Annotated in this window: 100 protein-coding genes, 1 tRNA gene and 1 pseudogene (1 of these 102 cut by a window edge); 71 read left to right on the forward strand and 31 right to left on the reverse strand. The window is 37.9% G+C overall.

The genetic code is table 11. From position 1 onward, the window contains the following. From I9192_RS03285 to I9192_RS03330, 10 genes are all read left to right on the forward strand, one after another. On the forward strand, positions 1–404 hold the 3' portion of the coding sequence (locus I9192_RS03285) for a LysE family translocator (protein ID WP_005031101.1). It extends 190 nt beyond the left edge of the window; only the last 404 of its 594 coding nucleotides appear in the window; its start codon lies beyond the left edge, outside the window; its stop codon occupies positions 402–404. A gap of 134 nt (positions 405–538) precedes the next feature. Then, on the forward strand, positions 539–1,108 hold the full coding sequence (gene dcd / locus I9192_RS03290; protein WP_005031100.1) for a dCTP deaminase: 570 nt from the start codon (positions 539–541) through the stop codon (positions 1,106–1,108). A 350-nt stretch (positions 1,109–1,458) separates the two neighbouring features. Next, a complete protein-coding gene (locus tag I9192_RS03295) occupies positions 1,459–2,805 on the forward strand; it encodes a hypothetical protein (RefSeq protein WP_005031098.1) in 1,347 nt (448 codons plus the stop codon). A 577-nt stretch (positions 2,806–3,382) separates the two neighbouring features. Next, positions 3,383–4,846 (forward strand): hypothetical protein, encoded by a 1,464-nt coding sequence (locus I9192_RS03300; protein ID WP_004827595.1) that lies wholly within the window; start codon positions 3,383–3,385, stop codon positions 4,844–4,846. A 570-nt stretch (positions 4,847–5,416) separates the two neighbouring features. Further along, complete coding sequence (locus tag I9192_RS03305) at positions 5,417–6,871, forward strand: hypothetical protein (RefSeq protein ID WP_004827597.1); 1,455 nt, start codon at positions 5,417–5,419, stop codon at positions 6,869–6,871. Positions 6,872–7,801: 930 nt separating this feature from the next. Continuing rightward, positions 7,802–9,199: a hypothetical protein gene (locus I9192_RS03310; RefSeq protein ID WP_005031096.1), complete on the forward strand. Its 1,398-nt coding sequence runs from the start codon at positions 7,802–7,804 to the stop codon at positions 9,197–9,199. 252 nt (positions 9,200–9,451) lie between these two features. Beyond that, positions 9,452–11,008, forward strand: a complete 1,557-nt coding sequence (locus I9192_RS03315) for a hypothetical protein (RefSeq protein WP_005031095.1) — start codon at positions 9,452–9,454, stop codon at positions 11,006–11,008. Positions 11,009–11,024: 16 nt separating this feature from the next. Beyond that, complete coding sequence (locus tag I9192_RS03320) at positions 11,025–11,777, forward strand: DUF6160 family protein (protein WP_005031094.1); 753 nt, start codon at positions 11,025–11,027, stop codon at positions 11,775–11,777. 25 nt (positions 11,778–11,802) lie between these two features. Further along, on the forward strand, positions 11,803–14,265 hold the full coding sequence (locus tag I9192_RS03325; RefSeq protein WP_005031092.1) for a DUF6160 family protein: 2,463 nt from the start codon (positions 11,803–11,805) through the stop codon (positions 14,263–14,265). A 95-nt stretch (positions 14,266–14,360) separates the two neighbouring features. Beyond that, positions 14,361–15,320, forward strand: a complete 960-nt coding sequence (locus I9192_RS03330; RefSeq protein WP_005031091.1) for a DUF6160 family protein — start codon at positions 14,361–14,363, stop codon at positions 15,318–15,320. Between the two features lie 427 nt (positions 15,321–15,747). Here I9192_RS03330 and I9192_RS03335 read toward each other — a convergent pair whose 3' ends face one another. Further along, positions 15,748–17,478, reverse strand: coding sequence for a proline--tRNA ligase (locus I9192_RS03335; protein ID WP_005031090.1), 1,731 nt, complete (start codon positions 17,476–17,478; stop codon positions 15,748–15,750). 248 nt (positions 17,479–17,726) lie between these two features. After that, positions 17,727–18,368 carry a hypothetical protein gene (locus tag I9192_RS03340; protein WP_042066450.1) on the reverse strand — a complete coding sequence of 214 codons (642 nt, stop codon included), beginning with the start codon at positions 18,366–18,368 and terminating at the stop codon, positions 17,727–17,729. Positions 18,369–18,652: 284 nt separating this feature from the next. Between I9192_RS03340 and pilG the strand changes: the two genes are divergently transcribed. From pilG to I9192_RS03450, 22 genes are all read left to right on the forward strand, one after another. After that, positions 18,653–19,036, forward strand: coding sequence for a twitching motility response regulator PilG (pilG, locus tag I9192_RS03345; protein ID WP_004827613.1), 384 nt, complete (start codon positions 18,653–18,655; stop codon positions 19,034–19,036). Between the two features lie 20 nt (positions 19,037–19,056). Continuing rightward, positions 19,057–19,425 carry a response regulator gene (locus I9192_RS03350; protein ID WP_004827615.1) on the forward strand — a complete coding sequence of 123 codons (369 nt, stop codon included), beginning with the start codon at positions 19,057–19,059 and terminating at the stop codon, positions 19,423–19,425. A gap of 3 nt (positions 19,426–19,428) precedes the next feature. Next, a complete protein-coding gene (locus I9192_RS03355; protein ID WP_004827616.1) occupies positions 19,429–19,965 on the forward strand; it encodes a chemotaxis protein CheW in 537 nt (178 codons plus the stop codon). A gap of 42 nt (positions 19,966–20,007) precedes the next feature. Further along, positions 20,008–22,077: a methyl-accepting chemotaxis protein gene (locus I9192_RS03360; RefSeq protein WP_004827618.1), complete on the forward strand. Its 2,070-nt coding sequence runs from the start codon at positions 20,008–20,010 to the stop codon at positions 22,075–22,077. Positions 22,078–22,221: 144 nt separating this feature from the next. After that, positions 22,222–26,715, forward strand: a complete 4,494-nt coding sequence (locus I9192_RS03365; RefSeq protein ID WP_005031086.1) for an Hpt domain-containing protein — start codon at positions 22,222–22,224, stop codon at positions 26,713–26,715. An 8-nt stretch (positions 26,716–26,723) separates the two neighbouring features. After that, positions 26,724–27,191, forward strand: a complete 468-nt coding sequence (locus I9192_RS03370) for a hypothetical protein (protein WP_004827624.1) — start codon at positions 26,724–26,726, stop codon at positions 27,189–27,191. A 954-nt stretch (positions 27,192–28,145) separates the two neighbouring features. Further along, positions 28,146–30,209, forward strand: a complete 2,064-nt coding sequence (locus I9192_RS03375) for a bifunctional diguanylate cyclase/phosphodiesterase (protein WP_010591326.1) — start codon at positions 28,146–28,148, stop codon at positions 30,207–30,209. Between the two features lie 397 nt (positions 30,210–30,606). After that, positions 30,607–31,143, forward strand: a complete 537-nt coding sequence (gene fimA / locus I9192_RS03380; protein WP_005031083.1) for a type 1 fimbrial major subunit FimA — start codon at positions 30,607–30,609, stop codon at positions 31,141–31,143. A 53-nt stretch (positions 31,144–31,196) separates the two neighbouring features. Next, positions 31,197–31,694 carry a hypothetical protein gene (locus I9192_RS03385; protein ID WP_005031082.1) on the forward strand — a complete coding sequence of 166 codons (498 nt, stop codon included), beginning with the start codon at positions 31,197–31,199 and terminating at the stop codon, positions 31,692–31,694. A gap of 19 nt (positions 31,695–31,713) precedes the next feature. After that, positions 31,714–32,415, forward strand: coding sequence for a fimbria/pilus periplasmic chaperone (locus I9192_RS03390; RefSeq protein WP_005031081.1), 702 nt, complete (start codon positions 31,714–31,716; stop codon positions 32,413–32,415). Between the two features lie 28 nt (positions 32,416–32,443). After that, positions 32,444–35,056 (forward strand): outer membrane usher protein, encoded by a 2,613-nt coding sequence (locus I9192_RS03395; RefSeq protein ID WP_005031079.1) that lies wholly within the window; start codon positions 32,444–32,446, stop codon positions 35,054–35,056. A 13-nt stretch (positions 35,057–35,069) separates the two neighbouring features. After that, the gene (locus I9192_RS03400; protein ID WP_005031078.1) at positions 35,070–36,095 is read left to right on the forward strand and encodes a fimbrial protein; all 1,026 of its coding nucleotides are present in this window, start codon (positions 35,070–35,072) and stop codon (positions 36,093–36,095) included. Positions 36,096–36,104: 9 nt separating this feature from the next. After that, positions 36,105–36,680, forward strand: a complete 576-nt coding sequence (locus I9192_RS03405) for a fimbrial protein (RefSeq protein ID WP_005031077.1) — start codon at positions 36,105–36,107, stop codon at positions 36,678–36,680. A gap of 557 nt (positions 36,681–37,237) precedes the next feature. Continuing rightward, positions 37,238–37,852: a MarC family protein gene (locus I9192_RS03410; RefSeq protein ID WP_005031076.1), complete on the forward strand. Its 615-nt coding sequence runs from the start codon at positions 37,238–37,240 to the stop codon at positions 37,850–37,852. Positions 37,853–38,170: 318 nt separating this feature from the next. Beyond that, complete coding sequence (locus I9192_RS03415) at positions 38,171–39,760, forward strand: peptide chain release factor 3 (protein WP_004827642.1); 1,590 nt, start codon at positions 38,171–38,173, stop codon at positions 39,758–39,760. A gap of 122 nt (positions 39,761–39,882) precedes the next feature. After that, positions 39,883–40,668, forward strand: coding sequence for a hypothetical protein (locus I9192_RS03420; protein ID WP_010591060.1), 786 nt, complete (start codon positions 39,883–39,885; stop codon positions 40,666–40,668). A gap of 229 nt (positions 40,669–40,897) precedes the next feature. Beyond that, entirely contained in the window at positions 40,898–41,866 is a 969-nt protein-coding gene (locus I9192_RS03425; protein ID WP_005031063.1) for an RsiV family protein, read from the forward strand. Further along, a complete protein-coding gene (locus I9192_RS03430) occupies positions 41,866–42,690 on the forward strand; it encodes a TatD family hydrolase (protein WP_004827648.1) in 825 nt (274 codons plus the stop codon). Before I9192_RS03425 ends, I9192_RS03430 begins: the two co-directional genes overlap by 1 nt. 214 nt (positions 42,691–42,904) lie before the next feature. After that, a complete protein-coding gene (gene acnA / locus I9192_RS03435) occupies positions 42,905–45,661 on the forward strand; it encodes an aconitate hydratase AcnA (protein WP_005031061.1) in 2,757 nt (918 codons plus the stop codon). 133 nt (positions 45,662–45,794) lie between these two features. Continuing rightward, positions 45,795–46,565, forward strand: a complete 771-nt coding sequence (locus tag I9192_RS03440; RefSeq protein ID WP_005031060.1) for a tRNA threonylcarbamoyladenosine dehydratase — start codon at positions 45,795–45,797, stop codon at positions 46,563–46,565. A gap of 558 nt (positions 46,566–47,123) precedes the next feature. Continuing rightward, on the forward strand, positions 47,124–48,233 hold the full coding sequence (locus I9192_RS03445; RefSeq protein ID WP_005031059.1) for a DUF695 domain-containing protein: 1,110 nt from the start codon (positions 47,124–47,126) through the stop codon (positions 48,231–48,233). A gap of 76 nt (positions 48,234–48,309) precedes the next feature. Further along, entirely contained in the window at positions 48,310–48,819 is a 510-nt protein-coding gene (locus I9192_RS03450) for a hypothetical protein (protein ID WP_005031058.1), read from the forward strand. 171 nt (positions 48,820–48,990) lie between these two features. On the opposite strand, the gene I9192_RS03455 is transcribed toward I9192_RS03450, so the two are convergent. Next, on the reverse strand, positions 48,991–49,128 hold the full coding sequence (locus I9192_RS03455) for a hypothetical protein (RefSeq protein ID WP_004827656.1): 138 nt from the start codon (positions 49,126–49,128) through the stop codon (positions 48,991–48,993). A 101-nt stretch (positions 49,129–49,229) separates the two neighbouring features. Between I9192_RS03455 and I9192_RS03460 the strand changes: the two genes are divergently transcribed. After that, the gene (locus I9192_RS03460; RefSeq protein ID WP_005031057.1) at positions 49,230–50,120 is read left to right on the forward strand and encodes a LysR family transcriptional regulator; all 891 of its coding nucleotides are present in this window, start codon (positions 49,230–49,232) and stop codon (positions 50,118–50,120) included. A 74-nt stretch (positions 50,121–50,194) separates the two neighbouring features. Here the strand turns inward: I9192_RS03460 and dusA are convergent, their stop codons facing one another. Further along, a complete protein-coding gene (dusA, locus tag I9192_RS03465; protein WP_180644373.1) occupies positions 50,195–51,199 on the reverse strand; it encodes a tRNA dihydrouridine(20/20a) synthase DusA in 1,005 nt (334 codons plus the stop codon). 238 nt (positions 51,200–51,437) lie between these two features. Further along, on the reverse strand, positions 51,438–52,319 hold the full coding sequence (locus tag I9192_RS03470) for a LysR substrate-binding domain-containing protein (RefSeq protein WP_085947562.1): 882 nt from the start codon (positions 52,317–52,319) through the stop codon (positions 51,438–51,440). A 180-nt stretch (positions 52,320–52,499) separates the two neighbouring features. Between I9192_RS03470 and I9192_RS03475 the strand changes: the two genes are divergently transcribed. From I9192_RS03475 to I9192_RS03495, 5 genes are all read left to right on the forward strand, one after another. Further along, positions 52,500–53,249: an SDR family NAD(P)-dependent oxidoreductase gene (locus I9192_RS03475; RefSeq protein ID WP_005031016.1), complete on the forward strand. Its 750-nt coding sequence runs from the start codon at positions 52,500–52,502 to the stop codon at positions 53,247–53,249. A gap of 83 nt (positions 53,250–53,332) precedes the next feature. Next, positions 53,333–54,631: an MFS transporter gene (locus tag I9192_RS03480; protein ID WP_200150408.1), complete on the forward strand. Its 1,299-nt coding sequence runs from the start codon at positions 53,333–53,335 to the stop codon at positions 54,629–54,631. Positions 54,632–54,646: 15 nt separating this feature from the next. After that, the gene (locus tag I9192_RS03485; RefSeq protein WP_005031012.1) at positions 54,647–55,492 is read left to right on the forward strand and encodes a transketolase; all 846 of its coding nucleotides are present in this window, start codon (positions 54,647–54,649) and stop codon (positions 55,490–55,492) included. Between the two features lie 13 nt (positions 55,493–55,505). Further along, positions 55,506–56,510, forward strand: coding sequence for a transketolase family protein (locus I9192_RS03490; protein ID WP_005031010.1), 1,005 nt, complete (start codon positions 55,506–55,508; stop codon positions 56,508–56,510). Between the two features lie 158 nt (positions 56,511–56,668). After that, positions 56,669–57,931, forward strand: a complete 1,263-nt coding sequence (locus I9192_RS03495) for a carbohydrate porin (protein ID WP_005031009.1) — start codon at positions 56,669–56,671, stop codon at positions 57,929–57,931. A 182-nt stretch (positions 57,932–58,113) separates the two neighbouring features. Here the strand turns inward: I9192_RS03495 and I9192_RS03500 are convergent, their stop codons facing one another. Next, complete coding sequence (locus I9192_RS03500; RefSeq protein WP_005031008.1) at positions 58,114–58,836, reverse strand: FadR/GntR family transcriptional regulator; 723 nt, start codon at positions 58,834–58,836, stop codon at positions 58,114–58,116. A gap of 128 nt (positions 58,837–58,964) precedes the next feature. On the opposite strand from I9192_RS03500, the gene I9192_RS03505 reads away from it, so the two are divergent. From I9192_RS03505 to I9192_RS03545, 9 genes are all read left to right on the forward strand, one after another. Beyond that, a complete protein-coding gene (locus tag I9192_RS03505) occupies positions 58,965–59,717 on the forward strand; it encodes an SDR family oxidoreductase (protein ID WP_005031007.1) in 753 nt (250 codons plus the stop codon). Positions 59,718–59,743: 26 nt separating this feature from the next. Then, entirely contained in the window at positions 59,744–60,586 is an 843-nt protein-coding gene (locus tag I9192_RS03510) for a fumarylacetoacetate hydrolase family protein (protein ID WP_005031006.1), read from the forward strand. 113 nt (positions 60,587–60,699) lie between these two features. After that, positions 60,700–61,977 (forward strand): L-fuconate dehydratase, encoded by a 1,278-nt coding sequence (locus I9192_RS03515; protein ID WP_005031005.1) that lies wholly within the window; start codon positions 60,700–60,702, stop codon positions 61,975–61,977. Between the two features lie 235 nt (positions 61,978–62,212). Beyond that, positions 62,213–63,037: an amidohydrolase family protein gene (locus tag I9192_RS03520; protein ID WP_005031003.1), complete on the forward strand. Its 825-nt coding sequence runs from the start codon at positions 62,213–62,215 to the stop codon at positions 63,035–63,037. 35 nt (positions 63,038–63,072) lie between these two features. Further along, complete coding sequence (locus tag I9192_RS03525; RefSeq protein WP_005031000.1) at positions 63,073–63,855, forward strand: SDR family oxidoreductase; 783 nt, start codon at positions 63,073–63,075, stop codon at positions 63,853–63,855. Between the two features lie 29 nt (positions 63,856–63,884). Further along, positions 63,885–64,220 (forward strand): L-rhamnose mutarotase, encoded by a 336-nt coding sequence (locus I9192_RS03530; protein ID WP_005030998.1) that lies wholly within the window; start codon positions 63,885–63,887, stop codon positions 64,218–64,220. A 25-nt stretch (positions 64,221–64,245) separates the two neighbouring features. Continuing rightward, positions 64,246–65,475 (forward strand): L-fucose:H+ symporter permease, encoded by a 1,230-nt coding sequence (gene fucP, locus I9192_RS03535; protein ID WP_005030996.1) that lies wholly within the window; start codon positions 64,246–64,248, stop codon positions 65,473–65,475. Positions 65,476–65,565: 90 nt separating this feature from the next. Continuing rightward, entirely contained in the window at positions 65,566–66,882 is a 1,317-nt protein-coding gene (locus I9192_RS03540) for a carbohydrate porin (protein WP_005030995.1), read from the forward strand. 280 nt (positions 66,883–67,162) lie between these two features. After that, on the forward strand, positions 67,163–68,167 hold the full coding sequence (locus tag I9192_RS03545; RefSeq protein WP_005030994.1) for a GntR family transcriptional regulator: 1,005 nt from the start codon (positions 67,163–67,165) through the stop codon (positions 68,165–68,167). A 27-nt stretch (positions 68,168–68,194) separates the two neighbouring features. Here the strand turns inward: I9192_RS03545 and I9192_RS03550 are convergent, their stop codons facing one another. The 10 genes from I9192_RS03550 to I9192_RS03595 all read right to left on the reverse strand — a co-directional run bounded on the left by I9192_RS03550 (position 68,195) and on the right by I9192_RS03595 (position 79,594). Then, positions 68,195–69,385, reverse strand: a complete 1,191-nt coding sequence (locus I9192_RS03550) for an ABC transporter substrate-binding protein (protein WP_005030992.1) — start codon at positions 69,383–69,385, stop codon at positions 68,195–68,197. A gap of 229 nt (positions 69,386–69,614) precedes the next feature. Next, positions 69,615–70,844 carry a carbohydrate porin gene (locus I9192_RS03555; RefSeq protein ID WP_005030991.1) on the reverse strand — a complete coding sequence of 410 codons (1,230 nt, stop codon included), beginning with the start codon at positions 70,842–70,844 and terminating at the stop codon, positions 69,615–69,617. 262 nt (positions 70,845–71,106) lie between these two features. After that, positions 71,107–72,075, reverse strand: a complete 969-nt coding sequence (locus I9192_RS03560; protein WP_005030989.1) for a CobW family GTP-binding protein — start codon at positions 72,073–72,075, stop codon at positions 71,107–71,109. 2 nt (positions 72,076–72,077) lie between these two features. Then, positions 72,078–72,374 (reverse strand): hypothetical protein, encoded by a 297-nt coding sequence (locus I9192_RS03565; protein ID WP_005030988.1) that lies wholly within the window; start codon positions 72,372–72,374, stop codon positions 72,078–72,080. Positions 72,375–72,393: 19 nt separating this feature from the next. Beyond that, positions 72,394–73,143 carry an SDR family NAD(P)-dependent oxidoreductase gene (locus I9192_RS03570; protein WP_005030985.1) on the reverse strand — a complete coding sequence of 250 codons (750 nt, stop codon included), beginning with the start codon at positions 73,141–73,143 and terminating at the stop codon, positions 72,394–72,396. Between the two features lie 87 nt (positions 73,144–73,230). After that, entirely contained in the window at positions 73,231–74,001 is a 771-nt protein-coding gene (locus I9192_RS03575; RefSeq protein WP_005030983.1) for an SDR family NAD(P)-dependent oxidoreductase, read from the reverse strand. A 10-nt stretch (positions 74,002–74,011) separates the two neighbouring features. Beyond that, positions 74,012–75,391, reverse strand: coding sequence for an MFS transporter (locus I9192_RS03580; protein ID WP_228129512.1), 1,380 nt, complete (start codon positions 75,389–75,391; stop codon positions 74,012–74,014). 22 nt (positions 75,392–75,413) lie between these two features. Next, positions 75,414–76,298, reverse strand: coding sequence for a polysaccharide deacetylase family protein (locus I9192_RS03585; RefSeq protein ID WP_004827699.1), 885 nt, complete (start codon positions 76,296–76,298; stop codon positions 75,414–75,416). 55 nt (positions 76,299–76,353) lie between these two features. Next, positions 76,354–77,700, reverse strand: a complete 1,347-nt coding sequence (locus I9192_RS03590; RefSeq protein WP_005030981.1) for an amidase family protein — start codon at positions 77,698–77,700, stop codon at positions 76,354–76,356. 853 nt (positions 77,701–78,553) lie between these two features. Further along, entirely contained in the window at positions 78,554–79,594 is a 1,041-nt protein-coding gene (locus I9192_RS03595; protein ID WP_227567124.1) for a LacI family DNA-binding transcriptional regulator, read from the reverse strand. Positions 79,595–79,758: 164 nt separating this feature from the next. Between I9192_RS03595 and I9192_RS03600 the strand changes: the two genes are divergently transcribed. From I9192_RS03600 to I9192_RS22230, 6 genes and pseudogenes are all read left to right on the forward strand, one after another. After that, entirely contained in the window at positions 79,759–80,649 is an 891-nt protein-coding gene (locus I9192_RS03600) for a nitrilase family protein (RefSeq protein ID WP_100884532.1), read from the forward strand. A gap of 17 nt (positions 80,650–80,666) precedes the next feature. Then, positions 80,667–81,830 carry a hypothetical protein gene (locus tag I9192_RS03605; RefSeq protein WP_004827707.1) on the forward strand — a complete coding sequence of 388 codons (1,164 nt, stop codon included), beginning with the start codon at positions 80,667–80,669 and terminating at the stop codon, positions 81,828–81,830. Positions 81,831–81,857: 27 nt separating this feature from the next. After that, positions 81,858–83,222 (forward strand): amidase, encoded by a 1,365-nt coding sequence (locus I9192_RS03610; protein WP_151712720.1) that lies wholly within the window; start codon positions 81,858–81,860, stop codon positions 83,220–83,222. Positions 83,223–83,292: 70 nt separating this feature from the next. Next, positions 83,293–84,462, forward strand: coding sequence for a hypothetical protein (locus I9192_RS03615; RefSeq protein WP_200150098.1), 1,170 nt, complete (start codon positions 83,293–83,295; stop codon positions 84,460–84,462). Between the two features lie 276 nt (positions 84,463–84,738). Next, the gene (locus tag I9192_RS03620; protein WP_151800946.1) at positions 84,739–85,383 is read left to right on the forward strand and encodes a HEPN domain-containing protein; all 645 of its coding nucleotides are present in this window, start codon (positions 84,739–84,741) and stop codon (positions 85,381–85,383) included. 179 nt (positions 85,384–85,562) lie between these two features. Further along, positions 85,563–85,712, forward strand: a pseudogene (locus I9192_RS22230) (IS3 family transposase); the annotation flags it as partial. 22 nt (positions 85,713–85,734) lie between these two features. On the opposite strand, the gene I9192_RS03625 reads toward I9192_RS22230, so the two are convergent. The 4 genes from I9192_RS03625 to I9192_RS03640 form a co-directional block, all read right to left on the reverse strand. Continuing rightward, positions 85,735–86,154 (reverse strand): hypothetical protein, encoded by a 420-nt coding sequence (locus I9192_RS03625; protein WP_042089546.1) that lies wholly within the window; start codon positions 86,152–86,154, stop codon positions 85,735–85,737. Between the two features lie 68 nt (positions 86,155–86,222). Next, on the reverse strand, positions 86,223–86,642 hold the full coding sequence (locus I9192_RS03630) for a lysozyme inhibitor LprI family protein (RefSeq protein WP_121775394.1): 420 nt from the start codon (positions 86,640–86,642) through the stop codon (positions 86,223–86,225). A 494-nt stretch (positions 86,643–87,136) separates the two neighbouring features. Continuing rightward, the gene (locus I9192_RS03635) at positions 87,137–88,327 is read right to left on the reverse strand and encodes an MFS transporter (RefSeq protein WP_058967299.1); all 1,191 of its coding nucleotides are present in this window, start codon (positions 88,325–88,327) and stop codon (positions 87,137–87,139) included. 22 nt (positions 88,328–88,349) lie between these two features. After that, complete coding sequence (locus I9192_RS03640; protein WP_004827725.1) at positions 88,350–88,781, reverse strand: RidA family protein; 432 nt, start codon at positions 88,779–88,781, stop codon at positions 88,350–88,352. Between the two features lie 72 nt (positions 88,782–88,853). Between I9192_RS03640 and soxR the strand changes: the two genes are divergently transcribed. After that, entirely contained in the window at positions 88,854–89,444 is a 591-nt protein-coding gene (gene soxR, locus I9192_RS03645) for a redox-sensitive transcriptional activator SoxR (RefSeq protein WP_151800947.1), read from the forward strand. Between the two features lie 63 nt (positions 89,445–89,507). Here soxR and I9192_RS03650 read toward each other — a convergent pair whose 3' ends face one another. Together I9192_RS03650 and I9192_RS03655 are read right to left on the reverse strand one after the other, a co-directional pair. Next, positions 89,508–90,383: a S66 peptidase family protein gene (locus I9192_RS03650; RefSeq protein ID WP_005030977.1), complete on the reverse strand. Its 876-nt coding sequence runs from the start codon at positions 90,381–90,383 to the stop codon at positions 89,508–89,510. Between the two features lie 24 nt (positions 90,384–90,407). Further along, positions 90,408–91,334 carry a DMT family transporter gene (locus I9192_RS03655; protein ID WP_010590755.1) on the reverse strand — a complete coding sequence of 309 codons (927 nt, stop codon included), beginning with the start codon at positions 91,332–91,334 and terminating at the stop codon, positions 90,408–90,410. A gap of 928 nt (positions 91,335–92,262) precedes the next feature. On the opposite strand from I9192_RS03655, the gene I9192_RS03660 reads away from it, so the two are divergent. From I9192_RS03660 to I9192_RS03675, 4 genes are all read left to right on the forward strand, one after another. Then, positions 92,263–93,390 carry a Re/Si-specific NAD(P)(+) transhydrogenase subunit alpha gene (locus tag I9192_RS03660; RefSeq protein ID WP_004827733.1) on the forward strand — a complete coding sequence of 376 codons (1,128 nt, stop codon included), beginning with the start codon at positions 92,263–92,265 and terminating at the stop codon, positions 93,388–93,390. Between the two features lie 11 nt (positions 93,391–93,401). Continuing rightward, positions 93,402–93,722 carry a proton-translocating transhydrogenase family protein gene (locus tag I9192_RS03665; protein ID WP_005030974.1) on the forward strand — a complete coding sequence of 107 codons (321 nt, stop codon included), beginning with the start codon at positions 93,402–93,404 and terminating at the stop codon, positions 93,720–93,722. A 3-nt stretch (positions 93,723–93,725) separates the two neighbouring features. Beyond that, positions 93,726–95,180, forward strand: a complete 1,455-nt coding sequence (locus I9192_RS03670) for an NAD(P)(+) transhydrogenase (Re/Si-specific) subunit beta (protein ID WP_004827737.1) — start codon at positions 93,726–93,728, stop codon at positions 95,178–95,180. A gap of 125 nt (positions 95,181–95,305) precedes the next feature. Further along, positions 95,306–96,013 carry an XAC2610-related protein gene (locus I9192_RS03675; protein WP_005030973.1) on the forward strand — a complete coding sequence of 236 codons (708 nt, stop codon included), beginning with the start codon at positions 95,306–95,308 and terminating at the stop codon, positions 96,011–96,013. Positions 96,014–96,308: 295 nt separating this feature from the next. On the opposite strand, the gene secF is transcribed toward I9192_RS03675, so the two are convergent. From secF to queA, 9 genes are all read right to left on the reverse strand, one after another. Beyond that, on the reverse strand, positions 96,309–97,280 hold the full coding sequence (secF, locus tag I9192_RS03680) for a protein translocase subunit SecF (RefSeq protein ID WP_085944225.1): 972 nt from the start codon (positions 97,278–97,280) through the stop codon (positions 96,309–96,311). Positions 97,281–97,287: 7 nt separating this feature from the next. Next, positions 97,288–99,189 (reverse strand): protein translocase subunit SecD, encoded by a 1,902-nt coding sequence (gene secD, locus I9192_RS03685; protein ID WP_004827743.1) that lies wholly within the window; start codon positions 99,187–99,189, stop codon positions 97,288–97,290. A 53-nt stretch (positions 99,190–99,242) separates the two neighbouring features. Continuing rightward, entirely contained in the window at positions 99,243–99,572 is a 330-nt protein-coding gene (gene yajC / locus I9192_RS03690) for a preprotein translocase subunit YajC (protein ID WP_004827744.1), read from the reverse strand. 134 nt (positions 99,573–99,706) lie between these two features. Then, positions 99,707–100,837, reverse strand: coding sequence for a tRNA guanosine(34) transglycosylase Tgt (gene tgt, locus I9192_RS03695; RefSeq protein WP_004827745.1), 1,131 nt, complete (start codon positions 100,835–100,837; stop codon positions 99,707–99,709). A 227-nt stretch (positions 100,838–101,064) separates the two neighbouring features. After that, positions 101,065–101,481: a hypothetical protein gene (locus I9192_RS03700; RefSeq protein ID WP_004827746.1), complete on the reverse strand. Its 417-nt coding sequence runs from the start codon at positions 101,479–101,481 to the stop codon at positions 101,065–101,067. A gap of 290 nt (positions 101,482–101,771) precedes the next feature. Then, the gene (locus I9192_RS03705) at positions 101,772–102,341 is read right to left on the reverse strand and encodes a LemA family protein (protein ID WP_005030971.1); all 570 of its coding nucleotides are present in this window, start codon (positions 102,339–102,341) and stop codon (positions 101,772–101,774) included. A gap of 19 nt (positions 102,342–102,360) precedes the next feature. After that, on the reverse strand, positions 102,361–103,386 hold the full coding sequence (locus I9192_RS03710) for a membrane protein (RefSeq protein WP_005030970.1): 1,026 nt from the start codon (positions 103,384–103,386) through the stop codon (positions 102,361–102,363). A 101-nt stretch (positions 103,387–103,487) separates the two neighbouring features. After that, entirely contained in the window at positions 103,488–104,504 is a 1,017-nt protein-coding gene (locus tag I9192_RS03715) for a hypothetical protein (protein ID WP_005030968.1), read from the reverse strand. Between the two features lie 118 nt (positions 104,505–104,622). Next, a complete protein-coding gene (gene queA, locus I9192_RS03720) occupies positions 104,623–105,678 on the reverse strand; it encodes a tRNA preQ1(34) S-adenosylmethionine ribosyltransferase-isomerase QueA (RefSeq protein ID WP_034715030.1) in 1,056 nt (351 codons plus the stop codon). Positions 105,679–105,862: 184 nt separating this feature from the next. Between queA and I9192_RS03725 the strand changes: the two genes are divergently transcribed. The 13 genes from I9192_RS03725 to I9192_RS03785 all read left to right on the forward strand — a co-directional run bounded on the left by I9192_RS03725 (position 105,863) and on the right by I9192_RS03785 (position 114,877). Beyond that, positions 105,863–105,949 (forward strand) — tRNA-Leu (locus I9192_RS03725). Between the two features lie 189 nt (positions 105,950–106,138). After that, positions 106,139–107,509 carry a tyrosine-type recombinase/integrase gene (locus tag I9192_RS03730; RefSeq protein WP_200150099.1) on the forward strand — a complete coding sequence of 457 codons (1,371 nt, stop codon included), beginning with the start codon at positions 106,139–106,141 and terminating at the stop codon, positions 107,507–107,509. Between the two features lie 602 nt (positions 107,510–108,111). Next, positions 108,112–108,369 (forward strand): type II toxin-antitoxin system Phd/YefM family antitoxin, encoded by a 258-nt coding sequence (locus tag I9192_RS03735; protein ID WP_200150100.1) that lies wholly within the window; start codon positions 108,112–108,114, stop codon positions 108,367–108,369. Next, positions 108,369–108,635 (forward strand): Txe/YoeB family addiction module toxin, encoded by a 267-nt coding sequence (locus tag I9192_RS03740; RefSeq protein WP_200150101.1) that lies wholly within the window; start codon positions 108,369–108,371, stop codon positions 108,633–108,635. The genes I9192_RS03735 and I9192_RS03740 overlap by 1 nt, the downstream gene beginning before the upstream one ends. A gap of 14 nt (positions 108,636–108,649) precedes the next feature. Continuing rightward, entirely contained in the window at positions 108,650–109,369 is a 720-nt protein-coding gene (locus I9192_RS03745; protein WP_200150102.1) for a hypothetical protein, read from the forward strand. 124 nt (positions 109,370–109,493) lie between these two features. Further along, the gene (locus tag I9192_RS03750) at positions 109,494–109,730 is read left to right on the forward strand and encodes a transcriptional regulator (protein ID WP_200150103.1); all 237 of its coding nucleotides are present in this window, start codon (positions 109,494–109,496) and stop codon (positions 109,728–109,730) included. A 15-nt stretch (positions 109,731–109,745) separates the two neighbouring features. Beyond that, positions 109,746–110,060, forward strand: coding sequence for a helix-turn-helix transcriptional regulator (locus I9192_RS03755; protein WP_200150104.1), 315 nt, complete (start codon positions 109,746–109,748; stop codon positions 110,058–110,060). Positions 110,061–110,062: 2 nt separating this feature from the next. Continuing rightward, a complete protein-coding gene (locus tag I9192_RS03760) occupies positions 110,063–110,707 on the forward strand; it encodes a hypothetical protein (protein WP_200150105.1) in 645 nt (214 codons plus the stop codon). Beyond that, positions 110,707–111,015, forward strand: coding sequence for a hypothetical protein (locus I9192_RS03765; protein ID WP_200150106.1), 309 nt, complete (start codon positions 110,707–110,709; stop codon positions 111,013–111,015). Before I9192_RS03760 ends, I9192_RS03765 begins: the two co-directional genes overlap by 1 nt. A gap of 2 nt (positions 111,016–111,017) precedes the next feature. Further along, positions 111,018–111,287: a hypothetical protein gene (locus tag I9192_RS03770; RefSeq protein WP_200150107.1), complete on the forward strand. Its 270-nt coding sequence runs from the start codon at positions 111,018–111,020 to the stop codon at positions 111,285–111,287. Next, positions 111,288–111,635, forward strand: coding sequence for a CHC2 zinc finger domain-containing protein (locus tag I9192_RS03775; protein ID WP_200150108.1), 348 nt, complete (start codon positions 111,288–111,290; stop codon positions 111,633–111,635). It begins immediately after the preceding gene. Continuing rightward, positions 111,632–114,169, forward strand: coding sequence for a DUF927 domain-containing protein (locus I9192_RS03780; RefSeq protein ID WP_200150109.1), 2,538 nt, complete (start codon positions 111,632–111,634; stop codon positions 114,167–114,169). The genes I9192_RS03775 and I9192_RS03780 overlap by 4 nt, the downstream gene beginning before the upstream one ends. A gap of 60 nt (positions 114,170–114,229) precedes the next feature. Next, a complete protein-coding gene (locus I9192_RS03785; protein ID WP_200150110.1) occupies positions 114,230–114,877 on the forward strand; it encodes a hypothetical protein in 648 nt (215 codons plus the stop codon). Positions 114,878–115,343 lie beyond the last annotated feature (466 nt).

Consider the following 115,343-nt stretch of genomic DNA (forward strand, 5'->3'; position numbering starts at 1 on the left):
AGTTCCCAAGTGTACCCGTTATTCTGAAATTATTCAGTGCTGGTTATATCTTATTTCTAGCTTTAAAGTTATGGCGTACAGCGAATCAAGACGAAGACTTTAGTCAAGCAACAATTCGTGCGCGGGAGCTATTTGTAGCAACGCTGTTAAATCCTAAAGCCTTACTTTTTGCTTCAGCAATTTTTCCAACCTATGTCTGGCAAAACACTTCAGCTTATACCTCTCATATGCTGGTATTTTTATTGTTGATTATCCCGATTGCATTCTTTTGGACATTTATTGGTTCAGTGATCTGTAGTAATAAAGTCACTTGGTTAAATCAACGCAATATGCAAAGAACAGCTTCTTTGGTTTTAGTCAGCTTCACCGTACCACTCAGTTATTCTGCTCTTTTAAGTTTATAAGGTCGTTCCTCGTGAAAGGCTGTGGATTTTGCTTACAGACTGAAGCAAAGCTATTTCGCAAGAAACATTCCTTTCAAAAGCAATTTCAGTTAAAGTACAGCGCAGTAAACAGCACAGTTTTGGGATAGAAATAAATGGCCATTAAGTCTGATCGTTGGATTCGCGAAATGAGCGAAAAACACGGTATGATTGAACCGTATGCAGAAAACCAAGTTCGTTATGATGAACACGGTGAGAAGCTAATTTCTTATGGCGTTTCAAGCTATGGTTATGATGTCCGCTGTGCGCGTGAATTCAAAGTCTTTACAAATGTACATTCTGCAATTGTAGACCCTAAAAATTTCGATGATCGTAGTTTTATCGATATTGAATCTGATGTTTGTATTATTCCACCAAACTCTTTTGCTTTAGCACGTACAGTCGAATATTTCCGAATTCCTCGCAATGTTTTAACTGTTTGTTTAGGAAAATCAACTTACGCTCGCTGTGGGATTATTGTCAACGTCACACCACTTGAACCTGAGTGGGAAGGTCATGTGACATTAGAATTTTCCAATACAACCAATTTACCAGCTCGTATTTATGCAGGTGAAGGTGTTGCTCAGATGTTATTCTTCGAATCGGATGAAGTTTGTGAAACATCTTATAAAGACCGTGGTGGTAAATACCAAGGTCAAACAGGGGTCACTTTACCTAAGACCTAAAAGAGAATCAGTTTAAAAAGCAAGTGAAATACTTGCTTTTTTTATGTTTAAAATGATCAATATAATAAATGTAATGTGATATATAATTTTATTTAAATCTTCGATTTTTAATAATTAAAATATAAAGTTAAGAATAATTTAAATGTCTATTAAATTATTTTAAAGTAATGATTTTTATCGGAATATACAAATATTTTCTCGGTATAAACTTTGATCTGTGCTACAAATGAAATCATTAAATATATGCTAAATATAATGTGATTTATATTGTGTTATTCATATCGGATTTGAATGATTATTTAGCGTAGTAATAACAAATAAGGTCAAGCTTTGCTCAGGATGGAAGCGCTATGTCCCAGTTTAAATTTCTAAATGTTGTATTATTTGCATTCAGTGGCTTAACCATGAGTTCAAGTAATGCAGCAACTCTACAGCCACTTTCAGATCAACAATTGTCAGAAACGACCGGTCAGGCGTTGATGAGTCTGAGTTATTTAGCACCTACAGATACAACAAATTTAGAGGCTCGTCGTGCTGGAGGTGATAGTAGTGTTGGCTTTTATAAATTAGGTCTTGAAGCAACAGTTGAATTAAATGCGAACATAAAAAAGCTTCAATTAGGATGTGGAGGCAGCAACGGAAGTGGTTCTTGTGACTTGGATTTAGATAATGTCTCTTTTGGTTGTATTGTAGGGGCATCAGGCTATTGTATTACAACTGCAACAACAAATCCTAAGCAACCCGCTGGTCTTGATAGTAATAACTCGATCAGTAATCAGGTAAATATGAAGGATTTTGTTTTAACAAATCCATATTTTCAATTTGCAATTAAAAATCCCAACAGTGCCTCAACACGAGAAGTGGTTGGCATTCGTATTGGCGCTGAAAAGGCTGAAGGACCGTTATCGATTGGTAGTCTAAACACATTTAGTGGTTATTTTACTGGAAAAGCAAATCTCACAATGCAAGGTGAAACGAATGTTTCACCTGTAAGATCAAATACATGGAATACAAATGCAATATCGACACCGAGTGCCTTTTTAGGATTGGATGATGCAACAATATTAAATATAGGTTTGGCTTCAGTAAAATATAGTGAAATTACTGCAAACTATTCAACTGTGAGTCGAAATGGTCTAGCGGTTTCTGTTATTGGAAATCGTGTAACTCAGGCGAAAATACAAGGTTTAGATTTAAGTGCAGTGGTCGATGATATCATGAATGGTACTTCAACAACTTCTGCACTCGAATTAAATACGAGCAACTCCTGTGTAAGGATTATTGGTATTTGCTCTGGATCTTTTGGTGCTAATATTGGTAATGCACTTTTACCGGTATTAAGAGGAGGGATCTCTGACTACATTAAACAACAGTTGGCGACAGGTTTAGGTACCACAGTTTCTGGCTTAAGTACTTATCAAATGCCTTATAACTTAAGTAATGTGCATCAAATAGATGTGAATTCTAATACTTTTGGTATAGCCTTATCTGGACAGAATTTACAATATCCAGATTATGCCGCGGCTGTGAGTAAAGGTTGGAGTATGTATCTTCAGGATGCTTTTACACTCAATATTTCAGATAAAGTAAGTAGTCTCGTCAGTAATATTGCGTCTAGTTCAAATGCGAGAGATGGGAATATTACATTATTGGAACAGCCATATCGTAATTGTTATGGAAATATGACATTCTGTTAACAGCAGGCTCCTCTAAATTTGTTTAGGGGAGTGTATTCTTCTAATTTTTAGAAAGTTTAAAAAATTAAATGTCTACTGATGCCTTTAGGATCATTTAGATAATAAAATTTGAATTGACTAAATTTATAGCGTTTTTTATTGTCATTTTTAAGAGAGTTTTGTTCAGTATAATGGCTACAGTGTTTAGACAAAATAATAAATATTTTTTATTATAGTAAATCACTAAGATATGAATTTAGAGTTTGTTTTTGATACTGTTTAGTGATATTTTTATGAAAATAATAAATAAAATAAATGCTGTTTTTATTAGATTTAATTGTTAATAACTTAAAAAAGTTCTTTGTTTTACGATAAGAATTTATATCTTAAATAATCAATGTCTACAGGCTTTCAAAAAAATTACATTTTTTTAATTCTTAAGATTTACTAAATAAAATTATGATAGCTTAAATTAATTAGCAGAGCTCTGAGTTAAATCAATTTTAATGAGATCGAAATATTGATTTTAATTAAAAAAGATACTGAATTATTAAAAAGTTAGAGCTGAATAATTTTGGACATCATCTAAGGACAGAAAATGTTCACGTTTAAGCCTTTGTACTTTACTCTTTTTTCTTTCAGTGTTTTTAGTACATCTATTTTATATGCCGAATCTTTGTCTTTATACCGTTTGACTGATGAGCAGTTGGGTGAGACAACGGGGCAGGCATTGATGAGTTTGTCTTATATAGCACCAAACGACTCAACCAATCTGATGAATAAATATAGTAGTGGTTCCAATATTGGGTTTTACAAGCTTGGGCTTGAAGTTGATATGGATTTAAATGCAAATATCAGAAATTTGCAACTCGGTTGTGGTGGAATAAATGGCGCAGGACAATGCGATATAGATATAAAGAATCTTTCACTCAGCGGATTACCAGCAAATTATAATCCATCAAGTGGTAACCCTCCAGATTTTGGGGCAGCTGGTCGAGCTTCTACAAGTGCTCAATTGACTAATCCATTTATGGAGTTTGCTGTAAAAAACTCAAATTCAGCATCGACTCGTGAAATAGTTGGTTTACGTTTTAGTGCGGAAAAAATTACAGGACTTCTGACTGCAGGTTTAATCAATGGAATTACTCCAACTTCCACAGATGGGATTCAGTCACTGAGTGGTTTTATGCGTATTGCAGCAACTTCAGGTGAAGCTTCGACAAAAGCAACTGTGTTCGGGAATCAGGCAAATCATCAGATTCAAGGTTTGCTCAGTGCATTGGGAAGTAACAGAACATTTACTTCGCAACCCAATAGCCCAGATACTCAGGGCATTACTCTCCCTTCATTGAAAGCAGCATTTTCAATACCTGAGTTTCAGGTTAATGGAAGTCGATTGGATAATGCAAGTGTTAAGGGAATTTCAACAAAAATTGATTCAATCGCATTGGATAGTGGTCCACTGAATCAACTCAAAGTTAATTTCCCTTCGATATGTGTTTTTATATTTTGTGCTTCACAGTCTAAAATTAAATTGGCAAATGGATCGGCTGTACAAAATTTAAATATGGATATTACTTTTAATCAAGCATTAAGCATGTTTCATAATATACCGCTCACAGGTTCTGGTGGATATCTAAGTTTACAACAGCAAGCCATACTTTGGCCTGGAAATTATGTAGATTCAAATGATATGACTGGTAAAACAATTGCAGAGATGCTTAACAGTGATGTTGCAAAAAAAGGATGGTGGATGTCTTTCGCAGAACCAGTGCAATTAGGTTATTTAAAAGCAACTCAAGAAGTAGATATTACAAATGTGTTACCGCAGGTAGCTGGTTTAATGACTACAGAATTATTAAAAGAAGAAAATAGGGTAAAGGTTCCTGCAGGTGCTGCTATTGGTGCAATTGTTGGTCTAACATTGACAACGCCTAAACCAATCGTGGTTGACTTGAATAATGCAACGCTTGCTAATCCAGTAAAACTGACCTTAGCCAATCTGCAGTTAGCAAATCAAAATTTGACGCCGAATTGCTATGGCTCATTAAAATTTTGTTAAATTAATTTTAGCAACAATAGCTTAACTGTTGTGTTATGACTTTAAGGTGATGATTTGTGTTTTTTATTTTTTATAAGTTATTGATTTTAATATTATTTAATTTATGGTGGGCGTAAAATAACTAAAATTAACGACTTATATTTTGTGCAGTAAAACTGTTCAGAATTACACCGTATCCAGGGTGTTTGGAAGTGCTTTACCAGTTTTAACTCTTTTAAAGTTAAGTAAATATATAGAATAAATTTAAAATGAGTGTAATTTGAAAGGATTACTGTTAAGTTTAAGTATTTTGTGTTTATTATTGATTTTTAATTTAATTTTCTCATGGTTGATGGGATTATGCGCTTTTTAAAATCAATTAAATTTAAATTATTTCCCTATTTTTAAATTACATTTTTGTTATTTTGTTAAGATTAATTAAATAATTGTTATAATAACGCTAATAAACAATATAGCTCTGCATATACATTTCTAAGCTAAAAGTTTAATTTTATTAATTTTTAAGATTAGGTTTTGCTTTAAATAAAAAAAGGGCTCAAGAAGTTTTGAACATAGTTTAAGGATGAAGAAATGTTCACGTTTAAGCCTTTGTACATCACGTTTTTTTCTTTAAGTGTTTTTAGCATGCCTGCTGTATATGCAGAGTCTACGACGCTGCAGCATATGTCTGATGCACAATTGGCTGAAACAACAGGACAAGCACTCATGAGTTTATCTTATATAGGACCTACTGATGTCACTAATCTTGAATCAAAAAGGTTGGGCGGAGATAAAAATATTGGATTTTATAAATTAGGTTTAGAGGCTGAACTAGAGCTTAATGCAAACATTAAAAAACTCCAATTGGGTTGTGGTGGCGTAAATGGTGCAGGTGGATGCGATATTGATATTGATAACCTAAGTTTGAGTGGTATAGCCGATACTCGGATAGGTAGAACTTCTTCAAGTGCTAAATTAACTAACCCGTTTATTGAGTTTGCTATAAAAAATCCACAATCTGCATCACAAAGAGAAATTGTTGGTTTACGTTTAAGTGCTGAAAGGGCTGTTGGGTTATTAACAGCTGGGCTGGAAAATTCTAATCAAGCAAATGGAATAAATAGTTTAAGTGGTTATATGAAAGTTCAGTCGGGAATAGGTGATTCAGTGGCTGAACAAAGTAAAGTCAAAGGATATGCAAATACAGCAGCACAATACATGGATTTATCCAAATATCAAATAAAAGGAAATCTTGTAGCGTTAGGATTAGCTAATGCTAGTTTTATTACAAATGGGGGAGGATTTAGTATACCAGAAATGAATAAATTACCTTTTGAAACTCAACAATTAATAGTTGTGGGGAATCGTAAAACATCGGCAGAACTTTCAGCAGAAGTGAGTATCCCAACAATTAATTTAGGAACTGGTGCAAATTTTCCACCAGCAGGTAGGGTAGAAAGTAATATCTTTGGTACAACAACAGCTGTTTATACCGCTGGTTCACCAGTAAATGCTGCTGTAACAGGTTGTCAAAATTTAACATTCCTTCCGACCTGTATAATCGCATGGAATGGGCGTCAATTTTCAAATATTCGTATGTCTGGAACTGTGAGCGGTGCTAAGGCTAAAGTTAACTTTTCTGAAAGCTTAGGTTTTATACATAATCTAAAAATTGATTCGCCTGTTTCATTGAGTTTGCAACAAATAAAAATACTATGGCCAGGTTCTGAAAGTGCAAACTTGGCTGAGCGCGGTTGGTGGTTAGCATTGCAAGATCCAGTTTCAATTGGTGTGGTAGAGCCTACAGATAGATTATCCATTGAGCCACTTCTAGGGCAATTTGCGCAAAAGGCAGGGAGCTACTTACAATCAAACCCTGCAACGACCTCTGATCTATTAGGTGTTTTAATTGGTAATGGAATCAGTGCGAATCTAGGAAATGTAAATTTGTCTGGAGTTTCTCCTTTACAGATGAATCTTTCAAATTTAAGGCTAAAGGGGCAAGATTTTGTACCAAATTGCTATGGTTCACTAAAATTTTGCTAAGCTTCTGTGGATACGCATTTATAAAGATAATTGAATAGATCCATAGGTCTCTATCATGTTGTTTAACTTTCTTTTATGAATTGAGCTTAGATAACTAAACAGGTCAAAATATATTTTGATCTTTAAATTTTTGTCATTGATTTTTATCATTTTATAGGTGGTATATCAAATATAAAAGTATGTTGTGATTTTAAAAACTAAGAATTTTATTTGATATTTTTGATCTAATATTCCTGTATTTATCCATAATAAGAAAAACTATTTTTGATTATTAAATTTCTAATTTTGGCTTTATCAAATCTTCCAATGTTTAATAGCTTATGTTGATATGAATAAAATACAGAGTAGGTAGGTGCATGCCTTGGTTAAATATTCTTATAAGTATTAAGTTTTTATTTGAATTTTTGAAAATCAATAAAAAGTGAAAATTGAATCATAGTGAAATTGAAAAAGTTCTTTCTTACCCTTCATGTTGCTAGAGTGAAGTGAATTTTAAGACTAAATGATAATTTAATTGAGAACTTTATAAAAATATTATTGTAAAGATAATATAAAAAATCATGTATTTTGCTGAAAAATTGAGTAAGTCATAATTCTTTAGAGTGTTTAATGTATAGATTAAATCATTTTATTTAAGGTTTTAACTTTAAACTTTTGTTTTATATTGATAAGAAATAATTTTTTCTTGGTTTTAATTGTTGTTTACATGTGGGAAGCTTATTTTAAAAGCATTAGCATTTTGTCGGAAATATAGCTTAATTTTAAATAATTGTGATAATTTACACAAAATGTGATTTTCAATTGAAAACTAAAAAACTTTTTAATGTGCTAAGGGATTTAAATTTATAAAGTTTTTCTTAAATAAAACTTGGCTAATTAAAAAATAGAGTGTGACAATTCTGAGCATAATCTAAGGATAAGGAGATGTTCATGTTTAAAATAAAAATCTTATGTTTGACATTTCTGTCTCTTGGTATGGCGACCACTCATGCTGACTTTACTCATTTGCAAAGTATGTCAGATGAACAGCTCTCTGAAACTACTGGACAAGCATTGATGAGCTTGACTTATATTGCACCCACTGATGCAACTAATCTTGAAGCGAAGCGTAAAGATGGTGCTGGAAATATAATAGGGGCAAAAAATATTGGTTTTTATAAATTAGGTTTAGAGGCTGAGTTAGAATTAAATGCCAATATAAAGAAACTGCAATTGGGGTGTGGTGGGGCTAATGGTGCGGGTAACTGTGATATTGATATTGATAATTTAAGCCTAAGTGGTTTAGGGAATTCTGCAAGCTCAAATACAGGTAGTACAGCTGATCGAGCTGCACGTGTAGGATCAAGTGCTGTCTTAACAAATCCCTTTATGCAGTTCGCAGTTAAAAACCCTAATAGTGCTTCGACGCGTGAAGTTGTGGGGATTAATTTAAGCTCAGAAAAAGCCATCGGATTATTGACATTTGGTCAAGAAAATAGCAGTGCCAGAAATGGTATTAATTCTTTAAGTGGTTATATGAAAGTTGCCGCAACTACAGGAACTGCTTTAGTAAACGGTTTTGGCACAAGTTTGGTATCAGGTGAGGCTGCTAGAAGGCAATTAATACAATCCGATGGTTATAATGCAATTAATGGACAAGCTTGTTGTGCTGCTTTTATATTTCCTGTCGGTTTTACCACAACTGCATATAATTTAAATTTACGTGATAAAGCGACTGGGAGTAATATTCTAAAAGGCGATTTGTCTTTATTAGAGCAAGAGATTACTGGAAAACGTATTAACAGCGCAACTTTGAAGGCTAGTGCTTTGGTACGGGATATTGATTTAAGTGGCAATATTATTGCAAGAGCGCTTGGTTTTATTAATTTGGACAAAGAAACTAGTGGTACAATTAAAAACTTGAATGTAGATGTGACTATTAATGAAGATTTAGGGTATTTTCATAAAGCAAGCTTAAACGGAACTCCTGCATCATTATCATTACAGGGACAAGATATACAATGGCCAGGAAATAAATCTACGGCTTCAAAAGGTTGGTGGTTGGAGTTTTCTAATCCAATTGATATTGGAAAAATTGATCCAACTGATCAGGTAGATATTCCTAAAGCTACTTTAAATGAAGTGATGAATCAAGTAAGTGATTATTTGCAAGATAAACCAGTACAATGTGGGGGGCTAGCACTAGAAAATTGTCTTTTTGGTAGTACGATTCCTTTAAAAGAAGTCGATTTAAAAGATGCAACTAGACCTAATATGACATTAAATAATTTACAATTAGCAAAACAGGATTTCACCCCAAACTGTTACGGTTCTTTAAAATTCTGTTAGTTAAATTATTTAGCTGATTAAAAGCAACAGTATGGAAGTTTACTGTTGCTTTTTTATTTTAAACGTTTATCGGAAAGTCATATATTTTACATAAAAGTCTTTGGCATAATAAAAAATATTGCATAAGATAAAGTGTGATATAGATAACAAAACTGTATAGACAAGGAAAGACTATTTTATACAGTGTCGTAGGGATTACAGAAATAAAATAAAATATGGTGCGGAGCATCGTATAACACAGGAAGGTCATAGATGACTACACTCAATTATACGGCAAAATTTCATAAAACTGTTTTGGCAGCTTTTATTGGCTTAGTCATCGCCCAATCTAGCTTCGCTTTGGAAGCAATGTCTGATGAAAAATTAAGTGATACGACAGGTGAAGGCATCGCTTTATTACCTACAAATGCTTATATGGTGTTTCAGGGAGCTGGAGCAAACCAGTCACAAGATACAATTCTGACTAATCGTAGTCTGGATACTGGTTATATCTATTATGTGCCAGTAGGTCCATTGTCATCTCTTGTGCAAGATACAAATAAAGATGGTACTGTGAACTCAAGTGATCACTCTGTTGGTAAAGCTGATTTATATTTATATGGCTTAGCATTGTCTAGAAATGCAACCAATAATGCCAACCTTCGCTTAGATTCAGGACAAACCAATGGTGTGGCAAATGCAGCGATTCGAAGTTGGGGAACGGCAACAAACCCATGGATATTTAACGTAAAAACAGATTCAAATATTCCTGATTTTGGTACCAGTAGTGGCTCTGTAACCTATTTGAATTTTGAAGCGCCGTTGTATGAAAATATATATACATTTGCTTCGGATAACAAAACCGTAACGACGAAGCCTTTTGTAAATGATGCAGGTGGAGAAGACGCATATAATCTTAAACTTGCTTTATGGGCAGATGCTTTTGTACGTGATCAAAGTAAACCAGATCAGGATGCGAACCAATTTAACTTAGGTGAAGGGTTTAGTAGCACAACAACAGGTCGGGCAAATCGTATTCGATTACAAGGTGTATTTAACGGTTTTGGACTGAATGGAAGTAAAATTCAATTATTCCAGACACTCGGTGGTGCAACCAATACTGGGGGAATGAGTGCCTTCTATAACAATACCTTAGGGTTGGCTGGAGTTATACGCTTAAATAGCGGGGATGGTTCTAAATTGTTAGGAACATCTGCAGCAAATTCTTGGACAATGCCTGCGAATTTGATGAACCGAGTTTTGAGATTAAGCACGCAAGAGTGTGGCGTTGGAAATTTGAATGGTTGTACCACAGGTACAGCCCAAGATATTTTATCGACTCCAGCGATCAATGGTGGACTGGCTCCAACTTTCTCAGATAAGGAAGGTATTTATATTTATAACCTGAATACGAATTTAGTATTAGGTTCATTATATCAGCCTTTAATTCTTGGTTCTGATGGTACAAACTTTAGTTTAGAGCTGGCACGAATACCAAATAAAGAATCAATTTATAAACAAATATATACAGACTATACAGGTGCTGATTCGTCTTATAAAGGCTCTACATGTAATGTTTATAATTGTGGTTCAAGCTCAATTTCAGGTTATCAAGGAAGTTCAGCGACACATAGCAGTATCAGTATTGGGACGGTCTATAGTCCAGATGCTGGAAAAACTTTGCTTGCTGACAAAAGTGCGGGTGCTGTCGGAATTTCATTTAACCAATTGAGTAATGCATCAACTTCAAATGCCCAAAATAATTTAGGTTCCGCAGTCATTGATGGTATGCTGATTCAACATATGAAAATAACAACCAAAGGCTTATAAAATAAGGAGAAATATGATGAAGAAAAGTGTACTTCTTATTTTAACCAGTATGTTGAGTGTTTATGCTGTGGCAATGGAACCTTTATCTGACTCGGACTTGCAACACGTTGAAGGTCAGGCTGGGGCAGACTTATCACTCAAGCTAGTACTGAATCAGATCAATGCCAACGATTCATATTATCAAACAAATAATGCCTATAAGTTTGATAATGGTGTTGGTGGAATTTGTGCAAATTTAGAGTTTTGTCGTTTAGCACTTTCAGTCAATAACCGTTATGTAGATTCAGGTGGTGCTGCAAGTAGTGTCAGTGGAAATAAACTTTGGGTGGTATTTAAGGGTATTCAAGGAACGATTAATATCCAGAAGTTAGGTTTAGATGGTGCGGATTTGGTCTATAAGAATATTGCAAACCAACAAATGATAAAACCTGCGTTTCAATTATCTTTTGATGCAGATAAACCCATTCAAATTCGTAATTTTGGATTTAATTCACTTTCCATAGAAAAGGATGCATTTACCAGTATAACCAATCCAGATGGAACAGTTACTGAAAACTCATTGGGTGCAACCGCAGCTCAATATGGTTATCTAAAACTGAATAAATATGCTGCTAAAGCCCAAACAACAGGTCCAAATGGTTCTACTGCGAACAATTATGATACAGGGCGTGAAACTGGGTTTATGGGTATGCAGATGAATGGCAATCTTGCACTTCAGGGAAAGTTAATGATGTTTAGCTGTGATTCAAGTATGAACAAGCGTTGCTAAGTGAAATAAGTCTGAGGGTTTAGGGATGAAAATAAAACAAGAACAGCGAAAAGGATTTATTTTAAATACATTGGCATTCAGCTTATTGGCAATGCATGTACCTGCTTATGCACTTCAAGCTTTGGATGATGGTGATCTGCGAAATGTGAATGGTCAAGATGGTGTGAATATAGAAGCCACATTAAAAGAAGCCAACATTCAAACACTATATTGGACAGATCAGGCTGGGCGAGCTGAAACAGATGCGACAAGTCAAGCCCTTACAGCAACCGCAGATACGGTTAAGATTCAGCAAAGTAATACTTCTACAGACCCATTAAAAGCCAATGTAAAACTCAATATGGGCACAGTGAGTGGTAAAACAGGCGTGAATCTAGATGTATCACTTTCACCTATGTTATTAACAGTAGACTCTTTCCGAGTGTGTGATAGTGATCCAAGTGGAGCACGCTGTAGTGCAAAGATTGGTACATTAGCTGTTCAAACAGCATCGAATACCAGTATTGGATTAAAAACAACCAATGGATTGCTTGGTAAAAATGACCAAGGTACGCTGGCTTTAGGTTTGCAAAATGCCAATATCTATTTGGGTCAAACCAGTGCAATAAATCAATTAAATCAGCTAATTTTAAAGAATTTTAATTTTAATTTTAATGCAAATGGTTTTATGTTTATTGATGCTGCTGAAGGCTTTAAATTACAAACCAATTCGGGATCAAACATTGCTGGAAGTACTCAAACACCAGATGCAACTTATGGTTATGCCGATTTAGGTCGCGTTGTTGATCCTGCTTCGACTAAGTCGGGATTTATGAATACAGGTTCATATGGAAATGGTACAACAACATCCAATGCAGGTCTAAATCTTGAGATTATGTTGAATAATAAGGGAGCCAACCCTTCAGCAACATCTGTTTATGCAGTGGATCAGTATAATACTCCCTCAGGTGCAAAAGGTTTAATTCGTGTTGGTGCCAGTGGGCGGATGGTTAACAGTTCACTTCAGTTCCGTGGTGTACAAAATGCAAGCAGCTTAATAGGCTCTGCTGTGAATTCATCAGGTATAGATACTGGAAAAGATATTGTTGGCGGTTCTGGTATTGCATTTCGTATGAAAACTGATTTCACTAAAGATGGTGATAGCATGCTTTCAGGTGGTGCTGATGCGACAACTTTAGAAATAGGTGGTGCTGGACTAAATAGCTATGGATTTGAATTTGGAAATCTAACTGGTTTACAAAAAGGAAGTCGTGCATCTTTTGACACTGGAAGTGTATTTTTAAATCTTATGGATTCTAAACAAGTCACTTTGCCCGTTAACTCTACATTCCAATCTTCAAGTTTTGGTAACGGTCAGTCATTAACCAGCTTGAATGACTATAAGCAAGATGTTTATACAACATTAACTGCTGGGAATCGTCCTTATAGCGTGATGACCTCAATTCGAAATGCGGCATTTCAATCTTTTTCTAGAAGAGGGCGATTTACTACAAGTGCTGGTGTAGCGGCAAATAATTTATTTACCGACAATGGGCTGAATAACCAATGGGGATTGGCACTACCATTTTATAATCTAAATGCAAACTTAGCGATGTATGGCACTACTGTGGATGCAGATAAAGTTTATTCTTATTCAGTTGATGGTACACAAAATAAAATAGCAGGTTCTGGTCAAACCGCTCGGCTTGGTTTTTCATTAGGGTTAACAACGGAAGGTGTAGATAAAAATGGCGCGAATAAGATCGGTAACAATACTACTTCAATATTGGTCATTGATGGTGGACTGAGAAATGGTCAACCTACAGACTATTATATGGGGCTTAGAAATATCGATATGCTACTCAAGGGAAATGGTAGCGTTGGTGTAGAAAATGGAAGTTTAAACCTAAGCTTAAAAAATATGCTGGTGGTGATGGCAGCAGAAGTTGCTGGTGGATATTTGCCTGGAACTACATATAAATCCTGTGCACTAGGCTTAGCTACAACCTCGGTTGCATGTGGTAATAAAAGTGTTTCAGATACCAATAATTTTGCGAAAAGCGATGATGTGCTCTTCGGTTTGAAACTTCGCTTTGGTGGAGATATGGATTTATCTTTGATTCCGAATAGTGAGATCAAAGATGATGGTACTGGGAACCGTCTGAATGTAGTGGGTGATTTGAAGTTAGCCAATACCAATAACACTATTCAGATCAGTGATCCTGTCAACGGTTCTTCATTGGGCTTAGATAATTTGACAGGAGATATTCGTTTTAATAATGCGATTGTGATCAGTAAGAATTCAAATACGGGAACAGGGCAGGTTGGATTTAATACCAGTCTGCAATTTAATCCAACACAGTCTGTAAATGGTGTATTTAGAGCAAGAGATTTAAACTTTTATCCTCCAGCAGCTTCAGGTGCCTTGGTTTCAGGCGCACGTCTAGGTGAAATCGCCTTAACAGGTGGTCGATTAAGTAGTGAGCTGAATATTATTCCTCGAAATTGATCGGTTATTGGTCGGGTTATTCTTCCATCACCAAAAATTTCAAACTAAACTGTGATGTGGTCGGCAATATATAAAGTTTCCTAAGGATTAGGATAATGAAGAAAAACAACAAGCTAGGGTGTATATCATTATTGGTATTGAGTCCAGTTGCAATGGCAATGCAGCCACTGGATGATCAAGGTCTTTCTCAAACAACGGGTCAGGCAGGGATTGATGTTGGTATAAATATTAGCAAAGTCCAAGTGAATCAACTGTCTATTATTGATCGTGATGGCTTAGGTACAACTGTGAATGATGCAAATAAAGCATCGCTTGTTGTTGCAGGTAAAAGTGCTGGTACACTTGCAGATCAGAGCATGAATGTAAGCTTCTTAGGTGCTTCTAATTCGTCAACGATGAATGTTGTGATGGATACTGATGGAAGTGCGATCAGTGGTTCAACAGGTAAGCCTTTTGCCAATATTGGTCTTAGTTTTGGAAGTAATATTACAGGGATAAAGGTTTCACCTTTTGCGCTTTACTTGGCAGGTGCAAATTCATCTTCGGGTCCAGCAAGCTATCAATCTATTTTCACAGGTACTTCAGAAAAGAGCGATGTCATTAAAATATTAAAAATGGACAGTGGCATTGACATTAATTTTGCAGCATCAAAACCAACGATGAATTTACAGCTCGGCAATGCGCCTCAAGGTCGTATGATTGCTTTTGGTGGAGCAATTCAGTCGATTTGTGGTACAGGAACTGGTTGTGCCATTGCACTTTTATCGGATGATAGTGATGTAGGTGCAAATTTTAATTTTCAACTGACAGGCACAGACAAAACCAATGGTTTTTCGTTAAATGGTTTCTATGCGGGTGTGGAGTCAAGTGGCTTTGTATTTGGCAATACGGGTGAGTCGAGTAAATTTGATCTTGGAATCAATCAGATGATCATGGGAACGAGCGGTGCAAGTGCAGCGACTGTTTTTAATGGCCTTCAGAATGGTTCGATGGGGAACTTTGGTGCGATTGGGACATCTGTTACAGATTTAAAAGTGAAAATTAATGGCTTATAGCGATGAGTTAAAACATGATTAAATAAAAAACCCGCACAAATTAATCTGCGGGTTTTTTCATGGTGTGGCAAAACTATAGCCAACCTGTCGAAAAATTCATACAGTAGAATATCATTTCTCTTGATCAATAAAATGAATGCGATAAATATATTGTTTAATGATCTAAAGCTTGCAAGGCCACGCTTTATCTCTAAAGTTTAAATTGTTTTGCGTAGGCATTAACTCACTTTTCAGAGATGAAAAGTGACAAAAATCTTCTGTTGAGCGAGGGGTACATCCTATACCCCCGCTCAACATAGCGACATCCATGTCGCTTCACGATAGCAAGACCATCGATGATTCAAGAGGACAAAATAAATGAATCATCTGAAAATCATAAATCTCATTTGACATCAATGATTAACATCAAAATCACTTGTATGAATAATCAGACGGTTTGGCTATATTTCGCTAATTTAGCCAACAGGTCTGCTTTGCTTAAATCAACAGATTCTGCATCTCTACGACCTTTATATTCGAAAGTACCAGCATCCAAACCTTTCTCACCAATTACGATACGATGAGGGATACCAGTCAGCTCTAAATCAGAGAATTTAACACCAGGGCGTTCATTGCGATCATCAAGCAATACATCATAACCTGCTGTTTGCAATTCATTGTACAGTGCTTCAGCAGCTTCAAGTGTACGTGGTGATTTTTGAGCATTCATTGGAACAATAGCAACTTCAAAAGGTGCGATCGCCGTAGGCCAAATGATCCCTTTGTCATCAAAGTTTTGCTCTATTGCAGAGGCAACTACACGTGTTACGCCAATACCATAACATCCCATAGTCACCACTAATGGTTTGCCATCATCACCGAGAACTTTACAGCCCAAAGCTTCAGAATATTTTTTGCCTAATTGGAAAATATGACCAACTTCAATACCACGTTTGATCATGATGGTGCCATGACCATCTGGAGAAGGATCACCTTCTACAACATTGCGTAAGTCAAACACTTCAGTAAACTGAGCATCACGTTCCCAGTTTACACCAATAGCATGTTTATCAACTTCGTTTGCACCAGCAACAAAGTCAGAAAGCACTGAAGCGGCACGATCAGCAATGACTACTATGCCTTTTTCCACCAATCCTTGAGGACCGCAGAATCCAGCTGTCAAATCTAATGCTTTTAATTGTTCGTCAGTCGCAAAAGTCAATGGTGCAGCAATCAGAGGGTGCTTTTCAGCTTTGATTTCATTGAGCTCATGATCGCCACGTAAGAACAATGCAACTACTGGAACATGACCTTTTTCATCTGCAACGCCTTGTACCAATAAAGCTTTAACAGAATGGGCTGGATCTGTATTTAAAAAGGCAGAAACATCTGCAATGGTTTTTTGATTCGGCGTATCGACAATCGTAAATTGTTGTTTTGGTGCAGCACGTTCACCGACCAAGATTGCTTCAGCCATTTCAACATTGGCTGCGAAATCTGATTCGGTAGAGAATGCGATATCATCCTCACCACTTGATGCAAGTACATGGAACTCATGTGAGCCAGAACCACCAATCGAGCCAGTATCCGCTTGAACAGGACGGAAATTTAAGCCCAAGCGTGTAAAGATTCGGCAGTATGTGTCATACATGACATCATATGTTTCTTGTAGTGACGCTTGGTCGACATGAAAAGAATATGCATCTTTCATAATAAATTCACGTGAACGCATCACACCAAAACGAGGGCGAATTTCATCACGGAATTTGGTTTGAATTTGGTAGAAATTCATCGGAAGTTGCTTATAACTTTTTAGCTCATTGCGCGCTAAATCAGTAATCACTTCTTCATGAGTTGGACCGAGCACAAAATCGTTGGTATGACGATCTTTAAACCGTAAAAGTTCAGGACCATATTGCACATATCGACCTGATTCTTCCCAAAGTGAAGCAGGTTGTGTTACGGGCATGAGCGTTTCCAATGAGCCTGCGCGATTCATTTCCTCGCGTACAATTGCTTCAACTTTATTGAGTACACGTACACCCATCGGCAGCCAAGTGTATAAACCTGAAGCCAACTTACGAATCATCCCCGCACGTAACATCAACTGATGTGAAATGACCTCAGCATCGTTTGGGGTTTCTCTCAACGTAGCAAACAAAAAGCGACTCGCGCGCATGGAAACTGTCCTAAAATTTTTAGATTTAAAGGGAAGATTATACGATAAAATAATACGATAAAAAATTAGCTGAAGATTTTTAATGTCCGATTGGGCTGAAATACAAAGACCAGATGATATGCGATGTGTTATTCATGGTTATTGTATGAGGTTCAAACTTAAAAAGTTGAGTGAAAATATAAATAGCTTTGGTCTTTGTTGAGATTTTTTCAATAGAGAACATGAATTTTTTTTGATTTAAAAGTTGATTATTCAAGTTTTTTGAGCCGATTAATAACATCGTCATACTTGCTTTGTGTACTGCGATAATTATTTTGTAAATTTTCAATGTAGCCTTTTGTTTTATCTATATTTTCTGCATTGTATTTGATTCGATCTTTAAGCGTAGACGGTACGGTATTACCTTTTCTATAATATTCCATTTCCTGTCTTTTTAATATGATTCGATCACTTTGTAATTGCTTAAGATTTTGATTTTGTAATGCTATTTGCTGTTTTAAGTTGTTGAGAAGCTCATTGCGTTTATTGATGGCAACGGATGAGTTTCCATAAGCACGTTTAAGACGGGCATCTTGTTCTAATTTACGCACTTCAGAGGCACGTAAGGTCGACTGTTGCAGATCCTTTTCAACGTTGTAGGCTTGATTGCGTCTAATCACCTGCATATTGCGATCAAGTGCTTCATAGCCATTTTTGATGTGTGCAGGCGTGACAGAGGTACTAATATTTGCGACCCCATTTTTATCATAATATCGATACCAAGCCGCTCTAGGTTGCGATACATCTGCATATGCCAATGCACTACAGGTGATCAAACTCATTGCCAAGGTCAAACAGCGTATTTTTTTTGTTTTTGAGTCTGTATTTTGGTAATAGATTATTCTATCCATTCGAAGTCTGCCATCCCCAAAAAATAAAGTCAGTTATATGATTTTAAAAACGATCTTTGATCATTTTATGTGGTTACAAAATTTTAATAAACAATTAAGTTCTAAAAAAATACAGAATATTTTTTTTTATGTGAGCTTTACTGTGTTTTTCTATTTGAAGTGAGATTTATGACAAGAAATGTTCATTGATAAAGTGAGTTAATATATGTTAAAAAACCATGATTAATTGTAAAAATAAATCTGTACAGCACAATTCATTCCAAGCTTACGGAAAGGGGCATTAAATGGACGATAAATTTCAAAATCTTAAAGTCATGGTGATCGATGATTCTAAAACCATTCGTCGTACTGCTGAAACATTATTACAAAGAGAAGGTTGTGAAGTAGTTACTGCGGTAGATGGTTTTGAAGCCTTGTCTAAGATTGCTGAAGCTAATCCAGATATCGTTTTTGTTGATATTATGATGCCTCGTTTGGATGGTTATCAAACCTGTGCATTGATTAAAAATTCTCAAAATTATCAAAATATTCCAGTCATTATGCTATCAAGCAAAGATGGCTTATTTGATCAAGCAAAGGGTCGCGTTGTCGGTTCTGATGAATATTTAACCAAACCATTTAGTAAAGATGAATTATTGAATGCAATTCGCAACCATGTGAGTGCATAACGGTTAATTTGGGGGAAAGAATGACAAAAATTTTAATCGTTGATGATTCACCAACTGAAATGTTTAGATTTAAAGAAATCTTGGCTAAACATGGATTTGAGGTGATTGAAGCAACCAACGGTGCAGATGGAATAACCATCGCACAAGCCGAGTTACCAGATCTTGTATTGATGGATGTGGTTATGCCTGGGGTCAATGGCTTCCAAGCAACTCGTCAAATTGCTCGTGGTGCAACAACGAAGCATATTCCAATTGTGATTGTAAGTACCAAAGATCAAGAAACTGACCGTGTGTGGGGCAAACGTCAGGGTGCTTGTGACTATCTAACAAAACCAATTGATGAAAATCAGCTGATCAGCACAATCAAGCAGCATCTGCAAGCAGGATAATGTATGGCAGCAAATGGATTTATCGAATTACTTCGATTGTCTAAGCGAGGAAATAAAAATTACGCTGACAATGAAAGTGAAGTAAACCGATGGTCAGGCATTGCATTTGAAATGATGGGGCAATATTTTGTTGCTCCATTGGGGGAAGTTTCGGAAGTTATTTATCCGCCAAAATATACACCAGTTCCCAATGTTCAGGGCTGGGTAAAAGGTTTAGCGAATATTCGCGGACGGTTATTGTCGGTTTCCGATTTGGCTTTTTATTTAACGGGGCAAAGAAGCCAATTTCTACCTACTCAAAAAGTCTTATGTATTAGTCATAATGACCATTATGTTGGTCTGGTCGTAGATCAGGTTTTGGGGATTCAACATTTTAATAAAAAAAGCTTTTTTTCTAAAAATAATCAACTGGAAGAAAAGCTTCAAACTTATTGTCAAGGATATTTCCAACAGCACAACCAAGCTTGGAACATATTCTTATTCAGTCGTTTGTTGAATGATCCTCAATACATGAACGCATCAGAAAAATTTATAAACTAGCTTTGACGCCTAATTAGAGTTAAGCGAATCGGGAGAAGCTGAATGGGCTTTAAACTAAAAAAGAAAAATACAGGGGATACTGCTCAAAAAAGTAGTCCGGGCGTATTAACAAAAACCAAATCGAAAATTGATGAGTTTGCAAAGTTATTTGGGGAAAGTGACAAATCAAAACCATTTATTCAAATGGCGATTGTCAGCATCATCGTTGCGATTATTTTACTTTTGGTTTTATTCTATACAGTTCCTCGAAATAACGACTTAACTCGTAGTTTGGGTGAATTAAAACTTTTATCTCAAACATTATCGCGTCAAGCAACAGAAGCAACAGCTTCAGGTTCAAAAGAATCGATCAATGCTTTAGTGGCATCACAAAAGAAATTTAAAGAAAACTTGGATATTGTGAAAGATATTCATGCATCTTCAAAAGCAGTTGAAGGGGTTGAAAAAACCTGGAATCAGGTTTCTGCTGATATTGACATGATTGCGACCCATCAAAAAATCATTAACCAGTTATATGACACCAATATCGCCGTTGCAGATGTGATTCCTGGCATGCAGGCTGAATATAACTTAATGGTTGACCAAATGGCACGTGATAACATGCCAAGTACACAGGTTGTAATCGCGAAAAACCAAGTATTCCTTGCAGAACGTATTTTACGTTCAATTGGTTCAGTACTCGGTGGTTCAGATAATACGCGTGCTTCTGCAGAAGACTTTAATGCCGATACTGAAACTTTCGGAACATACTTAAATGCGCAATTAAATGGTAATGCAGATTTGGGTGTAACTCGTATTGACAAGCCTGAGTTGCGTGAATCTTTAGAAAGTATCAAATCAGATTATAATGAAATTGTGCAATTGGCATCGACTTCAGTATTGAAGAACTCTGATCAAATTTTTAAAGTTCGCCAAGCTTCATCAAATATCTTTGCAGAATCTGATAATTTATTAAAAGGCTTAGATCGACTTTCAGTAAATACAGGTGTAGGTACAATTTTACCAGCCTTAATCTTATTGTTTGCTTTAGGCGCATTCTTATTTGCTGTATTTAAATTGATTGGTTTACGTAGTGAGTCAGATAAAGTACGTGTAATGCGTTTACAAGACGAATATGACCGTAACCAAAATGCGATTTTACGTTTATTGGATGAAATTGCCGATTTGGCAGATGGTGACTTGAGTTCGTATGCAACGGTATCTGAAGACTTTACAGGTGCAATTGCCGATTCGATTAACTTTGCGATTGATCAGTTACGTGATCTTGTATCGCGAATCAATGAGACTTCTCAAGAAGTTGCACAATATACCCAGAATACTCAACAAATTACCAACCAGTTGGCTGAGGCATCTGAGCATCAGGCGCAAGAGATTGCGGGTGCATCGACAGCGATTAATGAAATTGCACAATCAATTGACCACGTATCTGCCAATGCTGCCGAATCAGCAGAGGTAGCACAACGTTCAGTACAAATCGCGTCAAATGGTGCAGATGTTGTAAACCGTTCAATTGAGGGGATGGATACGATTCGTGAGCAGATTCAAGAAACATCAAAGCGTATCAAACGTTTGGGTGAATCTTCTCAAGAGATTGGTAACATTGTCTCGCTGATTAACGATATTGCTGACCAAACCAACATCTTGGCATTAAACGCTGCAATTCAGGCATCTATGGCAGGTGAAGCAGGTCGTGGTTTCGCCGTGGTAGCGGATGAGGTACAACGTCTTGCAGAACGTTCAGCATCAGCGACCAAGCAGATTGAAACATTGGTAAAAACCATTCAGACCGATACCAACGAAGCCGTAATTTCAATGGAACAAACCACTTCTGAGGTTGTGCGTGGTGCGAACCTTGCAAAAGATGCGGGTGTTGCCTTGGGTGAAATTCAAACAGTATCAAGTAACTTGGCAGGTTTGATTGAAAGTATTTCTGAATCAGCGAAATTGCAGTCTGCATCAGCAGGTCATATTGCCAATACGATGAATGTTGTACAAGAAATTACTTCGCAAACTACGGGTGCAACGTTTGATACAGCACGTTCGGTATCTGAATTGGCAAGTATGGCGGATTCATTACGTCAATCAGTTTCTGACTTTAAATTACCAGACTAAAACGATTGAGACTTGATATGCGCAATTTCTACACTAAAACGGTAGTGATTGCGCACAGTGAAAAGCCTTCTAAAGCCATTCAGCTTGACTGTATTTTGAAAGGTTTTAGTCCCAAAATCGGGAACTAACATAGAAGCCTGAGCTATGAAAGAAATATTAAAACATTTAGTTGAACACGTCACTTTACCTGAAGATGCTTATCTTGATCAGGATGATGAGATTTTAGAAATTTTTGTAGAAGAACTTGAAGAAATTTTTGAACAGTTGCAAGCTTCTCTTGATCAATGGCTAAATGATGAGTCCAAAGATAAGGAATTGGTGAATGTACGTCGCTATTTCCATACCCTTAAAGGCTCTGGACGTATGGTGGGGGCAAAGCGTTCAGGTGAGTTGGCTTGGACTGTTGAAGATACATTAAATCGTGTAATTGCAAAAAACTTGGAATTAAGTACTGAAATTCAACAATATGTCAGTGCTGTATTTAATGTGTATAAGTTCAAATTGTATGCTGAGTTTTTAAATAAACAACCACATCATTTAGATTTGGCACCATTGGTGTATTTGGGGCAACAATTACAGCAAAAACAGAGTTTAGAACCTGCATTGGCGGATCTACTGTCACTTGCGCATACCCTCAATCATGAGAATGTGCTGACGGGTTTAGAAATTGCTGATAGCGAGCCACTTGTAGAGCATATAGAAACAGTAGCAGCTATGGCAAACCACGAAAATGCCGAAGAGCATGCAGTGGCAGACCCGATTCAAATTGATGAATCTGCAGCGGAAACAACGCCGACTTCGGATGAAAGTTTAATCTCTGAAACCCTGACGATTTTTGTTGAAGAGTCGGAAGAACATCTGGCAACGATCAAAGACTTTTTGCATTTAGAGCAACATACACCGGAACAATATAATCGCTTGATTCGGGCATTACATACTTTGCGCGGAAGTTCTTCTATGGCGCATATTCAGGATGTATTTGAAGCAAGTGGTAAAGTTGAGCATTTGTTTAAAGTGTTGGTCCAAGAAGATACGGAGTCTTCTAAAAATGAAAACGCCCTATTGACTTATTATGCTGAATTCGTCAGTGATTATTTGCATGTACTCAAGCAAACCGGTGATCAAGATACGCAATTAGCCCAGATTTATCAAAAATTTAATGATGCTTGGGAGCGTTATGATTTCCAACATCAATATCAACAAGATCATCAGTCACAAGCAGGTTTAGTGACTCAATTGGTCGATTTGGAAATTGATCTATTGTTGGATGCTGAATTTGAGTTTGATAAACGCGCTCAAGTTGAATATCCAGAATATTTCCAACAACTGATTCAACAGGCTCAGATCCTCGTCGATCATACCGACAATCGTGCGTCACAAGGTATTCATGATTTCAGTCTTGCACTCAAAGACGGATATACACAGATTATTGCCAAGCCTGATTTGTTGAATACAGATTATGCTTTCGAAATATTCTCTAAAGCACATCAAGAATTCATTCATTTATTTGATACCTTGGCATCTGGTCAGCGTGTCAGCTTGAGTGGTGCAACTCAGGCGATTTTGGATGAGCTTCATGATTATGTACATCAAGAAATTGATGTAGATCAGATTCAAATTGCTGAACCAAGCATTGAGCCAGCAGTTCAACATGCGGTAGTAGCTGTATCTGATATTAACGCTGTTGAGACAGGCAATCATTATGTCTTAACTCAAATTAATCTTGATAAGCAAAATATAGATTCTGCGCAAAGTCAGCGTGAGTTTGATGCTGACGTTCTTGACATTTTTATTGAGGAGGCCGATGAGCTGTTGGTAGGTATGGATCATGACCTAAATACATGGTCAAGTCATCCAGATGATACCACTGCACTCAATAATTTAATGCGCTATTTGCACACTTTAAAAGGTGGCGCAAATATGGTTCAGGCGACGCATATTGGTTTAATTGCTCATGAACTCGAAACAATTTATGAGCGCGTGATTAAAGGTCAGCTCAAAGCTGGACCACAAGTTATTCAATCTATTCGTTTGATTCAAGATGATGTCGCAGATCGTATTCAGTTGATTCGTGAAAAATCTATTGATTATCCTGCAACACACATTCTTGAGGTTTTACAGCATATTGATCAACAGCAATTCTTGCATGATACGAATGTTGAGATAGCTGAAAAAGCCCAAGATGAGATTGTTTTAGTTGACGAGTCTGTTACTCCAGAATTTGATGTTATTTCTGCAGATCAGCAGCAAGCAACGCTTGAACAAGCTGAGCCATTCGTTGAACAGATTCAAGTAGATGACTTGGATGACGCCGAACGTGTTGCTCAAGAAACCTTCATTGAGGAAGCTCGTGAGCTGATTGATGATGGGTTAAATATCTTGAATCAATGGTTTGATCAACGAAGTAACCGTAGTTTACTACTTCAATTGCAACGTATTGCACACAGCTTAAAAGGCGGTGCAAAAATGGTGAAATTGGAAGGTGTTGCGGATATTGCTTATGAGCTTGAAAATGCATTTGAACAATTTGGTCAGCACAACTTTAATTCCAATGTCTATGACGGTTTATTGGAAAGTGCTTTTCACTGGTTAGATGCAGCAATTTTCAAACAGAGTTACGATAATTTTGATGGTTTGAAGTTAAATTTAAACCGTATGCAATATGTCGATGTTTCTGCTCAGCTTCCAGAAAAATTATCTCGAACCAATTTGATTTTTGAACAGACCAATAATGAGTTTGTTCAAGGAGATGGAACTGAACCACCATCTATGTTGGGTGAATGGGATCTTTCTGAAAAAACTGAAACCAATAATGAGATGATTCGTATCTCTGCGGATTTGGTTGAGAAGATGATCGATCTTTCTGGTGAAAATGCCATTAACCGCTCGCGTATTGAAATGGATTTGGGTCAATTGGGAAATACATTGACCGATATGGAGCTTGCGATTCAACGTTTGGCAGATCAGCTTCGTCGAATGGAAGGCGAGTTGGAAAGTCAAATTATTGCTAAACATGGGGATTTAAGTGCGCGCTATGCGGACTTTGACCCATTGGAAATGGACCAATATTCATCCTTGAATCAATTGTCTAAATCGCTTGCTGAATCTGCATCTGACTTGGTGGACTTTAAAACCACCTTAGCGGAGAAAATTCGTGATACTGAAGGCTTATTATTGCAACAGTCACGTATTCAAGCTGAAATTCAAGAAAGCTTGATGCGTACCCGACTTGTTCCTTTCTCTCGTTTATTACCACGATTACAGCGTTTGGTACGCCAAACCGCCTCGGCGGTCAATAAGCCTACCGAACTGTTGGTGAATAATACGGAAGGTGAATTAGATCGTAATATTTTAGAGAAATTAGTATCTCCATTAGAGCATATGTTGCGTAATGCCATCGACCACGGGATCGAAGATACAGAGCAGCGACAAAAAGCTGGCAAGCCATTGACTGGTCGAATCGACTTGAATATTAGTCGCCAAGGTACCGATGTTTTGGTGTCCTTTAAAGATGATGGTAAAGGAATCAATCCTGCAATTATCCGCGATAAAGCTATTGAAAAAGGTTTGATTAAATCAGATCAGCATTTAGAGCCAGAAGAAATTTTACAATTTATTTTCCATCCTGGTTTTAGTACAGCACAGCAAGTCACCCAGATTTCTGGACGCGGTGTTGGACTGGATGTGGTTCAAAGTGAAATTAAATCGCTAGGGGGACAGGTCAGTGTAAGTTCTGAACTGGGTCATGGCTCTACTTTTACCATCCGTGTGCCAACAACAGTTGCTGTGAGTGATGCATTGATGGTGAAAGTCGGTGATCAACAGTTTGCTGTGCCATTATCGCAAATTGATCGTATTGTGCGAATTTCCCCAGCCGCTCTGGAAGAGTATTTCGAAACTCAAAATGACTATTTCGATATAGATTACCAAAGTTATAAATTGCGTTATCTCGGTGAATTTACAGCCAATCAGGTGACGCCACGTTTACATGGCTTTGCACATTCATTACCTGTGTTATTGATTAAAGGGAGCTTAGGTCAATCTGTCGCGATTCTGGTTGATCAGTTAATTGGTTCGCGTTCTCAAATTGTGGTAAAACCGATTGGGAAGCAATTTGCGGCAATTAATGCGATTGCAGGTGCAACGATCCTCGGTGATGGTCAAGTTTGTTTGATTCTTGATGGGCAAAATATTGCGCGACAAGTTCAGAGTTCAAGTCGTGGTGGTGCAGAATATTTACAACAAGATAAACAACGTCATCGCGATCAACGTCGTCTGATTATGATTGTGGATGACTCGGTGACAGTGCGTAAAGTAACGTCACGTTTATTGGAACGTCAAGGTTTTGATGTGATTACGGCTAAAGACGGTGTTGATGCGATTGAGCAACTTGAAAATGTCAAACCAGATCTGATGTTGCTCGATATTGAAATGCCACGAATGGATGGATTTGAGGTGACCAATTTGGTTCGCCATCATGAAATTCATCGTGACTTGCCAATTATTATGATTACCTCACGAACAGGTGAAAAACATCGCGAACGTGCATTCAGCTTGGGTGTGACAAACTATATGGGTAAACCATTCCAAGAGGCTGATTTATTAGCCAATATTGATGCTTTGTTGACGGTTAAATAGGAGCGCTCATGGCAGGAAATATCGAAAAATCTGCGCTTGATAAAATCAGTACGCAGGAACTGCAACATCTGATTACGGTGTCTACAGGGTTTATTGATGCTTATATTATTAATTGTTATGGCAAAGACCCGATGTTGTTGCCACAGAATGTGGTGCTGTCTGCGCAGAACAGTCCAATTCACGTGCCTGTAGTGGAATGGCATGAAAAGAAATTACCCACCTTTAGTGTCAGTGATCCCAGAAAGGCTTTGGGAGTCGCCTTGATTATTGAAGGTGAAGAGGCGGATGATCGTTTTGCTTTAATGTGCAATGAAATGCCGAACTCTATTCGTTTACGTATTTCTGAGGTGGTGGATGTTGAAGACGCTGTTGAAGACAAAACCATTTTTCAATATGTCAAAATAGGTAATGTTCGTTACCATGTTCCAGACTTAGATCAAATTCAGCTAGAGGTTGGGTTAAGAAAAGCTGAGTGACTTACTGAAATGTTGCATGCTAAAAGTTAACGCTATTTCATTTAAAACCGAGCGATATGTGTTGCTCGGTTTTCTCTTTTTATACATTTATTTTTCAACAGATTTGACTATATTAACCTGAGTTCGATGTAATTAAATCTTCAACTCATTGAAAAGTAATAAATCTCTATGGGGTTTTGCTGCTTTTTTATCCAATTTTGGGATGAGGAGCGGAGCTCCGTAAGCGCAACCAACAATAGCGTTTCATTTCTCTTGATCAATAAAATGAAAGCGAACAATAGATTGTTTGATGATCTAAAGCTTGCACTGCCACGCTTTACTTCTAAATTTTAAATTGTTTTGCGTAGGCGATGCCTCACTTTTCAGAGATGAAAAGTGACAAAAATCTTTCGTTGAGCGAGGGGTACATCCTCATACCCCCGCTCAACATGGCGACATCCATGTCGCCTCACGATAGCAAGACCATCTATGATTCAAAAGTACAAAATAAATGAATCATCCAAATCACTTGTATGAATAATCAGGCGGTTTGGCTATATCATCTTTCATCAAGGATTTTTATAGAACTCAGGTTATATTAGCGCAAGTCAAATTTAAATCTGGACAATAACAAGTCAATATATACAGGTTTTACGATCCATTGACCTGATTTGTGAATTTTAAGAGGTTTTTTCATCGTTACTCTAATTTTTTCGTTTAAAAAAGGGATGCTAATCACACTAAACTGTGTTAATTCTTTGATCTTTCTTTAATTCGACAAAATAAGCTCTAACTTAATCAACTATTTCAAAATTAGCTTGATAATTTTAAGAAAAATAACTTGACCTTCAATAGGATAGTGATATTTTAAGAAATATTAGAGTTCTTAAAAAGTGAACCTTTTTGCCATTATACGTCGTAAAACATTGGGGTTTCTTATAACAATAATAGGTTGACTACTGGAAGAAAAAATTTATGAGTTATATGAGTTATGATAGTAGCCTCGTAATAGGTTCTGCGTGCATTGCAGTGATTATCTGTTACATTGCTATTTCATTAGAACAACTCATTTTTACACCTCATGCGGCGCGTATTCAAAAAGTAATTATCTGTTTAAGTGGTATGGCACTTGGATTTGCCATTTGGGCGATGCATTTTGTCGGAATGTTGGCTTGCCATTTACCAGAAAATCACACTTTTGATCTAACACTCACTGTAATCTCTTATATTATTGCAACATTGGCTTCAATATTTGCAGTTTGGTTAACAACACAGGACACATTACCTCTTCCGCGTTTAATTTTAGGCGCTTTACTGATGGGATTGGGGATTGCCGGCATGCATTATGTCGGCATGATGGGGTTGGAAATTCCAAACCAGCAAATTTATTATCATCCAATTTTAGTCATACTCTCTGTGACGATTGCAATCAGTGGTTCGGGATTATCGTTTTGGCTGGCATTTAAGTATAAAAATACCTTTAGTCATAAGTTGTTGTATAAAGCCGCCGTATCCATCATGATTGCACTGAGCATTGTAGGGATGCACTATACAGGTATGGCGGCGGCAACGTTTTCGTCAACGCATGTCAATCATTTTGAAAATCAGTTGAACGAAGGGCAAGGTGTTTTGTTGTTCACTATTATTTTTGTGGCAAGTTTGATTCTTGTTTCTGCCTTTTGTGTGGCAATTTTAGAACGAAGATTAGAAGAACGCAGTTTACAATTAATACAAGCCAATAAAGAGCTTGAAGGATTGGCACTTCAAGATAATCTCACGAAGTTACCTAATCGTCTTTTTTTAGTTGAATATACGGATGCATTATTTCTAGATTATAAGGAAACAGCAACAAAAATAGCCTTTGTTTATATTGATCTTGATCGTTTTAAGTCTGTGAATGATGCCTTTGGTCATCATATTGGTGATGAACTGCTGGTGAAGTTCGCTCAACGTTTATATCCATTATTGACTGAAGGACAAAAGCTGATTCGTATTGGTGGTGATGAATTTATCCTGATTCTTGAAGATTCAAGCCGTATTCAAGCCGAGCATATTGCTGAATTATTCTTACAAAAAATCCAGGATAGTTTTCAAATTTCGGGTAAAGAAATCAATATTTCAGCAAGCATAGGCATCGTCTTTTTTCCAGATCACGGGCAAAATTTACAAGATTTATTGATTAATGCAGATTCCGCAATGATGCAATCCAAAGAACAGGGGCGAAATACCTATAGTGTGTATAGCTGCTCTTTGGACCAGCAGCATCACAATCGAAGTCAATCTAAATTGATTAATGATTTATACAAAGCAGTTGAAGAACAACAATTTATCCTATTTTATCAACCAAAGTTTACTGCTGATTATCGTATTTGTGGTGTTGAAGCACTGATTCGTTGGAAACATCCAAGTTTGGGATTATTAGCACCCAGTATGTTTATTGGCGGCGCTGAACAGACAGGCTTGATTATTCGTATGGGCTATTGGGCTTTAGAACAAGCCTGTATGCAGATTCAACAGTGGGAACAAAAGAATTATGCCTTTTGTCCTGTTGCCGTTAATTTATCCGCGGTGCAATTTGAACATAAGCATCTGATTGGAAATTTAGAAAAGTTAATTCAGAAATATCATGTCAAGCATGGAAATTTAATTATCGAAATTACTGAATCAACAGCGATGCATCATATCGATGATAGTATTCAAACTTTTGAAAAACTTAGAAATTTAGGAATTAAACTGGCGATTGATGACTTTGGAACAGGGCATTCCAGTTTTTTATATTTAAAAGATTTACCTGTAGATGAATTAAAAATAGATCGTGAATTTATTCGAAATCTGTGTGAAGGTTCAAAAGAACAAATTATTTTAGAAAGTATTATTCATCTGGCAATCCGTTTAGGCTTGGTCGTCACCGCAGAAGGTGTCGAAACTGAACAACAAGCGCAAATTCTTAAACGTCTAGGTTGTCAACAATTACAAGGCTATCTTTTAGGAATGCCATTGCCTGTCGATCGTTTAGAAGCCAATTATCACTCTCCATAAATAGCCAACAGTGGTTGTTTCTGCGTTATTCACATCACCATTTTATTTCGCAAAAAATCAAATTAAATATTTAAATTGATAAAGTTAAGTATTTTTGATCAAAAAATAACAAATGTAATGTGTTGAAAAAAATAACTTTTTATATATCTATGCAAAAAACTCAGCAATCATCTTGAGTAAAAATCATTTTTCTTAATAGTAACTCAACGTCTACAATCTGCTTAGTTTATGTGATGACTGTCTCATAATTTTATTAAAACAAGATATATCTCAATTTGTTTAGATAAAATAAATGAAATTTTAATCAAAGCTAGATGATTGAAGTTAAAAGAATATGTATCAGTAATCACAATAAACCTTAAACATAATTTGTTTTCTCTTTTGAAAGGGTTATTTCATGAAAAAATTAGGTCTTCTTGCTGCTGCTTGTGTTATGTCATCTGCATCTTTTGCAGCACCAGTAAACGGTGGAACAGTTCATTTTGTGGGTGAATTAGTAAATGCTGCATGTGCAGTAAGTACAGATACAGCGGATCAAACTGTAGATTTGGGTCAACACCGTACTGCGCGTTTAGCTGTAGCTGGTGACAAATCAGGTCCAGTTCCATTCAACATTCAATTGGTTGACTGTGATGCTTCACTTGTAACTAACGGTGTTTCTTTTGCATTCAATGGTCAAACTGTAAGCACAAACAATAAATTATTGGCTGTAAACGGTGGTGGCGGTAACGCACCTGCTGCAACAAATGTTGGTATCGAAATCACAGATTATGCATCTAAAATTTTGGCTGTAGATGGTTCTGATTTCTCTACAGAAAAAGCAATTATTGATGGTACAAACACTTTCCCATTTACAGCACGTTATGTAGCGACTGGTGCATCTACACCAGGTAAAGCAAATGCTGATGCAACTTTTGTTGTGAACTATAACTAAGGATTCATTCAAATCTTGATTTGAATAAATCACACTGAATGGGCTGATTTCATATGAACAAATATTTAACTGTACTGGTTGGGATGTTTTTATTTCAAAGTGCTTTTGCAGACAGTTATGTATTTGGTGGAAGAGCCCATTTTAGTGGTTCCTTAGTGAATCCAAGCTGTTTATTTGCCCAGAAAAGCAACTTCAAGTTTGGTGAAAATCGTGAAACTGAGTCTCATTTAGAATTGAATGTTTCAAATTGCTCTTCAACGGTTTATTACAACCTCGCCATTGCTTTGAAAGATGCCAACAATAGTCATCTTATCTCTGACTCATTGGCGTTGCCTGAACAAACATTTTATTTGATGCCTGGCATGAATTTGCATCATTCAAATGTATATCAACGATCAACATTGTCTCAGGTCGCTCACGAAGTCACAAATATGACTCAAGAGCCTGAACTAACAAATATTGATGAAACAGTTGTATTGCCTTTATCGAAGCTCAATGGTCAGTCGACTGAAAATAGTAAAAATATTTTGATTTCTGTTTTTTATCCATAAGTTGTTTTGGAATATTGATATGAATTTAAGCATGTTTAAAAACGGTGTATTGGGTGTGGCTTTATCATGCCTAGCTTCCTTTTCATATGCTGAAGGTAAGGCGATTGGTGGGGTATCTTTAGGTGCAACACGTGTGATTTATCCGATGGAAGCCAAGCAAGTTTCTCTATCTGTGATCAACCACAGTAAAAAAGATCGCTATCTGATTAACTCATGGGTTGAAAATAAAAAAGAAGAAAAAGTTAAAAACTTTTTGGTGACGCCACCTTTATTTGTGGCAGAGCCAGCAACAGAAAATACTTTGAGAATTGTGAACTTAGTAAAAGATCTGCCACAAGATCGTGAGTCAGTTTTTTGGTTAAATGTAAAATCAATTCCATCTGTAGACAAAGAAGTTCTTGCGGAAAAGAACATTTTACAGCTTGCTGTACTGTCACGAATCAAGCTGTTTGTTCGTCCAGAAAAATTAAAGATTGCGCCTGAAGACGCAATAACAAAAGTCAAATTTGTAAAAACTGCGGAAGGTGTAGAGGTGGATAACCAATCTCCTTATCACATCTCATTTGTCAATTTGGTGCTGAATGAGACCAAGTTAGATAGCGTGATGGCTGCACCATTTGAAAAAACAAAAATTTCAAAAACCTCAGGGAACAAGCTGAGTTATCAAACTGTGAATGACTATGGTGGTGTGACACCAAAAGTAGAAATAAACCTAAATTAATAATATGTGTTGTATAGGTACTTGAGTGATGATGCCGAATAAACCGATGTATGCAAAAATGAAAGTATTGCCAATGTGTATTGCATCGGCGATGGCGGTCAGTGCTGCATGCGTAGAAAACGCGCATGCAGAGCAAGTATTTAATACTGCCTTTTTAACTGATGGTTTGTCGAATGCGCAAATTGCAGACTTGACCAAATTACAAAGTTCACCACAACAATTACCAGGCGTTTATCGGGTTGAGATTTATGCCAATGATGAATATGTGGTTACTCGTGATATTCAGTTTGTGGAAAAACAAAATACTGCAGATGCAACAGGGTTAATGCCTTGTTTAGACCTTAAACTATTAGAAAGTTTTGGGGTAAATATGGCGGCTTATCCTGAGCTATTGGCATCGTCAAATCCACAATGTTTAGACATCAGTCAATTGATCAATGGTGCAAATAGTCGCTTTCAGTTTAGTAAGCAAAAACTCTATATTGATTTACCACAAATCTCGTTAAAAAATCAGGTGCGCGGATATATTCCACCAGAACAATGGGATGAAGGCATTAATGCGATGTTTTTAAATTACCGGATGTCAGGATATAACAACTCTGGTTCAGTTACTGCAGGAAATGGTCTATATATCAGTGTAGACAGTGGCATGAATTTAGGTTCATGGCAATTACGTCATTCTGGCAGTTTTAATTACAGTTCTAATAATAACTTGAGTACGCATGAGTGGACCAATCTCAATACTTATGTGCAAAAAACACTGATTCCAATCAAAAGCCAACTTAGAATTGGTGATGGTGCGAGCGAAGGCAGTATTTTTGATAGCTTCAGTTATCGTGGTGCCGAGTTATCTACTGCCGATGCCATGTATCCTGATAGCCAACAGGGTTATGCACCGAATGTGCGTGGGGTTGCTAAAACCAATGCCAAAGTTGTGATTCGACAAAATAATAATATTGTTTACCAAATCAATGTCGCTCCTGGTCCTTTCTTAATTCAGGACTTGAACCCTGCTTTTGGTAGTGGTGACTTACAGGTATCCATTGAAGAAAGTGATGGTTCAATCCAAAGTTACCTTGTGCCGTATTCAAGTTTACCGATTTTACAACGCGAAGGGCGTACACGTTATAGTGTTTTAGCGGGTGAATTCCGCAATGGTTCTCGTAACAACAGAGAAAATGAAAATGTTGTGCAAGCGACTGTTGTACATGGATTACCAAAAGGGCTTTCGATTTATGGCGGGACTCAACTGTCCTCGAATTATCAAAGCACTTTACTCGGCTTTGGCAGTAACATGGGGCAGTTTGGCGCTTTTTCTTTCGATTTAACGCATGCAAACAGTGAGTTGGTCGATGGTTCCAAGCACCGTGGTCAATCGATGCGTTTCCTCTACTCTAAATCTTTACTGCGCTCAGGAACAAGTTTTCAGCTTTTGGGTTATCGCTATTCAACGCGTGGCTTCTATACACTCAATGATGTCTTTTACGGGCAAATGAGTGAAAACTATAGTGAGGCTGAAACTCAGGACGGCAATTTGGCAAATGTAGGTATCATTGCCAATGGCTATGATCTGAACCATGCTAAAAAAGGTCGTTTGCAAGCCAACATTTCGCACTCAATGGGGCGTTATGGTTCACTTTACTTTGCAGCAAACCAGCAAAGTTATTGGGGAACTGCCAAAAAAGATGAATGGATACAGGCTGGCTACAATGGTGCATGGAATGGCATAAGCTATTCGCTCGGTGTCAGCCGCAACATGTTTTCACAACTGGACAAAGTAAATACACTTTATACCGCTAATGCATCTTTTCCGCTCGGTCGTCTGCGTTCTAAAGCGAATTTCCGTGATAACCCTTGGGCGAATACCTATGCAACAGTATCGACCACACAAAATTCAGATGGCAATAATTCTTATCAGACTGGAATTAGCGGCACTTTATTGAAAGACCGCAATTTGAGTTATAGCATTCGCCAAGGTTATGTCACTGAACAAGGTTCAGCAGGCGCCATTAATGTGGGCTATAACGGAACTTATGGCAATGTAGGTGCAGGTTATAGCTATGATGGAAACAATAATCGCTTTAGCTATAGTGCAAGTGGTGGCATGTTGCTGCATAAAGATGGATTGACCTTTGGTCAGATTCTTGGTGATACCAGTATTTTAGTCAAAGCTCCTGGTGCTAAAGGGGTCAAAGTTGAAAACTATAATGGGGTTAAAACCGATTGGCGTGGTTATGCAATCTTGCCGTATGCCTCTGAATATCGTTTAAATCGTGTGGCATTGGATTCAAACAGTTTTGATTCAAATTTAGAAATCAACAGCAATGTCAATAATGTTGTGCCAATTCGTGGTGCGATTAGCCGCGCAACATTTGATACCAGTATTGGTGTACGTGCTTTGATCGATCTCAAATATCAAGGGCAACCGATCCCTTATGCCAGTAATGTGACGGTCACTGCGAGTAAAACTGTAGGTATGGCGGCAGAGTCAGGGCAAGTTTATATGACTGGCTTACCGCTTAAAGGTGTGCTTGAAGTAACTTGGGGCGACGCAAACGAACAAAAATGTGTTGCAGATTATGATATTAGCACTGCTGACTTAAGCCTTGCAGTACAACAGTTTGATGTTGAATGTAAGTAACCGGAGAATATTGATGAAAAACCAATTACTTGCTTCAACTCTATTAATTCTGACTGCGATGGATGTTTCAGCAGGCTGGTGGCGTGAAGAACACAACAAAAATTTATATGCGGACTTTGGTACCTATACGTTTACCGATCCTGCCGATAATACGGCAGGAAAGACCTTTGATTCAGTCCTGACAGTCAGTGTAAATGGTGATCCTTGGACGACCCATTGTGATAACGGTACGACGCTCACTGGCGCTTCTATTCCTATTTATATGACTGCCTACTACACAGGACCTCGAGTCATCATTGGCGGAAAAAGCTATATGCAAGTGAATGACTACTTACAAGCCTCTGTTCGATATACCTATAATGGAACCAATATTAACGTACCCGCTCAAAATGGGCGCTTTGGTTTTCCATCTGAACGCTGTGGAACTTCTACACACACTGGAAATACACAATATACAGTGACCATGAGGATTTCTAAACCTTTTGTTGGATTTACGGATATTGACATTCCATTGGCTGACTTCTATGTCGGTGATAATGCTGCTCCGTATGGTTCTGCACTCATTAATGGTGCAAAACAAACCTTACATCTAAGAGGACGAGTGATTGTTCCTCAAAACTGTATTATTAATGATGATGTTGAATCAATTGTTGATTTTGGAAATATCCCAACTTATAACTTTAAAAGTGCGGGTATAGGCAACAAAATTAACGGTATTCCGAAAGCCAATATGCCGTTGTCAATAAAATGTAATAGTTTTATTAGCGATAATGCACCACTAACGCTACGGGTCCAAACAGACAAAGTTGGTGGACCTGCCAATGACATCATTGTGTCCAATAATCCTGATATTGGTTTTAAAATGTCAGACCAAAATGACAATGTACTGATTCCTAATAATATCAACAGTAAAATTCATTTCAACAATACCAATCCTGCCAATATCGTGGTGAAAGCATGGCCTGTTAGTGTCACTGGAAACCAGCCTACACCAGGTCCTTTTCAGGCGCGTGGCTATTTCAGAATAGATTTTGACTAGGGGTTGATGATGAATATATTAAAGCAAAATCTTTATCGTACGGCTTGTTTGCTTATGGTGAGTATGGGTCTGTACAGTTATGCACACGCTGATTTGGGAACCTATAACTTTACTTTAAAAGGCAATGCGACAAATTCAACCTGTGGTGTTGAGGAGAGTCAGGCGCATAAAATAGTCGATATGGGATTAAATTCTACACGTCAATTAAAAACACCCGGAGATAAAGGTCCACGTGTCGCGATTCCATTTAATTTGGTTCAATGCCCTGCGGGAGCAGAAGTCAGGTTTACGTTTATGGGTGAACAGAACCCTGTGAATAATCAACTTTTGGCTTTAAGTAATCCTAATGCAACATCAACTGCACAGCACGTTGCGATCGAGTTAACAGATTCTAATCGTAATCGCGTTCCAATTACTAAAACAAATAGATTTCCAAATGATGTTTCTAGTAAAAGTCGTCCTTTTTTAGTGGATGCGAATGGCAATGCCTCAGTAGTATTTTATGCCAATTATATTGCAACGGATGCGCCTGCAACGCCAGGTTTTGCCAATGCCTATGCTGAATTTTGGATAGACTATCAATAAAAAAAGCACAGTAAAATATTTGATTCTTCAATGTTTTTTAGGGGGCAATAAACAGTATAGCCATCAAATGTTTTACTTACTCAGATAACTGATTTGGATCAACATGCTCATTCAAAATAAGTTGATCTTTTGCTATAAACATTTACACCTAGATTGACGATCTTGCTGATCGTCTATGAGAGAAAGTTTTGATCGATAACTAAATTCTAAAAGTTATTAGATTAGATGTTATTGTAATTTTGATGAGTTTAAGATTTAGCATAACTACGCTTAAAAAATAAATAAAATCATAATGTTGAAACTTTTTAAAGGTAAGGCATCTCAGCGCTACTTGGTTCGTTTTGAATTGTCCGTTTTGATCATGCTAAACGAAAACCAATCTGATGACTGAAACCAGTACCTGCATAGTTACAATTTTTTATCATTTTATGTTTTATAAGTGAATGAATCCTAGATAAGTTTACAATTTTAAATAATGAGTCCGACAAAATTTATGAAGATCGGGCATTACACTTTATTTAGTCATAAATTGATAAACTTTTTTGTGGAAAGTTCTTATGTTTTCAAACTATATCCATTCTTTTGCTTTATTTTTTTCCTTGCTCAATCCTTTTTTAATGAGCATCTATATGATTGGAATGATTCGACATACTGAAACGAAGGTGTTTAATAAAAGTTTAGCCCAAGGGGCATTGATTGCTTATGTGGTTTTTTTACTGTTCGCATGGGGTGGCGAAGCAATCTTTAGTTCTTATTTAAATGTTCGTTTTGAATCCTTTCAGATTTTTGGTGGACTGATTTTCTTGGTGATCGGTTATCGTTTTGTTTTCCAAGGTGCGGATACGATTGGAGAGATGAGAGGAACGCCAGCACATTTGGCAAGTACGATGGCGATGCCTTTCATGATTGGTCCAGGTACAATTAGTGCGGCTGTGGTCACTGGTGTCAGTATGTCTTTAGTCGAATCAGCACTCTTGATTGCATTCACTTTATTTATCAGCTGTGGCATTTTAATGATTATGAAATTTGGTCATGATCATCTGCGCTATAGTCATGCCAAATATATTGATCGTTATTTTGATATTGTTGGGCGTTTATCCGCACTTTTAATAGGCACTATCGCAATTGATATGATTGCCAATGGAATCATTGGATTGATGAATAAATATTAGTTAAAAAATCTTCTATTCAATCTATTTTAAACACGGATCAGATTCTCTTGATGAAAAGAGGCTAAAGCAGTTTTAACCGCTGATTGGTTTTTGAGTATGCTGTGCAAGGTTGACTGTTTTTCAAATATCCTCCACATTCTTATTTTAATCTTGATACGACTTTTTAACGGCTATGTACCGATAAATTAAGCCTGATTAACAAGCGTTAAAATAGCAATGAAATCTGATACAATATTGCCAATTTTTGATTTCTCATTTTTCAGTTCAGGTACATATTTCTCAATGTGTACGTAACTGTGCACCTATTGTAGATTTTTTATGTTTAAAGAACAGTTGGCTACAGAAGTAGCAGCGCGTAGGACTTTCGCGATTATTTCCCACCCCGATGCTGGTAAAACCACAATGACAGAAAAACTGTTGTTATGGGGTAAAGCAATTCAGGTTGCTGGAATGGTAAAAAGCCGTAAATCAGACCGTGCTGCGACATCGGACTGGATGGAAATGGAAAAAGAACGTGGGATTTCGATTACCACGTCTGTGATGCAGTTTCCTTATAAAAAGCATGTCATTAACTTGCTGGATACCCCAGGGCATGAAGACTTCTCGGAAGATACATACCGTACTTTAACTGCGGTTGACTCTGCATTGATGGTGATTGATGGTGCAAAAGGTGTCGAAGAACGTACCATTAAATTAATGGAAGTGTGTCGTATGCGCGACACACCGATTATTTCATTCGTCAACAAAATGGACCGTGAAATTCGTGAACCTTTAGAACTACTTGATGAAATTGAAAATGTTCTCAAAATCCGTTGTGTGCCAATCACTTGGCCTTTGGGTATGGGGCGTGATTTTGCGGGTGTCTACAATATTCTCGAAGATAAGCTTTATCTTTATAAAGCTGGCTTTGGTTCAACCATTACAGATATTGAAATTCGTGATGGCTATGACTATCCAGATATTCGTGACAAAGTGGGTGACTTGGCATTTGCATCTTTTGAAGAATCTCTAGAGTTGGTCAAAATGGCGAATGATCCGCTTGATCCAGCAGAGTTTTTGGCAGGACGACAAACCCCTGTATTATTTGGTACAGCTTTAGGAAACTTTGCCGTTGATCATGTGCTTGATGCATTTATTCAATGGGCACCCGAACCGAAAGCACATCCAACACATGAACGTACTGTTGAAGCAACAGAGGAAGGTTTCAGTGGTTTTGTTTTTAAAATTCAAGCCAATATGGATCCGAAGCATCGTGACCGAATTGCATTTATGCGAATCTGCTCAGGAAAATATGAGAAAGGTTTGAAAATGAATCATGTGCGTATTGGCAAAGATGTACGAATCAGTGATGCTTTAACCTTTCTTGCCGGTGAGCGTGAGCAACTTGAAGAGGCATGGCCAGGTGATATCATTGGTCTGCATAACCACGGTACGATTCAAATCGGTGATACCTTTACCTCAGGCGAAAACCTTCATTTCACGGGTATTCCGCACTTTGCACCAGAAATGTTCCGCCGTGTACGTTTAAAAGATCCATTAAAATCTAAACAGCTTCAAAAAGGTTTGAAAGAACTTTCTGAAGAAGGCGCAACACAAGTGTTTATGCCCCAAATCAATAATGATTTGATTGTAGGTGCTGTGGGGGTGCTTCAGTTTGATGTGGTTGCATATCGACTGAAAGAAGAATACAAAGTGGATTGTATTTATGAACCTGTGAATATCAATACCGTGCGTTGGGTTTCATGTGATGATGAAAAGAAATTCAATGAATTTAAGAAAAAAGCACATGACCAGCTTTCAGTTGATGGTGGTGGTCACTTAACTTATCTTGCACCTAGTCGTGTGAATTTACAGCTGATGCAAGAGCGTTATCCTGACATTCAGTTCCGTGCAACGCGTGAACATTAAGTTCAGCTAACTTATTGCAAAATGTAAAAACAGCTTCCTAGTGAAGCTGTTTTTGTATCAAAATACAATGCTTTTTGTCCAAAGGGATTTATGTGGTGCAATATTCAAAAAAAATAATCACGATGTTTTGTTTAAGTACCTTGATTTTGATGGCATGTGATTCAAAAAAAGATCAAGATAAAGACGGTTCAGTATTACAACCTAAACAAGAAGCCGCTGAAGTTTTACCTTATTTAAATATTCAAGAAACCAAAGCAGATTATGCTTTACCGTTTTGTGAGAAAAAGAATTGCATCGAAATCGACATTCAAACGATTAAAACTCAAGATGCTTGGTTAAACCAATGGATTAGCAATAATCAGGCGACTGTGATTCAAGCGCAAATTGATTTAAAGCAGAACATGACTTTACAGCAAGCGATCAATGCTTTTGTCAAAAAATCAGATGCATGGCAAGAAGAGTTTCCGAAAAACAAAGCGTTTGAATTACACATGCAGACCCGAATGGCATCACAACGTAATCAATATGTTTTACTGCAAGTTGCAGTCAATTCACTACAAGCGGATGTTAGTATTCAAGAACGTCAATACTTTTTCGTTGCAGACCGAAAGTTGAAAAAAAGTTTAAGTATTTTAGATGTCATTCAAGCGGATCAACAAAATCAGCTGAATCGTTGGGTGCAAGAAAAATATGCAGCATGGTTAGAAAAGCAAAATACGGATGTGAAAAAACATGCGCCGAAAAAGCTGTATTGGGGGCAGGCAGATTGGTTCTTTGATGGAGAAGGCGTGGGCTTACATTATCGCGCCAATGAGATTGTAGAAGATGGCACTCAGTTAGATATTTATTTAAGCAAAGAACAAACCCAAAAAATCCTGAAAGCTGAAGTATTTCAACGCATGTTTTAGATTGGATCTAGTCAGTACAACTCATCAAGATATGATTTATATGTCCTATCGCTCTGACAACGATTAATGATTGAGGGCTTGATCGCCACCTTAAACTAACGATGAAGAAGATGTTAATAAGGCTTCAATTTTGATACAAATTTTGATTGAGGATTGAGACAGAGAAGAATAGGCTATCTTCTATAGAGATAGAAAAATCTTGGCTTGGATCGTTGGATAGGTTTGTGAAATGTTGAATCAAAAAAATACCTTAGCACTTTCAATTTTGTTAATCACCTTGGGATTAACAGCGTGTCAAAAACCAGACTCTAAAAAAGTAGAGTCAGCTGTCGATCAAACTGCTGCGTCTCAAGTTCCAGATACGTCACTGTTATTGCAAGGCGATCGAGCCAAATTAAAATTAAACTTACCTGAGTGTGATGGAAATACATGCCCTGAATTTTCAATAGAACGATTGCAAAGTAACCAGCCCTTTGTAGATAAAGTGATTGATCAAGCGATTTTGGATAATCTGGATAAAATGTTGGATATTGCACAGTTGAGTAAAAAAGTTGCGGATCAACAGCAAGCCAGTTCACAAGCTTCAGCCAGTGAAGTCAACACAGACAAGACTCCAACGCAACAATTACAGGATCGTGTTCAACCTTATACAAATTCATTCTTGGCATTGGATAAAGAACTTAAGACATTAGGTGCAAGTGGTCAGATCACAATTAGTTTAAGCCCTAAAATATTAAATTCTGACAAGCCTTTAGCCACTGTTGTATTAAATAGCAGTAGCTACTTAGGTGGTGCGCATGGATCATCTGCACAAACTTATTTTAATTTTGATTTGGTCAGTAAAAAGCAAGTCAACTTGAATCAAATCATAGAAGCAAATCAAAAAGCAAAATTTGAAAAACTCGCTCATGATGCGTTTAAAGTTTGGGTTATCGATTCAAAACTTGCTGATAATGTGAATGAGTATGAACAAGCGTGGAAATTTCAATTATCTGATAATTTCTATTTAGGTAAACAAGGTCTAATTTTGCAATATGGTGAATATGATATTGGACCATATGTGGTGGGCTTGCCACGCTTAACCATTCCTTATGATCAATTAAAAGGTATATTAAAACCGCAATATTTTCCTGCAGAAATGCAAGTCGATCAACCGAATAGTTCTGCGCCAGTGGCAGACAACAAAACGAAATCATAATGTCTTTGAGACTGTTTGATACCCATACCCATTTCGATGTTCCTGATTTTGATCAGGATCGAGAGGCGTTGGCGTACCAAGCAAAACAGGCTGGGGTTGAACATCTGGTTTTAATTGGTTTTTTACAGTCTCGTTTTCAAGATTTGATCCAAACTCAGCATGCGTTAAACCTGTTAAAGAATGCGCCCCGTAGCCATCTTGCGCCCGGGTTGCATCCTTTTTATATTGAACAGCATGATTTAACTCATCTCAATGCACTCGAACAGATTCTTCAAACAGAACAGTGTATTGCTGTTGGAGAGATTGGTTTAGACACCTTTCTCAAACAGCATAAACAGCCTGAAATTATGGACAAGCAAAAAGCATTCTTTTCAGCACAGATTGAACTGGCTCAACAATTTGATTTACCGATTCTTTTACATATTCGTAAATCACATGCGGATGTACTTACGATGTTGAAGCAACACCAGTTTCAAAATGGCGGAATTGCTCATGCTTTCAGTGGCGGAGTAGAAGAGGCCAAGGCATTGATCAAATTAGGATTTAAAATTGGGGTTACAGGGCAAATTACTCAGCCAAATGCCAAAAAGCTCCATGCTGTGGTACAGGCAGTAGGAGCTGAGCACCTCGTTTTAGAAACAGACTGTCCAGATATGACGCCTTTGTGTTGTCAGACATCTACAGAGCATCGAACCCGCAATACACCCGTCAATTTACCTTATGTTTTGGCAGGCTTAGCTGAGTCTTTAGCGATAGAGCTTGGGCCATTGGCAGATATTTTATGGAACAACACTTTGACATGCTTGAGGATGGAAAAGGTTTGATCATAAGTTAAATTTGCCAAGGCTCGGTCTATATCCACTCAAAATAGCTTGAGTAGATGGGGAGAGATCATTGGTCAATCGTTGTTGCATTTGATCGCATAAATTGAATAAAAATAACCAATTCACAACACCTAAAATAAATATTTGTCTTAGATTGAAAGAAGTACTCCAAGTAGCTCAATAAGAAATTAACGCCAAGCTGGAGGTTCACTCAATGGCAAAGTATGGTCGTATAAATAGTTTGAATTCGCTACAGAACTTAAATGTCGGGAATTCAACATATAAAATTTTTAGTTTGAAACAAGCCCAATCTGAATTAGGTGATATTTCAAAACTACCGAAATCACTCAAAGTACTGTTGGAAAATTTACTGAGATTTGAAGATGATCTCACCGTAAAGCGAAGTGATATTCAGGCAATTGTAGATTGGCAGAAAGCGAAAACCTCAGATCAAGAAATTCAGTATCGACCAGCACGGGTATTAATGCAGGATTTCACTGGTGTTCCTGCTGTTGTCGATTTAGCTGCAATGCGTGCTGCTGTTCAGGCGGCGCATAAAGATCCAAATATAATTAATCCTTTATCTCCTGTAGATTTGGTGATTGACCATTCGGTAATGGTGGATCATTTTGGAACAGACCAAGCCTTTGATGAGAATGTTGAAATTGAAATGCAACGTAATGGTGAGCGTTATCAATTTTTACGTTGGGGGCAGTCATCCTTTGATAATTTTAGTGTTGTTCCACCGGGTACCGGGATCTGCCATCAAGTTAATCTAGAGTATTTGGCGCAGGCTGTTTGGTTAGGTGACAGTGATGGTGAAAGCTATGCTTTTCCAGACACTTTGGTCGGGACTGACTCACATACCACCATGATCAATGGTTTGGGGGTATTGGGCTGGGGTGTTGGAGGCATCGAAGCTGAAGCAGCAATGTTGGGGCAACCGATTTCGATGCTGATTCCTGAAGTGATTGGTTTTAAATTAACAGGCAAGTTAAGAGAGGGAATCACAGCAACCGATTTGGTATTAACCATTACTCAAATGCTACGCAAAAAAGGCGTGGTTGGTAAATTTGTCGAATTTTACGGTGATGGTCTTGCAGATCTACCGCTTGCTGATCGAGCAACCATTGCCAATATGGCACCTGAATATGGAGCAACTTGTGGTTTTTTCCCCATTGATGAAATCACACTTGGCTATTTAAGATTAACAGGTCGACAAGATGATCGGATTGCACTGGTAGAAGCTTACTGTAAAGAACAAGGATTGTGGCGTAATACTGGAGATGAACCTGTATTCACCGATACTTTGGCATTGGACATGAATACAGTTGAAGCCAGTGTTGCAGGACCAAAACGTCCGCAGGATCGTGTCGTATTACCTGATATTCCAAAAACCTTTAGTGCACTGATGGAATTGGACCTTAAACCTGCCAAAATTGAGAAAGAACGCTTAGTGAATGAGGGTGGGGCTGGCACAGCCATCGACTCAAAACAATCTGCATTACAAAATGAAGAACCGCATTGTATTATTGATGGTAAACGTTATCCATTGACCGATGGTGATGTAGTGATTTCTGCAATTACGTCATGTACCAATACATCTAACCCAAGTGTAATGTTAGCAGCAGGCTTATTAGCCAAAAAGGCTATAGAGAAAGGCTTGCAACGTAAGCCGTGGGTTAAAAGTTCTTTAGCACCTGGCTCTAAAGTCGTGACGGATTATTTAGAGGCGGCAGGATTGCTGTCATATTTAGACCAGTTGGGCTATAACCTTGTGGGTTATGGTTGTACCACCTGTATTGGTAACTCAGGACCATTGCCTCAGCCGATCGAAGATGCAATTCAATGTTATGACCTCAATGTGGCATCCGTGCTTTCAGGCAACCGAAACTTTGAAGGACGTGTGCATCCATTGGTGAAAACCAACTGGTTGGCTTCTCCACCATTGGTTGTGGCGTTTGGGCTATTGGGCACGATACGCAGTGATATTACCAGCACAGCATTAGGGCACGATCAACAAGGTCAACCAGTATATCTCAAAGATATTTGGCCGAGTCAAATCGAGATTGATGAGGTGCTGCAAAAAGTGAATACGCAGATGTTCCATAAAGAATATGCGGCAGTTTTTGATGGTGATGAAAAATGGCAAGCAATTCAGATTCCTGACTCTGAAACCTATGAATGGGATGAACAATCGACCTATATCCGTCATCCTCCATTCTTTGAAGGCATTGATCAGCCCGCGAAACCAATTAAAGATATTCTCAATGCCAATATCTTGGCCGTTCTTGGTGACTCAGTCACTACAGACCATATTTCTCCTGCGGGGAATATCAAGAAAGACAGCCCAGCGGGGCGTTACCTAGAAGCGCAAGGTGTGGATCAAAAAGACTTCAATTCATATGGCTCACGTCGTGGTAATCATGAAGTTATGATGCGGGGAACATTCGCCAATATTCGTATTAAAAATGAAATGTTGAATGGTGAGGAAGGCGGCAACACACTGTATATCCCAACAGGTGAAAAATTGGCGATCTATGATGCTGCAATGAAATATCAACAGGATTCGACACCTTTGGTGATTATTGCAGGTAAGGAATATGGTACAGGTTCTTCACGAGACTGGGCAGCCAAAGGAACCAACCTTTTGGGGGTGAAAGCGGTAATTACCGAGAGTTTTGAACGGATTCATCGTTCAAATTTAGTCGGTATGGGGGTACTTCCTTTACAGTTTGTGGATGGGCAAACCCGTCAGTCGTTAAATTTAACTGGTCATGAGCAACTGTCGATTTATGGCTTATCGGATGATATACAACCGCATCAAACCTTAGACGTGGAAGTTAAACGTGCAGATGGTTCACAAGATCGTTTCAAAGTGTTATGCCGTATTGATACCTTGAATGAAGTGGAATACTTTAAAGCAGGTGGTATCTTGCATTATGTATTACGAAACTTAATTGCTTCCTAGTTGAACGCTTCTACATAATTTTTCAGTTCTCCAAGCCCTGTATACGGTACAGGGCTTTTTTTATTGCATCTAGGCAAGACACATTGTCGAGAAATGAGTAAAATAATGCGGTATTTTTGAGTTGATGCTGAACATGACTGACCATTCTACTGATGATGAATATGAACGCCGTTTTGCTGGTGTTGCCAAGATTTATGGAGACGATGCGTTTAGTCATTATGAAAAAAGTCATGTGATGGTGATTGGCATAGGTGGAGTTGGTTCATGGGCTGTGGAAACCTTAGCCAGAACGGGTGTTGGAGAGCTAACACTGGTCGATATGGATTCAGTCGCTGCTTCAAATATCAACCGCCAATTGCCCGCGATGAGTTCAACTTTAGGGATGGAAAAGATTGAAGTCATGGCTGAACGTTGCCGTTCGATCAATCCACGAATCAAGATCAATTTGATAGATGATTATCTCAGCCCTGAAAATGTCAAAGAAATTTTAGAAAATAGACCCGATATTATTTTAGACTGCATCGATGATGTAAAAGCAAAATTTGCGCTGATGTTGCATTGTCGTTTTAATAAAATTCCCCTGATTGTTTCAGGTGGGGCAGGTGGTAAGTTAGACCCTTTAAAAATCCGTGTTGCTGACTTATCTAAAACAGAACAAGATCCTATGCTTGCAAAATTACGTAGTCAGTTACGTGCCAAAGGTATTTGTAAAAAGCCAAAAGAAAAGTTCGGTATTACATGTGTTTATTCGATAGATAATCCATTTTCCAGTGCAGATGTATGTGCAAGTGCAGGTTTGCGCTGTGGTGGTTATGGCTCGGCTGTAGTGGTAACTTCTAGTTTTGCGATGGTTGCTGTTGCAGAAGTATTAAAAAAATTGGATCGTATTCGACCAAAAAAGTAATTACGTGAGTTTGATAAAAATTCTTGATGAAAGATTATATCGTTAAACTGGCTGATTATTCATACGAGTGATTTCGATGATTCATTTATTTCACCCTTTTGAATCATAGATGGTCTTGCTATCGAGAGGCGACATGGATGTCGCCGTTGGGTGGAGGTTCAGGACGTACCTCTCACCCAACGAAAGATTTTTGTCACTTTTCATCTCTGAAAAGTTAGGCATTGCCTACGCAAAAGAATTTAAACTTTAGAAGTAAAGCATGGAAGTGCAAGCTTTAGATCATCAAACAATCTATTGATTGCTTTCATTTTATTGATCAAGAGAAATGAAATGCTATTGATAGTTGCGCTTGCGGAGCTCCGCTCCTCATCCTAAAATTGCATGAAAACTCAGCAAGACTCCGCAGATATTTATGATTTTTCAATTGTTTGAAGATTTGATTGCATCGAACTCAGGTTAATTGTTAATTTTGCTTCATTATTGCTTGAGCACATTTAAAAACGAGATGAATTGAGTTAAATTAACCTGATTCATAAGCAATAATAGAGAATAATCAAAATGAACTTTTTTAAGAAACTATTTGGCAATAAACAACAAGCGATACAAAGTAATCAAAACCGTTATGCTGAATTTTGGCAATGGTTTCAGCAACATCAACAGCATTTTCATCGAATTGTCGATGAGATGAATCGAGACACGATTGAACAAGATTTTTTTGATCGATTATCGCCTGAATTAGCCAAAGTACATGCTGGGATTTTTTTTCTTACCGGAATGTCTGATCCAGAAACTGCTGAGTTGATACTGACGCCAGATGGAGTGATTGCTAATATTATATTTGTTGAGGAACTGGTGGCTGCTGCACCAGAAATTGCGGGCTGGAAATTTACCGCATTGAAACCCGCAAGTGACATTCATCAAACCAGTATCGCGATGCATGGACATGAATTTAGTCAAGACACCTTATCTTTTTATTTAAGAGATCATGCAGAATATCCAGATGAAATTGATTTAGTCGTTGCGCATGATCAATATAATGAAGAGCAAAAAGGTGAATTTTTACAAGCAGTTTATATTTTCTTAGATAATTATTTGGGTGAATACGATGCAATCACCAAACTGGATCAGGTGTCTGTCCAGTCGAAACAAGATGCTGAAAAAGAATTGATGCCTATCGGCAATTTAAAAAATATTTTAATTTTAAAAAACAGTGAAATCTCGCGTTTAGATAAAGTCACACGCTCCAACACAGATGAAGATGAATATATTAGCCTGCAAGGAGAAACGAATGAGGGTTTGCCACTCATTGCAATTCTAAACAGTACTTTGCTGGATTGGGATCAAAAAGCGTCACATCCATGGATGATGATTATTGAAATTAGCTACGATGGTCAAAACTCGAGTGGTATGCCCCCTTCAAAAGAATATGAACAACTTGAAAATATAGAACAAGCACTATTGGCTGAGCTAAAAGACGTTGATGGTTATTTAAATATTGGTCGTGAAACTGGGAATAATTTAAGAAGCATGTATTTCGCTTGTAAGGATTTTAGAAAACCGTCCAAAGTGATTGATCAACTTATTGAAAAGTATCACAAAGACTTCGACATCGATGTGAGTATTTTTAAAGATAAGTATTGGCGTAGTCTGAATAAATTTGGTCGATAAATTAAATATTTATGCGCTGAAATACTGATGACAGCGGTTTCAGGTTTAATCTATAAAATATGGATGTTGAATAACCATGTTTAGATGGGTAAATCATTTACAATTTAATCTTGGTCAGATCATACTGTTCATCTTGGTGATCGTGGGTATAGGGTACGGTTGTTATGCAACGGTTCTCCACTTTCAAACAGCCAGCCAGTTGAATGAAGCGCGTAAAGCAATGGATGATATCAGGCTAGTGCTGATTTGGTCAGTCAAGCAGCAGCCGAATGCTGTGGTAAAAACATGTAATTTTAACAATATACAACATGTGATCAAGCAAGATGAATTAAAGAGAATGAATCAACTACTCAATTGGAATCTAAATATTGTGCAGCAAACACAATATGTTGAGCATATAAAAGTGTATGCAATGAATGATTTACACACATGTATGATTAAAGCCTATTTTAAAAATAATCATTTTGTGAGTGAACATCTTGCTGGCAAGTATATTGCCTATCAATATGATCTAAAAAATAATAAAACAGAATGTTTGACTGATATAGAAAAGTATTCTTTAGTGAAATCCTGTACACGTTTATAGGATAACATGCCCAGTACATATTGATATGAATACATATCAAAGTTGTTTGTAAATCAAATCATGTCTGTTCTGATGGATGGTCTACTCATCGATGGTTGAATTTGAATAAGGATTTATCAGTATTCACAAACGATAAGCACTTGAGTTGCTACTTTAATAACGATGGTCAGTTTAGTCTTGTAAATAAATAAACGCTGATGGTTCGACTGCTTGCCCTGTTTGTGCAGAGATAAAACGATCAAAGCAACTCAATAAAAGAAAAATGCCAACGATACTGATAAAAATCAGGATTTGCTTAGAAATACTCATCGTTTTTCTGCCTAGATACTTTACTTAAATTCAGTCTAGTGAAGTTTTAAAATCTAATCTAATATAGAAAAAAGCATGATTGATCTAATTTTGAGATGAATATGACCACACTCAAGCAATTTAATTATTTGATTAGAATCGTTGAAGAAGGCGGTTTTATTGCGGCAGCTGAAAAATTATTTATCGCTCAGTCAGCATTAAGTCGGCAGATCAAACTATTAGAAGAGGAAATTGGATTTGAAATTTTTGATCGCAGTGACAAGAAAATAAAATTGACCAAAGCTGGGCAGTTTTTCTATCTGCAAGTGAAAAACAATTTGTTAAACCTCAATCATATTATTGAAAATGCAAGAGAAATCTCAAGTGGTCTACATCGTTTAATTAAAGTCGCACACTCAAGCACCATCAGCATGAGTTTAGAAAAAGTTCAGTTATTTGATCAAGTCGCTAAACAACAAAGTATTAATTTTGAAATCAATAATTTATCTTCTGAGGATCAGGTCCTTGAATTATTGAAAGGCAATATTGATATTGGGTTTTTTCGCCCACCGATTCTAAATAGTATGGATGGATTAAGCGCTGTTCAATTATATGATGAACCTCTATATGTTGCTGTTCATCAAGATCATCATTTAGCAAAAGCAACTACAGTCAAAATTCAACAATTAGAAGATGAAGACTTTGTGTCAACACCTCATGCAGAACGTGGTGGGCTGAGCTATTTGGTGTCTAATATTTGTTTAAGTGCTGGTTTTGCACCTAAAAAAGCCCGAGTTCAATCTCGAAAAGTTTCGCAATTGCAATTGGTTGCTGCAAATATAGGGATTTGTATCGTTCCTGCTGAATTCAAAAATATAGTGCCTGAGCAAGTCAGGTTGATTGCTTTGGATATTGAACAGGCTTCCTCTGATGTTTTTATGGCATGGAACAGTCATGCTGATGATGCAGTGGTGAAATGCGCCAAAGAATTAGTCAAATGCTTTCAACAGTGAGCATTGATAAACGATGTACTTGACAGCACATCGTTTAATATAGACTTAATTTTTGATGATTGCGATCAGTTGAATTATACGGATTGCTCTCGAATATAGTCTTCAGTCCGTTTCATTGCTTCTTTAATATTGACAATAGCATGTTCAACATCAGCAAATGTTTTGGCATTGCCACCACTTAAAGCTTGACGCCATTTACGAGCACCTGGCAGGTTTTGAAATAACCCGAGAATGTGACGGGTAATAATTGACAACGGTGCACCTTCTTGCATCCGTTTGGCAATATAAGGCAACATTTGATCCATAATTTCAAAGCGATCAGGCAAATCTAAATCCCAAAGCTGTCCCAACTCTGCTAATAGGTATGGATTATGATAAGCCTCACGACCAATCATGACCCCATCGACATGTTTTAAATGTTCTTGAGTTTCAGCAAAGGTTTTAACCCCACCATTGATTTCGATCAGCAACTCGGGACGATCTTGTTTTAAGCGATATACATCTTCATAACGGAGTGGGGGAATGTCCCGATTTTCTTTTGGTGATAAGCCTTGAAGTAATGCAATACGTGCATGCACAATAAAGTTATTGCATCCAGTTTTTGCTACAGTATCGACAAAATTTAGCATTTCTTCATAAGATTGCATGTCATCAATCCCGATTCGATGTTTTACCGTGACGGGTATATCAACTGCATTACGCATTTCAGCGATACACTCAGCGACTAAATCTGGTTCAGCCATCAGGCAGGCGCCAATTTTGTTATTTTGCACGCGGTCGCTTGGACAGCCCACATTTAAATTGATTTCATCATAGCCCCAGTCTTGCGCCATTTTGCTACAGGTGGCAAGTTCTTTTGGGTTTGAGCCACCGAGTTGTAGAACAATTGGATGTTCTTCATGGTTATAGTCCAAATGACGATTTGCCCCACCATAGATAATGGCACCTGTGGTGACCATTTCTGTATACAGAATGATGTTTGGATTAAACAAACGTGCAAAAAAACGATAGTCACGAGTTGTCCAATCCATCATCGGAGCGACCGAAATACGGGGAGTTAGAGATTGGAGCTCAGACATAAAGTAAACCTGAAAAGATGAAAAAAGCAGAGTGCGGATTATACGTGCTTTATTTTAAAATCTATAGTCATATTCAAAAGATAGCATTTGTAAACCTAATTAAAATTTTGATTCTGATAGTGATTTTTAGGCGTGACAAAGTAGGTTCTATGGGGATTTATTAAAGGGTACGAATCGAAGTTCTCTAGTGATAGATGGTTATTTGATTATTATCTATCTAGAGTAGATTCTCTGCTTATTACTTATCTTTAATGATTTCGTCACCAATCCAGTTTAAAAAATGGTTCACTTTGAGAATGTTCTCATGGGTACGTGGATAAACTAAATGGTGGGCAGATATTGGTACGGAGAAGTCATCAGGAAAGACTTTGACAAGTTTTCCTGAATCTAGATAATTTTGGGTAAGTAAATTGCTTTCTAGGACGAATCCAAGCCCATGAGTTGCAGCTTCAAGTGACATGTATGAGCGATCAAAACTAAAAGTATAAGGAAATTCAGGAATGCTTAACCCTTGATGTGCAAACCATTGGGGCCATGTAACGAGAGTGGACTTCGATAAAATTAATTCTTTTTTTAGTAACTCTTTAGGCTTAGAAACTGGGCTGCGCTCAAGTAATTTGGGGGAGGCAAGAACTTCTAATTTTTCACTTCGAACTGTTCTAATTTCGACTCCTGTCCAATTCGGAATACCATGACGAATATCAATATCAATTTTATCTCGTGTGAAATGAAGGTTTTCATAAGAGCAAGATAAATTCACCTGAATGAGAGGATATAGTTCTTTAAATGATTCCAATCTTGGCAGTAACCACAGAAGTCCAAAGCTTGGTGAAGAATGGATGTATAAACTATCTTTTGGACTGTTATCCGATGCTTGTTCAGTCGCTAACATCAGATTATGCAAGATAGCGGTTACATCTTGATAATAACGCTCACCAGAAGGCGTTAAAGTCACTCCTCGTGCACCTCTTATAAATAAGCTTTGACCAATCATTTCTTCTAGTTTTGCGATTTGATGACTGATAGCAGAGGGCGTAAGGTTCAGGATCTCTGCTGCCTTTGCCACATTCCCTAAGCGAGCAGTTTGCTCAAATGCTTGTAAAGTTTTTATTGCAGGCATTTGATTGTAATTTTTTTCAGTATTATTCATTTAAAATTCCATTTTTCTTTCATATCTCAACTAAAAATATCATAGGCATGAATAAAATTCATGCCTAGTTGAGTTTAACCTTATTGCTGCTCACTGTGAAAAAAGAGAATCTAGCGATGAATGAATATGTTGAAGAAAAGAGGAATATACATGTTACTACAAGGAAAAGTAGCGTTAATCACAGGTGCAGCATCTGAACGTGGTATTGGTCGTGCAACAGCAGAAATCTTTGCACAGCAAGGAGCCAAAGTCATTATTGTTGATCTAGATCTTGCGCAAAGCCAGCATGCAGCTAAAGCATTGGGCGAAGGTCATTTAGGTCTAGCAGCAAATGTTGCAAATGAAGAACAAGCACACGCTGCTGTGGAACAAGCCCTTCAATACTACGGAAAAATTGATATTTTGGTCAATAATGCAGGCATTACCCAACCTGTAAAAACATTAGATATCAAACGTAATGATTATGACCGTATTTTGGATGTCAGTCTGCGTGGAACGCTTATTATGTCTCAGGCTGTAATTCCCGCAATGAAAGAAAACGGTGGAGGAAGTATCGTGTGCTTATCATCCGTTTCGGCACAACGAGGTGGTGGTATTTTTGGTGGTCCACACTACAGCGCTGCCAAAGCAGGGGTTTTAGGTTTAGCTAAAGCGATGGCTCGCGAGTTTGGTGCAGATAATATTCGTGTCAACTCACTTACACCAGGTCTTATTCAAACAGACATTACGGGTGGTTTAATGAATGATGATCGTCTTCATGACATTCTTACAGGCATTCCACTGGGTCGCTTAGGTAAAGCACAAGATGTTGCTAATGCAGCGTTATTTTTAGCTAGTGATCTATCAGCCTATTTAACAGGTGTAACTCTAGACGTAAATGGCGGAATGCTGATTCACTAAAACTCAGTATTAGTATTAGAAAATTTAAAATAGAGACATGGTCACGAGAGGATATTGTGGTCAAATGTAAAGGGACTCGCATGATGGATACCGTATTTTCATCTGATACAGATGCTATTCGTAAATCTGCATATCGAAAAATTGCATTTCGGCTGATGCCATTTTTAATGCTTTGTTATTTTTGTGCTTACTTAGATCGTGTAAATGTTGGTTTTGCCAAACTTCAAATGATGAGTGATTTACAGTTTAGTGAAGCTGTTTATGGACCTGGCGCAGGTATTTTCTTTATAGGATATTTCTTATGTGAAGTACCTAGCAATATTGTGCTGCATAAAGTTGGTGCTCGACGTTGGATTGCCCGAATCATGATTACATGGGGTATTTTGTCAGGCTGTTTTGCATTTGTTGAAACAGAGTGGCAATTCTATACCTTACGCTTCTTACTTGGTGTTGCTGAAGCTGGATTAGCACCAGGTTTATTACTTTATCTTACATATTGGTTCCCATCTTATCGTCGGGCCCGTATGACTGTGCTGTGGTTTATTGCAATTCCCATTTCTGGAATGATTGGCGGCCCTTTGTCTGGCTTAATCATGGATCAAATGAACAATGTGCAAGGATGGCATGGCTGGCAATGGATGTTTGTGCTTGAAGCTATACCTACAGTGGTTGTTGGTTTGTTAGTCCTCGCAGTTCTAAAAGATTCTGTTCAAGATGCACATTGGTTAACGAGTGCTGAAAAGAATTTAGTCCAACAAGAAATTGCTCAAGATAATCAACAGAAAGAAGGGCATAGCAGTATTAAAGACTTCATTAGTGATAAACGCTTGTGGTTACTAGCTGGAATCTACTTTTGTGTCGTAATGGGACAATATGCAATTACTTTCTGGTTGCCGACATTAATTCGTAACTCGGGTATTAGTGACAACTGGCATATTGGCTTGTTGACCAGTCTACCTTATATGTGTGCCATAGTTGTAATGCTGTTAGCAGGTCGTAGCGGAGATCACTTTAGAGAGCGTCGCTGGCATTTAATTATTCCAATGTGTACTGGTGCCATTGCACTGACATTTGCAACATTGTTTGCTTCAAATCTAATTTTATCGTTGATTTGTTTATGTATTGCGGCATCAGGAGTACTCACCGCATCTTCTTTATTTTGGATGTTGCCAACAAACTTTTTAGGTGGTGTTTCAGCTGCTGCTGGTATTGCTGGAATCAATAGTTTTGCCAATCTCGCTGGATTTTGTTCTCCGTTTCTCATCGGATGGATTACCACTAATACAGGTTCGAATGCCATAGGTATGTTCTTAATTACAGCAGTCTTAGTTGTCGGAGCTAGCCTAGTACTGCGCGTTCCAGCAAAACTGGTTAATCGTTAATAAGAGAAGTTAATTATGTCAAATATTAATAAAAAAGCTCGTATTGCTGAACTACAGCAACGAGCATATAACATTCGTCAACATGCATTACGTATGGGACAAGTACAGGGCCAAGGTTATGTTGGACAGGCCTTAGGTGCAGCTGATCTACTTGCAGTTTCTTATTTTCATGCAATGAAATATCAGCCTGAGAATCCTGAGTGGGAAGGACGAGACCGCTTTTATCTTTCAATAGGTCATTATGCCATTGCTTTATATGCTGCTTTGATCGAAGCAAAAGTTATTCCATTAGAAGAACTAGAAACGTATGGTTCTGATGACAGTCGTTTACCTATGTCAGGCATGGCAACGTATACCCCTGGTATGGAAATCACAGGTGGTTCATTGGGTCATGGTTTAGGCATTGCGGTAGGCGCTTGCCTCGGATTAAAGCAAAAGAAATCAGAATCTTTTGTTTATAACTTCCTCTCAGACGGTGAGCTCAATGAGGGCTCTACATGGGAAGCTGTCATGTCGGCTTCACATTGGAAATTAGATAATCTAATTGCAATTATTGATGTGAATAATCAGCAAGCCGATGGGCATTCAAGTGAAATTCTAGCTTTTGAACCGATTGTAGATCGTTGGCAGTCTTTTGGTTGGTATACACAGCGCGTAGATGGTAATGACATGAAAGCTTTACTCGAAGCTTTTGATAATGCAAGAAATTATAAAGGTATAAATCCGAGAGTCATCATTTGCGATACCAAAATGGGTAAAGGTGTTTCCTTTTTGGAAAGCCGAGAAAAAACACATTTTATTCGGGTAGATGAACGCGAATGGGATGAAGCTTTAAATATATTAACTCATTACGGCAAATAAGGAGTTTAGATCCATGAGCCAATTAGCGAACTCTCCTAAGAAAAAATTAAAAACGTCTGCCATGATTGCTTCGATTGCTGTAGAAGGGCAACCAACCAAGCCTGCACCATTTGGACATGCTTTAAATGCGCTAGCGAAAGAGCGTGATGATATTGTTGGATTATCAGCAGACCTATCTAAATATACAGATCTACATATTTTCACGAATCAAAATCCACACAAGTTCTTTCAAATGGGAATGGCAGAACAACTCCTGATGAGTGCTGCTGCTGGATTAGCTCGAGAAGGCTTTGTTCCTTTTGCCACGACTTATGCTGTATTTGCTTCACGTCGAGCTTACGATTTTATTTGTATGGCGATTGCCGAAGATAATCTGAATGTGAAAATTGTAGCAGCCCTTCCTGGTTTAACTACAGGATATGGACCAAGTCACCAAGCAACAGAAGATATTGCCATTTTCCGTGGAATGCCAAATCTAATGATCATTGATCCATGTGATGCCTTGGAAATTGAGCAGGCTATTCCACAGATTGCTGCTCATCAAGGTCCTGTTTATATGCGCTTGTTACGTGGTCAAGTTCCATTGGTATTGGATAAATATAACTACCAATTTAAATTATGTAAGGCCCAAGTCATTAAGCCAGGTAAAGATCTCTTGATTATCTCTACTGGATTACTGACTATGCGTGCGCTTGAGGCCGCTGAAGAGCTTGAAAAAGAGGGAATTGAGGTTTCAGTTCTACATGTTCCAACCATCAAGCCTCTTGATGAAGAAACGATTTTAGCAGAAGTTGCAAAAGGAGGACGGTCTGTACTTACTGCTGAAAATCATTCTGTAGTTGGGGGGTTAGGTGAAGCAGTTGGAACCTTACTATTAAGAAATGGGCAACATCCACGTTTTGATATGATTGGTTTACCTGATGCATTTTTAGAGGCAGGCGCATTACCCACACTACATGATCGTTATGGTATTTCTACAGAAGCAGTTAAAGCAAAAATCAAAAATCACTTAACCTAAGAGAGTCCAACTGTTAGTGAATTGAGCATGGTGTACGACAGGAGTCTAGCCATGCCCTAATTTTATCCTACCACTTTTAAGCCATTTAACTGTTCAAAATAGCTTATTTAATTAGCTGTTTAGGGAAACTTATATTCAAAATTTGCAGGGATTGTGCAATGAACAAAAGTAATTTTTTATGTCTCCTTGGTGTATTTATTGGAACAAATACAGCTTGTTTTGCTGAGAACTTATTCGATGTGAATCGAACAAATTTGACTGGGGATTGGAATGGTTCAAGAACCCAGCTAGAGAATGAAGGGATTAAATTTGATAGTGGCTTAAATCTCGACATTGCTTATTTAGCTGATGGTGGATATAAACCAAGACAAGCCCCGACTTATGTTAGTCAATTTTCACTCGGCTCAACTTTGGATTTAGAAAAATTGATAAATTTGGAGGGGATAAGTGTTCGAGCATTAATTATGGCAAGACAAGGGCAGAGCGTATCAGTAGAACAGATTTCTGATCCGCAAGCACCACAATTGGCCAATGTACAGGCAAATTATGGTCGAGGTAATTCGGGTACAAGGCTTGCAGAACTCTCGATCGAAAAAAAATTCAGTAACGCAGCTACTAGTATTCGAGTTGGGCGTTTTGCCATGGGAACCTATTTCAATGTGATGTCTTGCGACTTTCAAAATAATTCCTTTTGCGGTGCACAAATGGGGAAATGGCAAGGCAGTAAATGGATTAATGCACCTGTAAGCCAATGGGCTGTAATGTCTAAATATAGTTTTAACCCTGAGGTCTTTATACAATTTGGTGTATTCGAATATAACCCAAAAAACTTGGAAGAAAGTGAAGGGTGGAATTTGGATACAAAAGATGTCGATGGTGTCAATATGCCTATTGAGCTTGTCTGGCAGCCTAAACAGATGATTAATAACTTAGCTGGAATTTATCGTATAGGTGCATTTTATAATACAGCTGACGATCTCAAAAACCAAAAAGACATCGTAACAGGAGAGCCTGAATCTCACACATATGGGATGTGGGGTGTTGTAGAACAACAATTAACCTCAAAAAACTCAATTCAGCAAGGGCTGTATACTTTTATGAACTTCAGTTTTCATGATCAAACCACTAACAAAGTTGAAAATATGCAACAAATTGGTTTGAAATATGTTGGACTTTTAAATAATTATCCTAATGATATTGTTGGTTTTGCTGTAAATAGAGTTGATGTTAGTGATCGTTACAGTCAAACACGCCAAGGCATTAATAAAGATGCTGAATATAATATTGAGTTGAACTATTCATATTTCCCAATGAAGTGGTTGATGCTTAGACCTAATATTCAATATGTAATCAATCCTGGAGCAACGAATTATGTTGATAATGCTTTAGTGCTGGGCTTAAGCTCGAAAATTATTTTTTAAAAATACCTTCACCCATTTAAAAAGCTGTTTTTAGGTTTTGCTAAGAACAGCAGCGTATTAAATCGTTTGGAGAATTAAATTAATGAGGTCTTTAGTGATTTTAAATTTAATTAACTTAGGAAAAACTTTATCTTTAAAGGCTTTATGTAACATAGCCTTACGCAAGTATCAGTATATTTAACCTAAACCTTCCTTGAAAAGATATTGATGACATTCTGCAAATGTTTTTGCATGGCTTTATATGCCGCTGCTCCATCTTGGCTCTGAATTGCTGCCATGATTTCTTGATGTTCATGCTGAGATCTTAATGGCATATCTTCAGGGGTATATAAACTACGCATACGACTGAACAGCTCGGTATATTGTTTCCCGAGCAAATATTTCAGAAAAAAAGAAAAAGCGCTATTTTGACTCGCTTCAGCAATACGAATATGAAATAAACGATCACCAATATGCTCACTAGAATGTTCCAGATTATCTCGAACATTCATAAAAAATGCTTCTTTAATCTCTTCTAATTGTTCATCCGTACGATGCTTTGCTGCCAGTTCTGCAAGATAGGGCTCAATCTGCAAACGGGCTTCTAAGACTTCAAATGGCGTAACTGCGGAATCTTCTTTTAAATGAGGAATCAGCAAAGGATGTATATTGGTATTAAAACCCGTTTGTTCCAAAACCTGATCTTGTTGATCTTTAATGACATAGACACCACTCCCCAGTTTTACTTCAACAATTCCATTCACTTCAAGCGCAATGATTGCTTCACGTACTGAGGTACGACTTACACCTAACTGCTGCGCAAGATCTCGTTCAGGCGGTAACTTTGAACCTAACTGATAAATTCCATTCTTTATATCATCTTGAATCTTATTAAAGATATTTTGATAGAGACGAGTTTGAGTCATAAATTTCAACTTTTACAAAAATTGGTCTTGCCAAAACACTTTTGATCAATTAAATTGACTAGACCAATTAATTGGTCTAGTCAATTTAGCATTTACCATAGTATAAAGTAAAAAGCAGGGACGAAGGAATGAGATTGATAAATAAAACGTGTGTGATTACAGCAGCTGCTCAGGGAATTGGTAGAGCCACTGCATTAAGCTTTGCAAAAGAAGGCGCAAAGGTCATTGCTACGGACATTAATTTAGAACTGCTTGAAGAACTCAAAAGCCATTCTGACAATATTCAAGTGGAATATTTAGATATTACTAATCGTCAGCAAATTATTGAATTTTCAAAAAAATATCAGCAAGTTGATGTGTTGTTCAATTGTGCTGGTTGGGTTCCTGCAGGTTCAATCTTAGAATGTGATGAAACACAATGGCAGCGTGCTTTTACGATGAATGTCGATTCGATGTACCACATGATTCAGGCTTTTTTACCCACAATGTTAAAAAGTGCCACTGCTTCAATCATCAATATGTCATCTGCGGCATCAAGTATTAAAGGTGTACCGAATCGCTTTTCCTATAGTGTCACTAAAGCTGCAGTTATTGGTATGACCAAATCGATCGCAGCAGATTTTATCGGTCAAGGAATTCGTTGCAATGCGATCTGTCCGGGAACTGTAGACTCTCCATCACTACATGATCGTATTGAAACCCAAGCCAAAGAGCAAAATAAAACCATTGATGAAGTCTATGCTCAGTTTGTTGCTCGCCAACCGATGGGAAGAGTTGGTAAGGCCGAAGAAATAGCTGCATTAGCGCTTTATCTGGCAAGTGATGAATCCTCATTCACAACCGGAACCATCAATATGATCGATGGTGGTTGGTCAAATTAATTTTCAAACAGATCTAGGATAGAACAATGAAATTATTAAGATATGGTGTAAAAGGACAAGAAAAGCCAGGAATCTTAGACCCACAGGGACAAATTCGGGATTTGTCTTCAGTGGTTCAAGACATCAATGGTCAGGTGCTCGCCACCGAGTTAGATAAGATTCGAAATCTGGATCTATCGAGCCTGCCTTTGGTTGCCGAGGATGTGCGCCTTGGTGCATGTGTGGGTAATATTGGTAAATTTATCTGTATTGGTTTGAATTATTCTGATCATGCCGCGGAAACAGGTGCAGAAGTTCCTGCTGAACCAGTGGTTTTCAATAAATGGACCAGTGCAGTGGTTGGACCAAATGATGATGTGGAAATTCCAAAGCATTCGTCCAAGACCGATTGGGAAGTTGAGTTGGGTGTCGTTATTGCTAAAGATGGTCGTTACATCAGTAAAGAACAGGCAATGGACTATGTTGCAGGTTATTGTGTGATTAATGACGTTTCAGAGCGAGCATTTCAGCTTGAAGGCACAGGGACTTGGGACAAAGGCAAAGGTTGCGACACTTTTGGTCCAACAGGTCCATGGCTCGTGACCAAGGATGAGATCGAAAATCCACATCAGTTAAAAATTTGGTTAGAGGTGGATGGTCATCGTTATCAAGATGGTAATACCAATACCATGATTTTTGATATACCCACTATTGTGAGTTATTTAAGCCAGTTTATGAGTTTACAGGCCGGTGATGTGATCTCTACGGGTACGCCACCTGGTGTAGGGCTTGGGCAAAAGCCACCTGTGTATTTAAAAGCAGGGCAAGTGATGCGATTGGGTATTGAGGGATTAGGCGAACAACAACAGAAAGTTGTGAATGCTGAATAAGCCAGATTTATCTGAATAGATTTAATTTTTAAGTTACACAAACAAGGCATTTAAATTCGATGCCTTAGGAAGACTTGTCTTTAAAAAAGCTCAGCATTTAAAAAGGAATAGGAATGTTAAAGATAACGGATTTAGAAGTATTGGATATTCGTTTCCCCACTTCACAGCAATTGGATGGTTCAGATGCGATGAATCCAGATCCAGATTATTCAGCTGCCTATGTCATCTTAAAAACGGATCGTCCAGCGCTGACGGGACATGGTCTCACATTTACCATTGGTCGTGGTAATGAAATCTGCTGTGCAGCAATTGAAGCGATGCGCCATCTGGTGGTTGGTCTAGATATTGATGAGATTAAGAAAAATCCTGCCTTGATGTGGCGACATTTAACTTCAGATAGTCAACTCCGTTGGATTGGACCAGACAAGGGTGCGATGCATCTAGCGACTGGCGCAGTGGTAAATGCGATTTGGGATTTATGGGCAAAAAGTGAAGCTAAACCGGTTTGGAAACTGGTTGCAGATATGACTCCTGAACAATTAGTAAACTGTATTGATTTTCGTTATTTAACTGACTGTATTACGCCTGATGAAGCTTTGAACTTATTAAAGTCGAATGAAATTGGTAAAGCGCAACGTGAGAAAACTTTACTTTTAGAAGGTTATCCTTGTTATACGACTTCAGCAGGATGGTTGGGGTATAGCGATGAAAAACTTGCGCGACTTTGCCAAGAGGCTGTGGATGAAGGCTTTAACTATATCAAATTAAAAGTGGGTCGCGATGTTGAGGAAGATAAACGTCGGGTCAAAATTGCACGTGAGATCATTGGTCCTGATCGTCACTTAATGATTGATGCCAATCAGATTTGGGAACGTGAGCAAGCCATTGAGTGGGTGAAGCAACTGGCATTTTCCAATCCATGGTTTATTGAGGAACCGACTTCACCCGATGATGTCGAAGCTCATCGTGCAATCCGATTTGCGATTCAGCCGATTCAAGTGGCGACAGGTGAGATGTGCCAGAATCGCATCATGTTTAAACAATTTATTATGCGTGAAGCGATTGATATTGTTCAGATTGATGCTTGTCGAATGGGTGGAATCAATGAAGTGCTAGCAGTATTGCTCATGGCAGCAAAATACAAACTCAAAGTTTGTCCACATGCAGGTGGCGTAGGGCTGTGTGAATATGTTCAGCATCTTTCTATGATTGATTATTTATGGTTCTCAACCTCCAAAGAAGGTCGTGTCACAGAATACGTGGACCATTTGCATGAGCACTTTATCGATCCTTGTGTGATTCAAAATGCAGCTTATATGCCTCCAACTCTTGCAGGCTTCTCAATTGAAATGAAACCAGCATCTATTGAGAAATATAGATTTAAGGGCTGATAGGCTGAATTTTTCAGTGACAAAAGTGATTCATGCTAAAGGAATGTAGCATGCAAATACGGTGAGATCAGCCAGCCTGATACACGAGAGTTAGACTCTAGTATCACAGGGCATGATTCACAAAGTAAAACGCGCTGATTTGTGGTTTTATCGTGGATGAGTTTTTTAAGGATGATTTTACAGTTCATCCATTGAGAAAAGAATGAAAGTGCATAAAGCCACAAGGAGTATATAAGTGATTGATAGCCATATTCATTTTTGGAAATACAATCCAGTTGAATTCCCTTGGATGACGGATGACTTAAGCGCCATTGCAAAAGACATGTCTCCTGAAGATTTGTTCATGCAATTGCCTACCAGAATAGAAGGTTTGATCGCTGTTCAGGCAAGACCATCTTGGGAGGAAAATGAATATTTGAATGGACTGGCAGAGCAACATTCGATTATCAAAGGCATTGTGGCATGGTTTGATTTTAAAAAAGACGCTGAAATGCAGTTGGAAAAATTCAAACAAAATAAGCGGATAAAAGGCTTTCGTCACATGCTTCAAGATGAGCCTGATCCTACAGCCTATATGTTGAACAACCACCAATTTAATCTGGGCGTAGAAAAAATTCAGCAAGCTGAGTTGCTTTATGGTGTTTTGATTCATCAAAAAGATTTAGATGCAGCCGTAAAATTTTCCCAACGACATGATCAATATGCGTTGGTGATTGATCATTTAGCCAAGCCACAGATGTATTCCAGTGATGGTTTTTCTGTGTGGAAAAAGAACATGAAAGAGTTAGCCGCATTAGCACATGTGAACTGCAAAATTTCAGGTTTGGTGACAGAGGCGGGCGCATACTGCAAAGCACAAGATTTTCAAGCCCACCTTGATATTGCCTTAGAACTCTTTGGTCCTGAACGCTTGCTTTGGGGATCAGATTGGCCTGTGTCTTTTGCGACCCATCGCTATGACACATTGTTGGCATTTTGGGATGAATGGACACGCAACTGGAGTGACTCAGAACGTAAACAGGTCGAAACAGATACACCTAAACGCTTATATAAGCTATGAAATTTAAAAGATTTTAAATATAGGAGATCAGAAAGATGGATTTACACCTCAAAAATAAAGTCTTTATCGTTACAGGTGGTGGTGCCGGAATTGGTGGGGCAATTTCATTATTACTGGCACAAGAGGGTGCAACGGTTGCCATTTTTGGTCGTTCAGCTCTGAGTTCAGAATTCGAAGCATCTTTACAGAAAACACAGACGAACTACTCCTTTCATCAACTGGACTTGACCGATGAAAAAGCCTGCCAAGAAAACGTTCAGAAGGTTATTGATTTATATGGACGTCTAGATGGCTTAGTCAACAATGCTGGAATAAATGACAATGTTGGACTTGAAGACAGTATTGATGCGTTTAGACAGTCTTTAGATAAAAACCTGATTCATTATTTTACAATGGCGCACTTTTGCATACCGCATCTCAAACAAAGCAAAGGCAGCATCGTCAATATAGGCTCTAAAGTTGCAGTCACAGGGCAGGGACATACCAGTGGTTATGCAGCAGCAAATGGCGGTCGATTGGCTTTGACACGAGAGTGGGCTGCGCAATTTAAAGATGATGGGGTGAGGGTCAATGCGGTTTTACCTGCTGAAGTCATGACACCACTGTATCAACGTTGGGTGGATAGCTTTGATAACCCGACCCAGAAATTAGCACAAATTACCCAAAATATTCCGTTTGGTCATCGTATGACGACGACCCATGAAATTGCAGATACCACGGTATTTTTACTGTCTAATCGTTCCTCGCATACCACTGGACAACTTTTATATGTTGATGGCGGTTATACCCATTTAGATCGTGCCTTAGATCAAGATTAAGACAGATATGCCGAAAACTGGAGCGAAAGATGAAACGCTATTGTTTGGCTTTAGACCTTGTGAACGATGCTGAAAAGATCCAGCAATATCAACAGTATCATCAAAAAGTATGGCCAGAAATCACCACCAATATTCGCAATCGTGGTGTGCTGGATATGCAGATTTGGCAAGTCGAAAATCGCCTTTTTATGATTATGGACACCACTGACGATTATGACGCTGACCTAGCACAAAGCGTTGCGGTTTCAGAACCGAAAAATCTTGAGTGGGAAACTTTGATGTCGCAGTACCAACAAGTACTGCCAAGTGCAAAACCTGGTGAAAAATGGATCGAAATGGAAAAAATATTTGATCTAAAACAATAATCCGAATGATATAAGGAATTCAGCCATGAAGGCAAAAATTACAGAACCCCAATTTAGGATGGGGTTGATATTGGTCACGACACTCTTCTTTATGTGGGGATTGTCGTATGGTTTGGTCGATGTTTTAAATAAACATTTTCAGGAAGCTTTGCATATTTCTAAAGCTCAATCGGGGCTGATTCAGGCTGCATATTTTGGTGCCTATTTTGTGATTGCTCTACCTGCGGGTTTATTTATTGAAAAAAGAGGTTATAAAGCAGGGATTATTCTCGGTCTTTCCCTTTATGCAATCGGGGCTCTGCTCTTTGTTCCTGCGGCTAATATGATGACATTTAGCTTTTTCTTATTTGCATTATTTGTACTGGCTCTAGGGTTAGGATGTTTGGAAACGGCTGCAAACCCTTACTCCTCTGCATTGGGAGATCCATCGACTGCTGAACAGCGGCTTAATTTATCTCAGTCTTTTAATGGCTTGGGACAATTTTTTGGTCCGTTGATTGGAGGTTTGTTCTTCTTTAATTCGGTTGAAGGTGACAGTGCTGCAAGTTTTGATGCTGTGACCTATACCTATGTCGGTATTGCTGCAATTGTTATTGTTTTGATTGTATTTTTTGCTAAAGCAAAACTTCCTGATCTACGTGAAAACGAAGCGAAATTGGATGCAGCCAATCTTCAAAATAATAGTGCATCGATGTGGTCACATTCAGAATTTAAATTTGGTGTTATTACGCTGTTTTTCTATGTCGCCGCACAGGTTGGCGTGGGTGCATTTTTTATTAACTTGGTAGTCGAAACTTGGCCACAGAGCTCAAGCCAACAAGGCGCATATTTCTTATCTATTGCCATGCTGGCTTTTTTGATCGGGCGATTTGTCAGCACTGGCATCATGTCGAAAATCTCCGCGAATCATTTGTTGTTAATTTATGCCGTAATTAACAGTGTGCTGTGTGTCGTGATTTTATCTGGCGCTGAATATATTTCAGTAATCGCAGCGATTGGTATCTTCTTCTTTATGTCGATTATGTTCCCGACCATTTTTGCGATGGGTGTTAAGAATCTCGGTTCTAAAACAAAAATCGGCAGCTCATTTATGATCATGGCGATTGTGGGCGGTGCCATTATGCCTTTTTTCATGGGGAAATTAGCTGATCACTATGGAACACATATTGCCTATGTATTGCCATTGATTTGCTTCGTAATCGTAATTTTTTATGCGAAAAGCTACCAAAAAATCACACTGGCACAAGTCAATTAATAACCGAATTTTATCGCATTGAACGCGATAAATAAGAGAAAACCGCCATTTAATCATAAGGGCGAAGATAAGATCATTAAGGACAATATCATGAAAATTCAAAATGGAAGTCGTAGAAAAGTACAACTCACAATCATTGCATTATCAAGTGGGTTAACGATGAATGCTGCAATCGCAGCAGATGCTTTTCGTGTAGATAGCCCATGGATGCTTGGAGATTGGAACGGTAAAAGAACCCAGTTAAAAGATCAAGGCTATGACTTTAATGTGGGTTATACAGGTGAGTTTGCAGGTGTTATGAATGCTGATCGTGATGGCAAGGGCAATGCTTATGCAGATCAATGGGCTTTTGGTGCAAACTTTGATTTAAATAAGATATTGGGGTGGCGTGATACAGAAGCAAAAATTGTCATCACCCATCGTGGTGGCAAAGCACTCAATACTGAAGCCGATGTCATGGCGCCACAATTTAACCAGACGCAAGAAGTATATGGTCGAGGTCAAACTTGGCGTTTAACAGACCTCTGGATTAAAAAGAAATTTGTTGATCAGCGTTTGGATATCAAGTTGGGACGCTTTGGTATTGGTGAAGACTTTGCTGGATTTGATTGTGAATTTCAAAACCTTGCTTTATGTGGTGGTCAGGTTGCCAACTGGGCTGGAGATCAATGGTACAACGGTCCTGTGAGCCAATGGGCAGGGCGAGTTAAATACAATATTCATCCAGAATTAGCCGTTCAAATGGGAATATATGAACGCAATACCGTTAACGCCAATGCGACTACGGCAAGTGATGGTTTTAATTTAAGTACTGATGGTTCAGATGGCGCTGTGATTCCTTTGGAAATTGTCTGGCAACCGAAAAAAACCAGTGCAAATTTAAGTTTGCCGGGAGAGTACCGACTTGGTTACTTTACCAGTACTGTGGATACACAGAATGTACAGGTGGATTATTCAGTTCCAGGAATTTCCCAAAAGTTTGATGCTGATAATCATAAATGGGCGGCTTGGCTTTCAGCAAAGCAGCAATTGACTCGTCACCATGGCGATGAATCTCGTGGTTTGACCTTGATGGGACAAGCGACATTTTATGATGATAAAACCAGTGCCTATAGTGATGCGCAAAATATTGCAGTGGTCTACAAGGGATTATTTGATGCTCGCCCAAGCGATGAAATTGGAATTGGTTTAGCGAGGATTGGTGTAAATACAGATGCAATAAAGTTTAAAGGCAAAGTCAACAATGAAAAGTTTGATGATGAGTTGGATGCAGAAATTTATTATGGCTTAAAAGCAGCTCCTTGGTTAACAGTGCGTCCAAATATTCAATATGTCAAAAATATTGGTGCCAATAAAGCCTATGGTGATGCGTGGGTAGGTGGAGTGAAATTTAATATGAATTTCTAATGCTGCACTACTTTAAATTTTGTTTTTATTGAAAATAGAAAAGTTACCTTGAATCATAGCGTTGTCGGGTTGTGATTGAAATAGGTAACTTTTTCTTTTGTTACGCCATATGAATTTTTATATTTGGCTATATTGACCTTTTTAAGATATAACATGAAAGCCAATCGAATCTGAGTCATTGTTTTCTAAAATTGTTTTGATCACATTGTCTAGCTTGATCATTATTGGTGTAAATTATGATTTACTAGATTCCAGTCCACTTCAAATTGTATATCTTGTTATGACGGCTCAAACATTTTCTCAGGCAAATTCACGCTATCAAAGTATTTTTGAGACTTTGCAAAATGTGATTCGCAGTCATACGCTTTCTACTGGTGTTGTTCTGTTAGAAGGACCGCTCTCGAATATTTTTAATACCAGCCGTGTTCCTGTTCGTAAGGCATTACAACTTTTATTTGATCAACAATTAATTTCACGTTTTGAAGGTCGAGGCTATTTGGTCAACCCAGAACAATCAAATGATATTGAACCGATTAGACTGGAGATCACACGAGAATTATTGGGGCTAGCATCTGATGAGGACATTATTGATACCCGTTTATTAAGCGATAAAGTCTATGATGAGCTGTATCAATGCATATCTTATATTATTTTACATGGACACTATCGACTTGATGAACAGCGCATTGCAGAGCATTTTAATGTGGGACGCAATGTTGTACGTGAGGCATTAAAAAGTCTACATTTACAAGGCTTAGTCGAAAAAGAGGCATACGGAGATTGGCTTGCTGGTCCATTAACTGCACAAAGCGTAATCGAAAACTATGAACTGCGCTTAATTCTTGAACCATTGGCGCTAAAAGCCAATATTCATCATATTTCTTATGACGATATTCAGCAGATGTTAAATCGTATTCGCTATGCACAAACCCATAAACAGGATGTGAATGCCTCATTGATCCAACAGATTGAAGCTGATCTGCATCAAACCTTGTGCAATATCAAGTGGCATAATCAGAAAATGGCAAATATTTTATACAATGCGCAGAGCTCTATTTTGATTAGCCGAGTGATCCATGATGCGATTCATCTGAGCAATTATGAGTTGATGTTAGAAGAACATAACGCAATTCTAGAAGCCTTGTTGTGTGGCTCGATAGATCAAGGCTTGGAATATTTAGAAAAGCATTTGATTAATGCAAAAAAGCGTTCGGTTGAATATTTAAAAGTCTTTTCAATTATTCCTGAACCGAATATTCCTCCGTATCTAGAAAGAATTTCCTAATCATTTAAATGGAATAGCAATCCTAGCCTAGTGTTGCATCAAGTTTTTCCATTTTCTGACTAAGTAGTTGTGTTCATCCATGACAGAATTCCAGACTCCGATATGCCCCATTCTTTCTATATAGGAACCGCCTTGGCGTAGCATGCCTTTTTTGATTAAAGGTTGTTGATCAATTCCCATTAACGCTTCTGCAGCAGGTTTACCCATATACCAAAAATCCCATTCAGCCGAGCTTAAATATTCTCGTGCTCGCAGTGGATTGGAAATATACATGCCTTGTCTTGCCATCATGGCACCTGCCCAACCATCAAGCCACCAGTTGAGATACGCATAAGCATGATCTTTCATTTGCCCCTGCAGATTTCGAGATAATGCCAATCCGCCAAACCAAGCACGGTATCCTTCTACAGGTTTTGCAATTTTAAAATCTCGTTTTGCTTTTAGTAATTTGATCAGTGCAGGGTACCATAAACTGCCGATATGAATATTTTGATCGACAATTAAATTATAAGCATGTGCATCATCAGCCCAAAAATCTTTGAAATGTTGTTGCTGTTTAAGCTCAAGTAAGATTGAAGTCAATTGATCAATTTCAGATAAAGATAAATTACCTATATCTTTAAACTGCAATTGACCCGAACCCTGTACTGCCATTGCTAAATCGAGTGCACCAATCGCAGCATCGTTTTGTACCGTGACACAACCATTCCAATTTTGCTCTAATAGCCATGCCCAACTTTCGGGTTGATCATGTAAGTTTTTAGGTAAAAATTTTGGAAAATAAATAAAACTGTCTACATTGTGGGTAAGGGGAAGCATGCTGATATATTCAGATTCCTGACTACTCAACGTACCATCTTTTTGTACATATAATCGTTGACTTGGAACGCCACCTTTTGCCAACGGTTGATCAGCAAGTAAAGTTCCTTTCTTTGCTAAATCATTGACTTCATCCCAGCGGTGAATTTTCTTAATTTCTATGGGCTGAATGGACCTGACTGGCCAAACAAAATCAATATTATGGAACCATTGATCATAAAGGTCATATTGATCTGGATTTAATACTGCAATACGTTGTGCGGTTTGAGGGTCGTGAATTTGATATTCAATATCAAAACCAAGATCTATTTCAGCTTGTTTTCTTATTGCTTCAATTAGGGTGACTGAAGTACCTAAGACCCTTAAAGTCGGTTTAGATGATGTTTTCAAAGTATGCATTATCCTGCTTTTTTAGGGACAAACGACCATTACAAAAGTTGTCTTTAAACCAAAAATATGATTTAAAACCCTTAGAACTGATCATCATGATCAAGCTTAAGTATTGTATATGCTGATTTTACTTTTTTGTAAATCACAGGCTTTTGCTGACTATAACTTAGCTTTAAGTTAAAACGTAGTGTATAGAAGTCACTACGTTTTAACTTGGTGGAGTGCTGTTGAAGCCATGTTAAAAGTTTAGATTAAACTTTAACCCAGCTACCCAGGCATCACCCTGATTTTTATTTGCGCCAATACGGTCAATATATTGCAGGTTGGGGCGCACTTTAAGCCACGGTGTTGCGAGCAGACTATAATACAATTCAGCATTGATCTCGTTATTCAAATGGGGATTTTGCCGACTGTCGACAGCAATTCGTGATATACCTAGCCCAATTTCATCTTGTTTACGCTGATCAAATAGACCTTTATAAGTCACAGCAAGTGTTTCTGCATCATTAAAAATACTGGTTTTATTGTCATAAACAGCAACTTGCCCCATCAATGTTAAACCTCGATTTACATCGCCAGCATGGCTTGTTAACTGTTGCTTGGCTGAAATCCAAGTCCCGTTCTTATGTTCTTTACGATCGTTTTGGATTTGCACGTTTGTTACATCAGCTGTGCTGTAGTAATAACCTAAACGATATTCACCAGCCAAGTTTTGAATTAAATTTTCAGGTTTCCAAATCAGCTCTATTGGAAGCAGTGCGCCCTTGGAACCATCTGTACTCAGGTTAAAGCCTTTGCTTCTTTTTAGATTTTCAGGATTGTATTCATAGACACCAATTTGCGCTGATAAATTTGGAGAGATATTCCATTTAATACGAGTTGCCCATTGGCTTACAGGACCGTTATACCATTGATCTCCTGACCAATGTCCAATTTGACCTGCACATAGAGCAAGATTTTGAAATTCACAATCAAAACTGGCAAAGTCTTCTCCTTCACCAAATCGTCCGATTTTTACATCTAACTTCTGGTCGAAGAATTTCTTTTTAATCCATAAGTCCGTTAAACGCCATGTTTGTCCTCGACCATACACTTCTTGAACTTGACTGATATGTGGAGACAACACCTGTGACTTATTTTCAACTTGCTGACCTGAGCGATAAGTAATATTGATCAACGCTTCAGTATCGTTCCAATCCAAAATTTTATTTAAGTCAAAATTTCCCAAAAAGCTCCATTGATCTGCATAAGCCGAGTCTTTCTCACTGCTCATTTGGGTATCAAGTACAGTTGCACCTTGACCCGTATAACTTATGCCAAAATCATAGCCTTTTTCAATTAAAGCTGTACGTTGACCCTGTCCATCGCCAAACATCCATTGGCTGTCACTTGTAAAAGCATTTTTTGCATAAATTGATGATGTTGATGATAATCCTGCGAATGCAATCATCCATACGATTTTTTTCATTTTTTACTCCATATTTTTTAGTAATTCATGTTTTTTCGGCAAAAAAACAGAAGCTTTAAAAGCTCAGTATCCCTACTTTTTGAATTGTTCTAGCTCATGATGACTCCTTGATCATTGCTGTACTTATCTTTGCAAGTTGTGATAAATCCTCATAAAAAATTTAAAAATTGAAGTCTGAGAAAATATTTTTAGTTAAATCTAGGCATAGAAATCCTGTTCCATGTTTTAAAAACACAGAAGTTTGAAGGTTTTCGTAATTAACTTAGTTCAGCTTTTCCATAAAAATTTGAAATGACTTTTTTATCTGTTCAAGATCAACATGCCTCACGATCATGACAATACGTGAATAGTGATCTTCCCAAGGCCATTGGGCTAAATGCTCTGGCGGGTATAAACAGTGTTGTACGCCGTGAATCAAAACAGGTTGGTCAAATTCAGTTAAGTTTAAAATCCCTTTTATCCGTAGAATATTTTCACCATATTGTTTGAGTAATAGATTTATCCATAGTCCGAATACCATCCAATCCAGTTTTGTTGTCCATTCCAGCACGCAACTTTGAGTCATTGCATGCTGGTCTTGTTGAGTTTTTAGAAAAAATTGCGGTCGTGAAAGATGCTGTTGCTGCGCTAAATCTTGAGAAAAAATGTCATCCACGCAATCAATTTGATTGATGAATTGAATATTCACTTCAGGGTGAAGCTGTTGTATTTTCTCAGATAAAAGTTGTTGTGTTGGAAGATCAACCCGATCAGTCTTACTCAAAATAATCTGATGTGCAGCAACGACTTGGGTTAACCATTCTGGATGAAGCGTAGCCTGTAAATGACCTAACTCGGCATCAACAACCGTACTTAATCCATGTACATAAAACTGATTTTTAATATGTGTATCATGATGAATTGTATTTAAAATCGCTGCTGGATTAGCTAAACCTGTGGTTTCAATAATGACACGCTTAAAATCTGGAATCTCTCCCTGTTTACGTTGCTGTAATAGTTTTAACAAGCTGTCTTTTAAATCGGTTAAAACACTACAACACATACAACCATTGGCGAGCAAATAGGTATTCTCAGCCACTGTTTGTACCAACAGATGATCAATGCCGACTTCACCCAATTCATTAATTAAAACGATCGTGCTGTCATTTTGTGTATGTGTCAGTAGTTTTTTTATCAACGTGGTTTTTCCACTGCCTAAAAAACCAGTCACAATATGCACAGGTATCGTCATATTTATAAAGCCTCTAAATGTGATAACAGTCGAGGATCAAGAACATCTATTTTTTGCCCCGTTAATTGCTGGATTTCGTTCCATAATAGATCAAGCCCATTGGCTATACTTTGTTTGCCAGTAGGTGTCTGGATCAGATAATTCACGCCCTGAAAGTCAGCAATTGATAAGCGATAGGGTGCAGTAATGTGATTAAGCATTTTAATTTTACGTAAACGCTCTCGCCGTCTAGGCAGATCAGATCTTAGGCTGTCTGTCCAATCCTGTTGTTCACCTATCAATCCACATAATCCACACATTGCACCATTACTCCATTGATTAAGGCATTACATCGCCACTGTTTGGTCCGAGTGTCTGACCCACGTACAAATTACCGCCAGGATCCGACGCCAATAAAATTACGGTTGGCGCAATTTCTTCAGCTGTTCCAAAACGCCCCAAAGGTAATTGTTTGGCTTTTTCATCTTTCCAGCTTTGGCTAATACCATCGACCAGTGGTGTGGCGATTGGACCCGGTGCTATTGCATTGACCAATACATTATCTTTAGCGACTTCTTGAGCTAAAGATTTGGTAAAACCGATTACACCGGCTTTGGCTGCGCAATAATGTGCCAGTTCAATCCCGCCTTTAATCCCAAGTTGGGAGGAAATATTAATAATACGCCCCCATTTTTGCTTGATCATATGAGGTAAGGCCCGTTGACTGGTTAAAAACACACTGGTTAAGTCAATACGAAGCATGTCGTCCCACATTTTCTTGCTGAGTTCTGTACACGGGGCTTGGGTTAAAATGCCTGCGTTATTGACTAAAACATCTATTCCACCATAGGTTTCAACACAGCAATCCACAGTTTGATGCGCACCTTGTTCAGTGCCCAGATCTGCGATAATGGTGGTCACTTGCGTAGCAAATTGGCGGCAGAGCAGGGCAATTTGTTCTAGACCTTCAGCATTTAAATCGCATAACACCAAACGGCTATTTTGCTTAGCAAATGCTTGTGCAATCGCAGCACCAATACCACTGGCGGCTCCCGTCACCACAACACGACATTCATTTAATGGTTTCATGTATTCTTCCAATAAAAAGAACAGCTTGACCTCATCAATAAATTTCAAAATCAAGCTTGTTCAACATATGAGTAGGGGGATTGTTGATTAATCAGGCCAACGAATGGTTAGCCCACCATCAACAATAATGCTTTGTCCTGTGATATAGCTGGCATCATCACTGGTTAAGAAGCGAACCAGTTTGGCAACTTCATCGGCACGACCGACACGTCCTAAGGGAATTTTCTGTCCAGCAAGTTTTAAACCTTCAGGACCAAGAGAATTTTGCGCATCTAAGGATTGTGGGGTTTCAATCAAACCGGGAATAACCGCATTACAACGAATTCCTCTAGGTGCCAATTCAACAGCCAAAGATCTACATAAGCCGGGGATACCTGCTTTGGCAGCAGCATAATGGCTATGTGCTTGCCAACCATAAACACCCCCTGCGATAGAGGAAATGGCAACCATTGCACCTGAACTTTGCATATATAGACTTGCTGCACGGAAGGTACGCATTACACCAGTTAAATCAACATTTAACATTTCATTCCATGCTTGATCTGTCATGTCGATGATTGAGCTTTGACGTAACAAACCTGCATTGGCAATCGTATAATCTAAGCGCCCAAAATGTGTTATTGCACTTTGTACTGCGCTTTGTACAGACTCAGTATCGGTCACATCTACTGCAACCATGACACATTGTCCGCCTGCCTCTTTGACCAGTTGTTCAGTGATGTTTGGGTCATGTGGATCTTTCTCAAAATAACCACCAACTACTCGAATATTCTGTTTTGCATATGCAACAGCCAAAGCTTGTCCAATCCCACTGGCAGCTCCAGTAATAAATGCTACGGGAGTATTGTTTAAAGTCATGCTCATTTCCTTATTTCACATCTTCAGGTTTTACATGGCGTGCCATAAGCATGACCAAACCAGACAAGAAGCAAGGTAGGGCACCAAACCAAATTGCCGCACTTGCCCAAGCTCCACCACCAGTGAGAATACTGGTGATACCTGCACCAGCTAAAATTGCACCGATCGGTCCCATCGCATGTACAATTGCGCCACCCGTTGCGCGTATGCGTGTTGGAAAAGATTCCCCCATAAAAAACAACATTGCAGAGTAAGGACCTGTTAAGAAAAATAAACCAACACTATATAGGGCGACCACTGTGACCAGGTCATGAGAAGCAACGATCATGGCATAGAACGCCACACCGCCACACATCCAACCCATGGCAACAGTATTACGACGACCAATACGATCTCCTAACCAACCGTGAACCAAATAGCCAACAAAACCGATCAGATTCGAGAGAATCAAAATGATTAAGGAGTTTTGAAAAGATAAGTTGTGAACATTCACCAACACAGATGTTCCCAATACGCTAAAGACTTGGATGGCAGACCAGTTCAGCAAAATCGCTAAACTTAGTACTAATGTCGGGCGTAATGCCGAACCTTTAAAAGCAGCCATCACGCCCACTTTTTGTTGTTCTGGGTCGTCTAAATGGTACTGACGAGCCAATTGATCTGCTTGTTCATTTTCGCCAGACTGTTTAAGTTGATTAATTTTTTGCACAACTTGAAACTGGGGACTTTCTTTTAAATTTCTGGCTAGAAAAGCAATGATAAATGCTGGAATAGCAGCAAAAATAAAACAACCTTGCCAGCCCACATAAGGAAGTAAAATTGCAGTCAATGCTGCTGCAAGTAATGCCCCTACAGGCCAGCCACTTTGTACCAAAGAGTAGATAAAACCTTTACGTTTTTGAAACTTTTCATCTTTTGAAGTGGCATACATTTCGGTGAGATAAGTCGCATTTACTCCTTCTTCGGCATAACCTAGACCAGCAACTGAACGAATGGCAACCAGTGAGCTTTTTCCAACCCCTGCCATGGCGGTCATCGCTGTAGCGATTGCTGTACCTGTCATGGTGAAAATAATCCCTTTACGCCGACCAATACGATCTACAATTGGTCCAATAGCGAACGCAACAATTGCACCGCCGACGGCAATCCAAGTGACTAAACTGGCTTGTTCAGCTTCATTCCAGTTGAAATGACCACCCATGACAGGCAGTAAAGTACCAAATAAAATAAAGTCATAAACTGCAAACACCCATGCAAAAAAAGCAATCCAAGATGCATAAGTGATATCTTTTTGCTGAATTTGCTCAGGATGCCAACTGATTAATTTATCTTGCGAAGCAGCCTGATTCACATCAATGCTGCTTTTAACATCTATGTTTTCGCTCATCATTCCTTTTCCTTCTATGGAATTTTTAACCTTTGCGAGGACAGCGCTGCGCGAAGTCGTTTGCAATTTCATCCATGGTGACGAATTTCACCCCATCGTGGGCTTTGAAGTGTTCAATCAGACGTTCCAACATCAATAAAACCTGTGGTCGACCAGAAACGTCTGGGTGTAGGGTAATCGGGAAAACGGCATAATCCATTTCTCGATAGACCCAGTCAAATTGGTCTTTCCACATTTGTTCGATATCACGAGGATTGACAAAACCATGACTATTTGGAGATTTTTTAATAAACATCATCGGGGGTAAATCATCGAGATACCAATTGGCAGGAATCTCAATCAAGTCTGTTTCCTCACCACGAAGTAATGGTTTCATCCATGTTTCAGGCTGTTGGCTATAATCAATTTTGGTCCACGAATCACCCACACGAACGTAATAAGGTGTGAAATCGTTATGCATCAAACTATGGTCATATTTGATGCCTTTTTTTAACAAAAGTTCGTTGGTAACATTACTGAATTCCCACCATGGTGCGACATATCCTGTTGGACGTTTGCCCGATAATTCAGTAATGAGCGCAATTGCTTTATCCAGCACTGCTTCCTCTTGTTCAGGTGTCATCGCAATTGGATTTTCATGGCTATAACCATGCATACCAATTTCATGTCCAGCATCTACAACGGCTTTCATTTGTTCAGGGAATGTTTCTACAGAGTGCCCTGGAATAAACCAAGTGGTTTTTAAACCATACTTTTTAAATAGATTCAGTAAACGTATTGACCCGACTTCACCTGCAAACAAGCCTCGTGAAATATCATCTGGCGAGTCTTCACCGCCATAAGACCCTAGCCAACCAGCGACTGCATCAACGTCAACTCCAAATGAAACTAAGATTTCCTTTTTAGCCATGTCATCATCCTCAATAAAATAAAGTTAAGTGTTTGGTGGAACTAAAATGATTGTGCTAATCATTGTTGTGAAGAATATGTTCAATACTCAGGGCGGCAGATAAAAGACTTTGATCATTACCACTGTAGCTTGAGAGTAAAATTGCTGTAGAGCGCCCATTTGAGTCGGTTCCATTCGGAAGTGAGATACTTGGCATATCTAAATAACTGCCGGGCATGGTTAATCTAAGCGTGTTGAGATTTGTTTGGATAAATAAGGCTTCATCTACCTCTAAAGGTGCAAGTTCAGGTGCAGTATGTGCAGTAGTTGGCGTCAGTAAATATCCTTCAGCCAGTTCTGTTTTTAAGCTTGCTTTTAAATGCTGTGCCATTTGATAAAGATGGATTTGGCTAGAAGCCAAGGTATCTTTTGCCGAAAGCAGGCGTTTTCTTACCCGCTGATCCATGAATTCGGCTTGATCACTGTGTAATAAGGCTTCATGTAAGGTATATGCCTCAGCAGCACCTAGCCATTGACCTGAGTCAATCAGGGTTTGTGCTTGATCAAATGCACCTATGCGTTTATACACCACACCGATATCTGCTTGTTGAAGTATTTCAATCGTTTGCAAGAAATTATGCTTCACACAATCCTGAACGCTTGGGTGGTTAAGCATGTCTAAATCGACATAGATTTGCATCTTTCTTGATTGGGGTTGAGAGGGGATATTTGACTGAATTTGTCCAAGCATAAGCTGATCTAAAACAATACAGTCACGAACACTACGACTGATTGGACCTACGCTATCTAAGCTTGCGGCAAGAGGAAAAACGCCTTTTTTACTATAACGTGAACTGCTACTTCGATAACCCACTAAGCCATTAAAGGATGCAGGAATCCGAATTGAACCTGCGGTATCCGTACCCATAGAAATAGGGACAATTTTTTGTCCTACAGATGTTGCTGCGCCAGATGATGATCCCCCAGGAATACATCGTGGATCAACCACATTCTTAGGTGTGCCAAAGTGTGGGTTTAAACCTAACCCAGAGTAAGCAAATTCAGTCAAATTGGTTTTTCCCAGATTGACCATACCCATACGAGTCAATTGCATGACGCCATCTGCATCTTGCTGTGCAACGGCATGATGCACTCGAGTTTTTGAACCTGCTGTGGTCACAGTTCCTTGCACATCAAAAAGGTCTTTCCACGCAATGGGAACACCATCAAATAGAGATAACGGTGCATGGGCTTTCCAACGTTCAGTCGAAGCGTGTGCTTCTCGATAAGCACGTTCTATGCTTAAGGAAATAAAAGTGCTGTCATTTACCTGTTGTATAACATCAAACGCTCTTTCCAGCTCTTGAATTGGATCGGTTATTCCTTGTGCATATTGCTGTGATAAGGAAATTGCGTCATCCATGCCACTCTCCTGATAATTGTATATTTTAATAATATATACATTTTTTAATTTATTTAATCTTAAGTTAAAAAATCAAAAGAGTAAATAATGTACGATTAAAAAATAAATTATTTTTTATTTTTTTGTCATTTTTTTATCATTATCAATATTTTATTAAGAATAATATAAAATGTATTTTTTAAAAAAAAGATCATTAAGTGGTGATTTTACTTAACTTGTTGTTATTGTGTTGTGAATTTTGGATATTGAGCAAACTATGACAATCTGGAGTTTTATCATTAATCTGTTGAGCAATTCATATAGCAAAATATAATTTTTCATAATCAATAAGATTAATCTTAAGAGGATTTTGTTTGATGATATAAAGCTTTCAATGCCATGCTTTACATCTAAAGTTTAAATAGATTTGTGTAGGTGATGCTTCACTCTTGCGCTGTAAACAAAGCAGTGATTTTTTTTGCTTAGATGAAAGATGATAAAAATCTTTCGCTGAGTGAGGGGTATATGCTTAACATTAACTCAATATAGTGGCATCTATGTTTTTTCATGATTGGAAGGTTATTTGTGATTCAAAAAGGCTTTGTTGCATAAATACGTAAGAAATTGATTTTAATAAAATTAATTTCAGATCAAAAAACACTGAAAACCTTTTAAATCAGATATTTAAGTAGTCTTTATGCAACAAAGCCATTCAAAAGTACAAAGTTAATGAATTACTAAATCTTCTAAAGATTTATATAAAAGCTTAAAGCTCATCGGGTAAGTATTGATTTTTATTTTAAGGTATTGATTTTAATTGATTTATTTATTAATAGGTAATCGTGAAATTTTTACACAACAAAGCCCCTTGAAATTATTCAACTAAATAATCTAGAGTACTATTTCTTTTGATTAATTTTGGACGTAATTTTATAGAGTCAACTTGTTCTTTATTTATCTTTTTTAATAATAATTCCATCGCCGTAAATCCCATTTCGGACATTGGTGAAGCTATCGTTGTAAGTGGAATAGGAAGTTGAGCTGTTAAAGAAATATTATTAAACCCGACGACTGCAATATCTTTTCCGGGAATATAACCCTTGTCCTTGATTGCCCCCATTACACCAATCGCAATAAAATCATTCACTGTGAAAATTGCTGTGGGCAATTCATTTTTGGATAGAATTTCAAGTCCAGCTTGATAGCCAGAGTCAACATCAAAACCGCAATTAATGATGTAGTCATCTGGAATCACTATATTTTTGCTGGAACTATAGTCTTTGAATCCTTTGGTTCGTAATAGACCAGTACTGGCAAAAGCTTCACCCGAAATAATAGCAATCCGACGATGACCCTCAGTGATTAAATGTTCTGCTGCTAAGCTTCCACCAAGATAATCATCACAGGTAACAGAGGTAAAGTTTTCTAAACTACGGCTTACAAGCACAAATGGAATATCTCGTGCTATTAATTCATTGAAAAACTGATGTGAATCTTCAGTTCCTGTATGTGCATCAGCAATGATTAAACCATCCACTTTTCTAGAAAGGGCCATTTCACCCAATTTTTTTTGGTTGATCGGCAGATCATTAGTATTGGAAACAAATGTAAAATAATTATTTTGCGTGGCGGCAGCATCAATGCCTTCATAAATATTTGCTAAAACAAGATCTGATAATTTTGGAACTAAAACCCCAATTACATTGGTTTTCTGGCTCTGTAAACTTTTTGCTAAAGTATTTGGTCGGTAGTTTAAATCGGCTGCTAATTTTTTTACTTTTTCTATGGTTTCTGGGGCTGCTGCGGAACTGGCATCATCCATAGAGCCGTTCAGTATTCTTGAGACTGTAGAAACATGTAAGCCGAGTTCTTTTGACAGAAATTTTAAAGTTACATTTTTATTTGATCGATTCATATGAAACCACAATAACAAGTAGCAACATTTTAACATTTTCTCCCTCAAAAGTTAGAGAAATTATTGGATTATTGTTTAAAATTTGACAAGAGCAAACGTTTGGGTTAAGTTTTTAACACAACCCAAACGTTTGGGTTGGTTTGGATAATCAATGAGGTAAGGACATGGAAGAAACTTCAGTTAGCCCAGTAAAAGTGGCAGTCATACAATTTGATCCACAAGTGGGTATGGAAAATAGAGAAAGGAATTTACGCCATGGGTTAGATTTGGCGCTTCAGGCTGTCAACAATGGTGCAAATCTTATCGTCATGCCTGAGTTGGCAAATACAGGCTATTTATTTACAAATAGAAAAGAGGCATTTGATCACGCAGAGGAAATTCCAAATGGACCAAGTATTCAAGTCTGGCAAGATTTTGCACGTAAGCATTCAATTTATTTAGTTTCAGGAATTGCAGAAAGAGAGGGTGTTCGTCTTTTTGATACTTCCGTTTTAATCGGACCTGATGGGCTTATTGGAAAATATCGCAAGGCACATTTATGGAATCTTGAAAAACTTTGGTTTACGCCTGGTGATACAGGCTTCCCTGTGTTTGAAACACCAATTGGAAGAATTGGGATGTTAATTTGTTGGGATATTTGGTTTCCAGAAGTTCCAAGAATATTAACCCAACAAGGTGCGGATATTATTTGCAGTGTAAATAATTGGGTTTGGACACCGCCTCCATTATTTGATGAAAGTGGTAAGTGTATGGCTTCATATCTCACCATGACTGCCGCGCATGTGAATAATGTCTACATTGCTGCTGCAAATCGAGTTGGAACTGATAGAGGTGAACGTTTTCTTGGATGTTCATTAATTGCAGGCACCAATGGTTGGCCAATCGCGGGTGTTGCAGATGCAGAAAAAGAAATGATTCTATATGCAGATATTGATTTGGTTGCTGCTCGTGGTGCGCCGATTTGGAACAAGCATAATGACCTAATCCGAGATAGACGAACTGACATCTATGATGAGATGTTAGGTTATAAATCTCACAATATTTTCCCTCGCTAATGTATGAGGAGGGATCTATGAAAAATTATCAAGGGATTGATATTGTTTTAGCTGTTTTGATGATGCTGTCGACAATAATCATTGTTGGATGGATAGAAAGAAGCTCAATCCAAGTTTGGGATAATTACTTAACAATGCAACCACCGACATCCGCCTTAACTTGGTTAAGGTGGGGGCTGGGCGATATAAGTGAGGCTCAATTTTATAAAAGCGAATTAGCTTCACTTGGGTTGTTAATGGGTTCAGTGATTGCTTACTTTTTTTCAAAATTCAGTTCTAAATGGCAAGGGTTCAAATTAAGTTATGGGACGGGTCTGTTTCCATGGATTTTATTGAGTTCAAGTTTAAGTTTGATTCTGAGTAATATCATTTGGGGATGGACGATTATTGAAAGTAACTCGTGGCAGCCCACATTTGTTACTTTTGTATCATTACCAGCTGCGACGGTACTGATGTATGGGCGTGGTTTTAAAATAGCAATGATTGGTGCAGTTGCTGGTGCATTATTCGTAACACCTTCTTCGCTCATCATCGTCAACTATGTATGTATCCCTTTAAATTTACCAAGTATTATTGGTAACGTTTTAGGTATGGCAATTGGTAGCTTAATCGGATTTATTATTTTCAAAAAATTCAATTTAAGTTGTTTAGTCCAAGAAACAGAAACAAAAAAACAAGAACCAATCGAAGAAGAAGAAAAGATTGAACGAAAGGATACAAATCCATTTTGGGTTGTAAGACGAGCACTTGCTGACTTCTCTGAATCTCAATTTATTGCAAATGAATGGGCTGGATTAGGCTTAATCATTGGCGCTTTGTTGGCAATTTATCTGAACCCTTTAAGTATTGCATATGGAAGTGGGCTGATTGGAAACATATTAATTAGTCAAATGTTAGCTGCACTGACGGCAGTTATTCTATGGAAAAGTAAATGGGAAAAATATGGATGGTATCCGACATATATTCCGATTTCTTCAGTTGCTCCAGTCTCTGTTTTAGTCTTCGGTGGAAGTCTAAGCTCCATTATTTTAGGTGCATTTATTGGTGCATGCGTTGCCCCACCTTTAGCTGCTTTTATTTCAAAGAAGCTTCCTAAATACCAACATCCATATATTGGCAATGTGATTTCCATGGCAATTACATCGCTCTTGGCTTTGGGAACAATTCATCTGGTTTCCTGAATCTATATTTTTATATAAGGAGTTGTAATGTTAATGTGTCCAGTAAAAGGCTATTTTTCTGAACTTGATGTTGAGCAAATTGCGAATATGCTTAGGTCAAAAGAAATTACTGCTAAAGCACTTACACAGCACAGTTTAAAGTCTATCAATCAGCATAAAGCGTTAAATGCATTTTGTTATATCGATGATGAATATGCGATACAACAAGCCGAATATGCAGATGAACTTTTTAATCAAGGAATAGATCTTGGCCCGTTACAGGGTATACCGATTGCGATCAAGGATAATATTGAGACTGCTCAACTTATAACTTCTATGGGCTCCAATTTTTTCAAAAACTATTTACCCGAAGTCGATGCTGAATGTGTGCAAAAACTTAAAGCTTTAGGCGCGGTGATTATTGGAAAAACCAACACGCATGAGTTTGCTTATGGACCAACAGGGGATATTTCTGTACATGGTGCGACAAAAAACCCATGGGACCTTGCAAAAATTTCAGGTGGATCTAGTTGTGGTAGTGCTGTAGCGGTTGCCGCTGGACTTGTACCTATTGCAATTGGGACAGATACAGGCGGCTCGATTCGTATACCTGCAAGCTTAACAGGAGTTGTGGGCTTTAAACCGACTTATCAGCAATTTTCAATGAAAGGTGTTTTCCCTTTGTCTAAAAGCTTAGATCATTTAGGCATATTAGCAAAAAGTGCTCAAGAGATTGATTTGGTTGTTTGTTTATTAAAACAGGGAAATTGTAAACAAAATCATAAATTTGCCTCCAATACGTTAGCAACGAAATCACCAAAATTAGGTTGGGTATCCATTGATAATTTTATTGAAAACTATGATTACCCTTTATATCAGAAATTAAAGCAGCAAGTTTTTTCACTTTGGAACAATCAAATTGATGAAGTATTGAGTGTTTTAACGAATTTCAAAGATATCCATCGCTATTTTTATGCTATTCAAAATAGCGAGGCATATACCGTCCATCATCATCAAGTAGAGCATTCTCCAGAGTTATTTCAGAAAGATGTGTTGGAGAGGTTGCTACAAGCCAAACAAACCAAAGGCTGGGAGTATGTGAACGCATTAGATTTTCAAAAAAAGTACCAAGAAGACCTTGCTAAAATTTTTGATCAGTACGATTACCTCATCATGCCGACATTGCCGATACAAGCCACTGATCTGTATCAAAAAGATTTGTATTTAAATGGTGCTTTTATAAATATTAAATCAGCTTTACTTAGCCTGACCAATATATGGAATTTTTTGGGAAATCCTGTAATCAATGTTCCGATATGTTATGAAAATAAAATGCCGATTGGTATTCAGATCATTGGTGCAAAGAAAAGTGATCGCCATCTTTTGGCCTTTGCAATGAATAATGGTTTTTAGTTTTTTTTTAATTTTTTCAGTATTTAAGGTCTACTGACCTGTTAATAAAATGATAATCAAGGATGATTTTATGAGACATGATTTGTTTAAATATACGATATTCACACTACTTTTAAATGTGCCTTTACTTGCAAATGCTACGATGGAATTTGAGAATAAGGATAAAGATTCTAAGTTAACTGTTTCTGGCGAACTACGAGCAAGTTATCAAGAAAATAACTTTGAGAATAAGGCTTCGGATCAAAAAATAAAATTTAATACAGATATTTTAAATATTGGCTATAGCTCTCCCAACATATTCGGTAATTTTCAATATCGCTGTTATCAATTTGATACCTTATGTGATTTTTCCACATTGGTACAAGCCAATGCTGGCTATCATTTAAACTCAACAGACAATCTTAAAGTTGGTTTACAGCCGATTCCTTTTGGCCCAGGACAATTTTGGGACAGTAGTTTCTATGAAGGAATCAATACAACAATGGGACTTCAAGATACGATGAATTTAGGTGTTAACTACCATTTTGAGTTGCCCTCATTCACAAAGGTTGATTTGGCTTATTTTGTAGCTGATGGCGGAAATTATTATGGAAAAAGTAAGGATGCTGCCCGTTATACTGCAAATATGGTGAAATCAGCTGATTTGATGAAGACAAATCTGAATGAGAAAAATATGTGGCTCGTACGAGTTGATCAAGACCTTAAATTTTTAACGACCGAGGACCTTAAAGTATCAGTAGGTGGAAGTTATTGGTATTCAGAAATTGAAAATAAGAAAATTGTTGATGATGGTGCAAGAAATTCTTGGGCACTCTTTAATCGTATTCGCTATAAAAATTTAAATGTGATGCTCACAGGAGGTAAGCAATCAATTAACAATAAAGATCTTTTCAGTCCTTATAGTTCAACTTTTGGTTCATATGATGGTGAATATGACATTGCAAATAAAGGCTTCTTCTATACGGTTAACTCCAGCTATGCTTTTAAGAATGTATGGGACTCATTCAATATAACGCCATATATGGTATTTAGTGGATTTAATAAGAAAGAAAAGGACTTCGATGATTCTAAGCGCAATATTTTGGGTGTGGAATGGGATTATAAGAAGATCACTTTATATACTGAATATATGATGAGCAAAAATGATCCGTTTATTGGGGGAACAGCTAGCTCGCTTGCTACTGGTGATGGTGGTAAGTGGAAAAACCTACTCAACATGATGTTTATTTACAAATTTTGAAATTTAGCCTTTCATTTAATGGATTCCTCTAAATAGCTCAATTTATGATTGAGCTAAATCAAATATAGAAAAATCAAAAATCAGAAATAAATGAAACCTCAAAAAATAAATTAGCGTAAGATTTGTAAAACTGACGATCAAATTAATTTGGATTAGAAAAAATACATTTTTTAATTTGCATAAAATTTAATTTTATAAGCAGTTTGAAATCACTTGCTCACAACACTGTCATTGCGTAAGGTAAATCATCAAAAAAAATAATCTAAGGTATTGGGGATGTTGGTTTTAGAAGAAGTTTATAAAAGTAAAAAAGCGGAAAATTCTGAGCAATTCAATTTACGTATACATCGCGGCTTGAGCTGGCTCAAAAAAGCTGTGATTTTGGAAAGCGATCTTGATTTGAAATTCATCAGTTTATGGATTGCTTTAAGTGCAATCACACCACAATTGGTTAAAATCAAAGACGGTGAGCAAGATTTTAGTCAATTTTTCAGCGGTATAGTGCGATTTGATCGAGAGCAAAAAATTCAGCATATTGTATGGGATAGATGTCATGATGCAATTGCTCGACTGATTGAAAGTCCTTATACATTTCAAAATTTTTGGGATGATCAAAATCAGAAAATAAATCAGAAAGCATGGAAGCAAGCATTTATTGCAGAAAAAAAGCGTGCAACGGAAGCACGACAGGCTCAGGATTCGATCACATTATTAGAGATTGTTTTTCAACGTTTATTGACTTTACAACATCAAATTATTTTGGGTGGAGCAACCTATAACAGTTCGATGAATCGCAAATTGCTACAAGACAGTTGTAATATCTTGATTGCCGTAATCCCGGCAAGTATGCATATTATTTTGGAAAATCCTCAAAATTTTGATTTGGATACGCCATTTTATCCATTATTACAAGTGTCATGAATTGAAAGAAAACAAGCCCTCTAACACATGAGGGATTGTTACATAGATCTTTTTAAGCAGATTGGATTTTATCGATATAAAGATGATCTAAAAGAGAAAACAGCGTTGCTCTAAATACTAAACTTAGTCTAACCAAGCAGGTTATTGTCCAGCCTCCGTGATGCTAAGCATATTTGCTACAACAAAAAAATTCAGTCTTGTTTGAATAGATTGAAGTTTATTTCAATCAAATCAGAAGGCATTCTGCAAATGGTCGGTTAAACTCCGAAGTATTTGAGCAAAAATATTTTAAGATTTTAGAGCGAAATCCTGTCTACAATACTGATTAGTATTCGTTTTAATTTATGAGACTCAATAGTGGCTGAGTTTATCCGCAAGATTAGCTATACGGTTCAGGCGGCAAGACTGTGCATCTAACATTTGTCCCTGTCCTTCGGTTTTAGGATCCCAATTACAATACTTGTTGGTGTTTTCCCACCATGCTGCGATCTCATCCATCTGTTGGTCTTTTTTCACACTGTCTGGACGACTGATGATTTTGGCAAAGGCCTGTTCAACGCGGTTCTTATGTTGAGCATATTCTTGGTCCATACAGCTTTGCATTTCAAATGTTACAGCACCACTTTGCTTGATACATTGAGCATAACTGCTGCTTAATTTGGCATGAATATAAGAATCATCTGGAAGAGGATGAGACATTTCATCATCGGCAAAAGCAGCAAAAGGAAGAAGAGAGATAAACAATAATGTAGTACTTTTAAATTTTTTCATATGTTTAACCTTTAGTTTTATCTTGATCTCGATGTTCGTTCTTGAGTATTTCTATGCTTTGATTTGCATTATTGCAATAAAATCAGATAGCGTTGCAATTGTGCAGTGCGGGCTGCTGTACGTTGTATCTCATTAAGTTCAATTTGCAAGTTGTCTGGCTGTGATTGACCATACAACGTTGTTTCCAGTTCAGCATCACTTTGACGTGATTGTAGCCAAATACGTTGTGATGCAACCAGTTTCGTTTTCTGGGTAGCATTCAAATGCGATTGTAATTTTTTATAGGTACTATTCAATTGCTTATCTTGACGTTCCTCCTCATCTTTTAGACAAGCTGCCTGTTCAATAATGCCTTGGGCACTGTTATCACAGTTTATAAAAGCTTGGCTTAATAATAAGTTTTCATTTCCTATTGGTGCAGCAAAGACCAAGCTTGAAAAAGTACATAAAAAACTGATCGGTAAGCATGCTAATCGTATTTTTTTCATAAGGGATAAACTCTTGGTTGATCTATGAGGATGAATGTTGGTTATTGTGCGAGTTGAAAAAACTTACTTAAATGTCGTCAATCACGCTTTAACAAAGACAGGACAGGGTTATCATTTTGACCAAAGTGTATCAACTTTAAATTTGAATAATCATGGATATTTGGATGTTTTTTCCCAAAAATATTGATTGTCCTGTACAAATTTCTTTAAAGTTCTGAGATTTATCTTCCGTATAATTACTGCTCCTCAACTGTTTATTCATATAGCTTCAAGATAGTAACCCGCATATCCATTTAAATTGTGTGCATCGCATTTTTTGGAATTTTATCGCAGACTATTAATGTGAATATATTATGATCGATTTTTTCACACAATAGTTACAGTGAATATTATTCAAATAGAATGATTTTAGTGTCCGTATTTTTATTAAAATAATAAGTCTCTTAAAAAATCAAAATCCCCCAAATTTTGAAGGATTTTGATTTTAGAATGCTTTAAATGGTCTGTGCTCTATTGAGATATAGGCGATCTAAAAGAGAAAACAGTGCTGCTCCAAATACTAAACTTAGCCCAACCAAGCAGGTCATTGTCCAGCCTCCGTGATGCCAAGCATATACGCCCAATGCTGAACCACATGCACCCCCAGTGAAATAGGCAGTCATGTAGATAGAATTGATTCGCGATTTTGCATCTGGGCGTAGGCGGAAAATGATGTTTTGATTGCTAGTGTGTACCACAGCCAATCCAAAACTAATAAGACCATAGCCGAGAATGTATGCAGTTAAGTTGGTTCCCCCTAGATAGAGTAGTCCCCAACTTAAAATCATGACAGCGATTCCAACCCAAGTCAGAATTGTGGTATGTCCTCGATCGGCGATTTTTCCAATCTTTGCAGTTGCTAAAGCACCAAATACACCAATCAATGTGGCTACACCCACCAATACATCTGGCAGTTTAAAGGGTTCTGAGGTCAGTAAAACGGCAATCGTAGAAAACAAAATACTCATGGCTGCGAAAACAAAACCACCAATAATGGCGCGGTAAATTAAACGTCGTTCTTCTTTAAGTAGCAAAGCCATCGAATGAAAAATTCGAGCATAGCTCATTTTTAAAATAGGCACATGGGGTAGGCGAGTTTTCAGTAAATAAGCCAAAATGAGCATCAATACCGCACTAACAAAATAAATCAGTTTCCAGTTAAATAAGTTTGACAACAAGCCTGCAAGACTGGTTGAAAGCAATAACCCCACCAAGAGACCACTCATGAGGAAACCAACTACTTCACCCGTTTTTTCAGGTTTTACCGCCATGGTCGCAAGCGGGATGAGAACTTGCGCAGCAACAGAAAATAAACCTGTAATGATGGTACCTGCCCAAAGCATAGGAAGATTGATGGCAAATGCACACATCAATAAACCAATGGCAGCACAAAACATCAGCCACGGAATAAATTTAATTTTATTGACAATATCACCCAGAGGCACAATGAATAACAGCCCAAGCGCATAGGATACTTGGGCAAAAGTCACAGTAAGCGCAACTTGCGATTCAGGCATATTAAAGTATTGTTGAATCGAGTGGATTAAAGGTTGGCTATAGTAGTTTGCTCCCGCGCATAAACCACAGGCAATCGCCATTAGCCAAAGTAATGCTTTATTTTGGCTAATATCGAGTTGAGCATTCATAAAAATTTCCTAGTTCTCGAAGTTACATACAATAAGCGGTTGCTTCAATTTCAATGAGCATCCCTTGTAAGGCAAGACACGGGACAGGAATTAATGTGCAAGCTGGAAAGTTTTGATTTTTCCAAAGCTGTTGCATTTCCTGAATTAAAAACTGATGTTTTTTAGGGCTATGATCGACCACGAGTATTCTTAAAACAGCAATATCCATTAATGATGCATCTACTGCATGTAAAGCGTGTTGCAGATTGATAAAAGCTTGATGAACTTGTTGCGCAAAATCTTTGGATAATTGTCCTTGTTGGTTTTCACCACCTTGTCCAGATATGTGCAAAATACGTAAATAATGACGCACTTCAGCCACATGACTATACGCAAATGCTGTGGGATTATAAAGAGTATTTGGGTTGGTCATCTGAAATGATTTGATTTGTGGAAGATCTGATTTCGAATTCATATTGTCAACATTCTATCAATGGGAAACTTTTGCTAGTATCAAAGCTCAAGTTAACTGTAGGTCAAGCAAAAATTGAAATTAAATCATTGCGGGAAACAAAAACAGCCAGAGCAAACAAATTCAAAACAGATTGATCAACAGAATTTGATTCAAATGCTTGATGAAGAGCAAAATCAGCTTGCGGAAAAGCACTTGGGACAATGGTTGACCATCGGCGAGCTTGCTCAACGGAGTGGTGTAAGCGTACCAGCGATTCGCTTTTATGAAGATAAAGATTTGATTTGGAGTACGCGTACGCAAGGGAATCAAAGACGCTATCAGCGCGCAATGTTAAGACGTGTTGCGATTGTTAAAATTGCACAACAAGTCGGCATCAGTTTGCAACAAGTCAAGGATGCCTTCGCGATACTGCCTCGTCAGAAAGTTGCCAGTAAGTCCGATTGGCAGGAAATGTCTCAAGCATGGCAAACCCAATTGGATCAGAAAATTATGGATTTGCTGAAATTACGTCAACAGTTGGATAAATGTATTGGTTGTGGTTGCTTATCCTTGCAACAATGCCCCTTACGAAATCCAAATGATCAATTGGGACAAACTTCAGCAGGGGCTCATTTTCAGGAAGTGATGAGCAATTTAATCAATATGAAGGTTTTTCAAGATTGAACATCACGATCAGTGTTGAGTTCCGTTATTTATACCACTTGATTCAATCGGTTTTATGTAGCCTCACCCAATGATTAACTGAGTACCTGTAATTTTTCCTTTCTGACCAATCCAAAAAGGGCGGTTGACTGCACCATGACCAAACCAATCACATTGGTAAAGTGGAATGTTGAGCGCTTCTAAGTGTTCTGCCACAATCTCAGCAATTGTTTGAGGTACGTTTTTCTGTGGACACTGATAAAAATCACCTAACACCACAGCTTTGAGGTTTGATGTATGAATACTTTGCAGAAGTTGAGTGAAAGCGCGTTCAATTCGATAATATGGTTCACCAACATCTTCAATCAGTAAGACACTCGGTTGATCAAGCACTAAACCATGAGGTGTTCCTTGTAAGCTACAAAGTACTGTCAGATTACCCCCTAATATATGTAAGTTCTCAAGCACTTGATTTTGATTAAACCTATTTATAGCAGATAATGCATACAGGTTTTGTTTGTGAGAGTCCGCAGTTAATAGACTAATGGTTTTTAATGCATCATAAGATAATGGTGAATTATCTAAGTTCTTAACCGCAATTTCTTGAAACACGGGTGCATGTAATGCTTGACCGCCATGCATGGCGATATAATTTAATAATACCGTCGTATCTGAATAACCAATAATTGGCTTATTTAAAATCCATTCACCTAAAAAGGGTAATAACATCGCAGCGCCTGTACCACCACGACCACACCAAACAGCATCAACGGTGGGATCTAAACAAGCTTGTTTTAAATCTTCTACACGTTGTTCGATCGTACCAGCCAAATAACGGTATTGTGCAAAAACATGTTGTCCTAAACTGACTTGATGACCTAAGCGTTCTAAATGAGTTTGAGCCAATTTGATATTTTCAATATCTACGCACGCACTTGGCGATACAATTTTAAAATGCATATTTCTTCCAAACTTTTACAAAACTTAGTGTGCAAGTTTCTTTTTAGATAAGGTGATCATCATGACACCGATGATATTCAACAAGCAACCAAACCATTGTATCGCATTCATATGTTCACCCAGCAAAGCAACTGCCAAAATAATGGTGAGAATGGGACCAATTGAACCAATCATTGCCGCTTGTGCTGCTCCCAAGCGAGAAATACTCTGAGCCACTAAAATTGTAGGTAATACAGTAACCAATAAACCCAAGGCTATACCATACCAAATGACGGTCATCGGCAGTTGATTGAGGAGTTGTATAGGGTGAGGTGTCGCAATAGCAAAATGCGTTAAAGTACCAAAACAAGCAATACTCAAAGCCAAACCTGTGTAATTCCATGAGCCAAACTTTTGAATCAAACGTGGTGTCATCAATAAATAAGTGGCAAAGGACACGGCACTGGCAAAGACTAGACTCACACCTAGCCAGAAGTTTCCTTCATGTGGCACAGTACTTTGCTCTTGGAGCATCACAATGACGGTTCCGCCATAGCTTAATGCAATTGCAATGATGGTTCTAAGATTTAACTTTTGTTTATAAATAAAGCTTGTGGCGATTACAGTCAGTGTGGGGTAGAGGAATAAAATAATTCGTTCAAGTGAAGCACTGATGTACATTAAGCCAGCAAAATCTAACCAACTTGAAAAATAATACCCCATCAAACCAGCAGCGACCAATAAACCCCAATCCCTAGGTGTGATGTTTTTGTTATGGTGGCGGTTGAACCAACATAATAGAAGAAAGAAGGGTAATGCACTTGCCATTCGTAAAGCCATAAGGACTGTACTATCGACTAATGGCGATAAAGCATAGGCTTGTTTAATAAAAATAGCTTTAGTACTAAACAAGAAAGCTGCACCCAGTGCGAAAATTGAACCAAGCTGTGTGCTAGAGATAGAAAATTTCATGAATTTGACTGCATTAACGATGTCGTCATTCGACATGTATATTTGAACAAGCAGTATAAATGTTGTTTTTCATCAGGTGAAATGCAAAAAAGCAATGAATTTGCATAATAAAAGGAATACTACACAAGGAAATAATACTTTGTGCAATTTTTTACTCGGCAATGAGCTCGTATTAGAATAAAAATTGATCAAAATCAACGCGGAATAATTTGTTTTTGTCGGTTTGAGATTGTTGTGTTGTTTTTTGCACAAAAGTGGTGCAATTTATAAGCAACTCACCTGAATGGTGTTCGGTACTATTAATTGACAAAATGGCAAATTGAAAAAGAGTAAAAATTTTTGTAATTGGTTTTGACTTGGATATAGGTTAATGAGGTTATTTATTCCAAGTACTTTTTTTTATTAATGAAATTAAAAAATGGAATGAAAAATGACTTACATTTTTGACTAAAAAAATGTCATAAAAAGCCAATTGAAGCAGGATAAAAACAGTTATAAATTGTCAGAAATGCCAATACTGTGAATGATATTTAGGTTAAATCTATTGTTTTATAGCGTATTTAAGCCACAATGGATACGCTAGAAAAAGATAAAAAAATGCCATAAATGCCAATCCATTGAAGCAAGTTTTGATGAAAAACAGTAAAGATATGATGAAAAAAAGATCAATTGGTCAAACTGGAGTCAAAGGATGATGAAAAATGCAGGATGTGTATTACAGGAAAAATACAATAAATTGAATAGTAGGTATATCTTACAATTATATTTATGAATCATCAGTTCAAAATATGGGTATTTATTAAATAAATATTGGGTGGTATTTTAAAAAAGTTCAATTAGAATCCAAAAATTCATAACAAACGCATCTGGGGGAAGCATCGTTTATTGACGATGTTGACTTAAAGAAAAATTAGCTTGAGGAACGCTCATGCAGATTGGAATCCCAAAAGAAACTGTCATCGGTGAAAACCGTGTAGCTGCAACGCCAGAGACAGTAAAAAAGTTGATTAGTGCTGGTCATAGCATTGTCATTGAACGTGGAGCTGGTAAGAAAGCTGCGTATATTGACAGTGCTTATGAACAAGTCGGCGCTAAGATCACGGATGATGCCTATACGGGCAGTCAAATGATTCTGAAAGTTCGTTCACCGCAAGGAGACGAAATTCAAAAACTTGCTGCGGGTACAACCGTCGTGGCGATGTTTGACCCGTATCGCAATACTGAACTTGACCAATTTGCGTCACAACAAGTGTCTGCATTTGCGTTAGAGCTTTTGCCTCGTACACTTTCACGTGCGCAAAATATGGATGTATTGTCCTCTCAAGCCAACCTTGCAGGTTATAAGTCAGTGCTTCTTGCTGCTGCGGAATATCAACGAATGTTCCCGATGCTGATGACTGCTGCGGGTACAGTTAAACCAGCACGTGTCGTCATTATGGGTGTTGGGGTTGCGGGTCTTCAAGCAATTGCAACAGCAAAACGCTTAGGTGCTGTGGTTGAAGCTACAGATCTACGACCGACTGCTCGTGACCAAGTTGAATCATTGGGCGGAAAGTGGTTAGACGTTCCAATGTCTGATGAAGAAAAGCAAAAGGCTGCCGATGCTGCTAAAAATGGTTATGGCTGGATGCCTGGTGAGCAGTACATTCAAGATCAAGCTGTCATCGTAGATAAAGCAGTGTCAAATGCAGACATCGTGATTACAACTGCGTTGTTGCCAGGTCGTGATGCTCCACGCTTAATTAAGGCTGAAACCGTTGCAAAAATGAAACCAGGTTCAATCATTTTGGACATGGCTGTGGAAACTGGCGGAAACGTTGAAGGTTCCAAGAATGGTGAAAATGTTGTCACAGACAATGGCGTGACTATTTTGGGTATTCCAAATATTCCATCTACAGTTTCGACCGAAGCTTCAGCACTGTACGCACGTAATGTATTTAATTTCGTTGAAACTTTGTTTGATCAAGAGAAAAACTTTGCGATCAATCAAGAAGATGAGATTCAAAAAGCACTTCTAGTAACTCATGGCGGTCAAGTACTGCTGAAGCGTGGTTAAGGAGAGTCATCATGGTTGAAACTATTACTATTTTCGTCTTAGCCATCTTTGTTGGTTACTACGTGGTTTGGGGAGTAACACCTGCATTACATACGCCGTTAATGGCGGTAACTAATGCATTGTCCTCAATTATCGTTGTTGGTGCGATGATACAAACTGTTGGAATTCCAGGTGTTGTTGAAGCAAATGTACAATTTCAGTCTGTGAATGTTGTCAGTGTACTTGGTGCAATTGCAGTGTTTTTGGCAAGTATTAACATTTTTGGTGGTTTCGCAGTGACTGCACGTATGCTTGAAATGTTTAAGCCAAAGCAAAAGAAAAAAGAGGGCTAATCTATGGAATTTATTCGAGAGTATGCGGATTGGTTCTACCTTGTTGGTGCGGTCCTTTTTATTTTGACGTTGCGTGGTCTTTCAGGTCCTAAAACTGCGATTGCTGGTAACCGTTACGGTATGATCGCGATGGCGATTGCTGTGATCACCACATTCTTTGTTGCAGATCATCCAGTCGTTTGGATGATTGGTGGTGCAATGGTGCTTGGTGCAATTGTGGGTATTGCACGTGCACGTACTGTTCCAATGACACAAATGCCTGAAACTGTAGCATTGATGCATTCACTTGTTGGTTTGGCTGCGGTATTGATTGCGATTGCTGCGATTTTACATAACAACCAACTGACTGCTTTATTTGCGCAAAACGAATCTGCTTTAACTGCTGCTGGTGTACAGCATGCACATATGAGCAAAGTTCATTTGTTTGAATTGTTCGTGGGTTGTTTTGTTGGTGCGATTACCTTTACAGCATCTGTATTTGCTTATGGTAAGTTGGCTGCCAAGAAATGGGCAAAAACCATTTCTGGTGCTTGGGTTAAACCTGTTCAAGCGATTGTTTTTCTTGCGATGCTGGCTTGTGGTGTGTACTTCTTTACCACTGGCAATATGCAGGCTTTCTGGGCGATGACAGCACTTGCACTAGTCTTTGGCTGGGTGTGGATTGCTCCAGTCGGTGGCGGTGATATGCCAGTTGTGGTTTCGCTACTGAACTCATTCTCTGGTTGGGCTGCGGCAGGTATTGGTTTTACGCTTGAAAACAACATGCTCATTGTTGCAGGTTCACTGGTGGGTTCTTCAGGTGCGATTCTGTCTTACATCATGTGTAAAGCAATGAACCGTTCAATCATCAATGTCTTGTTTGGTGGTGCAATGGGTGGGGCAGCTGTTGCTTCTGCGGACAAAGGTGAACAAGTTCAGCGTAACTACCGTTCAGGTTCTGCGGATGATGCTGGCTTCTTGATGTCGAATGCGGATAGTGTTGTGATCGTACCAGGTTATGGTATGGCGCAAGGTCGTGCACAAAATGCCGTTAAAGAGCTTTGCGAAATTTTGAAAGAGCAAGGTGTAACAGTTCGCTTTGCGATCCATCCAGTTGCAGGTCGTATGCCTGGTCATATGAATGTATTGTTGGCTGAGGCTGACGTTGCATATGAAGACATCTTGGAAATGGATGAGATTAACTCGGACTTCCCTGCAACAGACGTGGTGTTGGTTATTGGTGCAAATGACGTTGTTAACCCAGCAGCTAAAGATGATCCAAGCTCACCGATTTATGGTATGCCGATTCTTGAAGCACATAAAGCTCGTACCATTATGGTGATCAAGCGCTCTATGGCAACAGGTTATGCGGGTCTAGACAACGATTTGTTCTACAATGACAAAACCATGATGATCTTTGGTGATGCTAAGAAAGTTGTTGAAGAAATGACCAAAGCAATTAATGGTGGTGGGCACTAAACTGCTATCGGATTAAATCCACCCCGACCCTCCTTTGATTAAGGAGGGAACCTAACCGCCTTCGGGCGGTTTTTTATTCTTCACTGTTTGATGTTATGATTTTAATCAAAATTGACTGAATAAAAATGATGAAGCAAGTAATTAAAACGATCTGTCAAAGCGTGAGCATTTATCTAGTATTTAGTTTGTCTATAGCACAAGCACAAGTTTTTGAAATTAAGAATGGTTCAAAACACTATGATGTCATTATTGATACTGTATGTGAGAAGGAAAAATGTGGTGACAAGGCCGAAATAAAGTTATTTAAAAAGGGCAGTAAAGCAGTATTTCAAGCATTTCACTCTGATGAACTGACCATATATCTAGATAAAAATTTTAAGCCCAATGTTAATGTGGTACAACTTTATGATGAACGAAGTCCTTTAATTTTTGCTGATTTTAACTTTGATGGAACACAAGACCTTGCAATAAGGAATGGTCATTATGGTCCCTATGGTGGTGTTATTTATGATATTTATGTGTTTAATCAAAGCAAGCATGAATTTGTTTTAAGTTCTGAACTCTCAGCACTTACCCGAGAAAATATAGGGATGTTTCAGTTAGATAAAAAGCGTAAACGAATCATCACCTTTAACAAAAGTGGTTGTTGTTATCATATGCGTTCCGAATATCGAATTGTACCTAAAAAGGGGCTATTACTGGTTCGAGAATTTATTGAAGATGCAACTTTATCAAGAGGTAATCAAGTTGAGGTAACAGATCGTAATTTGGTTAATGGAAAATGGAAAGAAAAAGTAAAATATTATCCAAGTGAAAAATATTATGCTCAGTAGTCATAATTTATATGGTTTACATGGTATCGCTATTCTGTACTGAACCACCTAATTATTTATACACCTGATTTGCATCGAGTCATTGATTATAAATAAAACCTATGCATTTTATGAGCCTTTAAAATTGTGGGTGTTTAATTCGTTTTTGTGCTTGTGAATTCTAGATGGTTATTCAATCGTTTGGCAGACTAGGGTCTTAGTCATCACAACTCGACCATTTTCTTTGCATTGTGAGGTAAATTTTAAGCATAAAAAAGCCCATCCAAAGATGAGCTTTTTCAATTAAAACTGAAACTTAGTGAGGAATATGTTCTTCATCTTCAAACTCAGGTTTAACTTGTACAATAAAGTCTTGACGGTTTAGACCACGCCATAATGCAAATGCAGTACCGATATAGATTGACGAATAAGTACCTACAAATACGCCAATAAACATCGCCACAGAGAACCAGTGTAAACCATCACCACCCAAGAACATCATTGCAAGTACAACCAGTAATAGGGTCATTGAGGTATGAATGGTACGTTTTAAGGTCTCAGTCAATGCAATATTGACGATCTCTAATGGGGTTGCACCACGAATCTTACGGAAGTTTTCACGAATACGATCCGATACGACGATGTTATCGTTTAGTGAGAAACCAATTAATGCAAGAATCGCTGCCAAGACTGTAAGGTCGAATGGCCACTGCATCATTGCAAAAATACCAATCGTTACGATTACATCGTGCAGTAATGAAAGGACTGCACCCACTGCAAGTTTAAACTCGAAGCGAATGGTCACGTAGATCAGCATAAGCAACATTGCAAGTGCAACAGCGCCGGCAGAACGTAAATACAGTTCATTACCTACCTGACCACCGACAGAATCCACTTTATGAACAACAGCAGCATTATTCGGTAATTGAACAGCTTTAGTAATGGTATTGCTTAAGTCTTCAACTTTCAGATCTTGCGCAGGCATACGAACAATAAGGTCTTTATTTGAACCTAATGTTTGTACAACAGCATCTTTAAAGCCAGCTTGGTCTAGATTGGCAATTACATCAGCAGGTTTTGCTGCGTGTTGATAATTCAACTCAGCAGAAACACCACCTGTGAAATCTAATCCTAGATTTAAGCCTTTGGTTGCGATAAAGAAGATACTGGCGATGGTCAAAATGATCGAGATGATTGCCGCTGGTTTGGCAATCTTCATGAAATTAATTACATGCTCATCATCAGGGCGACCATATTTCTTTTTCGGTTGAGTCACATCAGTCATCATCGATCTCCTATATGCTCAACTTATTCAAGTTACGTTTACGACCGTACACGAGTTGGACAATTGCACGAGTGACTGTAATTGCAGTAAACATTGAGCAAATAATACCAATCATCAGTGTAACCGCGAAGCCTTTAATCGGACCTGTACCAATCGCGAACAGAATAAATGCAACCAAGAATGTGGTTAAGTTTGAGTCGAGAATGGTGTTATAGGCTCGATCATAACCTGCAATAATCGCTTGTTTGGGCGAGGCGCCCCAGCGCATTTCTTCTCGTATTCGCTCGCAGATCAGTACGTTGGCATCGACCGCCATACCAATCGTGATCACGATTCCCGCGATCCCCGGTAAGGTCAATGAAGCGCCAATCCAAGACATGACTGTCAGAAGCATTGCCAAGTTAATCACTAGCGCAATATCTGCGATTAAACCAAATAGGCGGAAGAATACGATCATCCAAAGCGCAACAAGGATGAAACCAACTTGGGTAGAAAGTACACCTTTATCGATATTTTCTTGACCTAAGCTCGGACCAACCACACGTTCTTCAACAAAGTACATTGGCGCAGCTAACGCACCTGCACGAAGCATCAAAGCAAGTTCAGACGCTTCTTGAGGTGAGTCTAAGCCTGTAATACGGAAAGATGAACCCAATACAGCTTGAATGTTCGCAGCATTGATCACAACAGATTCTGTATATGGTGTACGGACTTCAGTCATTGCTCCTGTAACAGGATCAGGAACCGAGGTAATTTTTTGTTTATTTTCAATAAACAAAACTGCCATACGTTTACCAACTGCGTTACGTGTTGCATCAGACATCAACTTACCGCCAGCAGTGTCCAAAGTAATATTTACTTCAGCGCCACCAGTATCTTGGCTAAAGCCACTTGATGCATTTTGGACACGTTCACCCGTTAAAATACGGTTGCGGTTTAATAATAACTCACGACCACTGTCTAACGATTCATAAGCAAAAACCTCAGTACCCGGAGGTAAAGGTTGCCCATTATATTTACCGGTAAAACGGTCAATATATTGATCATTTAAATCTGAAACTAAACGGAACTCTAAGTTTGCAGTGCGACCTAATACACGTTTTGCTTCAGCAGTATCTTGTACACCCGGCAGTTCAACCACGATACGGTTACTACCTTGACTTTGCACCAAGGCTTCAGCCACACCTAATTCGTTGATACGATTTCGTAGTGTGGTTAAGTTTTGGTTTAACGCATAAGACTGAATGTCTTGCTTGGTCGCATCGTTATAGGTCAACTTAAGCGTAGAGCCAGTATCTGTAGCTAAAGCTTGTTGATTATATTTATTTCCATCGCGACGTAAGAAATCCATCACCGCTGCACGGTCATCATTATTGGCAAACTGAATGGTAATCACATTGTTATTCAATGCAAGACTATTGAAATTAATCTTGTTGTCACGGAATTCACGACGTAAATCAGTTGCTGATGTTTCCATACGCTGTGCAATCGCTTTATCCATATCTACTTCAAGTAGGAAATGAACACCACCACGCAAGTCCAAACCGAGCTTCATTGGTTTAGCACCAATTTTTTGTAACCACTCAGGTGTTGTTGGCGCAAGGTTTAACGCAATCGTATAGTTTTCACCCAAACCTTTGCTTAGTACATCTTTTGCCTTTAATTGGGCTTCTGATGTGCTTAAACGTAAGAGGGCAGCATTGTTGGTGAAAGTATTATCATGGCTGCTAATATTTTCACTTTTTAAAATTTGCTCTGCTTTTTGTATCACTGATTTGTCAATCGTGGTACCAGCCTTGGCACCCGAAATTTGAACAGCAGGTTCATCAGGATATAAACTTGGCAGCGCGTATAATGTACTGATTACTAGTACCACTAGAATCAATAAATATTTCCATGCAGGGTAACGCATTCGCTTTCTTCTTAAAATGAAAAAGTCGTGCTAAGTGCACGACCGTTTTATGATTAAAGGTTATTTAATGTGCCTTCAGGCAGAACTGAAATAACACTTGCACGTTGAATTTTCACTTCATTTCCTTTGCCTAATTCAACCACTGCAAAGTCTCCGTCGATTTTCAGAATACGACCCATTAAGCCGCCTGCAAATACAACTTCACTGCCCACACCTAAGCTTTCAATTAAAGTACGGTGTTCTTTTGCACGTTTTGCTTGAGGACGCCAGATGAGAAAATAGAAGATCGCGATAAATACAACGATCATCAAAATGTTTGCCATCATGCCTGGACCTTGTGCAGGCGCTGCCGCAGCGTGAGCAGAAGAAATAAATAAACTCATTTCAGTTTCCTAATGTTAAAAATTTTCTGCCATTTGCATGGCTTTTAAATCGACTTGTTCTGCAATTTACCTTGTCTTGGGTTTCAGCGCAAATACTGTTGAATTAATCTTCAATTCAGCTTTATATTGGGGCATTAGTCCACAGGACAAGGTGGAACTTCTAAACCGCGACGTTGATAAAAATCTGTCACGTATTCATCAAAAGTACCTTGATCTAAAGCATCACGAATATCTTGGGTAAAGCGTTGGTAATAACGCAAATTATGGATGGTACCCAACATTGAACCGAGCATTTCACCACATTTTTCTAAATGGAATAAATAGGCACGAGTGAAGTTGGTGCAGGTATAACAGTCACAATGCGGGTCTAATGGACGTTGATCATGGCGATATTGGCTGTTACGAATTCGTACTAAGCCATCTGTAACAAAATAATGACCATTACGTGCATTACGTGTTGGCATCACACAGTCAAACATATCCACACCACGACGGATTGCTTCAACGATATCTTCTGGTTTCCCTACGCCCATTAAATAACGTGGTTTATCTGCTGGCATTTTCGCTGGGAGATAATCCAAAACTTTGATCATTTCTTCTTTTGGTTCGCCTACTGAGAGTCCACCAATTGCAAAACCATCAAAATCGATTTCTTTTAAACCATTTAAAGACTCTTCACGAAGATCTTCATACATGCCACCTTGAATAATTCCAAACAAGGCATTTTTATTTTTAAGCACATCATGATGTTGAGTTTTACAACGTTTTGCCCAACGCAATGACAATTGTAATGACTTTTGGGCTTCCTCATGTGTTGCAGGATATGGTGTGCATTCATCAAAAATCATCACAATATCTGAGTTCAAGGTATGTTGAATATCCATTGAAATTTCAGGTGATAAAAAGACTTTTGAACCATCGATTGGAGAGCGGAAGGTCACACCTTCTTCTTTGATTTTGCGCATTGCTCCAAGACTGAATACTTGGAAGCCACCTGAGTCCGTCAGAATAGGTTTGCCCCATTTCATAAACTCATGCAAACCGCCATGTTCACGAATAACATCTAATCCAGGGCGTAAATAAAGGTGAAAGGTATTTCCTAGAATAATTTGTGCTTGGATATCTTCAATATCACGTGGCAACATACCCTTGACAGTACCGTAGGTACCAACAGGCATAAACACAGGAGTCTCAACGACACCATGTGCTAAAGTTAAACGACCACGACGAGCACGCCCCGACTGACCTAATTTTTCAAACTTCATAAATGACCTAAATCTGGCGAAAAAACAGTTCGCTGATTGATAATTGCAAAAGGGGCTATTTTCCCTGATTTTAGGGTTGAATACCAGTCATGTTATTTTTCATCATGTTAAAAATTGAAGATATGACTTGATTTATATGTATGCGAATAGATAGTTGCAGCTGTTTGTATTTTATTCTTTATAAAAGAAGCGGACTTTGGTCCACTTCTTTTAGGTTAACCGTCCGATTAATCTTTGGCTTTGCGCCCCATGACGATTAACCCAATAATCGCAAGAACTAAAATAAAAATGCCATAATGATTCCAAAAATTGCGTTGCATTTTATTTTCTTGGTAATCAGGATTTTTACTTAATGATGCAATCACATCTTCAGGTAATTCATAAAAAGTATCTGGTTCAGCATCAGTCATTCCAACCAGTGTACAATCCCATGTTCTCACATCTGCCCATAAAATTCCGAAGTGACTACATTTGTAGCCTACATTTAAGCTTTTGAGGTCTTCATATTGGCTGATGAGTTCTTGTGGAAATGCACCAACTTTAAACATTTCATCACCTGTATTGAAAACCAAGAGTCCTTTTGCTTGAGCAGGAGCTTGCCATATGAAACACAGACAGAACATCATGAATAGTTTTTTTAACATTGTATAACTCCAATCTTTAGATTGTTTTTTATAAGTTGATCGTTTTGTTCTAAAAATAGTCATTTTTTTAGCGGTTTGAAAAATATCAGAAAATGATCGAAATGTCATTTTTTAATCTAAAAATAGCTGTATTTATCTTCAAAGATGATGGAGATTTGCGAATGATGATTTATATTTTGGTTTTAAAATAAGTCTATTTGACGCATTCATAGTATAAAACGAAAATTCAAAAAAACCTTCTTAGCATTTATCTAAGAAGGCATATAAAAGGTTTGGGGGGATGTTGGTGACTAATTGAAATTTGGTTTGTAATCGAAGTTTTGAGTTACAACATTATCTGAAAATGGACGAATCGTCTTCTTCGCTAAAGTGATGGTGTTAATCATATTATTCGGGAAGATTTCGATAGTGTTGTTAAATTCTTCAACATTACGATTGAAGATTGTAATCGCTGCACCGACATTTTCATTTTGCTCTTGAATATCATCCATCATTTTTGCATACAGTGTATCAGCCTTAAGTTCAGGGTAATTTTCAACAACAACATTTAGGCTTTTCATTAAGTCTTGGTTGAGTTTTTCCACATGTTGTAATTGAGAAACATCAGTATTGTTTAAATTTAAATTCAAAATTTGCTGACGTAATTCAGTCACTTTTTCTAAGGTGGATTTTTCAAATTGAGTATATTGCGCCAGTGTCTGTTCTAAAGTCTCAAGCGTCTTTACTTTTTGACGTTCAAAATTCGCCACTTCGGCCCATGCACGTTGGGTTGCATTGAAATAACGCACAATATTATTTCTGACTAAAATGCCCCAAACGATAATGGCGATAAAAATCCCAATAAATATGATTAAACCCATTCTGATTATTCCTTATGATTTATGAAATCAAGTTTAGCATGCTCTGTTTGAATTTTTCATATTCAGGCATGGTTAATGTTCTTAAATGTCCACGTAGTGCCGAGATATCTTGAGGGCTTTGCTTTTTTCGAGCAATTCGAAATAAGTTTTGATCACCCATATAGCACAGCATATTTTCCTCAAAATGATAAACAATATCACCTGAATATTGTTGAAAAAAATCACTTAATTTTAAGGTAATACTTGGGCTGATGGTTCGTGCTAATTGATGTTGATTATAGCCAAAAATATATAAGTTTTGGTTCACCATAATATCGGCTGTTTTCCAGCGCTGTGTATACGGCGGTGTGAACTCATGATGTTTGTTGCTGGCAGCAAATCCAAGTGCAGGCATTTGAAAAATAAAAGCGCCCCATTGGTCTTTGTGAATTTCTCTGATTTTTTGCTTTTCACCTTGGCTATTTGGGAGTGAAAACTCATCAATATAATGATATTGAAACAACATCACATGATGTTCTTGTTCTCCATCAAACCAAACTGTAGAGGCAAATTGTTCGATTTCATTTGATACATTGCCTTGGGCAAAAAAAGGAAAGGTTTGTTTTAATCTGCTCATAACCAATAAGGTATTGCTTGTGGTCGAGATATGAGTTGGTGTTTTATTGAAATGCAAGTCATACCGCAACAACATTATTTTCTGCTCTAGAAAATTAATGACTTCGTCAATTGGGTCACTGGGCTCATAAATTAAATAGGCAGCAAAACAACATAATAATCCAGCTAAAAGCACCAGTGGATAGGGGATGAATGGATGAAAAAACCAGCCAATTAGCGAAGTTGCTATCCCCAAAATAAACAAAAATCGAGGAATTACATTATAGAAAAACAGATCTTTGCTTTCACCCCAGGGATGTAGACCATCTAAAATATCTTGTGCAGATTGAGCCTGTTGCCCAATCTCCCACAATCGAGCAATATTACGCATCACATGTTGATTTTTTCGAGTGCGGTAATGCAGTAATCGTTCAACGGTTTCTATAGGCATAATTGCTCATCATGATTTGGCCTTTCAGCAACTAAAATTTTAAATACTTTATCGATAATTATGCGATAAATCACATTAAATACCAATTAACTTATTTATTTTTAAAACTTATTTGTTTCAGTGTTAGGTTGAACTTCTTGCAATATTGTTATGAGTGATTGTTTAAGTTGCTCATAATCAGGCATGCCCATGCTTTCCAGTTGAGCTGCTAGGTCATGTACAGTCTGGACTTGATTCACTGGCAAATGCGGTTTGGTGATGTCAATCTTAAATAACCAACACAGTGCTGGGTGTTGTGGGTGAATGTAAAAATCACCTTTGAAATTCGACATCGCCTGATCAAGCATGAGTACATGATTGGGACTGAAAAATTTAGCCAAACGCATTTCGTTGGTTCCGCTGAGTTGATATTGATTGTCAAAACGAATATCGCCACTGGACCATTTCGTTCCAAGTCGGCACGCGCGGTTTTGTTTGGAAGAAATACTGATACCTTGGGTTGGAAAATTCTCAACAATGATTCCCCATAAATCGTAATGGCGATATTCAGTTTTTGTTTTACCATCCGAATCGCGAGTTTCAACTTCATCAACATAATGATAGTTAAACAACATATATGGATAGATGAAACCATTAATTTGCCAAGTGCCGTAAATGGTATTGCGAATTGAATTTTCATAGTCCCCTAAGCCAAATAATGGAAAATCATAAGGGGAGATAATTTTGTTATCGGTCTCGTTCGGAAAGAAGCGAATTTGATATTTTGCTTCTAAATTCTTTTGCTGGAGATAATCTATGAGTTGATTGAGTGGCTTGGTTGAAGTACGTTTATAAAAAGCAAAGGCAATACTGGCTATTGCAAATAAAAATAGAATTGGGTGAGTAAAAAAAGCCAAAATGGCAAAGCCTATACCCACACAGATAAAAAGCCAAAAGGTATAATTTTGAATAGACAGGCTTGGATCATCTTGCCAATGCTTTAACTTTTCGATCAAGTGCTCAAAATTTTCAGTTGAAGCTAATAATTGGTTGATTGAATCAATATTACTTTGGGTTTTACCATTATTGACATGTTGTTGACTAAACGCATTTTGAATTTTTGTCGGTAAATCATTCATCTTTATTCATTATTGTGACGAGTTTTTAGAAGCTTAATTGTAACGAAAAAATGATTTTAAATGCAAAGCATCCTTTGAATGAATACTTTGCAGGTCGTGCTGTAAATTATGGCGTAAACTATTCTGCTGTCATTTGTTCTGTATTTGCATTTTCAATCAGCATGGCATCGCCATAACTAAAGAACCGATATTTTTGCTCAACTGCATGTCTATAAGCATTTAAAATATTGTCTCGATTGGACAATGCAGCAACCAGCATTAACAGCGTTGATTCAGGCAAGTGGAAGTTAGTGATCAAGCGATCCACCACACAGAACTGATAGCCAGGATAGATAAAGATTTGGGTATCTCCTGTCCAAGCCGCAATTTTACCACCTGAAGCTTGTGCAGCACTTTCCAATGCACGTGTTGCTGTGGTCCCTACTGCAATGACTTTATTCCCACGTGCTTTGGTTTCTTGAATAAGTTTTGCGGTTGCCTCAGGTACATCACACCATTCACTGTGCATAATGTGATTTTCGATATTGTCTGTCCGCACAGGTAAAAATGTACCTGCACCGACATGTAAGGTCACAAAAGCTTGTTGGATACCTTTTTGTTTTAATTTTTCCAGCAAGCTTTGATCAAAGTGCAGACTTGCGGTCGGTGCTGCAACACTTGCTAACTTGGTTGGATCATTAAATACTGTTTGATAGCGTTCAGTATCGATCGCTTCAGCTTCTCGATTAAAATAAGGTGGTATAGGTAATTGCCCATACAAATCCAGAACCTGCAAAATTGGCTGAGAAAATTCGACAATAAATAAGTTTTCATGACGCCCTTGTACAGTGGCTTTAACACCATCTACACCAATAAATAGTTCAGCACCTGCTTTAGGTGAATTACTGGCTTTGATGTGACAATGTGCAATAGTTTGATCAAATATACGCTCCACCAAGACTTCAACTACACCTCCAGATGCTCGTTTACCTTTAAGGCGTGCCTTCATCACTTTGGTATCATTGAGTACCATCAAGTCACCTTCATCGAATAAATCTAATATATCGGTGAAACTGTGATCTTGATATGAGCCATCTGCATTGAGATGTAAAAGGCGAGAAGCGCTACGTGTTTCAAGCGGGTAGCGTGCGATAAGTTCATCGGGAAGTTCGAAACTAAAATCAGAGAGTTGCATCATGGGAAAGAAAAACTGACATTGGAGATTTAAAAACTGCGCTTAGTATAGTCTTTTTTCAAATTAAAGGCTGAAATTGGTGATTTATAATCCAAAAAAACCAGATATGCATTAATTTTATACAAATGTGAAAACTTGTCGTTGACAAGAAAATGAAACGCGCTATTATACGCACACAACCTCTCCCGAGGTGGTGAAATTGGTAGACGCGGTGGACTCAAAATCCACTGTCAGCGATGACGTGTCGGTTCGAGTCCGACCCTCGGGACCACAGATATAAAATTATATACCAACATATTGGTAAATAAGCTCCGAAAGCCCTGATAATTCAGGGCTTTGTTGTTTCTGCATGCTGTAATATACAAACATATACCACTATACAGCGTGAGATAATAAGGATACATTTGAGGATATATCCACTGCGGTCAACTTCCGTATCCTTATTCTGAGTGAAACCCTTATGGCAAAACAGATTAAGCCACTTTCTTCTACCCAGTGCGATGGGGCAAAACCAAAAGAAAAAGATTACAGTTTGTATGATGGGCAAGGACTCATATTATTTGTCCGTAAAAATGGTTCTAAAGTTTGGCGATTCAAATATAAACGCCCCAATGGTAAAGATGGATTAATGACACTGGGCAACTATCCAGCCCTTACTTTAAAAGAAGCTCGGGAACGTAGAGCCATTTATTTAAATCAATTAGCCAACGATATAGACCCAATCAATCAAATAAAAATTGAAGAAGCCAAGAATGGTGACGAGTTTAGCTTTGAACGTATTGCCCGAGATTGGCATGAGGCGTATGTAGCTACAGGCAAATGGAATCAAGCCACGGCGAAAAAAGCTCTTAGTAATTTTGAAATGTACGTTTTCCCTGTCATTGGCAATAAACCGATAGATTCAATTAAAACCCGAGATTTATACAATGTTCTGAGTAAGATTGAAGAAAAAGGATTTTTAGAAATCGTCAGTAAAACACGGCAAAGATTTTCAGGCATTTTCGCTTATGCCATTACTAAGGGATACATTGACCTTAGCCCAGCAGTAGCTTTGAGTGATGCAATTACGATTACAAGAAAGACAAAGCATTATCCTAAGTTGCCATTGATGCGTTTACCTCAATTTTTCAGTCGCTTAAGGAATGATGGAGGTAACCCAGTAACTAAACTTTGTTTAGAGTTTGCCTTGCATACTTTTGCCCGATCTAGTGAGCTACGCTTTGCACGCTGGAATGAGTTTGATTTTGATAAAAAGATATGGACCATACCGCCCACAAGAGAATTGATTGCTGGTTATAAAGATTCTCACAGAGGCGCAAAAATGAAAGAAAAACATTTTATTCCTTTGTCACCACAAGCCTTGAAGCTGATTAAAGAAACTCACGTATATAGCGGTATATCCTTAAATGTTTTCCCGAATAGCGTAGACATGGGCGGTTTTCTGAGTGAAAACACAGTCAATGACATGATTAGACGTATGGGTTATAGCACTCAAGATGATGTATGTATTCATGGCTTTAGGGGTATGGCGTGCGGTGCATTGATTGAAAGTACCTTATTTACTGAGGATGCAGTCGAAAAACAAATGAGCCATCAAGAACGTAACGGCGTTAGATTGGCTTATATGCACCATGCGGAATTTATGGAAGAACGTAGAATGATGCTTTGCTGGTGGAGTGACTACCTCGAAGCCAACCAAGAGAAATTTATAAGCCCAATGGAGTTTAGCCTTACTTTAATTGAGCAAGCTAAACAAGGCATAATTAATATTAAATATGCAAAATTAATTAAGCTAAAATTAGCCGAAATGACAAATTCATTCATTGCTTAATTGGCATTGGCGAAATCATTTTTAATTTGTGATTTTTACCAAAATTCTAATTTTTCTATTTTACGGATATGGGCTTTTTTTGAGTGTTACAGGTGTTACTAGGTTACATCGTTGTTTTATAATGATTTAATTTTAAAAAGCTGTAACACTTTTTATTTTATAGGTTACAACTTTGTTTTTATTGAATTATTTTAAAATAATTCATCACTTGTTTTGAGCTGTAACCATCTTTATTTCTGCATTTTGAAGCCTAAATTAAATAGAAATATTGGTTTAATATATTGTTTTATATATTTAATTTTATAATTTATGGTTGTAACCATTTTTGTAACCTATTTTTTATGAAAATTGATTGAGTTACAGATAAATTTTTATGTCATTCAATAGAATGGTTTTGATACATTGGCGATAAAATTTATAAAAAAAATTATCATAATTGACTTTAATGACAGGTTTTTAAGGCGTGTGCTTTAGCCTTGATTTTCATGAATTGTATGAATTTGTTGCAAATGAATAATCCAGTATGACATGCCAACATATAGCACTATATGGATAACTGTTTTATGATGTGTACTTGATCACGTACATATCATAGGTGGCACATGAAAATCACAACAGCAACCGAAGCAAGAGCCAATTTTAAGACTGTTTTAGATCAGACTATTGATGATGCAGACATTACGATTATTCACCGCCGTGACGGTGAAAATGCCGTGTTAATGAGTGAATCTCAATACAACAGCATCATGGAAACTTTACATTTGTTGTCTACTCCAGCGAATGCCCGAGCTTTAGAGCGTGCGATTGCTCAAGATAAGGCGAATCACGGCGTAAAGCGTGAATTGCTGGATGCTGAATAATGAGCCTAAGTATCGTTTTTGTGCCTGATGCTTGGGACGATTATGTCTATTGGCAAGGGCAAGATAAGAAAACTTTAAAACGGATAAATGTGTTAATTCAGGCAATGTGTAGAACACCTTTTGAGGGCATTGGCAAACCTGAACCGTTAAAAGAGAATTTAACTGGTTACTGGAGTAGGCGTATAGCGGACGATCACCGCCTTGTTTACCGTGTAACTGATACAGAAATTGTGATTATTGCGTGCCGTTATCATTATGGCGATTGAGTGGAATTAATTTAATGAGCCTAATAGATCATATTTTATATGAAGAAAACTATTTTATTAAAATAAGTGAAGCGATTGATTTAATTGAACAATGTGTAAATGAACCACCTAGTAAAATTGCTATTTATCTAGCTAGCAATTTATTTCATGTCTTTGTACCGATGTATAGTAAAAATAACTTTGCTCAATTTTACTTGGATGATAGTTGGGTATACGAGCCGAATGTGATAAAAACATCCGTTTGTATAAATACCAACAAAGCCTTAGAGGGTTTATCGCGAATAACTGATCTAAAAGGAAATGGATTGCTCCGAGTTCCAGCTCCCTTATCAGGTAATTATTGGCTAAGACATGATTTCTTTAATAACGATGCTATTCTGGCGTTAGGAATCATGGATAGTTTACTTGAATTGCAAACAGATAATATTTATTTAGATGCTAGAAAAACAGAGGCTGAAAGAATTTCTAAAGTTAGAAAAATACAGCAAGAATTGGAACTAGAAAAAATTTCAAAGGGAAATGAAAAAGCAAAGAAAAATGAAAATTTAAGTACAAGGGAGCGTAACAATGCTTTGAAAATAATCGCAGCTTTAACAAGAATGGCGAACCTCCCTCAAGATCAACCATTTGTTGCTTTTAATATGCTAGAAGTATTTGCAACTCAGAATGATCTTGAAATCCCAAGTAAAGATACTGTAGCTAGATGGCTTAAAGATGCTAACAGTGAAAACTAATCACTTTCATTCTAACTAGGTTCTAACTAGAACAACACTTTAAAAAACAATAACAAAATAGCCCCTATCAGCTTTGCAATGTCATGCAATAGCAAACCATGTAACACAATGATAGGGGCATTTTATGCAAGACTTTAATTCACCAACTCAAACAACACCACTACGAGTATCTCAAAAAACCGTATGTCAAATGCTAGACCTGACTGCAGAGGGACTACGTAAACTTATCTTAAAAGACCCTAGTTTTCCTCGCAAAATCAAGATTGGAACTCTACGTCAAAGCCCAGCCTATTTTGACTATGCTGAATTAGTGCAATGGCATAACAACCAAAAGCAAGTCAATGAAACCCAGTCGGTTTAATGGGGAGAATTGGTCATGACTGAACTTGTTAAAACCACATTGACAGAAAAACACGGCATAACTGAATTTTATCGTATGAAAGACCTAGCCACTATTCCCTATCGTCCCCCACGTATTCACCAATATAAATCGGGTATCAACAAAGGCAAAACCCGAGTGATTGGAGAACGTCAAGCCAGTAAAGGCTTAATTGGAGTATCTGAGAAAACATTATGGGAATGGGTGCGTAAAGGTGAATTTCCTTTGCCATTGAAATTAAGCCCAACCATTACCGTATGGCGTGCAACAGATATAGCCGAATGGATGAAATCCAAAGAAATGGAGGCTTAATCATGAAAAATGAAACGCCTAAAGAAATTAAATACAGTCAAATCAATATCGGAGATAAATTTCAGGCTAAAGCCTATATTTATTTAACAAGGGCTATTTCACATATTGCCAATCTTGGGCATAAATCTGAATTTGCTTGGTTAATCAGTTATAAAACCATACCCGATGAATCACATTCAGCCTTTGCCCACCAAGAATATGCTTTATTTAACCCTGAATTAAATTATATTCAAGACGGCTTTATTTTTAGCAATGGCAAACGAATAGCGATAGAAATAACGGCTTACATCCCTATTTATAATACTGAAACTCTGATGGATTGGCGAAATACTCAAGGGCATTACAAACTCGAAAAATCCTTTATTCTGCCATTAGGTGTGATTAAAACAGTCATCAACTATGCGGAATACGCACAAGACCATCATGATTATATTCATTTGGGATATACGCTCAATAAAAACCCACAACATAACAGCCCTTGTATCGGTGTGAATGGTTATTTATTCAATTTAATCACTCATTGCATGCGAGCAGATGCAAGGAAATACAGTATTCAAGGGCAAGACAGCATTGCTTTGCATTTAAGAGCCATTAAACGGCTGAATCAAGCAGTCAAAGCCCATGCAGAAAATGGAGGGCTTTTTTAATGCTTTTCATATCATTACTGCAAAATTACATTGCAAACCAAGTTAAAGATTTATATCCTAAATATGTTCAATGCAAAATCATTGAATTAGCTTTGGTCGGCTATTTTGTAAAAGGCGCACAGTCTGCTTATCGGGCTTTTTTTGTGCGTAATATCTCTATGCGTTCGCATTTTATGGCGAAGTTGGAGAGGGACACGTTTACGTGTGCAGGCTTCCTTTTACACCTGTCGACCAACCCTTTTCAGCTTTGCCACCCTCATTTGGTCGTGAATGGTAAAGCTCCAAACTTTGTAAAAGGAGCGCATTAATCATGCCTAATCAAAATACAATTTCAAAAGATTATTCAATAGACCTCATTGATTTAGCAATAGAAGCTAAAGGCAATATTGACCATCTTTCATTTTTATTTGATGAAATACAAGAACGTATTTACCAACTTAAAAATCAGATTAAAAATGGTTTTTCTCTAAAGGTTGAACATTTTGATGAAATGGAAAAGCTCATCAATATTTCAAGTGAGCTTGCCCACGTTTATAAAACTCGTTTTGTAGACATAGAAAAAGAATATGGGGGCGAATAAATGAAAAAAGCGCACCCTACGCTAGGGAAATACCAAAATAAACAGCATAGCAACCGCACCGAAAAGCCAAAGAAATTTGGCTTAAATCGGGCATTACTTCCTGACCCTATCGAATATCTCACCGCTAGAGGCTACGCCGTGAAAGGTCGTGGCGAATGGCGAGAAATGATTTGCCCATTTCATGATGACAGCACCCCAAGCCTACGCATAAACAGCCATAAAGGTTGTTTTAAGTGTATGGCGTGCGAAGCCAAAGGCGGTGATCTGATTGCATTTCACCAATTGCTAACAGGCAAGTCTTTTATTGAAGCATGTAAAGACTTGGGTGCATGGGAGAATCACGAATGAGCGAATTTTTAGATTATCAAGAAGTCGAAGAACAAGCCTTTATTCATGCTCAAAAGTTGGCAGAACGTGAAGTAAAAAACGGCTATCAGTTTGAGTATCTTTTTAGTTATACCGATGGTTACGGTATGCCAGTCTATTGGAAAGTTAGAGCTAAAAATTACCATACTGGTGATAAGTGGATACGCATTTTCTCCAGCGGTGAACGTGGTTTTAAACTGAGTGACCCGAATTTCACTGAGCTGTACCCAATCGGACAAGGTAAGAAACCGTTATATGCCCTTGAACAGGTATTAAATATTGCAGAAAAACAGCCGATTTATATTGTTGAGGGTGAACAGAAAGCCGATTTTCTCAATTCACTGAGTTTAACTGCAACTACATGTGGAGGCAGTGGCAACACGGATAAAACCGATCTGAAACCACTTGCCAATCATGCCATTGTTATATGGGCAGACAATGACAAAGCTGGAACAAAGTTTTTCAATGAAATTGCCCAGCAACTTGATTCATTGGGCTGTGATATTCGCTATATCGTTTTGGATGGGCTGAATTTACCCGAAAAAGGCGATGTGATGGATTGGGTAGAGTTACGCAAGCAACAAGGACTAGACACTACAGCAAGCGATATTACAACCCTAACAACAGCACAGTATCAGCCACCATCACCAAGCAATAATTTACCTGATGGGATGCTTGCCGAGCCTATGGAGTGGGAAAACGGTAGTTTTGAAATCCATGATAAAGGCGTGTTCTATATTGAAAAGCTGAAAAATGGCGAATATCGAGAACGCTTTATTTCCAGTCCAATTTTAGTGACAGCCAAAACCCGAGATAATACCAGTAACAACTGGGGGCGATTATTGCAGTGGCAAGATGATGCTTTTATTCACCATAACTGGGCTGTACCAAACGAGCTATTTCAAGGTGACGGTACAGAATCACGAAAAGCCCTATCCAATCAAGGCGTGATCATTACCCCTGACCGCAGAGGCAGAGAGCTTTTTCAAATCTATTTGATGAGTTACCCAGTCGATAAATTTGCCTTGTGTGTGGATAGTGTTGGTTGGCATGGTCATCGTTATGTATTACCGACTGAAACCTACAGCAACCCAAGCACAAAGCATGACGAAGTTATTGTTTATCAGCGTACTGATGGACTAGATAACCGCTTTCAGTTTAAAGGTGAGCTAGAAACGTGGAAAAATGGCGTAAGCCTACTACTGGAGAGCCATTCTAAACTTGTATTTAGTGTGGCGTGTGCCTTTGCAGGGCAATTACTTGAGCCATTGAATCAGCAAGGTGGTGGCTTTCATATCAATGGTACATCGTCCAAAGGTAAAAGCACGGCTATTTACCTTGCATGTAGTGTATGGGGACACCCTAAAGAGTATTACCGTACTTGGCGATCTACAGGCAACGCCCTAGAACAAACCGCCTTTATGCACAATGATGGTTTTCTTGTATTGGATGAAATTGGCGAAGCCAGCGCAAAAGACATAGGACAAACTGTGTATATGCTTGCCAATGGTCAAGGTAAAGCACGTATGGCACGTACAGCCATTGCCAAAGCTCCACAGCAATGGCGTGTTTTGTTCCTATCCAGTGGCGAAAAAACTTTTAAAGAGATTTTAAACGAGATCGGGCAAACGGCTAAACTTGGGCAAGAAATCCGATTGCCTGAAATCAGTTTAGATACGTGTGAATATGGCGTATTTGATCTTGTGGACTTTGCCCCCGATGCTTCACAGCAAGCCAATTTACTCTATGAAAATTCACTTAATGCCTATGGTGTAGCTGGTAAAGCATGGCTTGAATATTTGACCAATGATAAAGGTCAAGTGACTGAAATGGCTTTAAAACTGTACCAACAATATAAAGCAAAATTAACTCCCGACAATGCACAAGGTCATATTGCTCGAGTGGCTTCACGTTTTGCCGTGGTTGCCGTGGCTGGAGAGTTGGCAACACAAGCCAATATCACAGGCTGGAAAAAAGGCAGAGCTTTAGAGGCTGTAAACAGTGTATTTAAAACATGGTTGAATAGCTTTGAAATGGTCGGGGACTTTGAAGATCGGCAAATACTCCAGCAAGTCAGAGCATTTTTTGAGGCAAATGGAAATAGCCGTTTTGATACCTTGATCGAGGGGAATAAGCGTGCCAGTTTTGGCAATCAAGACCATGCAGATGATGAAACTACCGATACCAAGAGCTTTAGAGAAAAAACCATATATCGAGTGGGCTATAAGGTAGTCAATGCTCAACTGCGTGAAACCTTGCGTTATTTGTTCTTTAAAGAACAATTTAAACAGGAACTTTGTACTGGTTTTGAGCCTAAAAAAGTGGCTAAAGTGCTGAAAAAACACGGCTGGTTAGATTGTGCCAATGGCAAAACAACCAAACAGGAACGTACACCCGAAAGTAAAAATCCAGTGTGGTTATATGTGTTCAATACTTCCATGTTTAGTTATGACATTGAGAAAGCCACCAACCCATATACGGATGATGTGAACACAGGCACAAGCATCGACATTTAACACAATTACAGGCTGTACGAGCATTTAACGCCGTGCAGCCTTTTTATTGGTGATCTTAAAATGAATATTTCACAGTTAATTTGCCAAGCGGTACGGCACTATGGCGCAAGCATTGAGTTAATCAATCATCAAACTTTACGTTTAAATCAAGCTGATGACCTACCACAGCAATGCACAGACCTTGTACGCAAATACAAAGTCCAATTGATACGCCATTTACAACTACAATCATGCTATGAATTATTGGAGTATATTCAGCAAGAGGGTGCAGAAATAGAGCTATTAGACAGCAAAAATATACGCTTACACCATGCGGAACGTATTACAGATAAAGAAATACAGCAAGTTAGGCAATTTAAAGCGAACATTATTGAAATACTAAGCCATTCCAAAGAATTTAATCCTGAAACATTGGATATTGCAATCCAGCAAGAAGTTATTCAAACCTATTTTGATCGGTTGGAACGTCACCGCAGTAACTTGCGTAAAATTAATAGCCGTGTCGAAAATGCCCTTGTGAAGCCTGAGCATGTACGGCAAGACCTGATTCAAAAGTTTGCATTAAGCCAAGATCAAGCCCAGCACTACATCAATATACTTATGGAGCAACGCATCTTTAAATATGACAGCAATTTTAGATTCTATTTGTTCCCAAACTTTGAACATTCAGCCTTGACCGCTTTTCAATATCACAATAGCTTTGCCTAAGCCAATAATATCAACACTATTTAAAATTTGCGCCGTGAGGTGGCAAGGGCGAGGTTACTTATTCCGAAATTTCGGCACTGTTTTGTAATGTAGTTTATAAGCCTAATTATGCCAGCCATGAAAGCACATCAAATTTATTCAGAATCGCCAAAATATAAATAATTCAGCCTGAATCACTTCAATGTTTATTTACTTTTACCTCAAATAGGAATTTTTTTATAAATGAGAAAGGTGGGCGGTGTCCACCTATAGCGAGTTTTAAAGATTTTCACTCCCCCCATGCCCTGAATCGTACTCTATGTAACAGCATTCAATGATGAAATTTGTTACAGATAAACCGATATAAAACAATGTTGTAACCTATGTAACACTTGTAACCACTCATAAGTAGTGGTTATGGATATAGAGATAAATACAACAATAATTAATAAGAAATAAGCGATATAACATATTGATATATATAATA

This window comes from Acinetobacter bereziniae (genome assembly GCF_016576965.1).
Taxonomy (GTDB): Bacteria; Pseudomonadota; Gammaproteobacteria; order Pseudomonadales; family Moraxellaceae; genus Acinetobacter; species Acinetobacter bereziniae.

Excerpts from the sequence above, each read along its gene's own strand:
- I9192_RS03365 (WP_005031086.1), top strand. The coding sequence starts at position 22,222 with ATGAAAGAAATATTAAAACATTTAGTTGAACACGTCACTTTACCTGAA.
- I9192_RS03445 (WP_005031059.1), top strand. The coding sequence starts at position 47,124 with ATGAACTTTTTTAAGAAACTATTTGGCAATAAACAACAAGCGATACAA.
- I9192_RS03385 (WP_005031082.1), top strand. The coding sequence starts at position 31,197 with ATGAACAAATATTTAACTGTACTGGTTGGGATGTTTTTATTTCAAAGT.
- I9192_RS03650 (WP_005030977.1), bottom strand. The coding sequence starts at position 90,383 with ATGCATTTTAAAATTGTATCGCCAAGTGCGTGCGTAGATATTGAAAAT.
- I9192_RS03355 (WP_004827616.1), top strand. The coding sequence starts at position 19,429 with ATGGCAGCAAATGGATTTATCGAATTACTTCGATTGTCTAAGCGAGGA.
- I9192_RS03545 (WP_005030994.1), top strand. The coding sequence starts at position 67,163 with ATGACGGCTCAAACATTTTCTCAGGCAAATTCACGCTATCAAAGTATT.
- I9192_RS03405 (WP_005031077.1), top strand. The coding sequence starts at position 36,105 with ATGAATATATTAAAGCAAAATCTTTATCGTACGGCTTGTTTGCTTATG.
- yajC (WP_004827744.1), bottom strand. The coding sequence starts at position 99,572 with ATGAGTTTATTTATTTCTTCTGCTCACGCTGCGGCAGCGCCTGCACAA.
- I9192_RS03320 (WP_005031094.1), top strand. The coding sequence starts at position 11,025 with ATGAAGAAAAGTGTACTTCTTATTTTAACCAGTATGTTGAGTGTTTAT.
- I9192_RS03610 (WP_151712720.1), top strand. The coding sequence starts at position 81,858 with ATGTTAATGTGTCCAGTAAAAGGCTATTTTTCTGAACTTGATGTTGAG.
- I9192_RS03310 (WP_005031096.1), top strand. The coding sequence starts at position 7,802 with ATGTTTAAAATAAAAATCTTATGTTTGACATTTCTGTCTCTTGGTATG.
- I9192_RS03330 (WP_005031091.1), top strand. The coding sequence starts at position 14,361 with ATGAAGAAAAACAACAAGCTAGGGTGTATATCATTATTGGTATTGAGT.
- I9192_RS03635 (WP_058967299.1), bottom strand. The coding sequence starts at position 88,327 with ATGAATGCTCAACTCGATATTAGCCAAAATAAAGCATTACTTTGGCTA.
- I9192_RS03700 (WP_004827746.1), bottom strand. The coding sequence starts at position 101,481 with ATGTTAAAAAAACTATTCATGATGTTCTGTCTGTGTTTCATATGGCAA.
- I9192_RS03460 (WP_005031057.1), top strand. The coding sequence starts at position 49,230 with ATGACCACACTCAAGCAATTTAATTATTTGATTAGAATCGTTGAAGAA.
- I9192_RS03775 (WP_200150108.1), top strand. The coding sequence starts at position 111,288 with ATGAAAAAAGCGCACCCTACGCTAGGGAAATACCAAAATAAACAGCAT.
- I9192_RS03555 (WP_005030991.1), bottom strand. The coding sequence starts at position 70,844 with ATGAAAAAAATCGTATGGATGATTGCATTCGCAGGATTATCATCAACA.
- I9192_RS03630 (WP_121775394.1), bottom strand. The coding sequence starts at position 86,642 with ATGAAAAAAATACGATTAGCATGCTTACCGATCAGTTTTTTATGTACT.
- I9192_RS03665 (WP_005030974.1), top strand. The coding sequence starts at position 93,402 with ATGGTTGAAACTATTACTATTTTCGTCTTAGCCATCTTTGTTGGTTAC.
- I9192_RS03425 (WP_005031063.1), top strand. The coding sequence starts at position 40,898 with ATGTTGAATCAAAAAAATACCTTAGCACTTTCAATTTTGTTAATCACC.
- I9192_RS03515 (WP_005031005.1), top strand. The coding sequence starts at position 60,700 with ATGTTAAAGATAACGGATTTAGAAGTATTGGATATTCGTTTCCCCACT.
- I9192_RS03375 (WP_010591326.1), top strand. The coding sequence starts at position 28,146 with ATGAGTTATATGAGTTATGATAGTAGCCTCGTAATAGGTTCTGCGTGC.
- I9192_RS03750 (WP_200150103.1), top strand. The coding sequence starts at position 109,494 with ATGCAAGACTTTAATTCACCAACTCAAACAACACCACTACGAGTATCT.
- I9192_RS03340 (WP_042066450.1), bottom strand. The coding sequence starts at position 18,368 with ATGGATAGAATAATCTATTACCAAAATACAGACTCAAAAACAAAAAAA.
- I9192_RS03765 (WP_200150106.1), top strand. The coding sequence starts at position 110,707 with ATGCTTTTCATATCATTACTGCAAAATTACATTGCAAACCAAGTTAAA.
- I9192_RS03315 (WP_005031095.1), top strand. The coding sequence starts at position 9,452 with ATGACTACACTCAATTATACGGCAAAATTTCATAAAACTGTTTTGGCA.
- I9192_RS03730 (WP_200150099.1), top strand. The coding sequence starts at position 106,139 with ATGGCAAAACAGATTAAGCCACTTTCTTCTACCCAGTGCGATGGGGCA.
- queA (WP_034715030.1), bottom strand. The coding sequence starts at position 105,678 with ATGCAACTCTCTGATTTTAGTTTCGAACTTCCCGATGAACTTATCGCA.
- I9192_RS03490 (WP_005031010.1), top strand. The coding sequence starts at position 55,506 with ATGAGCCAATTAGCGAACTCTCCTAAGAAAAAATTAAAAACGTCTGCC.
- I9192_RS03740 (WP_200150101.1), top strand. The coding sequence starts at position 108,369 with ATGAGCCTAAGTATCGTTTTTGTGCCTGATGCTTGGGACGATTATGTC.
- I9192_RS03625 (WP_042089546.1), bottom strand. The coding sequence starts at position 86,154 with ATGAAAAAATTTAAAAGTACTACATTATTGTTTATCTCTCTTCTTCCT.
- I9192_RS03540 (WP_005030995.1), top strand. The coding sequence starts at position 65,566 with ATGAAAATTCAAAATGGAAGTCGTAGAAAAGTACAACTCACAATCATT.
- I9192_RS03440 (WP_005031060.1), top strand. The coding sequence starts at position 45,795 with ATGACTGACCATTCTACTGATGATGAATATGAACGCCGTTTTGCTGGT.
- I9192_RS03580 (WP_228129512.1), bottom strand. The coding sequence starts at position 75,391 with ATGATGAGCGAAAACATAGATGTTAAAAGCAGCATTGATGTGAATCAG.
- I9192_RS03495 (WP_005031009.1), top strand. The coding sequence starts at position 56,669 with ATGAACAAAAGTAATTTTTTATGTCTCCTTGGTGTATTTATTGGAACA.
- I9192_RS03660 (WP_004827733.1), top strand. The coding sequence starts at position 92,263 with ATGCAGATTGGAATCCCAAAAGAAACTGTCATCGGTGAAAACCGTGTA.
- I9192_RS03370 (WP_004827624.1), top strand. The coding sequence starts at position 26,724 with ATGGCAGGAAATATCGAAAAATCTGCGCTTGATAAAATCAGTACGCAG.
- I9192_RS03400 (WP_005031078.1), top strand. The coding sequence starts at position 35,070 with ATGAAAAACCAATTACTTGCTTCAACTCTATTAATTCTGACTGCGATG.
- I9192_RS03305 (WP_004827597.1), top strand. The coding sequence starts at position 5,417 with ATGTTCACGTTTAAGCCTTTGTACATCACGTTTTTTTCTTTAAGTGTT.
- dusA (WP_180644373.1), bottom strand. The coding sequence starts at position 51,199 with ATGTCTGAGCTCCAATCTCTAACTCCCCGTATTTCGGTCGCTCCGATG.
- I9192_RS03605 (WP_004827707.1), top strand. The coding sequence starts at position 80,667 with ATGAAAAATTATCAAGGGATTGATATTGTTTTAGCTGTTTTGATGATG.
- I9192_RS03335 (WP_005031090.1), bottom strand. The coding sequence starts at position 17,478 with ATGCGCGCGAGTCGCTTTTTGTTTGCTACGTTGAGAGAAACCCCAAAC.
- I9192_RS03530 (WP_005030998.1), top strand. The coding sequence starts at position 63,885 with ATGAAACGCTATTGTTTGGCTTTAGACCTTGTGAACGATGCTGAAAAG.
- I9192_RS03590 (WP_005030981.1), bottom strand. The coding sequence starts at position 77,700 with ATGGATGACGCAATTTCCTTATCACAGCAATATGCACAAGGAATAACC.
- I9192_RS03770 (WP_200150107.1), top strand. The coding sequence starts at position 111,018 with ATGCCTAATCAAAATACAATTTCAAAAGATTATTCAATAGACCTCATT.
- I9192_RS03505 (WP_005031007.1), top strand. The coding sequence starts at position 58,965 with ATGAGATTGATAAATAAAACGTGTGTGATTACAGCAGCTGCTCAGGGA.
- dcd (WP_005031100.1), top strand. The coding sequence starts at position 539 with ATGGCCATTAAGTCTGATCGTTGGATTCGCGAAATGAGCGAAAAACAC.
- secD (WP_004827743.1), bottom strand. The coding sequence starts at position 99,189 with ATGCGTTACCCTGCATGGAAATATTTATTGATTCTAGTGGTACTAGTA.
- I9192_RS03550 (WP_005030992.1), bottom strand. The coding sequence starts at position 69,385 with ATGCATACTTTGAAAACATCATCTAAACCGACTTTAAGGGTCTTAGGT.
- I9192_RS03640 (WP_004827725.1), bottom strand. The coding sequence starts at position 88,781 with ATGAATTCGAAATCAGATCTTCCACAAATCAAATCATTTCAGATGACC.
- I9192_RS03745 (WP_200150102.1), top strand. The coding sequence starts at position 108,650 with ATGAGCCTAATAGATCATATTTTATATGAAGAAAACTATTTTATTAAA.
- I9192_RS03675 (WP_005030973.1), top strand. The coding sequence starts at position 95,306 with ATGATGAAGCAAGTAATTAAAACGATCTGTCAAAGCGTGAGCATTTAT.
- I9192_RS03735 (WP_200150100.1), top strand. The coding sequence starts at position 108,112 with ATGAAAATCACAACAGCAACCGAAGCAAGAGCCAATTTTAAGACTGTT.
- I9192_RS03470 (WP_085947562.1), bottom strand. The coding sequence starts at position 52,319 with ATGCCTGCAATAAAAACTTTACAAGCATTTGAGCAAACTGCTCGCTTA.
- I9192_RS03620 (WP_151800946.1), top strand. The coding sequence starts at position 84,739 with ATGTTGGTTTTAGAAGAAGTTTATAAAAGTAAAAAAGCGGAAAATTCT.
- I9192_RS03410 (WP_005031076.1), top strand. The coding sequence starts at position 37,238 with ATGTTTTCAAACTATATCCATTCTTTTGCTTTATTTTTTTCCTTGCTC.
- I9192_RS03510 (WP_005031006.1), top strand. The coding sequence starts at position 59,744 with ATGAAATTATTAAGATATGGTGTAAAAGGACAAGAAAAGCCAGGAATC.
- I9192_RS03420 (WP_010591060.1), top strand. The coding sequence starts at position 39,883 with ATGTTTTGTTTAAGTACCTTGATTTTGATGGCATGTGATTCAAAAAAA.
- I9192_RS03595 (WP_227567124.1), bottom strand. The coding sequence starts at position 79,594 with ATGAATCGATCAAATAAAAATGTAACTTTAAAATTTCTGTCAAAAGAA.
- I9192_RS03560 (WP_005030989.1), bottom strand. The coding sequence starts at position 72,075 with ATGACGATACCTGTGCATATTGTGACTGGTTTTTTAGGCAGTGGAAAA.
- I9192_RS03395 (WP_005031079.1), top strand. The coding sequence starts at position 32,444 with ATGATGCCGAATAAACCGATGTATGCAAAAATGAAAGTATTGCCAATG.
- I9192_RS03455 (WP_004827656.1), bottom strand. The coding sequence starts at position 49,128 with ATGAGTATTTCTAAGCAAATCCTGATTTTTATCAGTATCGTTGGCATT.
- I9192_RS03350 (WP_004827615.1), top strand. The coding sequence starts at position 19,057 with ATGACAAAAATTTTAATCGTTGATGATTCACCAACTGAAATGTTTAGA.
- fimA (WP_005031083.1), top strand. The coding sequence starts at position 30,607 with ATGAAAAAATTAGGTCTTCTTGCTGCTGCTTGTGTTATGTCATCTGCA.
- tgt (WP_004827745.1), bottom strand. The coding sequence starts at position 100,837 with ATGAAGTTTGAAAAATTAGGTCAGTCGGGGCGTGCTCGTCGTGGTCGT.
- I9192_RS03300 (WP_004827595.1), top strand. The coding sequence starts at position 3,383 with ATGTTCACGTTTAAGCCTTTGTACTTTACTCTTTTTTCTTTCAGTGTT.
- I9192_RS03480 (WP_200150408.1), top strand. The coding sequence starts at position 53,333 with ATGGATACCGTATTTTCATCTGATACAGATGCTATTCGTAAATCTGCA.
- I9192_RS03485 (WP_005031012.1), top strand. The coding sequence starts at position 54,647 with ATGTCAAATATTAATAAAAAAGCTCGTATTGCTGAACTACAGCAACGA.
- I9192_RS03500 (WP_005031008.1), bottom strand. The coding sequence starts at position 58,836 with ATGACTCAAACTCGTCTCTATCAAAATATCTTTAATAAGATTCAAGAT.
- I9192_RS03780 (WP_200150109.1), top strand. The coding sequence starts at position 111,632 with ATGAGCGAATTTTTAGATTATCAAGAAGTCGAAGAACAAGCCTTTATT.
- I9192_RS03715 (WP_005030968.1), bottom strand. The coding sequence starts at position 104,504 with ATGAATGATTTACCGACAAAAATTCAAAATGCGTTTAGTCAACAACAT.
- I9192_RS03475 (WP_005031016.1), top strand. The coding sequence starts at position 52,500 with ATGTTACTACAAGGAAAAGTAGCGTTAATCACAGGTGCAGCATCTGAA.
- I9192_RS03600 (WP_100884532.1), top strand. The coding sequence starts at position 79,759 with ATGGAAGAAACTTCAGTTAGCCCAGTAAAAGTGGCAGTCATACAATTT.
- secF (WP_085944225.1), bottom strand. The coding sequence starts at position 97,280 with ATGATGACTGATGTGACTCAACCGAAAAAGAAATATGGTCGCCCTGAT.
- I9192_RS03415 (WP_004827642.1), top strand. The coding sequence starts at position 38,171 with ATGTTTAAAGAACAGTTGGCTACAGAAGTAGCAGCGCGTAGGACTTTC.
- I9192_RS03785 (WP_200150110.1), top strand. The coding sequence starts at position 114,230 with ATGAATATTTCACAGTTAATTTGCCAAGCGGTACGGCACTATGGCGCA.
- I9192_RS03655 (WP_010590755.1), bottom strand. The coding sequence starts at position 91,334 with ATGAAATTTTCTATCTCTAGCACACAGCTTGGTTCAATTTTCGCACTG.
- I9192_RS03585 (WP_004827699.1), bottom strand. The coding sequence starts at position 76,298 with ATGGCTAAAAAGGAAATCTTAGTTTCATTTGGAGTTGACGTTGATGCA.
- I9192_RS03295 (WP_005031098.1), top strand. The coding sequence starts at position 1,459 with ATGTCCCAGTTTAAATTTCTAAATGTTGTATTATTTGCATTCAGTGGC.
- I9192_RS03525 (WP_005031000.1), top strand. The coding sequence starts at position 63,073 with ATGGATTTACACCTCAAAAATAAAGTCTTTATCGTTACAGGTGGTGGT.
- I9192_RS03710 (WP_005030970.1), bottom strand. The coding sequence starts at position 103,386 with ATGCCTATAGAAACCGTTGAACGATTACTGCATTACCGCACTCGAAAA.
- I9192_RS03705 (WP_005030971.1), bottom strand. The coding sequence starts at position 102,341 with ATGGGTTTAATCATATTTATTGGGATTTTTATCGCCATTATCGTTTGG.
- I9192_RS03360 (WP_004827618.1), top strand. The coding sequence starts at position 20,008 with ATGGGCTTTAAACTAAAAAAGAAAAATACAGGGGATACTGCTCAAAAA.
- fucP (WP_005030996.1), top strand. The coding sequence starts at position 64,246 with ATGAAGGCAAAAATTACAGAACCCCAATTTAGGATGGGGTTGATATTG.
- I9192_RS03570 (WP_005030985.1), bottom strand. The coding sequence starts at position 73,143 with ATGAAACCATTAAATGAATGTCGTGTTGTGGTGACGGGAGCCGCCAGT.
- acnA (WP_005031061.1), top strand. The coding sequence starts at position 42,905 with ATGGCAAAGTATGGTCGTATAAATAGTTTGAATTCGCTACAGAACTTA.
- I9192_RS03670 (WP_004827737.1), top strand. The coding sequence starts at position 93,726 with ATGGAATTTATTCGAGAGTATGCGGATTGGTTCTACCTTGTTGGTGCG.
- I9192_RS03760 (WP_200150105.1), top strand. The coding sequence starts at position 110,063 with ATGAAAAATGAAACGCCTAAAGAAATTAAATACAGTCAAATCAATATC.
- I9192_RS03565 (WP_005030988.1), bottom strand. The coding sequence starts at position 72,374 with ATGTGTGGATTATGTGGATTGATAGGTGAACAACAGGATTGGACAGAC.
- I9192_RS03575 (WP_005030983.1), bottom strand. The coding sequence starts at position 74,001 with ATGACTTTAAACAATACTCCCGTAGCATTTATTACTGGAGCTGCCAGT.
- I9192_RS03325 (WP_005031092.1), top strand. The coding sequence starts at position 11,803 with ATGAAAATAAAACAAGAACAGCGAAAAGGATTTATTTTAAATACATTG.
- I9192_RS03755 (WP_200150104.1), top strand. The coding sequence starts at position 109,746 with ATGACTGAACTTGTTAAAACCACATTGACAGAAAAACACGGCATAACT.
- I9192_RS03615 (WP_200150098.1), top strand. The coding sequence starts at position 83,293 with ATGAGACATGATTTGTTTAAATATACGATATTCACACTACTTTTAAAT.
- I9192_RS03430 (WP_004827648.1), top strand. The coding sequence starts at position 41,866 with ATGTCTTTGAGACTGTTTGATACCCATACCCATTTCGATGTTCCTGAT.
- I9192_RS03450 (WP_005031058.1), top strand. The coding sequence starts at position 48,310 with ATGTTTAGATGGGTAAATCATTTACAATTTAATCTTGGTCAGATCATA.
- I9192_RS03390 (WP_005031081.1), top strand. The coding sequence starts at position 31,714 with ATGAATTTAAGCATGTTTAAAAACGGTGTATTGGGTGTGGCTTTATCA.
- pilG (WP_004827613.1), top strand. The coding sequence starts at position 18,653 with ATGGACGATAAATTTCAAAATCTTAAAGTCATGGTGATCGATGATTCT.